The organism is Streptomyces sp. GL_148 (genome assembly GCF_057834205.1).
In genome coordinates this window covers 1,533,366-1,644,992 of record NZ_CM174396.1, presented here as the reverse complement: position 1 = coordinate 1,644,992, position 111,627 = coordinate 1,533,366, and the positions used below count along the sequence as shown (strand labels likewise).

General features: G+C 71.6%; 105 protein-coding genes, 7 tRNA genes and 2 pseudogenes (2 of these 114 running past the window's edge). 80 read left to right on the top strand and 34 right to left on the bottom strand.

The features are described from left to right. Nucleotides 1–121 carry the start of a carbohydrate-binding module family 14 protein gene (locus AC3IYI_RS07540; RefSeq protein WP_489409451.1) on the bottom strand. It extends 500 nt beyond the left edge of the window, so only the first 121 of its 621 coding nucleotides appear in the window; it begins with the start codon at nucleotides 119–121; the stop codon falls past the left edge of the window. Between the two features lie 158 nt (nucleotides 122–279). On the opposite strand from AC3IYI_RS07540, the gene AC3IYI_RS07535 reads away from it, so the two are divergent. Further along, the gene (locus tag AC3IYI_RS07535) at nucleotides 280–738 is read left to right on the top strand and encodes a hypothetical protein (RefSeq protein ID WP_489409450.1); all 459 of its coding nucleotides are present in this window, start codon (nucleotides 280–282) and stop codon (nucleotides 736–738) included. A 36-nt stretch (nucleotides 739–774) separates the two neighbouring features. Here the strand turns inward: AC3IYI_RS07535 and AC3IYI_RS07530 are convergent, their stop codons facing one another. After that, nucleotides 775–1,554, bottom strand: a complete 780-nt coding sequence (locus tag AC3IYI_RS07530) for a LysR family substrate-binding domain-containing protein (protein ID WP_489409449.1) — start codon at nucleotides 1,552–1,554, stop codon at nucleotides 775–777. Nucleotides 1,555–1,612: 58 nt separating this feature from the next. On the opposite strand from AC3IYI_RS07530, the gene AC3IYI_RS07525 reads away from it, so the two are divergent. Genes AC3IYI_RS07525 through AC3IYI_RS07515 form a run of 3 tightly spaced genes read left to right on the top strand, consistent with a single transcriptional unit; the run spans nucleotide 1,613 to nucleotide 2,937 of the window. Continuing rightward, complete coding sequence (locus tag AC3IYI_RS07525) at nucleotides 1,613–2,017, top strand: DUF5997 family protein (RefSeq protein ID WP_489409448.1); 405 nt, start codon at nucleotides 1,613–1,615, stop codon at nucleotides 2,015–2,017. Between the two features lie 43 nt (nucleotides 2,018–2,060). Beyond that, complete coding sequence (locus tag AC3IYI_RS07520; RefSeq protein WP_489409447.1) at nucleotides 2,061–2,492, top strand: helix-turn-helix domain-containing protein; 432 nt, start codon at nucleotides 2,061–2,063, stop codon at nucleotides 2,490–2,492. Nucleotides 2,493–2,502: 10 nt separating this feature from the next. After that, nucleotides 2,503–2,937 carry a VOC family protein gene (locus tag AC3IYI_RS07515; protein WP_489409446.1) on the top strand — a complete coding sequence of 145 codons (435 nt, stop codon included), beginning with the start codon at nucleotides 2,503–2,505 and terminating at the stop codon, nucleotides 2,935–2,937. A gap of 6 nt (nucleotides 2,938–2,943) precedes the next feature. On the opposite strand, the gene AC3IYI_RS07510 is transcribed toward AC3IYI_RS07515, so the two are convergent. Continuing rightward, nucleotides 2,944–3,681 carry a DUF6215 domain-containing protein gene (locus tag AC3IYI_RS07510; protein ID WP_489409445.1) on the bottom strand — a complete coding sequence of 246 codons (738 nt, stop codon included), beginning with the start codon at nucleotides 3,679–3,681 and terminating at the stop codon, nucleotides 2,944–2,946. Between the two features lie 171 nt (nucleotides 3,682–3,852). Between AC3IYI_RS07510 and argC the strand changes: the two genes are divergently transcribed. From argC to AC3IYI_RS07485, 5 genes are read left to right on the top strand one after another with little or no spacing between them, the layout of a single operon-like run. After that, complete coding sequence (argC, locus tag AC3IYI_RS07505) at nucleotides 3,853–4,881, top strand: N-acetyl-gamma-glutamyl-phosphate reductase (RefSeq protein WP_489409444.1); 1,029 nt, start codon at nucleotides 3,853–3,855, stop codon at nucleotides 4,879–4,881. Beyond that, entirely contained in the window at nucleotides 4,878–6,035 is a 1,158-nt protein-coding gene (gene argJ / locus AC3IYI_RS07500; RefSeq protein WP_489409443.1) for a bifunctional glutamate N-acetyltransferase/amino-acid acetyltransferase ArgJ, read from the top strand. Before argC ends, argJ begins: the two co-directional genes overlap by 4 nt. Continuing rightward, nucleotides 6,032–6,967, top strand: a complete 936-nt coding sequence (argB, locus tag AC3IYI_RS07495; RefSeq protein ID WP_489409442.1) for an acetylglutamate kinase — start codon at nucleotides 6,032–6,034, stop codon at nucleotides 6,965–6,967. Before argJ ends, argB begins: the two co-directional genes overlap by 4 nt. Further along, nucleotides 6,964–8,163 (top strand): acetylornithine transaminase, encoded by a 1,200-nt coding sequence (locus AC3IYI_RS07490; RefSeq protein ID WP_489409441.1) that lies wholly within the window; start codon nucleotides 6,964–6,966, stop codon nucleotides 8,161–8,163. Before argB ends, AC3IYI_RS07490 begins: the two co-directional genes overlap by 4 nt. Before the next feature lie 22 nt (nucleotides 8,164–8,185). Beyond that, nucleotides 8,186–8,722, top strand: a complete 537-nt coding sequence (locus AC3IYI_RS07485) for an arginine repressor (RefSeq protein ID WP_327307631.1) — start codon at nucleotides 8,186–8,188, stop codon at nucleotides 8,720–8,722. Nucleotides 8,723–8,750: 28 nt separating this feature from the next. Here AC3IYI_RS07485 and AC3IYI_RS07480 read toward each other — a convergent pair whose 3' ends face one another. Genes AC3IYI_RS07480 through AC3IYI_RS07470 form a run of 3 tightly spaced genes read right to left on the bottom strand, consistent with a single transcriptional unit; the run spans nucleotide 8,751 to nucleotide 11,678 of the window. After that, nucleotides 8,751–9,458, bottom strand: a complete 708-nt coding sequence (locus AC3IYI_RS07480; RefSeq protein WP_489409440.1) for a L,D-transpeptidase family protein — start codon at nucleotides 9,456–9,458, stop codon at nucleotides 8,751–8,753. Between the two features lie 3 nt (nucleotides 9,459–9,461). Then, entirely contained in the window at nucleotides 9,462–10,043 is a 582-nt protein-coding gene (locus AC3IYI_RS07475) for a pyridoxamine 5'-phosphate oxidase family protein (protein ID WP_489409439.1), read from the bottom strand. A 54-nt stretch (nucleotides 10,044–10,097) separates the two neighbouring features. Beyond that, on the bottom strand, nucleotides 10,098–11,678 hold the full coding sequence (locus tag AC3IYI_RS07470; RefSeq protein WP_489409438.1) for a HEAT repeat domain-containing protein: 1,581 nt from the start codon (nucleotides 11,676–11,678) through the stop codon (nucleotides 10,098–10,100). 174 nt (nucleotides 11,679–11,852) lie between these two features. Between AC3IYI_RS07470 and AC3IYI_RS07465 the strand changes: the two genes are divergently transcribed. Then, on the top strand, nucleotides 11,853–13,046 hold the full coding sequence (locus AC3IYI_RS07465) for an argininosuccinate synthase (RefSeq protein ID WP_489409437.1): 1,194 nt from the start codon (nucleotides 11,853–11,855) through the stop codon (nucleotides 13,044–13,046). Between the two features lie 108 nt (nucleotides 13,047–13,154). Then, complete coding sequence (argH, locus tag AC3IYI_RS07460; RefSeq protein WP_489409436.1) at nucleotides 13,155–14,585, top strand: argininosuccinate lyase; 1,431 nt, start codon at nucleotides 13,155–13,157, stop codon at nucleotides 14,583–14,585. Between the two features lie 123 nt (nucleotides 14,586–14,708). Here the strand turns inward: argH and AC3IYI_RS07455 are convergent, their stop codons facing one another. Beyond that, nucleotides 14,709–15,224, bottom strand: a complete 516-nt coding sequence (locus AC3IYI_RS07455; protein WP_489409435.1) for an HAD domain-containing protein — start codon at nucleotides 15,222–15,224, stop codon at nucleotides 14,709–14,711. 85 nt (nucleotides 15,225–15,309) lie between these two features. Here AC3IYI_RS07455 and AC3IYI_RS07450 point away from each other — a divergent pair, with 85 nt between their 5' ends. The 3 genes from AC3IYI_RS07450 (at nucleotide 15,310) to AC3IYI_RS07440 (ending at nucleotide 18,960) form a co-directional block, all read left to right on the top strand. Continuing rightward, nucleotides 15,310–15,861 (top strand): TetR/AcrR family transcriptional regulator, encoded by a 552-nt coding sequence (locus AC3IYI_RS07450; protein ID WP_489409434.1) that lies wholly within the window; start codon nucleotides 15,310–15,312, stop codon nucleotides 15,859–15,861. Beyond that, on the top strand, nucleotides 15,858–17,402 hold the full coding sequence (locus tag AC3IYI_RS07445; protein ID WP_489409433.1) for an MFS transporter: 1,545 nt from the start codon (nucleotides 15,858–15,860) through the stop codon (nucleotides 17,400–17,402). Before AC3IYI_RS07450 ends, AC3IYI_RS07445 begins: the two co-directional genes overlap by 4 nt. A gap of 79 nt (nucleotides 17,403–17,481) precedes the next feature. After that, complete coding sequence (locus AC3IYI_RS07440) at nucleotides 17,482–18,960, top strand: membrane-associated oxidoreductase (protein WP_489409432.1); 1,479 nt, start codon at nucleotides 17,482–17,484, stop codon at nucleotides 18,958–18,960. Nucleotides 18,961–18,975: 15 nt separating this feature from the next. Here the strand turns inward: AC3IYI_RS07440 and AC3IYI_RS07435 are convergent, their stop codons facing one another. Then, nucleotides 18,976–19,605, bottom strand: coding sequence for a lysophospholipid acyltransferase family protein (locus tag AC3IYI_RS07435; RefSeq protein WP_478686781.1), 630 nt, complete (start codon nucleotides 19,603–19,605; stop codon nucleotides 18,976–18,978). Between the two features lie 307 nt (nucleotides 19,606–19,912). On the opposite strand from AC3IYI_RS07435, the gene AC3IYI_RS07430 reads away from it, so the two are divergent. From AC3IYI_RS07430 to AC3IYI_RS07420, 3 genes are all read left to right on the top strand, one after another. Next, nucleotides 19,913–21,100 (top strand): glycerophosphodiester phosphodiesterase, encoded by a 1,188-nt coding sequence (locus tag AC3IYI_RS07430; protein WP_489409431.1) that lies wholly within the window; start codon nucleotides 19,913–19,915, stop codon nucleotides 21,098–21,100. Between the two features lie 73 nt (nucleotides 21,101–21,173). Continuing rightward, the gene (locus AC3IYI_RS07425; protein ID WP_489411459.1) at nucleotides 21,174–21,749 is read left to right on the top strand and encodes a sigma-70 family RNA polymerase sigma factor; all 576 of its coding nucleotides are present in this window, start codon (nucleotides 21,174–21,176) and stop codon (nucleotides 21,747–21,749) included. 37 nt (nucleotides 21,750–21,786) lie between these two features. After that, nucleotides 21,787–22,293, top strand: coding sequence for a GNAT family N-acetyltransferase (locus AC3IYI_RS07420; RefSeq protein WP_489409430.1), 507 nt, complete (start codon nucleotides 21,787–21,789; stop codon nucleotides 22,291–22,293). Nucleotides 22,294–22,330: 37 nt separating this feature from the next. Here AC3IYI_RS07420 and AC3IYI_RS07415 read toward each other — a convergent pair whose 3' ends face one another. Then, the gene (locus AC3IYI_RS07415; protein WP_489409429.1) at nucleotides 22,331–22,765 is read right to left on the bottom strand and encodes a hypothetical protein; all 435 of its coding nucleotides are present in this window, start codon (nucleotides 22,763–22,765) and stop codon (nucleotides 22,331–22,333) included. Further along, the gene (locus AC3IYI_RS07410; RefSeq protein ID WP_327251839.1) at nucleotides 22,758–23,126 is read right to left on the bottom strand and encodes a hypothetical protein; all 369 of its coding nucleotides are present in this window, start codon (nucleotides 23,124–23,126) and stop codon (nucleotides 22,758–22,760) included. The genes AC3IYI_RS07415 and AC3IYI_RS07410 overlap by 8 nt, the downstream gene beginning before the upstream one ends. Before the next feature lie 68 nt (nucleotides 23,127–23,194). On the opposite strand from AC3IYI_RS07410, the gene AC3IYI_RS07405 reads away from it, so the two are divergent. From AC3IYI_RS07405 to AC3IYI_RS07365, 9 genes and pseudogenes are all read left to right on the top strand, one after another. Beyond that, complete coding sequence (locus AC3IYI_RS07405; protein ID WP_489409428.1) at nucleotides 23,195–23,365, top strand: hypothetical protein; 171 nt, start codon at nucleotides 23,195–23,197, stop codon at nucleotides 23,363–23,365. A 373-nt stretch (nucleotides 23,366–23,738) separates the two neighbouring features. Further along, nucleotides 23,739–24,830, top strand: a complete 1,092-nt coding sequence (locus tag AC3IYI_RS07400; protein ID WP_489409427.1) for a methionine ABC transporter ATP-binding protein — start codon at nucleotides 23,739–23,741, stop codon at nucleotides 24,828–24,830. Beyond that, the gene (locus tag AC3IYI_RS07395) at nucleotides 24,827–25,495 is read left to right on the top strand and encodes a methionine ABC transporter permease (protein ID WP_489409426.1); all 669 of its coding nucleotides are present in this window, start codon (nucleotides 24,827–24,829) and stop codon (nucleotides 25,493–25,495) included. Before AC3IYI_RS07400 ends, AC3IYI_RS07395 begins: the two co-directional genes overlap by 4 nt. A 101-nt stretch (nucleotides 25,496–25,596) precedes the next feature. Further along, nucleotides 25,597–26,460 carry a MetQ/NlpA family ABC transporter substrate-binding protein gene (locus AC3IYI_RS07390; protein ID WP_489409425.1) on the top strand — a complete coding sequence of 288 codons (864 nt, stop codon included), beginning with the start codon at nucleotides 25,597–25,599 and terminating at the stop codon, nucleotides 26,458–26,460. 236 nt (nucleotides 26,461–26,696) lie between these two features. After that, nucleotides 26,697–27,308, top strand: a pseudogene (locus AC3IYI_RS07385) (GNAT family N-acetyltransferase); the annotation flags it as partial. A 268-nt stretch (nucleotides 27,309–27,576) separates the two neighbouring features. After that, a complete protein-coding gene (gene cbiE / locus AC3IYI_RS07380) occupies nucleotides 27,577–28,794 on the top strand; it encodes a precorrin-6y C5,15-methyltransferase (decarboxylating) subunit CbiE (RefSeq protein WP_489409424.1) in 1,218 nt (405 codons plus the stop codon). Between the two features lie 228 nt (nucleotides 28,795–29,022). Further along, complete coding sequence (gene cobT / locus AC3IYI_RS07375) at nucleotides 29,023–32,247, top strand: nicotinate-nucleotide--dimethylbenzimidazole phosphoribosyltransferase (RefSeq protein ID WP_489409423.1); 3,225 nt, start codon at nucleotides 29,023–29,025, stop codon at nucleotides 32,245–32,247. Nucleotides 32,248–32,796: 549 nt separating this feature from the next. Further along, on the top strand, nucleotides 32,797–34,017 hold the full coding sequence (gene cobA / locus AC3IYI_RS07370; protein WP_489409422.1) for a uroporphyrinogen-III C-methyltransferase: 1,221 nt from the start codon (nucleotides 32,797–32,799) through the stop codon (nucleotides 34,015–34,017). A 67-nt stretch (nucleotides 34,018–34,084) separates the two neighbouring features. Further along, nucleotides 34,085–34,897, top strand: coding sequence for a TrmH family RNA methyltransferase (locus AC3IYI_RS07365; RefSeq protein ID WP_453393055.1), 813 nt, complete (start codon nucleotides 34,085–34,087; stop codon nucleotides 34,895–34,897). Between the two features lie 24 nt (nucleotides 34,898–34,921). On the opposite strand, the gene AC3IYI_RS07360 is transcribed toward AC3IYI_RS07365, so the two are convergent. Beyond that, nucleotides 34,922–36,169 carry a serine/threonine-protein kinase gene (locus tag AC3IYI_RS07360; protein ID WP_489409421.1) on the bottom strand — a complete coding sequence of 416 codons (1,248 nt, stop codon included), beginning with the start codon at nucleotides 36,167–36,169 and terminating at the stop codon, nucleotides 34,922–34,924. Nucleotides 36,170–37,029: 860 nt separating this feature from the next. On the opposite strand from AC3IYI_RS07360, the gene AC3IYI_RS07355 reads away from it, so the two are divergent. From AC3IYI_RS07355 to AC3IYI_RS07345, 3 genes are all read left to right on the top strand, one after another. After that, nucleotides 37,030–37,215: a hypothetical protein gene (locus tag AC3IYI_RS07355; RefSeq protein WP_215034445.1), complete on the top strand. Its 186-nt coding sequence runs from the start codon at nucleotides 37,030–37,032 to the stop codon at nucleotides 37,213–37,215. Between the two features lie 462 nt (nucleotides 37,216–37,677). Then, nucleotides 37,678–38,913, top strand: a complete 1,236-nt coding sequence (locus AC3IYI_RS07350; RefSeq protein WP_489409420.1) for a phosphotransferase family protein — start codon at nucleotides 37,678–37,680, stop codon at nucleotides 38,911–38,913. 65 nt (nucleotides 38,914–38,978) lie between these two features. Then, nucleotides 38,979–39,293 carry a TFIIB-type zinc ribbon-containing protein gene (locus AC3IYI_RS07345; RefSeq protein ID WP_489409419.1) on the top strand — a complete coding sequence of 105 codons (315 nt, stop codon included), beginning with the start codon at nucleotides 38,979–38,981 and terminating at the stop codon, nucleotides 39,291–39,293. 160 nt (nucleotides 39,294–39,453) lie between these two features. Here the strand turns inward: AC3IYI_RS07345 and AC3IYI_RS07340 are convergent. The 5 genes from AC3IYI_RS07340 to AC3IYI_RS07320 form a co-directional block, all read right to left on the bottom strand. Further along, nucleotides 39,454–39,528, bottom strand: a tRNA-Val gene (locus tag AC3IYI_RS07340). A gap of 54 nt (nucleotides 39,529–39,582) precedes the next feature. Continuing rightward, nucleotides 39,583–39,654, bottom strand: a tRNA-Val gene (locus AC3IYI_RS07335). 19 nt (nucleotides 39,655–39,673) lie between these two features. Further along, nucleotides 39,674–39,745 (bottom strand) — tRNA-Val (locus AC3IYI_RS07330). A 1-nt stretch (nucleotide 39,746) separates the two neighbouring features. Further along, nucleotides 39,747–39,820, bottom strand: a tRNA-Cys gene (locus AC3IYI_RS07325). Between the two features lie 45 nt (nucleotides 39,821–39,865). Further along, nucleotides 39,866–39,938: transfer RNA gene (locus AC3IYI_RS07320), tRNA-Gly, on the bottom strand. A 180-nt stretch (nucleotides 39,939–40,118) separates the two neighbouring features. On the opposite strand from AC3IYI_RS07320, the gene AC3IYI_RS07315 reads away from it, so the two are divergent. The 3 genes from AC3IYI_RS07315 to AC3IYI_RS07305 are packed head-to-tail and all read left to right on the top strand — an operon-like array spanning nucleotide 40,119 to nucleotide 42,972. Further along, on the top strand, nucleotides 40,119–41,267 hold the full coding sequence (locus tag AC3IYI_RS07315; protein ID WP_489409418.1) for a chorismate-binding protein: 1,149 nt from the start codon (nucleotides 40,119–40,121) through the stop codon (nucleotides 41,265–41,267). Beyond that, nucleotides 41,264–42,091 (top strand): aminotransferase class IV, encoded by an 828-nt coding sequence (locus AC3IYI_RS07310; protein WP_489409417.1) that lies wholly within the window; start codon nucleotides 41,264–41,266, stop codon nucleotides 42,089–42,091. Before AC3IYI_RS07315 ends, AC3IYI_RS07310 begins: the two co-directional genes overlap by 4 nt. A 56-nt stretch (nucleotides 42,092–42,147) precedes the next feature. Continuing rightward, nucleotides 42,148–42,972 (top strand): GNAT family N-acetyltransferase, encoded by an 825-nt coding sequence (locus AC3IYI_RS07305; RefSeq protein WP_489409416.1) that lies wholly within the window; start codon nucleotides 42,148–42,150, stop codon nucleotides 42,970–42,972. A 271-nt stretch (nucleotides 42,973–43,243) separates the two neighbouring features. Here the strand turns inward: AC3IYI_RS07305 and AC3IYI_RS07300 are convergent, their stop codons facing one another. Continuing rightward, entirely contained in the window at nucleotides 43,244–43,744 is a 501-nt protein-coding gene (locus tag AC3IYI_RS07300) for a DsbA family protein (RefSeq protein ID WP_489409415.1), read from the bottom strand. Between the two features lie 200 nt (nucleotides 43,745–43,944). Here AC3IYI_RS07300 and AC3IYI_RS07295 point away from each other — a divergent pair, with 200 nt between their 5' ends. After that, a complete protein-coding gene (locus tag AC3IYI_RS07295; RefSeq protein WP_489409414.1) occupies nucleotides 43,945–44,406 on the top strand; it encodes a hypothetical protein in 462 nt (153 codons plus the stop codon). 326 nt (nucleotides 44,407–44,732) lie between these two features. Here AC3IYI_RS07295 and AC3IYI_RS07290 read toward each other — a convergent pair whose 3' ends face one another. Continuing rightward, the gene (locus tag AC3IYI_RS07290; RefSeq protein ID WP_489409413.1) at nucleotides 44,733–45,359 is read right to left on the bottom strand and encodes a CGNR zinc finger domain-containing protein; all 627 of its coding nucleotides are present in this window, start codon (nucleotides 45,357–45,359) and stop codon (nucleotides 44,733–44,735) included. A 231-nt stretch (nucleotides 45,360–45,590) separates the two neighbouring features. Continuing rightward, nucleotides 45,591–46,004 (bottom strand): SsgA family sporulation/cell division regulator, encoded by a 414-nt coding sequence (locus tag AC3IYI_RS07285; RefSeq protein ID WP_030011909.1) that lies wholly within the window; start codon nucleotides 46,002–46,004, stop codon nucleotides 45,591–45,593. A 177-nt stretch (nucleotides 46,005–46,181) separates the two neighbouring features. Between AC3IYI_RS07285 and AC3IYI_RS07280 the strand changes: the two genes are divergently transcribed. Then, nucleotides 46,182–46,667: a TIGR02611 family protein gene (locus AC3IYI_RS07280; RefSeq protein WP_489409412.1), complete on the top strand. Its 486-nt coding sequence runs from the start codon at nucleotides 46,182–46,184 to the stop codon at nucleotides 46,665–46,667. A gap of 58 nt (nucleotides 46,668–46,725) precedes the next feature. Then, nucleotides 46,726–46,797, top strand: a tRNA-Val gene (locus AC3IYI_RS07275). Nucleotides 46,798–46,909: 112 nt separating this feature from the next. Here the strand turns inward: AC3IYI_RS07275 and AC3IYI_RS07270 are convergent. Beyond that, on the bottom strand, nucleotides 46,910–49,357 hold the full coding sequence (locus tag AC3IYI_RS07270; protein WP_489409411.1) for an SCO7613 C-terminal domain-containing membrane protein: 2,448 nt from the start codon (nucleotides 49,355–49,357) through the stop codon (nucleotides 46,910–46,912). 114 nt (nucleotides 49,358–49,471) lie between these two features. Between AC3IYI_RS07270 and AC3IYI_RS07265 the strand changes: the two genes are divergently transcribed. Together AC3IYI_RS07265 and AC3IYI_RS07260 are read left to right on the top strand one after the other, a co-directional pair. After that, nucleotides 49,472–49,996 carry an SRPBCC family protein gene (locus tag AC3IYI_RS07265; protein ID WP_489409410.1) on the top strand — a complete coding sequence of 175 codons (525 nt, stop codon included), beginning with the start codon at nucleotides 49,472–49,474 and terminating at the stop codon, nucleotides 49,994–49,996. A gap of 38 nt (nucleotides 49,997–50,034) precedes the next feature. After that, nucleotides 50,035–50,106, top strand: a tRNA-Val gene (locus tag AC3IYI_RS07260). 73 nt (nucleotides 50,107–50,179) lie between these two features. Here AC3IYI_RS07260 and AC3IYI_RS07255 read toward each other — a convergent pair. Continuing rightward, nucleotides 50,180–50,905, bottom strand: a complete 726-nt coding sequence (locus AC3IYI_RS07255; RefSeq protein WP_489409409.1) for a 3'-5' exonuclease — start codon at nucleotides 50,903–50,905, stop codon at nucleotides 50,180–50,182. A 256-nt stretch (nucleotides 50,906–51,161) separates the two neighbouring features. Between AC3IYI_RS07255 and AC3IYI_RS07250 the strand changes: the two genes are divergently transcribed. The 3 genes from AC3IYI_RS07250 to thrS all read left to right on the top strand — a co-directional run bounded on the left by AC3IYI_RS07250 (nucleotide 51,162) and on the right by thrS (nucleotide 55,107). After that, a complete protein-coding gene (locus AC3IYI_RS07250) occupies nucleotides 51,162–51,752 on the top strand; it encodes a DUF4365 domain-containing protein (protein WP_243334223.1) in 591 nt (196 codons plus the stop codon). Continuing rightward, nucleotides 51,752–52,972: a hypothetical protein gene (locus AC3IYI_RS07245; protein WP_489409408.1), complete on the top strand. Its 1,221-nt coding sequence runs from the start codon at nucleotides 51,752–51,754 to the stop codon at nucleotides 52,970–52,972. Before AC3IYI_RS07250 ends, AC3IYI_RS07245 begins: the two co-directional genes overlap by 1 nt. 158 nt (nucleotides 52,973–53,130) lie before the next feature. Further along, a complete protein-coding gene (gene thrS, locus AC3IYI_RS07240; protein WP_489409407.1) occupies nucleotides 53,131–55,107 on the top strand; it encodes a threonine--tRNA ligase in 1,977 nt (658 codons plus the stop codon). Nucleotides 55,108–55,193: 86 nt separating this feature from the next. On the opposite strand, the pseudogene AC3IYI_RS07235 reads toward thrS, so the two are convergent. After that, nucleotides 55,194–55,295, bottom strand: a pseudogene (locus tag AC3IYI_RS07235) (potassium channel family protein); the annotation flags it as partial. Continuing rightward, nucleotides 55,265–55,492: a hypothetical protein gene (locus tag AC3IYI_RS07230; RefSeq protein ID WP_489411919.1), complete on the bottom strand. Its 228-nt coding sequence runs from the start codon at nucleotides 55,490–55,492 to the stop codon at nucleotides 55,265–55,267. The gene AC3IYI_RS07230 and the pseudogene AC3IYI_RS07235, both read right to left, overlap by 31 nt. 67 nt (nucleotides 55,493–55,559) lie before the next feature. Between AC3IYI_RS07230 and AC3IYI_RS07225 the strand changes: the two genes are divergently transcribed. Beyond that, nucleotides 55,560–56,120, top strand: coding sequence for an HIT family protein (locus AC3IYI_RS07225; protein ID WP_489409406.1), 561 nt, complete (start codon nucleotides 55,560–55,562; stop codon nucleotides 56,118–56,120). A gap of 84 nt (nucleotides 56,121–56,204) precedes the next feature. Here the strand turns inward: AC3IYI_RS07225 and AC3IYI_RS07220 are convergent, their stop codons facing one another. Beyond that, a complete protein-coding gene (locus AC3IYI_RS07220) occupies nucleotides 56,205–57,875 on the bottom strand; it encodes a hypothetical protein (RefSeq protein ID WP_489409405.1) in 1,671 nt (556 codons plus the stop codon). 296 nt (nucleotides 57,876–58,171) lie between these two features. Then, the gene (locus tag AC3IYI_RS07215; RefSeq protein WP_489409404.1) at nucleotides 58,172–60,385 is read right to left on the bottom strand and encodes an elongation factor G-like protein EF-G2; all 2,214 of its coding nucleotides are present in this window, start codon (nucleotides 60,383–60,385) and stop codon (nucleotides 58,172–58,174) included. Nucleotides 60,386–60,715: 330 nt separating this feature from the next. On the opposite strand from AC3IYI_RS07215, the gene pgsA reads away from it, so the two are divergent. From pgsA to AC3IYI_RS07125, 18 genes are all read left to right on the top strand, one after another. Further along, complete coding sequence (gene pgsA / locus AC3IYI_RS07210; RefSeq protein ID WP_489409403.1) at nucleotides 60,716–61,390, top strand: phosphatidylinositol phosphate synthase; 675 nt, start codon at nucleotides 60,716–60,718, stop codon at nucleotides 61,388–61,390. Beyond that, a complete protein-coding gene (locus AC3IYI_RS07205; RefSeq protein WP_489409402.1) occupies nucleotides 61,390–62,313 on the top strand; it encodes a phosphatidylinositol mannoside acyltransferase in 924 nt (307 codons plus the stop codon). The genes pgsA and AC3IYI_RS07205 overlap by 1 nt, the downstream gene beginning before the upstream one ends. Beyond that, nucleotides 62,310–63,470: a glycosyltransferase family 4 protein gene (locus AC3IYI_RS07200; RefSeq protein WP_489409401.1), complete on the top strand. Its 1,161-nt coding sequence runs from the start codon at nucleotides 62,310–62,312 to the stop codon at nucleotides 63,468–63,470. The genes AC3IYI_RS07205 and AC3IYI_RS07200 overlap by 4 nt, the downstream gene beginning before the upstream one ends. Before the next feature lie 164 nt (nucleotides 63,471–63,634). Beyond that, complete coding sequence (locus AC3IYI_RS07195) at nucleotides 63,635–66,136, top strand: hypothetical protein (RefSeq protein ID WP_489409400.1); 2,502 nt, start codon at nucleotides 63,635–63,637, stop codon at nucleotides 66,134–66,136. Further along, nucleotides 66,133–67,125, top strand: a complete 993-nt coding sequence (locus tag AC3IYI_RS07190; RefSeq protein WP_489409399.1) for a phosphotransferase family protein — start codon at nucleotides 66,133–66,135, stop codon at nucleotides 67,123–67,125. The genes AC3IYI_RS07195 and AC3IYI_RS07190 overlap by 4 nt, the downstream gene beginning before the upstream one ends. Before the next feature lie 2 nt (nucleotides 67,126–67,127). Further along, entirely contained in the window at nucleotides 67,128–68,156 is a 1,029-nt protein-coding gene (locus AC3IYI_RS07185) for an aminoglycoside phosphotransferase family protein (RefSeq protein WP_489409398.1), read from the top strand. An 18-nt stretch (nucleotides 68,157–68,174) separates the two neighbouring features. Next, on the top strand, nucleotides 68,175–68,714 hold the full coding sequence (locus tag AC3IYI_RS07180; protein WP_489409397.1) for a LemA family protein: 540 nt from the start codon (nucleotides 68,175–68,177) through the stop codon (nucleotides 68,712–68,714). A gap of 165 nt (nucleotides 68,715–68,879) precedes the next feature. Beyond that, nucleotides 68,880–69,797, top strand: a complete 918-nt coding sequence (pdxS, locus tag AC3IYI_RS07175) for a pyridoxal 5'-phosphate synthase lyase subunit PdxS (protein ID WP_030294529.1) — start codon at nucleotides 68,880–68,882, stop codon at nucleotides 69,795–69,797. Between the two features lie 8 nt (nucleotides 69,798–69,805). Continuing rightward, a complete protein-coding gene (pdxT, locus tag AC3IYI_RS07170; RefSeq protein ID WP_489366566.1) occupies nucleotides 69,806–70,396 on the top strand; it encodes a pyridoxal 5'-phosphate synthase glutaminase subunit PdxT in 591 nt (196 codons plus the stop codon). 57 nt (nucleotides 70,397–70,453) lie between these two features. Beyond that, complete coding sequence (locus AC3IYI_RS07165; protein ID WP_489409396.1) at nucleotides 70,454–71,206, top strand: YebC/PmpR family DNA-binding transcriptional regulator; 753 nt, start codon at nucleotides 70,454–70,456, stop codon at nucleotides 71,204–71,206. A gap of 128 nt (nucleotides 71,207–71,334) precedes the next feature. Further along, the gene (gene ruvC, locus AC3IYI_RS07160; protein WP_489409395.1) at nucleotides 71,335–71,871 is read left to right on the top strand and encodes a crossover junction endodeoxyribonuclease RuvC; all 537 of its coding nucleotides are present in this window, start codon (nucleotides 71,335–71,337) and stop codon (nucleotides 71,869–71,871) included. Continuing rightward, entirely contained in the window at nucleotides 71,868–72,500 is a 633-nt protein-coding gene (gene ruvA, locus AC3IYI_RS07155) for a Holliday junction branch migration protein RuvA (protein WP_243334248.1), read from the top strand. The genes ruvC and ruvA overlap by 4 nt, the downstream gene beginning before the upstream one ends. 335 nt (nucleotides 72,501–72,835) lie before the next feature. After that, nucleotides 72,836–73,897, top strand: a complete 1,062-nt coding sequence (gene ruvB / locus AC3IYI_RS07150) for a Holliday junction branch migration DNA helicase RuvB (RefSeq protein ID WP_489409394.1) — start codon at nucleotides 72,836–72,838, stop codon at nucleotides 73,895–73,897. A gap of 165 nt (nucleotides 73,898–74,062) precedes the next feature. Then, entirely contained in the window at nucleotides 74,063–74,530 is a 468-nt protein-coding gene (gene yajC, locus AC3IYI_RS07145) for a preprotein translocase subunit YajC (protein ID WP_489409393.1), read from the top strand. Nucleotides 74,531–74,683: 153 nt separating this feature from the next. Next, nucleotides 74,684–76,483, top strand: a complete 1,800-nt coding sequence (gene secD / locus AC3IYI_RS07140; protein WP_489409392.1) for a protein translocase subunit SecD — start codon at nucleotides 74,684–74,686, stop codon at nucleotides 76,481–76,483. A 3-nt stretch (nucleotides 76,484–76,486) separates the two neighbouring features. Further along, nucleotides 76,487–77,536 carry a protein translocase subunit SecF gene (secF, locus tag AC3IYI_RS07135; RefSeq protein ID WP_489409391.1) on the top strand — a complete coding sequence of 350 codons (1,050 nt, stop codon included), beginning with the start codon at nucleotides 76,487–76,489 and terminating at the stop codon, nucleotides 77,534–77,536. Beyond that, a complete protein-coding gene (locus tag AC3IYI_RS07130; protein WP_489409390.1) occupies nucleotides 77,533–78,087 on the top strand; it encodes an adenine phosphoribosyltransferase in 555 nt (184 codons plus the stop codon). The genes secF and AC3IYI_RS07130 overlap by 4 nt, the downstream gene beginning before the upstream one ends. 272 nt (nucleotides 78,088–78,359) lie before the next feature. After that, complete coding sequence (locus AC3IYI_RS07125) at nucleotides 78,360–80,798, top strand: RelA/SpoT family protein (RefSeq protein WP_489409389.1); 2,439 nt, start codon at nucleotides 78,360–78,362, stop codon at nucleotides 80,796–80,798. A 72-nt stretch (nucleotides 80,799–80,870) separates the two neighbouring features. Here the strand turns inward: AC3IYI_RS07125 and AC3IYI_RS07120 are convergent, their stop codons facing one another. Next, nucleotides 80,871–82,100 (bottom strand): DUF349 domain-containing protein, encoded by a 1,230-nt coding sequence (locus tag AC3IYI_RS07120; protein WP_489409388.1) that lies wholly within the window; start codon nucleotides 82,098–82,100, stop codon nucleotides 80,871–80,873. A 209-nt stretch (nucleotides 82,101–82,309) separates the two neighbouring features. Continuing rightward, nucleotides 82,310–83,092: a peptidylprolyl isomerase gene (locus AC3IYI_RS07115; RefSeq protein ID WP_489409387.1), complete on the bottom strand. Its 783-nt coding sequence runs from the start codon at nucleotides 83,090–83,092 to the stop codon at nucleotides 82,310–82,312. Nucleotides 83,093–83,245: 153 nt separating this feature from the next. Here AC3IYI_RS07115 and AC3IYI_RS07110 point away from each other — a divergent pair, with 153 nt between their 5' ends. Together AC3IYI_RS07110 and hisS are read left to right on the top strand one after the other, a co-directional pair. Beyond that, nucleotides 83,246–83,956 carry an MBL fold metallo-hydrolase gene (locus AC3IYI_RS07110; RefSeq protein WP_489409386.1) on the top strand — a complete coding sequence of 237 codons (711 nt, stop codon included), beginning with the start codon at nucleotides 83,246–83,248 and terminating at the stop codon, nucleotides 83,954–83,956. Between the two features lie 10 nt (nucleotides 83,957–83,966). Beyond that, nucleotides 83,967–85,226, top strand: a complete 1,260-nt coding sequence (gene hisS / locus AC3IYI_RS07105) for a histidine--tRNA ligase (protein WP_489409385.1) — start codon at nucleotides 83,967–83,969, stop codon at nucleotides 85,224–85,226. A gap of 239 nt (nucleotides 85,227–85,465) precedes the next feature. Here the strand turns inward: hisS and AC3IYI_RS07100 are convergent, their stop codons facing one another. Genes AC3IYI_RS07100 through AC3IYI_RS07085 form a run of 4 tightly spaced genes read right to left on the bottom strand, consistent with a single transcriptional unit; the run spans nucleotide 85,466 to nucleotide 89,094 of the window. Then, nucleotides 85,466–86,098 (bottom strand): response regulator, encoded by a 633-nt coding sequence (locus AC3IYI_RS07100; RefSeq protein WP_489409384.1) that lies wholly within the window; start codon nucleotides 86,096–86,098, stop codon nucleotides 85,466–85,468. Nucleotides 86,099–86,135: 37 nt separating this feature from the next. Beyond that, a complete protein-coding gene (locus AC3IYI_RS07095; RefSeq protein ID WP_489409383.1) occupies nucleotides 86,136–87,374 on the bottom strand; it encodes a sensor histidine kinase in 1,239 nt (412 codons plus the stop codon). Further along, complete coding sequence (locus tag AC3IYI_RS07090; protein WP_489411458.1) at nucleotides 87,332–88,171, bottom strand: ABC transporter permease; 840 nt, start codon at nucleotides 88,169–88,171, stop codon at nucleotides 87,332–87,334. Before AC3IYI_RS07090 ends, AC3IYI_RS07095 begins: the two co-directional genes overlap by 43 nt. Nucleotides 88,172–88,215: 44 nt before the next feature. Next, nucleotides 88,216–89,094: an ABC transporter ATP-binding protein gene (locus AC3IYI_RS07085; protein WP_489409382.1), complete on the bottom strand. Its 879-nt coding sequence runs from the start codon at nucleotides 89,092–89,094 to the stop codon at nucleotides 88,216–88,218. Nucleotides 89,095–89,246: 152 nt separating this feature from the next. Here AC3IYI_RS07085 and AC3IYI_RS07080 point away from each other — a divergent pair, with 152 nt between their 5' ends. The 3 genes from AC3IYI_RS07080 to AC3IYI_RS07070 all read left to right on the top strand — a co-directional run bounded on the left by AC3IYI_RS07080 (nucleotide 89,247) and on the right by AC3IYI_RS07070 (nucleotide 92,277). Continuing rightward, nucleotides 89,247–89,867, top strand: a complete 621-nt coding sequence (locus AC3IYI_RS07080) for a vitamin K epoxide reductase family protein (RefSeq protein ID WP_489409381.1) — start codon at nucleotides 89,247–89,249, stop codon at nucleotides 89,865–89,867. 53 nt (nucleotides 89,868–89,920) lie between these two features. Further along, nucleotides 89,921–91,276, top strand: a complete 1,356-nt coding sequence (locus tag AC3IYI_RS07075; protein WP_489409380.1) for a replication-associated recombination protein A — start codon at nucleotides 89,921–89,923, stop codon at nucleotides 91,274–91,276. Nucleotides 91,277–91,755: 479 nt separating this feature from the next. After that, a complete protein-coding gene (locus tag AC3IYI_RS07070; protein WP_489409379.1) occupies nucleotides 91,756–92,277 on the top strand; it encodes an HNH endonuclease family protein in 522 nt (173 codons plus the stop codon). An 11-nt stretch (nucleotides 92,278–92,288) separates the two neighbouring features. On the opposite strand, the gene AC3IYI_RS07065 is transcribed toward AC3IYI_RS07070, so the two are convergent. Continuing rightward, nucleotides 92,289–93,179: a DUF2470 domain-containing protein gene (locus tag AC3IYI_RS07065; protein WP_489409378.1), complete on the bottom strand. Its 891-nt coding sequence runs from the start codon at nucleotides 93,177–93,179 to the stop codon at nucleotides 92,289–92,291. A gap of 55 nt (nucleotides 93,180–93,234) precedes the next feature. Here AC3IYI_RS07065 and rpsD point away from each other — a divergent pair, with 55 nt between their 5' ends. After that, on the top strand, nucleotides 93,235–93,846 hold the full coding sequence (gene rpsD / locus AC3IYI_RS07060) for a 30S ribosomal protein S4 (protein ID WP_008740451.1): 612 nt from the start codon (nucleotides 93,235–93,237) through the stop codon (nucleotides 93,844–93,846). Between the two features lie 37 nt (nucleotides 93,847–93,883). Here the strand turns inward: rpsD and AC3IYI_RS07055 are convergent, their stop codons facing one another. Further along, nucleotides 93,884–96,151: an ATP-binding protein gene (locus AC3IYI_RS07055; protein WP_489409377.1), complete on the bottom strand. Its 2,268-nt coding sequence runs from the start codon at nucleotides 96,149–96,151 to the stop codon at nucleotides 93,884–93,886. Between the two features lie 169 nt (nucleotides 96,152–96,320). Here AC3IYI_RS07055 and AC3IYI_RS07050 point away from each other — a divergent pair, with 169 nt between their 5' ends. From AC3IYI_RS07050 to nusB, 13 genes are all read left to right on the top strand, one after another. Beyond that, nucleotides 96,321–96,761 carry a DUF948 domain-containing protein gene (locus tag AC3IYI_RS07050; protein WP_489409376.1) on the top strand — a complete coding sequence of 147 codons (441 nt, stop codon included), beginning with the start codon at nucleotides 96,321–96,323 and terminating at the stop codon, nucleotides 96,759–96,761. An 8-nt stretch (nucleotides 96,762–96,769) separates the two neighbouring features. Then, nucleotides 96,770–97,105, top strand: a complete 336-nt coding sequence (locus AC3IYI_RS07045; RefSeq protein WP_489409375.1) for a DUF6167 family protein — start codon at nucleotides 96,770–96,772, stop codon at nucleotides 97,103–97,105. Then, the gene (gene alaS, locus AC3IYI_RS07040; RefSeq protein WP_489409374.1) at nucleotides 97,105–99,774 is read left to right on the top strand and encodes an alanine--tRNA ligase; all 2,670 of its coding nucleotides are present in this window, start codon (nucleotides 97,105–97,107) and stop codon (nucleotides 99,772–99,774) included. The genes AC3IYI_RS07045 and alaS overlap by 1 nt, the downstream gene beginning before the upstream one ends. Before the next feature lie 2 nt (nucleotides 99,775–99,776). Then, nucleotides 99,777–100,247, top strand: a complete 471-nt coding sequence (gene ruvX, locus AC3IYI_RS07035) for a Holliday junction resolvase RuvX (protein WP_243334308.1) — start codon at nucleotides 99,777–99,779, stop codon at nucleotides 100,245–100,247. A gap of 127 nt (nucleotides 100,248–100,374) precedes the next feature. Continuing rightward, nucleotides 100,375–102,144, top strand: coding sequence for an endolytic transglycosylase MltG (gene mltG / locus AC3IYI_RS07030; protein WP_489409373.1), 1,770 nt, complete (start codon nucleotides 100,375–100,377; stop codon nucleotides 102,142–102,144). A 6-nt stretch (nucleotides 102,145–102,150) separates the two neighbouring features. Next, the gene (locus tag AC3IYI_RS07025) at nucleotides 102,151–102,978 is read left to right on the top strand and encodes a shikimate dehydrogenase (protein WP_489409372.1); all 828 of its coding nucleotides are present in this window, start codon (nucleotides 102,151–102,153) and stop codon (nucleotides 102,976–102,978) included. A gap of 178 nt (nucleotides 102,979–103,156) precedes the next feature. Continuing rightward, on the top strand, nucleotides 103,157–104,341 hold the full coding sequence (aroC, locus tag AC3IYI_RS07020) for a chorismate synthase (protein ID WP_489409371.1): 1,185 nt from the start codon (nucleotides 103,157–103,159) through the stop codon (nucleotides 104,339–104,341). A gap of 44 nt (nucleotides 104,342–104,385) precedes the next feature. Further along, nucleotides 104,386–104,868 (top strand): shikimate kinase, encoded by a 483-nt coding sequence (locus AC3IYI_RS07015; RefSeq protein WP_489411457.1) that lies wholly within the window; start codon nucleotides 104,386–104,388, stop codon nucleotides 104,866–104,868. Beyond that, nucleotides 104,865–105,956, top strand: coding sequence for a 3-dehydroquinate synthase (gene aroB / locus AC3IYI_RS07010; RefSeq protein WP_489409370.1), 1,092 nt, complete (start codon nucleotides 104,865–104,867; stop codon nucleotides 105,954–105,956). Before AC3IYI_RS07015 ends, aroB begins: the two co-directional genes overlap by 4 nt. Before the next feature lie 94 nt (nucleotides 105,957–106,050). Further along, a complete protein-coding gene (locus AC3IYI_RS07005; protein WP_489409369.1) occupies nucleotides 106,051–106,809 on the top strand; it encodes an AAA family ATPase in 759 nt (252 codons plus the stop codon). A 110-nt stretch (nucleotides 106,810–106,919) separates the two neighbouring features. After that, nucleotides 106,920–108,029, top strand: coding sequence for a M24 family metallopeptidase (locus AC3IYI_RS07000; RefSeq protein ID WP_489409368.1), 1,110 nt, complete (start codon nucleotides 106,920–106,922; stop codon nucleotides 108,027–108,029). Nucleotides 108,030–108,088: 59 nt separating this feature from the next. Continuing rightward, a complete protein-coding gene (efp, locus tag AC3IYI_RS06995; RefSeq protein ID WP_243334327.1) occupies nucleotides 108,089–108,655 on the top strand; it encodes an elongation factor P in 567 nt (188 codons plus the stop codon). A 2-nt stretch (nucleotides 108,656–108,657) separates the two neighbouring features. After that, on the top strand, nucleotides 108,658–109,095 hold the full coding sequence (nusB, locus tag AC3IYI_RS06990; protein ID WP_489409367.1) for a transcription antitermination factor NusB: 438 nt from the start codon (nucleotides 108,658–108,660) through the stop codon (nucleotides 109,093–109,095). Between the two features lie 168 nt (nucleotides 109,096–109,263). Here the strand turns inward: nusB and bldD are convergent, their stop codons facing one another. Continuing rightward, nucleotides 109,264–109,764, bottom strand: coding sequence for a transcriptional regulator BldD (gene bldD / locus AC3IYI_RS06985; protein ID WP_069929708.1), 501 nt, complete (start codon nucleotides 109,762–109,764; stop codon nucleotides 109,264–109,266). Between the two features lie 240 nt (nucleotides 109,765–110,004). Between bldD and pyrR the strand changes: the two genes are divergently transcribed. Both pyrR and AC3IYI_RS06975 read left to right on the top strand, forming a co-directional pair. Then, complete coding sequence (gene pyrR, locus AC3IYI_RS06980) at nucleotides 110,005–110,601, top strand: bifunctional pyr operon transcriptional regulator/uracil phosphoribosyltransferase PyrR (protein WP_489409366.1); 597 nt, start codon at nucleotides 110,005–110,007, stop codon at nucleotides 110,599–110,601. Nucleotides 110,602–110,746: 145 nt separating this feature from the next. Beyond that, nucleotides 110,747–111,627, top strand: partial view of an aspartate carbamoyltransferase catalytic subunit gene (locus AC3IYI_RS06975; RefSeq protein ID WP_489409365.1) — the 5' portion only. It continues 112 nt past the right edge of the window; 881 of the gene's 993 nt are visible here — the first part of the coding sequence; it begins with the start codon at nucleotides 110,747–110,749; its stop codon lies beyond the right edge, outside the window.

The following is a 111,627-nucleotide window of genomic DNA, read 5'->3' as shown; positions in this document are numbered from 1 at the left end:
CGGCCACGCCCAGGGCGAGGACCGCCCCGGCGGCCAGTGCGGCGAGCGAGGCCCGTCCCTTGCCGGCCAGCCCCTTGAAGGCCGGTCCCTCGAAGGCCAGTCCCTTGCCGATACGTAACACCCTTGCCCCAAGCTCACCCAGTGTGACGAAATGAATACGAAGTGACTATAGGGACGGCCGTGTGGCGGGCGCAACGCCCTCAGGGCATCGCCAGGGAGTGCGAATATCCGCTAGCTTGAACGCGTTCAAGTCGACCGGGCCGGGCAGAGGAGGCGGGCATGGCGGGGATCGTGTCGCCCGAGCGGGGCGCGGCGCGCGGCGGCGTCGCGATGCGCCGGGCGCGGGCCGCCCACCCGTGGCAGCGGGGGATCGCGCTGGCCGCGCTGATCATCCCGGTGCCACTCGTGCTGGAGATGCTCGGGGCGGGGCTGTCGCCCTTCGCGCTGATCGCCCCGCTCCTCCTGCTCGCGGCGCCGCCGGCCCTGCGCGCGAACCGGGCCCGGTTCATGACCTCGTGCGTGGCCCTCGCGGTGGTGCTGCTGGGGTGGTCGGTCTTCGGCGTGCTGGAGGGTGGGTGGGTATTCCTGCCCTCGTCGCTGCTCCTGCTCTGCGCGAACTTCGCCGACCCGCGTGCGTACCCGACCCCGGCCACGGTGTTCACGTTCGCCGCCGTGGTCATCGGGGTAGTGCCGGCCGTCGGCTCGCTGGCCGCCGCTGTCCACCTGCTCGGCGGCTGAGCCCGGGCAGGCGATCACGCGCCCGAAAGGGGCCGCCTAGCGGCCGCGGGGCTTGCCGCGCTTGCCGGTGGACTTGGCCGTGGCCTTGCCGCCCTTGGGGGCGCCGGACCGCGGGTTCCGGGCGGTCGGCTTGCCCCCTGCCTTGGGCGCCGGCTTCCGCGCAGGCTTCGCCTTCTTCTGCTCGGGCTCGGGCTGCGTACGGCCGCGCCCGCGCGAGCTGTTGACGGTCCGCCCGCGCACGATCCCGATGAACTCCTCGACCAGGTCGGGAGTGGCGTCGGCCTCGGGCCACGACAGCGCCACACGCGACTCGGGGGCGTCCAGCAGGGTCCGGTAGGTGAGGTCCTTGCGGTGGTGCAGCCGCGCGAGCGACTGGGGCACGACCAGGAGCCCGATGCCCGCCGCCACCAGCTCGATCGCGTCGGCCGTGGTCTCCGGGCGCTGGAGCGCGGCCTTGCCCGGCAGCTGCTCCCACTCGAGGGTGTCGTCCAGCGGGTGGAGCACGATGTCGTCGGCCAGCTCCGCGAGGGACAGCTCCTCGACGGCGGCCATGATGTGGTCCTTGGGGATCACGACGACCGTGGTCTCGGTGTAGAGCGGGATCGCGCTGAGGCCCGTACGGTCGATCGGCAGCCGGACGAACCCGGCGTCGGCGCCGCCGCCGCGCAGCAGGGCGGGGGCTTCGGCCGGAGCGACCGGGACGAGGGTCAGCGGAACGTCGGGCAGACGCTCCTTCCAGATCCGGACCCACTTCGTGGGAGTCACCCCGGGGACGTATGCGAGCTGGAACGACGGGGGTGTCCGGGAGTCTGTCACCCGGCCAGATTACCGGCCGTGGTCGGAGGTGGCGCACATGCTCGATACCCTTGACCCCATGACGTCGCACCAGACCACCCAGACCATGAAGCCCGCTACTGCGGCGAAGAAGCTGGGTGTGTACCTCGAGGCCACCCCCGCAGAGTTCCAGGAGGGTGTCGTCTCGCGCACCGAGCTGACCGCCCTCCAGGCCGAGCCGCCCCAGTGGCTGCAGGACCTCCGCAACAACGGCCCGCACCCCCGTCCCGTGGTCGCGGCGAAGCTCGGCGTCTCCATCGCCGGTCTGGCGCGCGGCGGTGTCACCGAGGCGCTCACCACGGAGCAGATCGAGGCCCTGAAGCAGGAGATGCCGGAGTGGCTCGCGAAGGAGCGCGCCACCCAGGCCGACGTCCGCAAGGAGACCGTCCGCATCAAGCAGATGCAGGCGGAGAAGGCCGCGAAGACCGAGAAGACCGAGAAGTAGCCGGCAGGCAGGCGGCCGGGTGGCAGCCGGGAGGCCGACGCGCATGACGATCGAGGACCTGGTGCGGCTGCGGCGCGCCCGGGACGTGATGGACCGGGACTACGCCGAGCCGCTGGACGTACCGGCACTGGCGGGCGTCGCCCTCATGTCGCCCGGACATTTCTCCCGCAGCTTCCGGGCGGCCTTCGGTGAGACCCCGTACAGCTATCTGATGACCCGCCGCGTCGAGCGGGCGAAGGCGCTGCTGCGCCGGGGTGACCTGAGCGTGACCGAGGTCTGCTTCGCGGTCGGATGCACCTCGCTGGGGTCGTTCAGCTCGCGCTTCACGGAGCTGGTCGGTGAGACCCCCAGCGCCTACCGGGCCCGGCGGCACGAGGCCGGCGCCGCCATCCCGGCCTGTGTCGCCAAGGTCTTCACCCGGCCCGTCCGCAACTCCGCGGGCTCCGGGAGAGCGGGATCCGCGACCGCGTCGTAGCGTTCGAGACATGGCCATCAAGCTCTCGCAGTGCTTCATCGCCGTCGACGACCACGACAAGGCCCTCGCCTTCTATCGCGACGCCCTCGGCATGGAAGTCCGCAACGACGTTGCGTTCGAGGGGATGCGCTGGGTGACCGTCGCCTCGCCCGAGCAGCCCGACGTGGAGATCGTCCTCGAACCGCCGCTCGCCGATCCCGGCGCCTCGCCGGCCGACCGGCAGGCGGTGGCGGAACTGCTGGCCAAGGGGATGCTCCGCGGGGTGATCTTCTCGACGGACGACGTGGACGCCACCTTCGAGCGGATCCGGGCCGCCGGCGCCGAGGTGCTCCAGGAGCCCGTCGACCAGCCGTACGGGGTCCGCGACTGCGCCTTCCGCGACCCGGCCGGCAACATGCTCCGCTTCAACCAGCCCCGTACCCCGCGCACCCCGCGAACCGGCTGACCGTGCTCAGCCGGCGGCGCCCCACCCGGGGATCGTCGGCAGCACCTGCTCGGCCACGCGCAGCACCACCGCGTCGTCGGGCACCGCGCCGTCGGAGCGCCACAGGTGCAGCTCGTAGGCGCCGCTGCCGCCGTCCTTCGTGTCCCGGGCCACCACGAGGGCGCGGGCCGGGACGCCGGAGCCGGTGCTGGCATCGCTGCCGTCCAGGCGGGAGCTGAAGCTGAGGGTGCGGTCCGAGTAGAAGGTGGCCGGGTGGCCCAGAACCGTCTGCGGCAGCGTGCCGTCCCCCAGGAGCTTGGCCACGGTGGCGACCGTCAGCGGCCCGTCGGAGACCCTCAGGTGCACGGTGTAGGTCTCGAACTCGATCGTGGCCGTGGGGGTGTGGATCTCCTTGTCGCTGCCGAAGGGCTTGGAGGTGCTGCCGCCCCCGTTCGCGTTCTTCACTGCCTCCCCCGGAGTGCCCAGCAGATCGGGGAGATCGGGACGGTGCAGCGCCGCGCACAACTGGGCCCCGGAGATGTTTTCGGACTCGGCCGCGGCGTCGGCCCCCGGCTGCGCGGGCGTCTTCCCCGGCGTCTTCGTGGGCTCCCCGTTCGAGCAGGTGACGGGCTTGCGCTCGCCGCTCGAATTCACCGACTGCCCGGCCACCCAGAGGCCGGCCCCCATGGCCCCGATCAAGGCCACGGCCAGGATGCCCTGGCCTATCGCCGCGCGCGCTGTGATCGTGCCGACCTCTTCGGTCATGTCCCCCACCTGCTGTGATCCCCCGATATGTGCCCCGGGACACTAACCCGGTGATCATCAGGCGGACAAGGGAGTGACACTGGGGAGTGAGGCCGGGTCATCAGGCCGGGTCACTGCTTTGCATAAACGTGCGGTCGTACGTATAGTCATGCCATCGAGGAGGAGGGTCCGATGGTGGTACGTGTAGCGGTGGCCGGTGCGAGCGGATACGCGGGCGGGGAAGTGCTGCGCCTGCTCCTGGCCCACCCCGAGGTCGAGATCGGCGCGCTGACCGCGAACTCCAACGCTGGGCAGCCGCTCGGGGCGCTCCAGCCCCACTTGGTGCCGCTGGCCGGACGCATCCTGGAGCCGACCACGCCCGAGGTGCTCTCCGGTCATGATGTCGTCTTCCTGGCCCTTCCGCACGGGCAGTCCGCCGCCGTGGCCGCCCAGCTGGGCGAGGAGGTCCTCGTCGTCGACATGGGCGCCGACCACCGGCTCCAGGACTCCGCCGACTGGGACAAGTTCTACGGCGCTCCGCACGCCGGGACCTGGCCCTACGGCCTCCCCGAGCTGCCCGGCGCCCGCGCCGCCCTGGCCGGCACCAAGCGCATCGCCGTCCCCGGCTGCTACCCGACCGCCGTCTCGCTCGCACTGTTCCCGGCCTACGCCGCTCAGCTCGCCGAGCCCGAGGCCGTGATCGTCGCCGCCTCCGGCACCTCCGGCGCCGGCAAGGCCCTCAAGCCGAACCTGCTCGGCTCCGAGGTCATGGGCTCCATGAGCCCGTACGGGGTCGGCGGCGGCCACCGCCACACGCCCGAGATGGTGCAAAACCTCAGCCCCCTCGCCGGTCAGCGGGTCTCCGTCTCCTTCACGCCCACGCTGGCGCCGATGCCCCGCGGCATCCTGGCCACCTGCAGCGCCAAGGCGCTGCCGGGCACCACGGCCGACGCGGTCCGCGCCGCGTACGAGAAGGCGTACGCGGACGAGCCCTTCGTGCACCTGCTGCCCGAGGGCCAGTGGCCCGCGACGGCGTCCGTCTACGGTTCCAACGCCGTTCAGATCCAGGTCGCGTACGACGAGGCCGCGCAGCGGATCATCGCGATCAGCGCCATCGACAACCTCACCAAGGGCACCGCCGGCGGCGCGGTCCAGAGCATGAACATCGCCCTGGGGCTCCACGAGAGCCTGGGTCTTTCCACGATCGGAGTCGCACCGTGAGCGTCACGGCAGCACAGGGGTTCACGGCGGCGGGCATCGCCGCCGGGATCAAGGCGAACGGCAATCCCGATCTGGCCCTCGTGGTCAACAACGGGCCGCGCCTGGCCGCAGCGGGCGTCTTCACCTCCAACCGGGTCAAGGCCGCGCCCGTCCACTGGTCCGAGCAGGTCCTGCGCGGCGCCACCGTCAGCGCGGTGGTCCTCAACTCGGGCGGCGCCAACGCGTGCACCGGCCCCAAGGGCTTCCAGGACACCCACGCCACGGCCGAGAAGGTCGCCGAGGCCCTGGGCGGCGAGGTCAACGCCGGCGAGGTCGCCGTCGCGTCCACCGGCCTGATCGGCGTCCTGCTCCCCATGGACAAGCTGCTCCCCGGCATCGAGACCGCGGCCGCCGCGCTCTCCGCCGACGGCGGCGAGGCCGCCGCGATCGCCATCAAGACCACCGACACCGTGCACAAGACGGCCACCGTCTCCCAGGACGGCTGGACGGTCGGCGGCATGGCCAAGGGCGCGGGCATGCTCGCCCCGGGCCTGGCCACCATGCTCGTCGTCCTCACCACCGACGCCGACGTGGACAGCGCCACCCTCGACAAGGCGCTGCGCGCCGCGACCCGCACGACCTTCGACCGGGTCGACTCCGACGGGTGCATGTCCACCAACGACACGGTGCTGCTGCTCGCCTCGGGCGCGTCCGGCCAGGTGCCGGCGTACGAGGCGTTCGCGGAGGCCGTGCGCACGGTCTGCGACGACCTGGCCCGCCAGCTCATCGGTGACGCCGAGGGCGCCAGCAAGGACATCCGCATCGAGGTGATCGGCGCGGCCACCGAGGAGGACGCGGTCGAGGTCGGCCGGTCCATCGCCCGGAACAACCTGCTCAAGTGCGCCATCCACGGCGAGGACCCGAACTGGGGCCGCGTCCTGTCCGCGATCGGCACCACGAAGGCCGCCTTCGACCCGGACCGGCTGAACGTCGCCATCAACGACGTCTGGGTCTGCAAGAACGGCTCCGTCGGCGAGGACCGCGAGCTGGTGAGCATGAAGGGCCGCGAGGTGCGCATCACCGCCGACCTGTCCACCGGTTCCGAGTCCGCGGTCATCTGGGCCAACGACCTGACCGCCGAGTACGTCCACGAGAACAGCGCGTACTCGTCATGAGCACTGCACGCAGGCACACCGCACTGCCCAAGGCCGAGATCCTCATCGAGGCCCTGCCCTGGCTGACGCGGCACAACGGCAAGGTCGTCGTGATCAAGTTCGGCGGCAACGCCATGATCGACGAGGACCTGAAGGCCGCCTTCGCCCAGGACGTCGTCTTCCTGCGCCAGGCCGGCCTGAAGCCGGTCGTCGTGCACGGCGGCGGCCCGCAGATCAACGCCCAGCTCGACAAGCAGGGCCTGGTCAGCGAGTTCAAGGCGGGCCTGCGCGTCACCACGCCCGAGGCGATGGACGTCGTACGGATGGTCCTGGCCGGGCAGGTCCAGCGCGAGCTGGTCGGGCTGCTCAACCAGCACGGGCCGCTGGCCGTCGGCATGACCGGCGAGGACGCCCACACCATCACCGCCACCAAGCACACCCCCGAGATCGACGGCGAGAGCGTCGACATCGGGCGGGTCGGCGAGATCACCGCCATCGACACCGGCGCGATCGAAGCGCTGCTGGCGGACGGCCGGATCCCGGTCATCTCCTCCATCGCGCGCAGCGCCGACGACCACCACGTGTACAACGTGAACGCCGACACGGCCGCCGCGGCGCTCGCCGCCGCACTCGGCGCCGAGACGCTGATGGTCCTCACCGACGTCGAGGGGCTCTACGCGGACTGGCCCAACAGCGACGAGGTCATCAGCAGGCTCACCGTCAGCCAGCTGGAGAAGCTGCTGCCCGAGCTGTCCAGCGGCATGGTCCCGAAGATGGAGGGCTGCCTGCACGCCGTCCGCAACGGGGTGACCACCGCCCGCGTGATCGACGGGCGGGTCCAGCACTCGATCCTGCTGGAGATCTTCACGGACGAGGGAATCGGCACGATGGTCGTGCCCGACGCACAGGCAGTCACCCAGGCAGTCGACACCCAGGGAGGGGACCCCGCATGACCGGCAACCAGGAGTTCGCCGCCCGCTGGCAGGGCGCGCTGACCAATAATTACGGCACCCCCGCGCTGGCCCTCGTACGCGGCGCCGGCGCCCAGGTCTGGGACGCGGACGGCAAGCAGTACACCGACTTCGTCGGCGGCATCGCGGTCAACGCCCTCGGCCACGCCCACCCGGCCATCGTCTCCGCGGTGACCGAGCAGATCTCCACCCTGGGCCACGTCTCCAACCTCTACGCCTCCGAGCCGGTCCTCGCGCTCGGCGAGCGGCTGCTCCAGCTCTTCGGCCGCCCCGGCAAGGTTTTCTTCTGCAACTCCGGTGCCGAGGCCGTCGAGGCCGCCTTCAAGATCGGCCGGCTGACCGGGCGGACCCACATGGTCGCCACCGACGGCGGGTTCCACGGCCGCACCATGGGCGCCCTGGCGCTCACGGGCCAGCCCAAGAAGCAGGGCCCGTTCCTGCCGCTGCCCGGAGATGTCACGCACGTTCCCTACGGGGATGTGGAGGCCCTGCGGGCCGCCGTCACCGAAGAGACCGCGTTCGTGATCATCGAGCCGATCCAGGGCGAGAACGGCGTGATCGTTCCCCCGGCCGGGTACCTGACGGCCGCCCGCGAGATCACCCGGGCCACCGGCACCCTGCTCGTCCTCGACGAGGTGCAGACCGGCATCGGGCGCTGCGGCCAGTGGTTCGAGCACCAGGCCCACGAGGGCGTGGAGCCCGATGTCGTCACACTCGCGAAGGGTCTCGGCGGCGGTCTGCCGATCGGCGCCGTCGCCGCCTTCGGCCCCGTGGCCGACTTGCTCCAGCCCGGCCAGCACGGCACCACCTTCGGCGGCAACCCGGTCGCGTGCGCCGCCGGCCTCGCGGTGATCGACACCATCGCCGCCGACGGACTCCTCGACCAGGTCAAGGAGCGCGGCGAGCGCTTGCGGGGCGGAATCGAAGGATTCGCACACCCGCTCGTCTCGCACGTCCGCGGCGCGGGCCTTCTGCTGGGTATCGTGCTGACCGAGCCGCTCGCACCGCAGGTGCAGCGCGCGGCTCAGGACGCCGGCTTCCTGGTCAACGCGCCCGCCCCCGACGTCGTACGGCTCATGCCTCCGTACGTGCTTTCCGAGGCCGAGGTGGACGCGTTCCTGCAGGCCCTGCCCGGCGTGCTGGACGCGGCGAAGTCCGCCGCGGACGTGGACGGATGATCAATCGGGGAATGGGACGACGATGAGTCAGGCGCAGGAACACGAGTCGAACGGGCAGTCCGTCCCGCAGACCCGCACCGCCCGCCACCGCCGGATCGTGGACATCCTCAACCGGCAGCCGGTCCGCTCCCAGAGCCAGCTGGCCAAGCTGCTCGCCGACGACGGGCTGAGCGTCACCCAGGCGACGCTCAGCCGCGACCTCGACGAGCTCGGCGCGGTGAAGATCCGCAACACGGGCGGCGAGCTGATCTACGCGGTCCCCAGCGAGGGCGGCTTCCGCACTCCGCAGGCGCCGCTCGGCGAGTCGGCGAAGGAGGAGCGCATGCGGCGCCTCTCCGGCGAACTGCTGATCTCGGCGGAGGCCTCCGCGAACCTCGTGGTCCTGCGCACCCCGCCGGGTGCGGCCCAGTTCCTCGCCTCCGCGATCGACCAGGCCGAACTCCAGGCCATCCTCGGCACGATCGCGGGCGACGACACGCTGATGCTGATCAGCCGCGACCCGGCGGGCGGCCAGGCCCTCGCCGACCACCTGCTGAGGCTGGCCCAGAAGGAAGGCTGACCGGCAGGTCGGTACCGGGTGACGGCCGTCAGTACCGGGTGACGGCCAGGTCGCCGGACTCCGTGCCGATCGCGATGTGCGGCTGCCTGTGCGGGTTCGCCCAGCGCAGCACCGCGCGCATCGCGTCCTCGGGGACCGAGACGCAGCCGGCCGTCGCGCCCTTGCCGTTCACGTGCAGGAAGATGCCCGCGCCCCGGCCCCGTACCGGATGCTCGTAGTTGAAGGCGATGACCAGCGCGTGCGCGTACTGCTTCGTGTACGAGACCAGGTGCTCCGCCTCGCCCGGCGCGCAGTCCGCGGGCAGTGGCTCCACCCAGCGGTTGTAGCTCTCCGAGGCATTGTCCTGGCACCACCAGGAGCCGGGGGTCACCCGGCGGTAGCGGTACGCCGTACCGGCCGGGGCGTGCGCGATGCCGAAGGCGTAGGGGAGTGCGTACAGGCCGGCCGGGGTGGTGTCCGTGCCCTGGATCCGGGTCGCGCCGTCGGCCAGCCCGTTCGCGCCGAACCGGGCCGGAGCGCTCCCCGCCGCGTACCAGCGCCCCGCCCACCGGTCCCACCAGGTCAGGCGCCCGGTCGTCGAGCCGGGAGCCGGAGCGACGGCGGTGATCAGTTGACTGCCGCCGCCGGTGTCGGCGAGCAGCGCGGGCAGCGCGTGTAGCGGCGGGTCACCGTGGGGGCCCTGTCCCAGCAGGCTGGTGACGATCAGTGAGGCGGCGAGGAGCGTGGTACGCAGCACATGTCAGACGGTACGGGGCGGAAGGGGCAGAGGCAGCGCAGGCAGGCCGTCGACGCTCACCCCGATGAACTCCTTCTTCTCGCAGTACTCGTTGAACTCCTCGTCCGTCTTGCGGCCGAAGTACTCCGCGTGGAGCGTGCGCTCGCCCTGGTACTCCATGAAGGGGATGGCGTACCCGCACACGTCCGCGATCCGGCGGGCCTTGACGAGGATGACCGCGCGCGCCGCGGGCCCATCGGCCTCCCCGAACAGTTCGACGAGCCCGTCCCAGCGCGGGTCGTCACGGAAGACGGCCTCGCCGTCGCCGTGGATGCGCACGATGTTCGGCGGCCCGCTGAACGCGCACCACATCAGCGTGATGCGGCCGTTCTCGCGGACGTGCGCGATGGTCTCGGCGCCGCTGCCGCCGAAGTCCAGGTAGGCGAGGGTCGTTTCGTCGATGACGACGAGCGTCCCGGCGCGGCCCTTGGGGGAGAGGTTGATGTGGCCGTCGCCGGACAGTGGGGCGGTGGCGGTGAAGAAGATCGGCTGCTCTTCGATGAAAGTGCGGAGCCTGCCGTCAATGCGATCGTAGAGCTTTCCCATGAGCGGATTATCGCCCCACGGGTGCACGGCCCGGGCAGTGGGTTCCGGCGGATGTCACCGGGTGAGACCGAGACGCCTGCGGCGCTGCCACAGGCCGTACTCGGGGAACAGGTGCGCCGACCGGGTGAGCAGCCCGTCCAGTTCGGGCAGGTCCGCGTCTCCCGCGCGCAAGGTGGACTGCCAGTCCCAGCCGGTCACGATCGCCCCGGCAGTCGAGCGCAGCCTGGGGTCGGGATCCTGCGACAGGGCCACCGCGGCCCGTAGTTCGTGGATCCCGCCCCGTGCGCGCAGCAGCCGGAAGGCGGCCCGGCGCACGTGCGGGGGGTGTACGAGCCCGAGGCGCTCGGCGAGGTGGCGGTGGTCCAGCCGTCCCGCCACCGGGAGCAGGCTCAACGAGGCCTCGCGGGCCACCGGAGCCGACGGGTCGTCCAGCAGGGGGAGCAGGAACGCGTCGTCAGTGGCGTCGTCCAGCCGGCGCAGCCCGGCCACGGCGGCGGCCCGTACCGCACTGGTGGGGTGGTCCAGCAAGGGCCACAGCAGCGGCGCGTCCGCCCGCTTCGCGCATTCGGAGAAGCCGGTCACCGCGTACGGGGAGATCACGTACTCGGGGACGCTGAGCAGGGCGCTGTAGCGGACGGCCGGGTCGGCGCCGTCCTGCGCGAAGAGCCAGCGCGCGCAGGCCCGTACGAGGGCCGAGCGGTCGGCGAGGAACAGGGCGGCGTCGTACGCCCGCCCGGCGGCGCGCAGCGCGGTGACCCCGGCCGCCCGGACCATGGGGCCGTGCCCGGCGAGCAGGGTGTCGATCGCGGTGTCGTCCGGCCCGTCGTCGGCCATGGCGCGCAGCGCGGCATCGGTCCACAGCCGCGCCGTGGCCGGGTCCGGCTCCGCGGCGGCCCGCAGCGCGAGTTCCCGTATGCCGGTCCCGCCGATCTCCAGGGACAGGCGGGCGGCGAACCGGCGGGTCGGCGGGTCGGCGTGCCGGCGCAGGCGGCCCAGGATGTCTTCGCGCTGCGCGGGGGTCAGCGAGTTCCAGCTCCATGTGGTCGAGGGCCGGCCGGGACGCCACCAGGCGGCGAGCAGCGAGTACCGGCCGGTCAGGGCGGCCTCCAGCTGCTCCGCCGCCCAGGCGCCGTGCTCGCGCCGGCCCAGCCGCAGGACGAGCGGGGCGATCCGGACCAGCGCGTAGACAGGGTCCCGGGCCACGATCCGGGCGAGTACCCGCCGGGCGCGCCCGCGTACGGGCGGCGCCCAGTCGGCGCACCGGATCAGCACGAGCTCGAGCGGCGGGTACTGGGCCGCGGCCCGGTCGAACGCGCGCCGGTAGCGCCCCCGCAGCGGCGGGAACCAGGAGACGAAGTTGAGCAGGACGAATTCGAGCGGCGGGGTCGGCGACGCGCGGAGGGCGGACGCGCGGATCCGCCCGTCCGGGTCGCAGAGCCGGGCCTCGATCCGTCGCCCGCGCAGCGGCTCGTAGGAGCGGCGGCCGATGCGGCGCACTTCCTCGTCGAAGGCGGTCCAGGCATCGGGCCCGCTCCCGGCGAGCATGCCGGTGACCGGGGTGGTCAGGCGTCCCCACAGCACATCCAGAGCTGCCCCCTGGCCCGTCCATACGTCCTGCCGTGCACCGGCTCCCATATGCCCTCCCCGAGTCGTCCGCCGATGGTAAGCGGTCGCTTGCGGCCGGTGCCTTCGATATTCGTGCTGGTCAGAGAGATCGGATCTCGGCTCGATTGACGAAACATACGGACCAGTGCATAGTTATGCCTAGCTGTTGGAAGCAACGGCGGATGCACATGTAAGGAGAACCCCGTGGCCGAGCGCGTCGTACTCGCCTATTCAGGCGGTCTGGACACCTCCGTCGCCATCGGCTGGATCGCCGAGGAGACGGGCGCCGAGGTCATCGCCGTCGCGGTGGACGTCGGTCAGGGCGGCGAGGACCTGGACGTCATCCGCAAGCGGGCGCTCGCCTGCGGTGCGGTCGAGGCCGAGGTCGCCGACGCCAGGGGCGAGTTCGCCGACGAGTACTGCCTCCCGGCGATCAAGGCGAACGCCCTCTACATGGACCGCTACCCGCTGGTCTCCGCCCTCTCGCGGCCGGCCATCGTGAAGCACCTCGTCGCCGCCGCCCGCAAGCACGGCGCGACGACCGTCGCCCACGGCTGCACCGGCAAGGGCAACGACCAGGTCCGCTTCGAGGCCGGCATCGCCGCCCTCGGCCCCGACCTCACGTGCATCGCCCCGGTCCGCGACTACGCGATGACCCGCGACAAGGCCATCGCCTTCGCCGAGAAGGCCAACCTGCCGATCGCGACCACCAAGAAGTCCCCGTACTCCATCGACCAGAACGTCTTCGGGCGCGCCGTCGAGACGGGGTTCCTGGAGGACATCTGGAACGCTCCGATCGAGGACATCTACGAGTACACCGCGGACCCGGCCCTCCCGCGCGAGGCCGACGAGGTCGTCATCTCCTTCAAGGAGGGCGTCCCGGTCGCCATCGACGGCAAGCCCGTCACGGTCCTCCAGGCCATCCAGCAGCTCAACGAGCGCGCCGGAGCCCAGGGCATCGGCCGGATCGACATCGTCGAGGACCGTCTCGTGGGCATCAAGTCCCGCGAGGTGTACGAGGCCCCGGGCGCGATCGCGCTGATTTCCGCCCACCAGGAGCTGGAGAACGTCACCGTCGAGCGCGAGCTGGCCCGCTACAAGCGGCAGGTCGAGCAGCGCTGGGGCGAGATGGTCTACGACGGCCTGTGGTTCTCCCCGCTGAAGCGGGCGCTGGACGGCTTCATCAACGCGGCCAACCAGCACGTCAGCGGCGACATCCGGATGACCCTGCACGGCGGCCGCGCGGTCGTCACCGGCCGGAAGTCGGACGAGTCGCTGTACGACTTCAACCTCGCGACCTACGACTCGGGCGACACCTTCGACCAGTCGAAGGCCCAGGGCTTCATCGAGATCTTCGGCCTGTCCTCGAAGATCGCGGCCCGTCGCGACCTCGCCTGACCCGCCGTCCCGATCCCAACCCGCCGTACAGGCCGTCTCCCCGTTACCTCCGCGACGGGGAGGCGGTTGCACATCCGAAGCCATGCACGTTCTTGAGGAGCAGTAGCTGTGAGCAGCAACAACGGTGGTGACGTCCGGCTCTGGGGCGCCCGGTTCGCCGACGGTCCCGCCGAGGCCCTCGCGAAGCTGTCCGCGTCGGTCCACTTCGACTGGCGCCTGGCCCCGTACGACATCGCGGGCTCCAAGGCCCATGCCCGCGCGCTCGCCACGGCGGGTCTGCTCACAGCCGACGAGCTCGGCCGCATGACCGCAGGCCTGGACCAGCTCGCGGTCGACGTGGAGAACGGCTCCTTCACCGGCACCATCGCCGACGAGGACGTCCACACCGCGCTGGAGCGGGGCCTGCTGGAGCGGCTCGGCGCCGACCTCGGCGGCAAGCTGCGCGCCGGCCGCTCGCGCAACGACCAGATCGCCACCCTCTTCCGCATGTACCTGCGCGACCACGCCCGGATCATCGGCGGCCTGATCGCCGACCTCCAGGACGCGTTGGTCGGCCTCGCCGAGGCGCACGCCGACGTGGCCATGCCGGGGCGGACCCACCTGCAGCACGCGCAGCCGGTGCTCTTCGCCCACCACGTACTGGCCCACGTGCAGTCCCTGTCCCGGGACGCGGAGCGGCTGCGCCAGTGGGACACCCGGACCGCGGTGTCCCCGTACGGCTCGGGCGCCCTGGCGGGCTCCTCGCTCGGCCTGGACCCGGAGGCGGTCGCCGCCGACCTGGGCTTCGAGCGGGGTTCGGTCGGCAACTCCATCGACGGCACGGCCTCGCGCGACTTCGTCGCAGAGTTCGCCTTCGTCACCGCGATGATCGGCATCAACCTGTCGCGGATCGCGGAGGAGATCATCATCTGGAACACGAAGGAGTTCTCCTTCGTGACCCTGCACGACGCCTTCTCCACGGGCTCGTCGATCATGCCGCAGAAGAAGAACCCGGACATCGCCGAGCTGGCGCGCGGCAAGTCGGGCCGCCTCATCGGCAACCTGACGGGCCTGCTCGCCACCCTGAAGGCCCTTCCCCTGGCCTACAACCGGGACCTCCAGGAGGACAAGGAGCCGGTCTTCGACTCCTGCGACACCCTCGAAGTCCTGCTGCCGGCCTTCACCGGGATGATGGCCACCCTCACGATCAATCGGGAGCGGATGGAGGAGCTGGCCCCGGCCGGCTTCTCGCTCGCCACCGACATCGCGGAGTGGCTGGTCAAGCAGGGCGTCCCGTTCCGGGTGGCGCACGAGGTGGCCGGCGGCTGCGTCAAGGAGTGCGAGGGGCTCGGCATCGAGCTCGACGAGCTGACGGACGAACAGTTCGCGAAGATCTCGGAGCACCTGACGCCGGAGGTCCGTACGGTCCTCAACGTCAAGGGCGCGCTGGCCTCCCGCGACGGCCGCGGCGGCACCGCCCCGTCGGCGGTCGCGATCCAGCTCACGGAGCTGAAGGCCGACCTGGTCATCCAGCACGCCTGGGCCGTCCACAAGCTGTAGCCATGCACGAGCTGTAACCGCCCACAAGCAGCAGCCACCCACAAGCAGTAGCCATCCACAAGCAGTAACCGCCGTACCCGCAGGGGCGGCCGGAGCCTTCGGGCCCCGGCTGCCCCTGCGGCGTTACGCCGCCCACCCCGCCAGCGCGTCGAAGTCGGCCCGGACCAGCCCGATCCGCTCGTCGATCCGCAGCAGCAGCGCGTGCGTGGGGTGGTGCTGCTCCACGTATGCGCGGTCCATGTCCGTGATGTCGTCGTCGATCCAGGCGAAGGGCCGCTCGCCCGCGTACTTCAGGATGTACTGGGTCTTCCAGAACGTCCCGCGCGGCGCGCGCCCGTGCATCTGCGGCCAGTCGATCCAGGGGAGCTCCGGCAGGCCCAGGTGCGGGCCTATCCACTCGTTCGCCTCCCCCTTCCAGGTGGTCGCCCAGACCAGCTCGTACGTGTCCGCGAGCGCGAGCAGCCCCGCCCCGTGGTCCGGATTCAGCCAGACCCGCAGCGGCTTCGCACTCTCCGCCCCGGTCCAGCCCGTGGGGCGCATCCGGTGGGTGCGGTAGCCCTCGGGGCGTCGCTGGGGCTTGGCCGCGTAGGGGTTCAGCGGGCCGTCCACGTCGATCAGCAGCAGGGGTTTCGGGTTCATCTCGGCATGCTTCCTTCCGGTGTCCGAGGGGGCACCTCATTTATTCGATGAGACGTCAACGTCTCATTTGGGTTATGGTTGTCTCATGGCCATGGATCGTGATCAGGTGCTCCGCGCCGCCGCCGCCCTGCTCTCCCGCAAATCGACCGCCACGATGGATGAGGTCGCGAGGGCCGCCGGCATCGGCCGCGCGACCCTCCACCGGCACTTCGCCGGGCGCGACGCCCTCGTGCGGGCGCTCGAAGAGCTCGGGATCCGGGAGTTCGAGGTGGCCTTCGACAACGCCCGCCTCGACGAGGGCACGGCGATCGACGCGCTCCGCAGGCTCGTCGCCGAAGCGGAGCCCAACGCCGAGCTGCTGGCCTTCCTCGTCACCGAGAACCAGCTCTTCGAGGGAGACCAGGTCAACGAGGGCTGGGCCCGCCTCGACGCCCGCGTCGGCGACCTCTTCCGGCGCGGTCAGCACGAGGGCGACATCCGGATCGACCTGAGCCCCGCCTGGCTCACCGAGGCCCTCTACGGGCTCATCGGCACCTGCGCCTGGGCCGTCATGGACGGCCGGGTCGCGGCCAAGGACTTTCAGTACATGATCATCGAGCTGTTGCTCGGTGGCGCCCGACGGAGTGTGGAGAAATGAGCCGTACCGAACAGCTGACCCGGACGAAGGGGGCCGAGGGCCGGAGCCCCGGGCGCTGGCTCGCGCTCTCCGTGCTCGTCCTGGCCGTCCTGCTGGTCGCCGTAGACGCCACCGTACTCGGTCTCGCCACGCCCGCCCTCAGTGAGGACCTGAAGCCGTCGGGCACCCAGCTCCTGTGGATCGGCGACATCTACTCCTTCGTCATCGCCGGCCTGCTCGTCTCCATGGGCTCCCTCGGCGACCGGATCGGCCGCAAGAAGCTCCTCCTCGTCGGCGCGACCGCCTTCGGCGCCGTCTCGGTCCTCAACGCCTACGCCACCAGCCCCGAGATGATGATCGTCGCCAGGGCCCTGCTCGGCGTGGCCGGCGCGACCCTGATGCCCTCCACCCTCGCCCTGATCCGCAACATCTTCCACGACCCCAAGGAGCGCAGCCTCGCCATCGGCATCTGGGGCGCCACCGCCTCGGCCGGCGCGGCCGTCGGCCCCGTGGTCGGCGGAGCCCTGCTCCAGCACTTCTGGTGGGGCTCCGTCTTCCTCATCAACCTCCCCGTGATGATCGTCCTGGTCATCGTCGGCATCAAGCTGCTGCCCGAGTCCAAGAACCCGGTCGCCGGCCCCTGGGACCTGTTCAGCGTGGGCCTCTCCCTCGTCGGCATCATCGGCGTGGTCTACGCCGTCAAGCAGGTCGCCACCCACGGCATGGGCTGGGAGGTCTGGGCGGCCGCCGTCATCGGAGCGGGCGCGCTCCACACCTTCGTACGCCGCCAGTTCACGCTGCCGGCCCCGCTCCTCGACATGCGGCTGTTCAAGCACCGCGGGTTCTCCGGTGCGGTTCTCGCGGACCTGCTCACCGTCTTCGGCCTGTCCGGACTGGTCTTCTTCCTCTCCCAGTTCCTCCAGCTCGTCCAGGGCCGCGAGCCGCTCGAAGCGGGCCTCGCCGAACTGCCCGCCGCCGTCGGCGCGGTGGTCACCGGCCTGGTCGCGGGCACGTACGCCCGCAAGTACGGGGTACGGGCCATCGTGACCGGAGGCCTCGCCGCCATCGGCATCGCGCTGGCCGCGCTGACCGTGATCCACAAGGAGACCGGCTACCCGCTGCTCGGCGCCGCCCTGCTCATCGTCGGCCTCGGCGCCGGCTTCTCCTTCACCGTCACCGCCGACGTGATCCTCTCCAGCGTGCCCAAGGAGCAGGCCGGTTCCGCCTCGGCCGTCTCCGAGACCGCCTACGAGCTGGGCGCGGCCCTCGGCATCGCCCTGCTCGGCTCGGTCGTCACCGGCGTCTACCAGGGCTTCACCGCCCCGGCCTCCGTCGCCGGACCCGTCGCCGACGCCGCCCACGAATCGCTCGGCGGCGCCGTCGAAGCCGCCAGGTCACTGGACCCGCAGACCGCCCAGCAGATGGTCGGCGCAGCCCAGGAGGCCTTCGTGGACGGCCTGCGGCTGGCCTCCGGAGTGGGCGCGGCCGTCCTGCTGGCCACCGCCGTGGCCGCCTGGTTCCTGCTCAAGGGACAAGAGCTCCAGGACGGCATCGAGCACTGACCCCGCGTGGCGGCTCGTCAGGGGGCGGTGTCCTGCACGGAGTTGACAGTCCGTGGAACCGCGGGACACCATCCCGGCGATGGAGATCAACGACTTGACCCCGGCGGAGCGCCGCGTATGGGACGCCTTTCCCCGTGGGGAAGGCGTCGACTTCCGGGAGGACCGCAGCGAGGAGGCCACCGACGGCGCCTCGTGGGGGCCCGACCGGACCGTACGCGCCGAAGTCCTCGCCCACCTGCTGCTGCGCGGCGCGGTCCCGCTCGACGGACAGGTCCCCGGCCTGAACGTCCGGGGCGCCCGGATCACCGGCAAGCTCAACCTCAAGTACGCCGACATCGAGCACGCGATCCGGCTGCGGGCCTGCTGGTTCGAGCGCAAACCCCTCCTCTACGGGGCCCGGCTGAGGATCGTGTCGCTGAGCGACTCGGCCCTGCCCGGCCTGACCGCCTCCACCGTCAGCGTCGACATCGCGCTCAAGCTGTCCTGCTGCCGCATCACCGGGCCGGTACGCCTCGCGGGTGCCCGTATAGCGGGCGGACTCTTCCTCCGGAAGGCGGTCATCGGCATCGCGGGCCCGGCCGAGGAGGGCCAGGAGGCGGCCCTCCAGTTCAACCACGCCGACATCGGAACCGACGTCATCGCCATGGAACTCACCGTCCACGGCCAGACCCGCATCAACGGCGCCACCGTCGGCGGCCAGATCAACTTCGACGACGCCCGGCTCCTCGCCCCCGGCGGGACCGCCCTGCACGCCGAGATCCTCAACGTCGGCACCGACCTGCGCGCCATGCGGCTGGAGGCCCGGGGCCGGGTCAACCTCACCGGCTCCCGGATACCGGGACAGCTGAACCTCGCCTACGCCCGCCTCATCAACCCCGGCGGGGTCGCCCTGCGCGCCTCCAGCTGTGTCGCCGGCGAGGTGTGGCTGCGCAACTGCCCGACCGTCCAGGGCGGCGTGAACCTGCGCCGCTCCCAGTTCGACCTGCTCCACATCGCGCCCGAGACCTGGCCGGGTCAGATCCGCATCGCGGGACTCGCCTACCGCGCCCTCAGCCCGCACGTTCCCGCCGAGCAGCGACTGCCCGTTCTGGAGCGCGAGGAGTCGGGCTACCTTCCGCACGCCTACGAACAGCTCGCCACGGCTTACCGGACGGCGGGCGACGAGGCGGGCGCGCGGACCGTCCTGCTCGCCAAACTGCGGCGGCACCGCCGCACCCTGCCCCGGGCCGCCAGGGTCTGGGGCCTCCTCCAGGACGCCACCGTGGGCTACGGGTTCCGGCCGCTGCGCGCCGCGGGCTGGCTGCTGGCGCTGCTGATCACGGGGACCGTCGCGTACGGGCTCCACCCGCCCCGGGAGCTGAAGCAGGGGGAGGCGCCGGACTTCAACCCGGTCTTCTACACGATCGACCTGATGCTGCCGATCATCGGCTTCGGGCAGGAGGCGCCCTTCGCGCCGGACGGCGCGTACCAGTGGCTGTCGTACCTGCTGATCGTGACCGGCTGGGTCCTCGCCACGACGACCGCGGCGGGTGTCAGCCGGTCACTGCAACGGCAGTAGCCGACGGCAGGACGGCTACGCGGCCTTGGCCTTGGTCGCGTACATGTCCACGTACTCCTGGCCGGAGAGCCGCATGACCTCGGCCATCACCGAGTCGGTGACGGCGCGCAGCACGTAGCGGTCGCGGTCCATGCCCTCGTACCGGGAGAACTCCATCGCCTCGCCGAACCGGACCGTGACCCGGCCCGGTCGCGGCATGCCGGCGCCGCCGGGCTGGAGCTTGTCGGTGCCGATCATCGCGAAGGGGACGACGGGCGCGCCGGTCATCAGGGTCAGGCGGGCGATGCCGGTGCGGCCCCGGTAGAGGCGGCCGTCGGGGGAGCGGGTGCCCTCGGGGTAGATGCCGAAGATCTTGCCCTCTTCGAGGATCCTGCGACCGGTCATCAGGGCGGCGACCCCGCCGTTGGCCCCGTCGCGGTCCACGGGGATCATGCCGGCGCCGGTGAAGAACCAGGCCATGGCCCGGCCCTTGACGCCCTTGCCGGTCACGTACTCGTCCTTGCCGATGAAGTGGACCGTGCGGTCGCACACCAGCGGCAGGATCATCGAGTCGATGAAGGTGAGGTGGTTGCCCGCGAGGATCACCGGCCCGGTGCCCGGAATGTTCTCGATGCCCTCGACGCGGGTGCGGAACATCAGGCGCATGACGGGTCCGACAGTGGCTTTGATCAGGCGCGTACGGAACAACGTGGGCCCTCCGGCATCGAAAAGCAAGGTTCTCGCACCCACCACACGCGGCGGTAGTGCAGGTGAGGACGATACTCGCGGGTCCACTCTGATCGCACATCGGGTTCACGAGGTGGATACGCAGTGTTGACGCACGTTTCCGCCACGTTCCGCCCGCGCACCCCCGCCGGCCATCGACGCTTGCCTACCATCGGCACGCGGATTCGGGCCGTAGGCCCCGGAGATCCCGGGACGCCCGGCCCTTGTCCGATGGGGAGTGGCACTGATGACACAGGGTGGGGCAGCGCGGCGCACGGTACTGGGTGCGGCCGTCGTCGCGGCGGGCGGAGCCTTCGGCGGACTCGCGGCGGGCGGCGGTTCGGCCGCGGCGGCGGAGAGCGGCCACGGGGGAGGCACGGGAAGCGGTCAGGGCGGCGGCTACCGGGACCTGCCGGTGCCCACGGTCATCGGGCACCGGGGGGCCAGCGGCTACCGGCCCGAGCACACGCTCGGGTCCTATCAGCTCGCGCTCGACCTCGGCGCCGACGTCGTCGAGCAGGACCTCGTGCCCACCAAGGACGGCCACCTGGTGTGCCGCCACGAGAACGAGATCGGCGGCACGACGGACGTCGCCGACCACCCCGGCTTCGCGTCCCGCAAGACGACCAAGACGATCGACGGGGTCGCGGTCACGGGCTGGTTCACCGAGGACTTCACCCTCGCCGAGCTGAAGACCCTGCGCGCGAAGGAGCGCATCCCCGCCCTCCGGCAGCGCAACACGCTCTACGACGGCCGCTGGGACGTCCCCACCTTCGAAGAGGTGCTCCGCTGGGCCGACCGCGAGGGCCGGCGGCGCGGAAAGCGCGTGTGGCTGCACGTGGAGACCAAGCACCCCAGCTACTTCCGCGGCCTGGGCCTCGGCCTCGAGGAGCCCCTCGCCAAGCTGCTGCGCCGCTACGGGCGTGACGGCCGGGGCGCCCCGGTCTTCCTGCAGTCCTTCGAGCCCTCCAGCATCCAGCGGCTCTCCCGGCTGGTCTCCAGCCCGCGCGTGGTGCTCTTCTCGGCGGCGGGCACCCGCCCGTGGGACTTCGAGCTGGCCAAGGACCCCCGGACGGTCGCCGATCTGGTCAAGCCCGAGGGGCTGCGGTGGATCGCCGGCTTCGCCCAGGGCATCGGGCCGACCATGGACCTGATCCTGCCGCGCGATGCCACCGGCAAGCTCGGCGCCCCGACCACCCTGGTCGCCGACGCCCACGCGCAGGGGCTGATCCTGCACCCCTACACCGCGCGGAACGAGAACAACTTCCTGCCGGCCGACTACCGCAAGGGCACCGACCCGACGGCCTACGGGGACGCCTTCGGCGCCTTCAAGACCTACTTCGAACAGGGCATCGACGGCATCTTCACCGACCATCCCGACACCGGGCTGCTCGCGGCGGAGGCCTTCCGCCCGGGCCGCGGCGTCAACGCCTGACCGGAGCTTCTCGTACGAGTGGGCCGTGCCCGGCGGGGAAACCGCCCGGCACGGCCTTCGCGTCCCGCCCGGCATGGACCTGCTGAAGGCTGATCTCCCCGACCTGTACGAAACGCTCCGCCCGCTGCTCTCGGCCGAAGCGGCCGCCGAGACCGCGGGCACCGGGGTGGACGCCGCCGATCTGGAACAAGCCGTCTGGGTCAGGCTGCTGGAGCACCGCCGCATCCCCGCCGAACCCGCCGACTGGCTGCGCCGGGCGGTGCGCGGGGAGGCCCGCCGGGCGCGGCGCCGGGCCCGGCGCGAAGTCCCGTACGACTCCCGTCATCACTCCGCGGACGGCCGGCCCCCGGTGCACGGCGGGCCCGGCGCGGGGAGCCGTAGCAGTACGGGAGCGGAACCGGAAGACGCCCTCCTGCACGGAGAGGAGAACCGGGCACTGCGATCGGCGGTCGCCCGATTGCCCGGAAGGTGTCCGGAGCTCATGAGGGCACTTCTTTCGCCCAGGGACCTCACCTACCGTGAAATCGCAGGAGAGTTGGGTATCTCACAAGGAAGTTTGGGGCCCGTCCGTTCCCGATGCCTGGGATGTCTGCGCAGAATGCTGGCCGTAGAGGTTGCGGCTCCCGCCCTGCGGGGAATGGAGCGGTAGACCAACAGGCCACCAGGTGAGCGGGAGGCATGCGCACATGGGCATGAGCGTGACCATTTCGGCGGCAACTGCCGAGGATGCCGAGCAGATCATCAAGCTGCAGTATCTGGCGTTCCAGACCGAGGCCGAGCTGTACGGCAACTACCGCATCCAGCCGCTCACCCAGTCCCTGGACTCCCTCAAGGCCGAGCTGGCCTCGGACACCGTTCTGGTCGCCCGGCTCGGTGAGGAGATCGTCGGAGCCGTTCGCGGCACCGTCGACGAAGCGGGCACCGGCAAGATCACCAAGCTCTGCGTGCACCCCCGGCTCCAGGGCCACGGCCTCGGCGCCCGGCTGCTCAGCGCGGTCGAGGCGGCGCTGTCCGGCCACGACGGAACCACCCGCTTCCGGCTGTTCACCGGACACAAGAGCGAGTCGAACCTGCGGCTCTACCGCAAGGCCGGCTACACCCAGGTCGGCGGGCGCACCGCGTCCGACGGCGTGCGCCTGGTGATCCTGGAGAAGGAGGCCAAGGAGGCCACCGACTTCGCGGTCAGCGCCTGAGGCTTAGCCGTAACGGCTAACGGCTAACGCCCAACGCCTAGCGCTTCGCGCGGAGCCAGAGCATCCCGGTGATCGGCAGGATCACCGGGATGAACAGGTAGCCCATCCCGAAGTCCGACCACACGGTCGCGTCGGGGAAGGCCTCGGGCCGCGCCAGGGTCCAGGTGCCCACGACGAGGACGCCGGCCAGCTCGGCGGCGCAGCAGATCCGCGCCGCCTTGCGGGCCGTCTCCCCGCCGCGCACCAGCGAGTACGTGATGAAGGCATAGACCAGCGCGGCCGCGGCCGACAGCGAGTACGCGAGCGGCGCCCGGTCGAACTCGGTGGAGATCTGGTAGGCCGAGCGCGAGACCGCGCCGACGGTGATCACCCCGTAGAACCAGACCAGCAGCACCCCCGGCCCGGTGACCAGACGCTTGTGCCCGCCCGGCGGGGTCGCGGTGGCCGTGGCGTCCGTGTCGGTATCAGGCACCGGTGTTTCCCCAGATGTCGTAGAGCCGTACTTCGAGCACGGCGAGGACGACCGCTCCCGCGGCCACCGTCACCGAACCCCATTTGGTCCGCTCGCTCAGCGAGAGCAGCCCCGCCGCCGGGATGGTCGCGAAGGCCCCCACCAGATAGGCCAGGAAGAGCACCGTGCCCTGGCCGGGCTTCTCGCCGCGGGCGAGCTGGACCAGGCCGATCACCAGCTGGGCCAGGACCAGTACGGTCACCACGGCCATGCCGATGAAGTGCCAGTCCTTGGTCGGCTGGTCCCGCCAGGCGGCGAAACCGCACCAGGCGGCGAGGGCGAGTGCGGCCACGCCGATGGCGACCGTCAGGGCGTCGAGCATGCAGCGAGGGTATTACGGGCCGAAAGACCCGATGCGCTCACCCCTGCCCCGGGGCTTTCCTTGAAGACATGAAGCTGCTGCTGCACGGGAAGCTCGGTCCGCAATGCGCCACCGTGGCCTTGACCACAACGCACCCGGCCGCCGAACTCGACGCGGACGTGGTCGTACGGGACCTCGCGGCCGTGTCCGTGCTGGTCGGAGCCGATGGCGTGACGATCGAGACGGACGATCGGCCCTGACCGGTGTTGTCCGGTATGTGGTCGAAATCCGTCCGCTATTCGGACGCCTTTGATCGGTCACGGGGAACGTCTGGTTTACTGGGCCCATGACCACGACGAGCAGCCGCACCCTTGCGACCGAGGCGACGATGACGCCCGGTGCTCGTTGTATGTGTCGAATGCGCGCCTTCTGAGGGCCCCTTCCCCAGGTCTCACGCCCCGAAGCGAGACCGGCCGAGCCGCTCCCGGCACCTCCGTGTGAACCCGGACCGCTCCTGCCCCGCGCATGCGCCGAAGCCGTCGTTTTCCGATGGTTCGCCCCGTATCGCGTCCCAGATGTTTGCCCCGTGCCCGGCACCCGCTGCGCCGCGCACTCGACAGCGACGGAAATCCTGTGATCACCACATCGGGCCTCACGAAGGTCTACCAGTCCCGTGGCCGCGAGGTCACCGCCCTGGACGGCGTCGACCTGCACGTCCGCCAGGGCGAGGTCTACGGAGTCATCGGCCAGAGCGGCGCCGGAAAGTCCTCCCTGATCCGCTGCGTGAACCTGCTGGAGCGCCCCACCACCGGCACCGTGTCCGTGGACGGGGTCGACCTCACCGCCCTCGCCGGCCGGGGCCGCCGCGCCGGCAAGGAACTCCGCGAGGCCCGCAGCCGCATCGGCATGGTCTTCCAGCACTTCAACCTGCTGTCCTCGCGCACCGTCCAGGGCAACATCGAACTGCCCCTGGAGATCCTCGGGGTCTCCGGCCGCGAGCGCTCCCGCAAGGCCGCCGAACTGCTCGACCTCGTCGGACTCGCCGACAAGGCCAAGTCCTACCCCGGCCAGCTCTCAGGCGGCCAGAAGCAGCGCGTCGGCATCGCCCGCGCCCTGGCCGGCGACCCCAAGGTGCTGCTCTCCGACGAGGCAACCAGCGCCCTGGACCCCGAGACCACCCGCCAGATCCTCCAGCTGCTGCGCGACCTCAACCGCCAGCTGGGCCTGACCGTCCTGCTCATCACGCACGAGATGGACGTGGTCAAGTCCGTCTGCGACTCGGCCGCCCTCATGCGGCAGGGCCGGATCGTCGAGGCCGGCAAGGTCACCGAGCTGCTGGCCACCCCCGGCTCCGAGCTCGCCCACGAACTGTTCCCGCTGACCGGGTCCGCGACCACCGCGGAGCACACGGTCATCGACGTCACCTTCCACGGCGATACCGCGACCCAGCCGGTCATCTCCCAGCTGGCCCGGACCTACAACATCGACATATCGATCCTCGGCGCCGCGATGGACACCGTCGCAGGCCGGCAGATCGGCCGCATGCGCATCGAACTGCCCGGCCGCTACGAGGACAACGTCGTACCCGTCGGCTTCCTGCGCGAGCAGGGCCTGCAGGTGGACGTCGTGGAAGCGGATGCGGATGCGGAAGCGGATGTGGAAGCCGACATAGCAGCGGATGTCGACGGCGAACTGGCCGAGCTGGTCAAGGACGGTGCGAAGTGACCTGGTCCGAAATGCAGCCGCTGCTCACGCAGGGCACCTTCGACACCCTCTACATGGTGTTGTGGTCCGCCCTGGTGACGATCCTGGGCGGACTGCCCATCGGCATCCTGCTCGTCCTCACCGACAAGGGCGGCATGCTCCAGAACCGCGCGGTCAACAAGATCCTCGGCGTGATCGTGAACATGGGCCGCTCGCTCCCGTTCATCATCCTGCTGATCTTCCTTATCCCGGTCACCACGGCGATCGTCGGCACCTTCATCGGCCCCACCGCCATGATCGTGCCGCTCGCCATCGGCGCCGTCCCCTTCTTCGCCCGGCTCGTCGAGACCGCCGTCCGCGAGGTGGACCACGGCCTGATCGAAGCCGTCGAGTCCATGGGCGGCGGCATCCCGACCCTGGTCGGCAAGGTGCTCCTCCCGCAGGCGCTGCCCTCCCTGATCGCGGCCGTCACCACCACCGTGATCACCCTGATCGGCTACTCGGCCATGGCCGGCGCGGTCGGCGGCGAAGGCCTCGGCTCCAAGGCCATCACCTACGGCTTCCAGCGCTTCGAGACGGGCTTCATGGTCGCCACCGTCGTGGTGCTGATCGTGCTCGTCACGGTGATCCAGCTCATCGGCGACGGCGTGGTACGCCTCCTCGCCCGGCGCGGTCGGACAGCCTGAATCCCGCCGAGCGGGACATTCATCTACTTTTCCCAAGAAAGCCCGCACTTGTCGTGCTTGGGCCGTCATTCACACAGCAAGACGCAAGAAAGGCACTCTTCGTGCGCAAGAACATCAAGCTCACCGCCCTCGCCGCCACCGTCTCGGCGCTCGCCCTCGGCCTCAGCGCCTGCGGCAGCTCCTCGGACCCGTCCTCCACCAAGGCCGACGGCGGCAAGACCGACGAGAGCAAGCCCCTGGTCGTCGCGGCGTCCCCGTCCCCGCACGCCGACATCCTGAATTTCGTGAAGGACAACCTCGCGGCCAAGGACGGCCTCAAGCTGGAGGTGAAGGAGTTCACGGACTACGTCCTGCCGAACACCGCCACCCAGCAGGGCCAGGTCGACGCCAACTACTTCCAGCACAAGCCGTACCTCGACGACTTCAACAAGAAGAACGGCACCGACCTCGTGCCCGTCGTGAACGTGCACCTGGAGCCCCTGGGCCTGTACTCCAAGAAGGTCAAGGCCCTCACCGACATCAAGGCCGGCCAGACCATCGCCGTCCCCAACGACCCCACCAACGAGGGCCGCGCGCTCCAGCTGCTCGCAGCGAACAACCTCATCACCCTCAAGGAGGGTGTCGGCACCGCCGCCAAGCTGTCCGACATCACCGACAAGAAGGGCCTGGAGTTCAAGGAGCTGGAGGCCGCCACGGTCCCGCGCGCCCTGAGCGACGTGGACGCCGCCGTCATCAACGGCAACTACGCCATCGAGGCCAAGCTCGTCCCGGCCAAGGACGCGCTCGTCCTGGAGAAGGCCGAGAGCAACCCGTACGCCAACATCCTCGTGGTCAAGAACGGCAACCAGGACGACCCGCGGGTCCAGAAGCTCGCCAAGCTCCTGAACTCCGACGAGGTCAAGAAGTTCATCGACGACAAGTACGAGGGCTCGGTCATCCCGGCCTTCGGCAAGCCCGCCGCCTAGATCCGGCCGGTGACACCCGGCCGGCCCGATCCGGCCCGCCCGCCCGGCCCCGTACACCCCACCGGTGTACGGGGCCGGGCGCTGCCCGCTTCCGGGCACCAGCCCGGCCCTGCACATCACCAGGCCGATGCTGCATGCTGTGGCCTACGACCCGCGGCTGCGGCCCGTAGACACGGACCCGCGCCACGGTCGCCTCGCACCACGGTCGCACCACGGTCTCAGGCTTGGAGCTGCGCATGACTACCACCTTCCCGGACGTCACCATCAGCACGGACCGGCTGGTGCTGCGCCCCTTCGAGGAAGAAGACGTCACCGCGCTCGCCGAGATGATGAACGACGAACACGTCACCGCCTGGACCTCCGTCCCGCACCCCTACACCTACGCCGACGCGGTCACCTGGGCCACGCGGACCGCCCACACGGAGCGCACCGAGGGCCGCGGCATCGTCTTCGCCGTCACCGAGTTCCTCACCCAGCGGCTCGTCGGCATCGTCCACCTGCAGGACACCGACTGGCGGACCCGCACCACCGAGGTCGGCTACGTCACCGCCCCCTGGGCCCGGGGCGAGGGCTACGCCAGCGAGTCCGTCCGCGCCGTGGCCCGCTGGCTCTTCACCGACCAGCGCTTCGAACGCCTCGAACTGCGCACCGCCGCCGACAACACCGCCTCCCAGCAAGTGGCCCAGAAGACCGGTTGCATCAGTGAAGGCGTCCTGCGCAACGCGTGCATAGTGCGCACCCAGAACCCCGACGGCTCCTGGGCCGACACCCGCAGCGACCTCATCGTCTGGGGCCTGGTCCCCGAGGACCTCGACGAGGACGCCGACGGATATTCCGGCTACTCCGACGACTACAGCGACGGCTACGGGGACGGATACTCCGACGGCTACTCCGTGGGCTACGCGGACCCCCGCGACGAAGCGCAGGGCAGCTACCGACTCCTGCCCTCCAACGCCAACGCCCACGCGAACGACGCGAACGGCTACCCCGTCTTCTCGGACCGGAACTGACCTGACGACCGGGTAGTCTCACCAGGCCCGCCCCCTCGACGAAGCTTCGCCCTGCCCCCGGCCACCGCCGGGAAGGGCCCCCTCCCACACCAGGAGACTGACGACGATGGCCGACCGGGTCACGGTGATCGGCTGGGACGGCTCCCCCCTGACCGCGGCAGCCCGGTCCGCGCTCTCCGCCGCCACTCTGGTGGCCGGCGCCGCCCACCACCTCGCACTCCCCGAAGTCCCGCCCACCGCCGAACGCGTGCGCCTGGGCAGCCTGCCCCTCGCCGCCCGCCGGATCGCCGGCCACCGCGGCACCGCCGTCGTCCTCGCCGACGGGGACCCCGGCTTCTTCGGCGTCGTACGGGCCCTGCGCGCCCCGGAGCACGGCCTGGAGGTGGAGGTCGTACCGGCCGTCTCCGCCGTCGCCGCCGCCTTCGCCCGCGCCGGGATGCCCTGGGACGACGCCCAGGTCGTCGTCGCCCACCGCCGCACCCTGCGCCGGGCCGTCAACGTCTGCCGCGCCCACTCCAAGGTCGCCGTCATCACCTCGCCCGGCGCCGGACCCGCCGAACTCGCCCTGCTGCTCGAAGGCGTCCACCGCACCTTCGTCATCTGCGAGGAACTCGGCACCGACAAGGAACAGGTCACCGTCCTCACCTCCGACAAGGCCGCCGACCACAGCTGGCGCGACCCCAATGTGGTCATCGTCATCGGCGGCACCGGACCCGTAGCGGCCGCCGCCGAACCGGCCTGGCTGCTCGGCCGCAGCACGGCCCCGGCCGCCGGACGGGGCTGGGCCCGCCCTCAGATCGACGTGGGAGAAGGGGAGTCCACGCAGCTGCGCGCGGCGCAGCTCGCCCGGCTCGGCCCGCGCACCGGGGACCTCGTCTGGGACATCGGCTCCGGCTCCGGAGCCCTCGCCGTTGACGCCGCCGCGCTCGGCGCCGCCGTCATCGCCGTCGACGCCGACCGGCACGCTTGCGAACGCACAACAGCCGCCGCCCGCGCCCGGGGTGTGCAGCTCCAGGTCGTGACCGGCCGCGCCCCGCACGTCCTGGAAACCCTGCCCGAACCCGACGTCGTCCGCGTCGGCGGCGGCGGGGCCGCGGTGGTCGCCGCCGTCGCCGACCGGCGCCCCGAACGGATCGTCAGCCACGCCTCCACGCGCGACGAGGCGGAGGCCATCGGCCGGGTCCTGACCGAGGGCGGGTACGCCGTCGAGTGCGCGCTGCTCCAGTCCGTCGGCCTGGACACCCGTACCTGGACCGAACAACAGCGCTCCGTGGTGTTCCTGCTGGCCGCCGAACGCCCCGTTAACCGCCCGGACCGTACCTAGCCACGAGCCCGGGGTAGGCTGGCCGATCGTCGCACCGCCCGGACGATTCGGGCACGCGGCTCCGGCTGGACGCGCGACGTGGCGCAGTCCACAGAGGACCGTGCCGGTTATGGCCGACACGGTGGCGAACGGGCAGGACAATACTTACTGGTTGTCGTGCGGGCGTACGTGAGGCCTCGTGGGCGACCGGGCAGTCGAAGAGGCAACACCGATGGGCGAGGGGTACGCATGACTGACACCGGCCAGGTTCCGGGCGAGGGTCTCCCGGACAGCACGGGCATGGTGGATCAGCAGGGCGTCCCCGCCCCGGTTCCCCTGTCCTCCCCGGCGACCGGGAGCTACGCCTTCCAGGACCTCGTGGACAACCCGGCCGAGCCGGAGGACGAGGAACTGCTGCTGATGCCGAGCAGCCAGGGCGCGTGGAGCGACCCCCAGGTCGTCCCGCCGGTGCCCGCCTTCCCCGACTTCCCCGAGCCCTCCGCGTACGCGGACGCCCCGTACGCCGATTTCGGCGGGGCCCCCCAGTACCAGCAGCCCCACCCGGTCCAGCTTCCGGTCCCCGGGGCGCCGCTCGGCTACGAGCCCGCCGGTTACCCGCAGCAGTCCTTCGACGGGCAGCCGTTCGACGGGCAGCCCTTCGCGGAGCAGCCGTCCTTCGCCGACGCTTCCTACGCCGACGCCTCTTACGGCGCCGGTGTGCACGAGGCCGGCGGCCGGGATTCCGGCGCGCTGGACCTCGGCGGCCTGGTGGCCCCGCAGTCCATGTCCCAGCCCCAGCCCCCGATGGCCCCCGTCGCGGCGGTCCCGGTGCGGCGGCCGCTGCACATGGGCCCGGCCGTGCCCGAGGCCACCGGCGGAGTCGTACGCTCCCTCGCGGACCGCGGCCCGGCCGCGGCGCCGGCGCCCGCCGCCACCCCCGTGCAGGCCCAAGCCCCGCTGACGCCGGCCGCGCCCGTTCCCGTACCGGTCGTCTCCGTACCGGTCGCCTCCGCGCCTTCCGCCTCCGAGCCCGTGGCCCCGGATCTGAGCACCCCGGCGGTGCCCGTCCCGGTGCGCCAGTCCGGGCCGCCGACCACGGGGCCCGAGTACCTGGACTTCACGGAGGCCGAGGCCGAGCACGTGCCGGGCCCGGTGCAGCAGCCGGTCGAGATCCCGGTCCAGGCGGGAACGCCGTGGACTGTGGAGCCGGCTTCGGAAGCCTCGGCGGAACCCGTCGTGGAGGCCGTGGCCGAGCCTGTCGCGGAGCCGGTCGCCGAGCCCGTCGCGGACCCCGTCGTCTTCGCCCAGCCCGAGCCGGTCCTCGTGGCCGAGCCGGAGTCCGTGCCCGCGGCGGAGCCGGTGCCGGTCGCCGTCGCCGTCGCCGAGCCGGTCTTCGTGGAGCCCGTCGCCGAGCCCGTCGTCTTCGTGGAGCCCGAGGCCGCCGTCGTACCGGCGCCCGAGCCCGTCGCGGTTCCCGAGGCCGAGGCTGTCGTTGTCGCCGCCGTCGAGGCGGAGGCCGAGCCGGTCGTGGAGCCCGAGCCGCAGCCCGCGGAAACGCTGGTTCAGGCCGAGGAGCCGCAGCCCCTGCCCGAGCCCGCCGCCGTCGTGGTCCCCGAGCCCGAGCCGGTCGCCGTCGCGCACGCCGACGTACCGCTGGAGGCCGGACCGGCCCCCGAGGCCGGAACCGAGCCGCAGCCCGAGCCGGAAGCAGTGCCGGAAGCCGAGCCCGAGCTCCCCGTCACCGAGGCGGCCCCCGGATACGCCGACGCCGAGCGCGAGGCCGTCCTGCGCGTCATGCGCGAGCGCCGTGACATCCGCAAGGGCTTCCGCCGCGACCCCATCCCGCACGAGGTGCTGCTGCGCGTCCTGGAGGCGGCCCACACCGCGCCCAGCGTCGGCCACTCCCAGCCGTGGGACTTCGTCGTCATCAAGTCCGCCGAGACCCGCCGGACGATGCACGAGCTCGCCGAGCGCCAGCGCGAGGCCTATGCGAAGTCGCTGCCCAAGGGCCGGGCCAAGCAGTTCAAGGAACTCAAGATCGAGGCCATCCTCGACACCCCGGTGAACATCGTGGTCACCGCCGACCCGACCCGGGGCGGACGCCACACCCTGGGCCGGCACACCCAGCCGCAGATGGCCCCGTACTCCTCGGCCCTCGCCGTGGAGAACCTCTGGCTCGCGGCGCGTGCCGAAGGCCTCGGGGTCGGCTGGGTCAGCTTCTTCGACGAGCGCGAGATGGTCCGTGCGCTCGGTCTTCCGGAGCACCTGGAGGTCGTCGCGTACCTGTGCGTCGGGTACGTGGACGAGTTCCCCGCCGAGCCCGAGCTCGCGCAGGCCGGCTGGTCGCAGCGCCGCCCGCTGGCATGGGTCGTGCACGAGGAGACGTACGGGCGGCGCGCGCTGCCCGGCGAGGAGCCGCACGACCTGCTCTCCGAGACGGTCGCCAGCATCCGCCCGCTCGACGCGAAGGCACTCGGCGAGGCCTGGGAGCGGCAGAAGCGCATGACCAAGCCCGCCGGGGCCCTGGGCATGCTCGAAATCATCTCGGCCCAGCTGTCCGGCCTCTCGCGGGTCTGCCCGCCGCCGATCCCGGAGCCCGCCGCGGTGGCGATCTTCGCGGGTGACCACGGCGTGCACGCCCAGGGGGTCACCCCGTGGCCCCAGGAGGTCACCATGCAGATGGTGGCCAACTTCCTGGGCGGCGGCGCGGTGTGCAACGCGTTCGCCAACCAGGTGGGCGCCGAGGTCTGCGTGATCGACGTGGGTGTCGCCGGCGACCTCCCGGCCACGCCCGGCCTGCTGCCGCGCAAGGTCCGCCCGGGTACGGCCGACCTGTCGGTCGGCCCGGCGATGACCCGCGAGGAGGCTGTCGCGGCCATCGAGGTGGGCATCGAGACGGCCCGCGACCTGGTCGCGGCGGGGAACAAGGCTCTCCTCACGGGAGAGATGGGCATCGCGAACACCACGGTGTCGGCGGCGCTGATCTCGGTCTTCACCGGGGTGGACCCGGGCGAGGTCACCGGGCGGGGTACGGGCATCAACGACGAGACGCACGCCCGCAAGGTCGAGGTCGTGCGCCGCGCGCTGGAGCTCCACCAGCCCGACCCGGCGGACCCGATCGGCGTCCTGGCGGCCATCGGCGGCCTGGAGCACGCGGCGATCGTGGGGCTCCTCCTCGGCGGAGCCTCCCTGCGCACCCCGGTGATCCTGGACGGCGTCAGCGCCGGCGCGGCCGCGCTGGTGGCCCGTGCGATCGCCCCGGAGTCGCTGTCGGCGTGCATTGCCGGACACCGCAGCGCGGAGCCGGGCCACGTGGCCGCCCTGAACAAGCTCGGGCTGCGCCCGCTGGTCGACCTGGACCTGCGCCTCGGCGAGGGCACCGGCGCGCTGCTGGCGCTGCCGCTGGTGCAGAGTGCTGCGCGGGCGATGCACGAGGTGGCTACGTTCGACTCGGCGGGTGTCACGGAGAAGTAGCCCGCTCGCTGCGGGGGCCGGTGCCGGGGACGGGGTGGGGTGTCGTCCGGGACTCATGATTTATGGCGCCCTGTGCACGCTGCGTCCCTGATGGGCTTCTCTCGCGCCAACAAATCACGTTTTACGTCCCGGACGACACCCCACCCCGTCCCCGTCCCCGGCGGGCCAAATCCAGCCCCTCCGGCGTTTGAGGAGCGGGGGTCCGGGGGCGGAGCCCCCGAACGGGTCCGGGGCGGAGCCCCGGTTTCGGGAAGGGGCGGGGTGGGGAAAGCCCCGCAGGGCCCGGATTGGGCCGCGTCGGCCCGCAGCCTCGCAGTCACCCCCGGGCGGAGCCCGCCGGGTGATCATGGGGCGGGAGCCCCGTGGCCTGGGGCGGAGCCAGGGGTGGGTCGGGTAACCGCCCGGCCAGGGCAATGGCCCCCGAGGCGACCACCGCGCAGGTGGGTCGTATCGTGGACCCCGGACGGGCCACCGCACGTCACCGCCCGATCAGCCGCTCCAGCGACGCAGCGGCCCGCCGTCACCGCCGCATCAGGAGCCGCAACCGCCATGGGACACCCGGCACACCCCGCCTACCCCGTCGGACTCCGCCTCACGGGCCGCCGCGTCGTCGTGATCGGCGGTGGCCAGGTCGCCCAGCGCCGGCTGCCCTCGCTCATCGCGGCCGGCGCAGACATCGTCCTGATCTCGCCCTCCGCGACCCCCTCCGTGGACGCCATGGCGGAGGCCGGCGAGATCCGCTGGGAGCGCCGCCGCTACGAGGACGGCGACCTGGCCGGCGCCTGGTACGCACTGGTCGCCACCCGGGACCGCGCCGCCAATGACACCGCCTCCGCCGAAGCCGAGCGCGAGCGGATCTGGTGCGTCCGCGCCGACGACGCCGAGGCCGCGAGCGCCTGGACCCCGGCCACCGGCCGGGTGGAGGGCGTCACCGTCGCCGTACTGAGCGGCAACGACCCCCGCCGCTCCGCGGCCGTCCGCGACGCGGTCGTCGAGGGGCTGCGGGACGGCTCCCTGACCGCCGCCCGCCCGCACACTCCCGGCGTGTCCCTCGTCGGCGGCGGTCCCGGCGACCCGGACCTGATCACGGTCCGCGGCCGCCGCCTGCTCGCCGAGGCCGACGTGGTCATCGCCGACCGGCTGGGCCCCCGCGACCTCCTCGACGAGCTCCCGCCGCACGTCGAGGTCATCGACGCCGCGAAGATCCCGTACGGCCGTTTCATGGCCCAGGAGGCCATCAACGACGCCCTCATCACGCACGCCAAGGCCGGCAAGGCCGTGGTCCGGCTCAAGGGCGGGGACCCGTACGTCTTCGGCCGCGGCATGGAGGAGCTCCAGGCCCTCGCCGAGGCGGGCATCCCCTGCACGGTCGTGCCCGGCATCTCCAGCTCCATCTCGGTGCCCGGCGCGGCCGGCATCCCGGTCACCCACCGGGGCGTGGCCCACGAGTTCACCGTGGTCAGCGGCCACGTCGGCCCCGACGACCCGCGTTCGCTGGTGGACTGGGCCTCGCTGGCCAAGCTCACCGGCACCCTGGTCATCCTGATGGGCGTCGACAAGATCGGTCTGATCGCCGAGGCGCTGGTCCGTCACGGCCGCCCCGCCGACACCGCCGTCGCCGTCATCCAGGAGGGCACGACCGCCTCCCAGCGCCGGGTGGACGCCACCCTGGCCACGGTCGGGGAGACCGTCAAGGCCCAGGAGGTCAGGCCGCCCGCCGTCATCGTGATCGGCGACGTGGTGAAGGTCCACCGGCCCGTGGCCGAGTGACACCCCCGCAATCCCGCAACCCGGCAGAGCCGTTGGCACCGCACCCAGGACAAGGCAGTATCACCCTGTGGCTGATCTCATCACCGTCGAGGACCCCGACGACCCGCGCCTGCGCGACTACACGGGCCTGACCGACGTAGAACTCCGGCGCAGGCGCGAGCCCGCGGAAGGTCTCTTCATCGCCGAAGGCGAGAAGGTGATCAGACGCGCCAAGGACGCCGGGTACGAGATGCGCTCGATGCTGCTCTCCGCCAAGTGGGTCGACGTCATGCGCGACGTCATCGACGAGCTCCCGGCCCCGGTCTACGCCGTCAGCCCGGAGCTCGCCGAGCGCGTCACCGGCTACCACGTGCACCGCGGCGCCCTCGCCTCCATGCAGCGCAAGCCGCTGCCCACGGCCGAGGAACTGCTCGCCACCACCCGGCGCGTGGTCATCATGGAAGCGGTGAACGACCACACCAACATCGGCGCCATCTTCCGCAGCGCTGCCGCCCTCGGCATGGACGCGGTACTGCTCTCGCCCGACTGCGCGGACCCGCTGTACCGGCGCTCCGTCAAGGTCTCCATGGGCGCTGTGTTCTCCGTCCCGTACGCCCGGCTGGAGGCCTGGCCCAAGAGCCTGGACTCGGTGCGCGAGGCGGGCTTCAAGCTGCTCGCCCTCACCCCGCACCAGAAGGCCTCGCCGATCGACGTGGCCGCCCCGCAGACGCTGGAGCGGGTCGCGCTGATGCTGGGCGCGGAGGGGGACGGGCTGTCGACGCAGGCACTGGTCGCGGCCGACGAGTGGGTACGGATCCCGATGGCGCACGGCGTGGACTCGCTGAACGTGGGCGCGGCCGCGGCCGTCGCCTTCTACGCGGTGGCCAGCGGCCGCCCGTAGCCCGTAGGCCCGTGGGCCCAGAGGCTAGAGCTTCTGGGCCAGCGCGATGCCCAGCGCCACGAGCAACGTCACCACGACGAAGACGATCAGGCGCTGGCGCATCAGCTTGGGGTCCGGCCGTGACGGCCGCCGCCCCGTGCCCGTCGTACGGGGAGCCGGACGGCCGCCCGTACGCCCGGCGGTGGAGCCGGGGCCCCGCGAGCCGGTGCCCCGGGCCGAGGAGGGCCGCGAGTCCGGCCCGCCGCGCGGTCCCTGACCCTTGACCGGTGCCTTCCCCTGACCCGCTCCGGTTCCCGTACCCGGACGTCCCGGAAGGGGAGTGCCGGCGCTACGGCGCTCCGTGCGCTGCTCGGCGTACCCCGCTGTGTCCTCGGCGTAGCCCTCGGGTAGCCGGCCCGTCGGCCGCTCGGTCCGCGCGCGTTGCGCCGGCGGGCGGCTGTCGCCCATCCCGTGCGCCTCGCGGGCCGCGATCTCCTTGAGCCGCATCGACAGCTGGAGCGTGCTGGGGCGCTCCTCGGGATCCTTCGCCAGGCAGGCCCGTACGAGGGGCGCGAGCGCGTCCGGAACACCCTGGAGGTGGGGCTCCTCGTGCACCACGCGGTAGAGCATGACCTCGGAACTGCCGTGCCCGAAGGGCGAGTCGGCCGTGGCCGCGTAGGCGAGGGTGGCGCCCAGCGAGAAGACGTCGGTGGCGGGGGTGACGGCGGCTCCGCGCACCTGCTCGGGTGCCAGGAAGCCGGGGGAGCCGACGGCCGTTCCCACGTGGGTGAGGGTGCTGGCGCCGGTGGCCCAGGCGATGCCGAAGTCGATGATGCGCGGGCCCTTGGGCGACAGCAGGATGTTCGAGGGCTTGAGGTCGCGGTGGACCACCCCGGCCTCGTGTACGGCGACCAGTCCCTCGGAGAGCGCGGCGCCGATGGCGGCGATGGCCGCGGCCGTCAGGGGGCCTTCCTCGGCCACCTTGTCGTGGAGGGAGGGGCCGGGCACGTACTGCGTGGCGAACCAGGGGCGCTCCGCCTCCAGGTCCGCGGCGACCAGGCGCGCGGTGCACCCGCCGCGGATCCGCCGGGCGGCGGAGACCTCGCGGGCGAAGCGCGAGCGGAACTCCTGGTCCTCGGCCAGGTCCGGCCGGATCACCTTGAGCGCGACGCGCTGTCCGCGCCGGTCGGAGCCCAGATAGACGACGCCCATGCCGCCGGCGCCGAGGCGCCGGTGCAGCCTGAACGAGCCGACGACACGCGGGTCCTCGCGCCGGAGCCGCATCATCGCCATGTCCACCCCGCTGACCGGTCGTCCTGTTGACGTGGCACAGCTTACGGACCATCCGGCATGCGCGCTCAGAGGCCGCGCCCTCGCCGGGGGATTCGATTGTCAGTGCGGGGCAGTCCACTTGGGGAATCACCGGACCACCGCTAGGACGCATGTACGGGGATGGGCGGTTCGGTCAAGCCGGGCCAGGGCCAAGGGAATTGGGGTCAAGGGCGGGAAATCGGGGTAGAGACGCCCCCCGTGGGGGCCGGGTCGGTTCGGTTGATCTTGGGATGACCTGGTCGGCGGCAGGGCGTGTGTGGGCAGTGACAGGAGTGAGCGAAGTCACCGGGAACCACCGGGGCCGGTCGCCCCTCAGCCCGGGAGGAGGCTGACTCCTGCGAAGCAGGAGGTCTACCAGCGCCTTTGTCCCGAGGTCCAAACACTGCTGGGTAAGGTCCGTGTCGTGCGTTGCGAGAACCAAGCGCGTGCAAGGTGCCGAGCGAGAACCAAGCCGGCATGGCAGGGTCTGACAACTTCATACATCCGGGCTGGTTTCAACCCGGCTGGTGTTGATCGTGGAAGCCTTGGTCGCTTGCTGAGCGTCCGAGCGGCGTGAGCCAGGAATCCCCTTGCTTCGGCTTGGGGAGGATTCAATACGCTCCGGTGGTCCCCTCCGGGAAGACCCTCAGAACGGAGGGGCAGGTCTCCACCCAGGGGAGTACACGGGAGGTGGACTCGTCATCCTCCTGGAGGCCAGGCAATGGGTACGAAGGCATGAGGCCAGGAGCCCTTCCCGCGCCTAGTGTTGAAGACAAGCGGCGGGTGGATCACTCGTCCCCCGAGGTCACAACCCGCCGCTGCCAAACGACAGGGAGAGGACCATGGCGGACATCGCACGGCAGGGACGCAAGGCATTCGCGTTCAACAGCCATGAGTCCGGCCGTCGCCACCCACTGGTGGCCGCGGCCATGGTGCTCCCCCTGGCCGCCCTCCTGCTCTTCCTCTTCGGAGGCTTCGACCAGGTGGCGGCGCAGGCGTCGTCCGTAAGCGTGATGCTGGGGCGCTGAGCGGCGCCCCGGGCCCAGGAGAGCGGCCTGGGCCGGGACTGTCACCGGCCGAACCCCGTGGGGACGGGGGAGCGGTCGACGGACGGCAGGTGAAGGGTGCTGCGCGTACGGCTGGGGAGCCGGACGCGCAGCACCCTTTTTCACGCCCGCACGCACCCCTTTTTCACGCACCCCTCGCACCGCTCAGCGCCGGCGCGCTTCCCGGGCTTCGGGCTGCTGCGCCGGACTCCGCCCGGCGGTGGCCGGGCGGCGGTGGTGCCCCTGTCGTCCGGCCTGCGGGACCGGTGGGTGGGTGCGGCTGGTCCGGCTTGCGGGGGAAACCTTCCGTCGCGGGACGGCGCGGGCCCGGCCCGACCCGAGGCGCACCCCAAGTGGTCCCTGTGCTGCGTACCCTCGTCCCGAGGAGCACCCGCCCGGGGTGCGGAGCACGGGGAGAGCCGAGGCGTGGTTCCGCTGGAGCGAGTGAGCGCGGCCGAGCTCGCCGCCTATGCGGGCGCGGCGGAGTACGTACTCCTCGCGGACCGCGACGACGGCACCGTGGTCCGCTGCGGGGACGTCGTGGCCAAGGCGCACGCGGGCGACAGCGATCCCGACGCCCTGGCGGTACGGATCCGCGTGGCCGGGGACCCGGCCCTGGCCGGGGTACTGCTGCCCCCGCTGCGCACCGGGCTCGGCCTGGTCGGATCCCGGCCCGTCTCCCTGTGGCCCTACGGTGCTCCGGTCGCTCCGGACCGCCCCGAGGAGGCCCCCTGGGAGCCGGCCGCCGAGCTCCTGGCCGCCCTCCACCGGACCCCGCTCCACCACCTCCCGTACCCGCTCCCGCCGATGCGCGGCCCGGCGAAACTCGCCCGCGCCCTCCACCGCCTCGACGCGGCGCACCCGCCCGCGGCCCCGGTCGCCGCGGGGCGCGCCGTGCCGGGACGCCCCGCGCCTGCGGGCACGGAAGCCGACGACCCGAGCGGCGCGCTGCTCGGGTGCCTGGCCGGGGAACACTCCGCCGGCCAGGGCCATGGCCAGGGCCATGGCCAGGGCCATGGCCAGGGCCATGGCCACGACTGCGGCTCCGGGGGCAGGCCGACCCGGGCCGGGGCGGTCGCCACCCTCCCCGCCGAGCCGCCCTCCGGCCGAGCGGGCCGCGCCCGCCGCGCCGTTCTGTCCATCCCCGCCGGGCAGGCGGCCCCGGCCGGACCGGCGGGCTCGGACGCCGACGCCGCGGAGTTGGCACGGCTCGTACGGGCCGCCGCGGCCACGCTCCCCGGGTGGGTCCGGGGGGAGGGGCCGGCGCCGTCCGGCGGGGCGCTCTGCCACGGCGACCTGCACCTCGGGCAGCTGGTCCGGAGCCCGGCCGGGGGCTGGCGGCTGATCGACGTGGACGACCTGGGGCTCGGCGCGCCCGCGTGGGACCTCGCCCGGCCCGCGGCCTGGTACGCCGCCGGGCTGCTGGACACGGAGACCTGGCTGCGCTTCCTCGACGCCTACCGCGCCGCGGGCGGCCCCGCGGCCGGTCCGCCCGGCAGCGATCCCTGGCCGGAACTCGACCTCGCCGCCCGGGCGCTCACCGTGCAGACGGCCGCGCTGGCCCTCGCCAAGGCGGCCCGCGAGCGGCGCCGACTCGACGACGTGGAGCGGCTGATGGTGGAAGCCTGTGCCCGAATTGCCTCCCTCCCGCCCGACTTGGAGCCGAAGGCTCCGTCGTAGGGTGAGCCTCACGCCGCCGGGTACGCATCCGGTGTCGAAGCGAACGGCGAGGAGTTGATCCGGTCATGCAGTGTCCGAAGTGTCACGCGATCATGCACACCTACAACCGCAACGGTGTCCAGATAGAGCAGTGCAGCGGCTGCCGCGGCATCTTCCTCGACTACGGCGAGCTGGAGGCGCTGACCCGCCTGGAGGGTCAGTACACCGCGCAGTACGGCCAGGTCCCGCCCCCGGCCGCGCCGCCGGCCCCGGCCCCTGCCGCGTACCCGCAGCAGCACGCCGCCCCCGCGCCCGCCTGGGGCGCCCCGCAGCACGGCGGCTACGGCCACGGCCACGGCCACCGCAAGGGCGGCTTCGGCCGGATGCTCTTCTCCTCCTGAGCCGGAGGGAGGTGGGGTGGGGGACCGGCGCCGACCGGCACCCACCCTCCCTCCCGCCCGGGGTCCAAGGCCCCACGGAGGACCGCACGCGCGAAACACGTGGAACACGGGAAACACGCGAAAGCCCCGGCCGTATGAACGGCCGGGGCTTTCGGATAACTGGTGCGCGATACTGGGATTGAACCAGTGACCTCTTCCGTGTCAGGGAAGCGCTCTCCCGCTGAGCTAATCGCGCGGGACCACGTTCACGGTGCGAACACCGCAGGTGGCGAGTGTGAAGCATACTGCGTGCGCGATACTGGGATTGAACCAGTGACCTCTTCCGTGTCAGGGAAGCGCTCTCCCGCTGAGCTAATCGCGCGGGGATCCTTGCGGACCAGTGGACGATACTGGGATTGAACCAGTGACCTCTTCCGTGTCAGGGAAGCGCTCTCCCGCTGAGCTAATCGTCCTTGGAGGTGGAGACGGGATTTGAACCCGTGTAGACGGCTTTGCAGGCCGTTGCCTCGCCTCTCGGCCACTCCACCATGGAGCAAGCAGGGGGTCCTCGGGAAGATGATCCCCCACCTTTGAGCGGACGACGAGACTCGAACTCGCGACATCCACCTTGGCAAGGTGGTGCTCTACCAACTGAGCTACGTCCGCAGGTCGCCGTGTTCGCTCCGGGGTTTTTCCCCTTCGCTCCCTGGCGACGTGTTGAACTCTAGCGGATTCCCGGGCCAGCTCAAAAACGCGTTTCCGCAGCGTGCTGCCGCCCGATCACCGCCGGTCACCCGGCGGACGCCTCACCGGCGCCCGGGCGTCACCGGTCATAGACTCGCAGCCGTGCACGACCTGCCTCCCCTCGCCCGCTTCGGCGGCCTCCTCGCAACCGACCTCCGAGATGTCACCAGTGATCCCGCCGCCCTGGACTCCACCGGCTTCTGGGCGGTGACGGCCGATTTCGAAGGCCGTCTCGTCTGCGCGCGCTTCGGGGACATACGCCCCGACCCGGTGCCGGCACCCGTCCCCGGAGCATGGCGCGGCCCCGACGCCGACGCGTGGACCTCCTCCCTCGACCGCGCCGCGTACACCGCGGGCGTACGCCGCATCCGCGAGCACATCGAGGCGGGCGAGGTCTATCAGGCCAACCTCTGCCGCGTGATGTCCGCGCTGCTTCCCGATCCGGCGGGCGCCGATGTGGACGCCCTGACCGCGCGGCTCGCGCGCGGCAACCCGGCCCCGTATGCAGGAACGATTCGGCTGCCGGCCCACGGCGTCGAGATCGCCACCGCGTCCCCCGAGCTCTACCTGCGCCGCAGCGGCCGCCACGTCGAGTCCGGCCCGATCAAGGGCACCGGCCGCACCGCCGCCGATCTGCTGCCCAAGGACCACGCCGAGAACGTGATGATCGTGGACCTCGTACGCAACGACCTCGGCCGGGTCTGCGCCACGGGCTCCGTGACCGTCCCCGAACTGTGCGCGCTCGAAGAGCACCCGGGCCTCGTCCACCTCGTGTCCACCGTCGCCGGGGACCTCGCCGACGGCGCCGGCTGGCCCGAGCTGTTCGCCGCCACCTTCCCGCCCGGCTCCGTCACCGGAGCCCCCAAGTCCTCGGCCCTGCGGATCATCGAGGCCCTGGAGACCGCCCCGCGCGGCCCCTACTGCGGGGGCATCGGCTGGGTCGACGCCGACCGGGGCACGGCCGAGCTCGCCGTCGGCATCCGGACCTTCTGGATCGACCGCACGGCCCCCGGCGGCCCCCGGCTGCTCTTCGGAACCGGCGCCGGGATCACCTGGGGCTCCGACCCCGACCGCGAGTGGGCGGAGACCGAGCTGAAGGCCGCCCGACTGCTGCGGGTAGCGTCGGGGGCGATCGAAGCGAACGCGACCGGCGCGAGCGGGGCGATCAGCCCAGTCGGCCCGGTCAGCCCGGTCAGCCCGACCGGCGCGGTCGATACACAGACGGACGAAAGCGGGAGGACCGTACGGTGAGGATCTGGCTCGACGGAGCACTGCGGGACGCGGACGAAGCGAAGGTGTCCGTGTTCGACCACGGCCTCACCGTCGGCGACGGGGTCTTCGAGACGCTCAAGGCGGAGCGCGGGACGACCTTCGCACTCACCCGGCACCTGGAGCGGCTGACCCGCTCGGCCCGCGGCCTCGGCCTGCCGGACCCCGACCTGGACGAGGTGCGCCGCGCCTGCGCCGCCGTACTGGAGGCCAACCCGCTGCCGCTCGGCCGGCTGCGCGTCACCTACACCGGGGGCGTGTCCCCGCTCGGCTCCGACCGCGGCGAGGCCGGCCCGACGCTGATCGTCGCCCTCGCCGGGGCCACCCGCCGCCCCGACACCACCGCCGTGGTCACCGTGCCGTGGGTGCGCAACGAGCGGTCCGCCGTGGCGGGGCTGAAGACCACCTCGTACGCCGAGAACGTGGTCGCGCTCGCCGCCGCCCACCGGGCGGACGCCTCCGAGGCCCTCTTCGCCAACACCGTCGGGCGGCTCTGCGAGGGCACCGGCTCCAATGTGTTCGTCGTCCTCGACGGGCAGCTGCACACCCCGCCCGTGGCCTCCGGCTGCCTCGCGGGCATCACCCGCGCCCTCGTCGCCGAGTGGTGCGGGGCCAAGGAGACCGACCTGCCCTTCGAAGCGCTGGAACAGGCGGAAGAGGTCTTCCTGACCTCCTCCCTGCGCGACGTCCAGGCCGTCGTACGGATCGACGGGCGCGACCTGGGCTCCGCCCCCGGCCCCGTCACGGCCGAGGCCATGCGGATCTTCGACGCCCGCTCCGCCGAGGACACCGACCCGCGCTCCTGACCGGGACCGGACAAATCTGCTGTGCTTCGGGCCGCAGGGCGGGTAGAACTCGACTGATGACCACCACCCTGCGGCCGAGCGGGCCGCTTCAGCAGAGCACCGGCGGGGCGCGCTCGCGCCCGTACGAGATCCGCGTCAACAGCAGGCGCGTCGGCGCCCTGCTGCTCGCCGCCGACACCCCCTTCGGGCCGACGGTCGCCGAGATCCGCGAACTCGCCGTCGAGGAGCCCGACCGGCGGCGCGGCCGCGCCACGGTCGCCGCGCTCGCCGCCGAGGAAGTGCTGCGCGGCTGGGGCTGCCGGCGGGTCCGCGTCTCGGTCCCGGCCGGATCGGCGGGCGGCCTGCGCCTGGCCGCCGCCCTCGGGTACGCCGAGTACAGCCGCAACATGGCCAAGGACATCCCCGCCGAGCCGCCCGCCCTGTCCGAGGGGGTGGCCGGCCGCCCGATGACCGGGACCGAGTTCGAGACCTGGCTCGCCGCGGCGCTGGAGGGCTACGCGCAGAGCTGGATCAGCCGCGGCATGCCGGAGGCGGCCGCACGCGCGAAATCGGTGGCCGACCACGAATCCCAGCTGCCCGGGGGGCTGGCCACCCCGGGCGTCAGCTTCGGCGTCCTGGAGGCGGCCGGCGTCTCCGTCGGCACGGTGTGGGTCGCCCCGAGCGGCGAGGACGCGTACGTCTACGACGTCGCGGTCGCCGAGGAGCACCGCGGCCGCGGCTACGGCCGGGACCTGATGCTCCTCGCGGAACGCACCGCCCTCGCGGCCGGCCACCAGGTGCTCGCGCTGCACGTCTTCACCGACAACGTCCCGGCCCTGCGGCTCTACGAGTCCCTCGGCTACCGGACGACCGACTTCAACTACGCCAAGGATTTGATCTAAGACTTGATCCGTTGTTCCCGCAGGGATGACGGATTGCAGCCGGGGCGGTTCCTGGGCTGTCCGGCGTGGTCGCCCGGGGGCGGCTCATCCGGGGTCGCTCAGGGCGCTGGTCCGGCATTCGGGGAGCAGAGGCACAGCGCAGACGTTGTGCTGCCGCGTGATCCGGACCGGAAAACCGGGGACAGACACGATGCGGTTGACTCCCACAGGGCGTCTTCTCGCCCTATCCCTTACGGGACTTGGGCATCGTAGCGGAATTACGGTACGCCTCTCAGGCTTCCGCGGCGAGCAGCCGGTCGGCGATCTCCTCGATGCGCTCGCGCAGGCCCTCCTGGCTCTTTCCGCCGTCGAGGCGCTGTCCGTCGATCACGTACGTCGGGGTGCCGGTCACGCCGATCGCCTTGCCCTCGGCCTGGTCGGCGTCCACGATCAGGATGTGCCGGCCGTCGATCAGGGCGGTGTCGAACTCCTCGGCGTCCAGGCCCAGTTCACGCGCGACCTCGATGAGTACCGGTTCGCCGGCCTTGCCGAGTTCCGCGGTGCGGGCCAGGACGGCCTCCACGTAGGGCCAGCCCTGCCCCTGCTCGGCGGCCTCCTCGGCGGCCTGCGCGGCGGCGAAGGAGTGCTTGTGCTTCTCCAGCGGGAAGTGGCGCAGCCGGATGTCCAGCCGGTCGCCGTAGCGGGCCCGCAGGGCGCGCACGTCGTCCAGAGCGCTGTGGCAGTCCGGGCACTGAAGTTCGCACCAGACGTCGAGGATCACGGAATCGGTCATACGGACAGTCTCCCAGCCCGCGGGGAGGAGCACGGACCGGGACCTCGGGAGGAGACCGGACCCGGAGATGTCCCGGAGATCCGCCCGCGGGGGGCTCGGGCCGTGGCCAGGGCGAGGGTCGCCGGTGCAGGATGGATGGGGACAGAACGCCCGGCCCGCCGGCCGGGTCCGACCGACCGATCCGCCCCTGGAGGCCCCGCATGCTCGCCGAGACCATTTGCTCCGCGGTGTCCGCGGCGGGCCTGGGCATCGCCGCGCTGACCGCCTACCGCAAGCGATTCCTCGCGGCCACGCGGATCGCGGCGTACTCGCTGGTGCCCGTCGGCCTGGTGATGACGGGCGTCGTGGCCTGGGCGACCGGAATCGTCTTCAAGCCGACCGTCTGGGCCGGGTTCGCCGTGCTGGGACTGGCCTGGCTGCTCTTCACGACCACCCGCGCGATAGAGCGGCGCGCAGGGGGTGCGGGAGAGGGGGAAGGGACGGGGAAGCAGAAGAAGGCGAAGGCCGCCAAGGGCCGCCCGGCCCGGGAGGCCGTCGCCCCGGCCGCCTCCGCGCCCTCGCTGGGTGACGGTGCCCGCCCGCGGCCGACTCCGGCCGCCGCCCCGGCCCCCGCCGAGGACTTCTCCGACATCGAGGCGATCCTCAAGAAGCACGGCATCTGACCGCGCGGTCGCCGGGACGCCGCCGCCGGGACTCCGGCCGCCGGGACAGCGGCCTGTGGCACCGGTCGTAGCGGGACCGGCCGCCGTGGCGTCGGCCGCCCCGGCGATCCGGGACGGGAACCACCTGATCTGACGGGATCCGGTGAACTCGCGCGTTCCGTCTGGCGTGTTGAGCGGCGCGCGCGGGTCCGCTGGGCCATCATCGGCCCGACATGCTCGACACATCACCGGGTGAGCCGGCCGTTCCCGCGCCGGCCACCGTCCCCGTCGCCGAGGAGCCGAGAGGCTGCCTCTTCGCGCTCTCCCAGCCGCCCCTGATGATCTTCCTAGGTGTGATCGGGGGCTTGCTGCTGCTCGCCGCCCTGCACGATCTCTTCCTGCTCTGAGCCCGGCTCCGTGCCCAGCTCCGATTTGCGCCGGGCCCGGTACGCCGCCACGTGCAGCCGGTTCCCGCAGGTACGGCTGTCGCAGTAGCGCCGGGAGCGGTTGCGGGACAGGTCGACGAAGGCCCGCCGGCAGTCCGGGGCCTCGCACCGGCGCAGCCGTTCCTGCTCGCCCGAGACCACGATGAAGGCCAGCGCCATGCCGCCGTCGGCCGCCAGGTGGTCGCCCACCGAGGCGCCCGGGGCGAAGTAGTGCACGTGCCAGTCATAGCCGTCGTGGTTGGTCAGCTGCGGGGTGGTGCCGGCCGTCGCGACCAGGTCGTTGATCAGCACGGAGGCGATGCGGGAGTTCGGCGCCGCGAAGACCTGGGCGAATTTGCCGCGCACCGTGCGCACGCCGGCGAGGTCGCGGGCGCTGAGCTCGCCGACGTCGCTGATCGCGTACTCGTGGACGAAGGCGCGCAGTGCGTTCACGTCCGCCAGTGCGTCGGGCTGCTGCGTCTCGGCCGAGGTGTTCACCAGCGCGACGACGACGTCGAGCGCGCGACGGGTGTCGTGGGGGATCTGCACGGGGTCTCCCTGGAGGGCCGGGCCTGCGGTGACGGTCTGCTGCCGCCGCCGCTGGCCGACTCTAGCGGGTCGCCCCCCAAGCGCACCGGCGCCGTCCGCGCGGGTGGCTTCCGCGTGAACAGCGCCGGCACTTCCGTATGTGGTTGTCCGCCGTGCACCGTCGCCCCGAGTCGGACGGTGTCGTACGGCCCCCGGACTCAGCCGGGGGAGGGTTCCCTCTGTAGGCCTGGCTCAGGATTCGGCCAGGATGTGGGAGAGCTCCTTGTCGAGGTCGAAGTGCCGGTGTTCGGTTCCTGGTGGAACCGCGGCGTCCGTCCGCTTGAGGAACGACTCCAGTGCTCGGGCGGGTGCTTCGAGCAGCGCTTCTCCCTCCGGTGAGCTCAGGGCGATGCAGACGACTCCCTGACCGTGACTGCGGGACGGCCAGACACGGACGTCGCCGGTACCGGTGGGCCGGTGAAGACCCTCGGCGAGGAGGTCGCGGGCGAATACCCATTCGACCGTCTCCTCGGCGCCGGTGTGGAAGGTGGCGTGCACGGCGTAGGGATCGGCCGTGTCATACCGCAGGCCCGCGGGAACAGGCAGTGAGGACTCGCTCGACACAACGAGGCGCAGGTGCAGCTCGCAGCTGACCGTGGTGTTCATAAGCGCCAGGGCCTTTCGCTCAGTGTGCGCTCGGGGATTCGCACGTCGGCGAAATCGACATGCCACCTACGGTGCCGTTGTAAACCCCTCTGACCGTTTTGCGGACCTCTGGGTCCCTCGGACGGCGGATCCAAACGACCATTCACGTGTGCTGGGACCTCCGGTAGATTCGACCTCATGAACACGGGGAGTGACCGCGAGACCAACGAGTCCGCATCCGAGTCCGCAGCCGAATCCACCACCGGGGCGGCGTCCGAATCCGCGACGGGGCCCAACGCCGCCGAGGAGGCGCCGCACGTCTCCAAGGCACCGGCCTTCATCAAGGCCCGCCGGAGCCTGCACCTGAGCTGGCAGGTCGGCGTCTTCGTCGTCGGCCTCGCCGTCATCGGCGCAGGCGTCGCCATGCTGGTCCTGCCCGGGCCGGGCTGGGTGGCGATCTTCGCGGGCCTCGCGATCTGGGCCACGGAATTCGCCTGGGCCCACTTCGCCCTGCGCTGGACCAAGCGCAAGGTCAGCGAAGCCGCCCAGAAGGCCCTGGACCCGAAGGTCCGCCGCCGCAACATCACCCTGACCAGCGTCGGGCTCGTGATCGCGGGCGTCCTGATCGGCTTCTACCTGTGGAAGTACGGGCTCGTGCTGCCCTGGAACCGCGAGGTGGAGTGAGCCCGCCCGACCATGGCGGAGAGCACCGCTGACATGCGGTAATGTTTGCGGTGCGTCCGGGCGATTAGCTCAGTGGGAGAGCACTTCGTTCACACCGAAGGGGTCACTGGTTCGAACCCAGTATCGCCCACCCGGACCAGAGGCCCGGAGACTTTCAGTCTCCGGGCCTCTGGCGTTTCCCGGCTTTTTTCACCTGTCCGGCCCCCGGCCCCCGGCTCCGGCTCCGGCTCCGGCCCGCCGGGCTACCTCAGCCGGCCGATGGCCTCCCGCAGCCGGCGGGCGTCGCGCAGCCGCTTCTCGTAGGTGGCCCCCACCACCAGCAGCAGCACCCCCGCCAGGGCCGGCGGCAGCCAGCGCGGCAGCGCGTCCACCACCTGGACGACGTACGGTGTGAGCTCGTGCAGGGCCACCGCCGCCAGCGTCGCCCCGCCCAGCAGCAGCGGCGCGCTGAGCCGGCCGCGGGCACCGGCCAGGGTCACCCCGAGCGCGGCCGTCCCCAGCAGCAGCGGCCGCAGCCAGTGCGGATCGCCCCACACTGCGAGGGTGCTCGGCAGCAGGGTCGCCGCCAGACCCGGCCCGTACGCCGTCCAGGACCCGGCCAGCGGATCGCGGCGCCGCCGCAGGAATCCCACGGCCAGCGCCGCCGCCGTCACCGGCAGGGTGTACGCCTCGGGCACCGTCACCTCCGAAGCCGCGAGCCGTACCCAGGTCGCCGCGAGGAACAGCGCCCCGGCGGGCCAGCCCGCCGCCGACCGGCGCTCGGGCCGCAGCGCCGCCGCCGCGCACACCACCCCGGCCAGCGCCAGGACCAGGGAGAGCACCGGCGCGTCCCCGGTGGCCAGGGCCACCGCGAGGAGGCCCGCCGCGGCCGCCGCCGTCTCCGCCGGGATCCTTACGAGGCCGAGGCGCGGCCCGAGCGCCGCCACCGCCGCCGGGACCACCAGCACCGCCGGCGCCCACCAGGCCACCGGCCGCTCCAGCAGTGCGCCCAGCGCCACCGCGAGCAGCGCCGCGTACCCGACGGCGAGCGCCGCCGCCCCCGCGCGGGCCCACGCCGGAGCGGGCCGGTACGCCGCCCCCGCCGCGCCGGCGGCCCCCAGCAGGCCGAGCACCCCGAAGGTGGCCAGTCGGCCGTCCAGGGCCGCCACGGACACGCTCAGGGCCCCTGCCAGCGCGCAGGCGCCCGCGGCGATCCCCACGAGGCCGCGACCGGCGTCCGCGGGGGTGCCGTCGCCGCCGGGTGTCGTGCCCGTCGGGCTGCCGCCGCCCACGGAGGCACCGGCCGCCGCCGCCCCTGACCGCAGCGCGAGCGCACCCGCCGCCAGCGTCACCGCGAGCTGGGCCGCGAAGACCGCGCCCGGGGCAAGGTCCAGCACCGCGGGCGCCGTGAACAGCGCCGCCCATCCCAGGACCACCGCCGCCACCCCCGGCTCCCGGCGCCCCGGGAGCACCCGGACCAGCCACCACGCGGCCCCGGCCGTCAGCAGCAGCGCCACCAGCGGAGCGAGCCCCGGGCCGTTCCCGGCCGCCGCAGCGGGAGTCGCAGCGGGGGTCGTCGCCGACCAGATCTCCTCCAGCACCCGCAGCCGGCCGACCAGCACCGTCGCCACCCATGTCACCGCGGTCACCGCCTCCAGGACGGCCACCCCCGCACCGGCCAGGGCGAGGCCGCGCCGGACCGGCTCCGGGAGCGCGGAGACCCGTAGCGCCCCCAGCAGGAGCAGGGCCACCACCAGGTACCCGACCGCGGCCCAGGGCGGGCGCAGCTCCGGAGCGGCCAGGCCACCCAGCGCCGCCACCGCCGCGAGGGCACCCGCCACGGCGAACGCCACCGGCATCCGGGCGCTGCGCCAGGCCACCGCCAGCGCCACCACGGCGACCGCCGCCAGCAGCGCCGACGGGCTCAGTGCCGCCCCCGCCGATTCCGCCGCCACCGACTCCGCCAGACCCGTCAGCAGCGCAGCCCCGCCCGCCACCGAGCCCGCAGCCGCCGCCCAGGAGGACCAGCGCCCCGGCCGGAGCAGCGCGAGCCCCGCGTCCAGGGCGGCCGTCACCAGCAGCGCCCAGCCCAGCTCCGGCCCCGTCGCCCCGCCGGCCAGCGCCGCCAGCGGCAACGGGAGCTGCGCCGTCAGCAGCGCCGCGGGCAAGGGGGCCCGCAGCGCCCGCGCGGCCGGCGTCCAGCCGTACGCGGCCCACCCCGCGGCCAGTACCGCCGCCGCACCCGCCGCGTACGCCGTGCCGTCCACCTCCGGCATGCGAGAGGCGTACAGCGCGTACGCGTCCAGCACCGTCAGCAACAGGCCGACGGCGGCCACCGCCTCGGCGGTCGAGCGCAGCCCCCGGCGCAGCAGCGCCACCGGAGCGCCCAGCGCCGCCGCCGTCACCACGGCGAGCACCGCGCTGCGCCCGGCGATCCCGAGGGAGCCCCAGCTGACCAGCGTGAACGCCAGCGCCGCGACCGCCAGCAGCACCGCGCCCAGGGCCAGCAGTACGTTCTGCGCACTCGGGGCCGAGGCCTCCGTGGCCTGCGCGGACGCCTTCGGCCGGGCCGTCGAACCCCACGCGTGGGGGGCCTGAGCGGCCAGCAGCCATGCGCGGCGCGTCAGCAGGAAGTGGCGCCGGGCGTCGAGTTGGATCAGTTCGCGGTCGATGAGCACGAGCTCCTCGGCCGGCGGCAGGGGGTTGTTCATGGTTCGGAGTGTGGTGCCCGTCACCCCGTCAGGACATGGGTGCGCGTACTCATCTCCGGGTGAGCTCCGGCTGAGTACCCGGTGTGCGCCCCCGCCGCGCGCAAGACTGGAGACATGGACCGAAGCAGCCGCAGCGCCGCGCCGGGCAGCAGCCGTGCCGCCCGCGCCAACCCCGGTGACCGGTGGACCCGTTACCGCTTCCGCAGCGTGTGGGACCTCGACGCGGAGCCCGACCGCGTCTACGCCGCCCTGGAACGCCCCGAGTCCTACCCCCTGTGGTGGCCCCAGATCCGCGCCGTCGCCCCCGCCGCCGACGGGAGCAGCGGCACCGCCGTCATCCGCTCCGCCCTCCCGTACACCCTGCGCGTGAGCGCGGCCGAACTCCTGCGGGACCCCGCGCGCGGCATCCTGGAGGTCGCCCTGCTCGGCGACCTGGAGGGCTGGGCGCGCTGGACCGTACGACCGCGGTCCGGCGGCACGCGGGCCCTGTACGAGCAGGAGGTCGAGGTGCACCGCCCGCTCATGCGGCTGCTCGCGTTCCCCGGGCGGCCGGTGTTCCGGCTCAACCACACCCTGATGATGCGGGCCGGACGGCGCGGGCTCGCCGCACATCTGGCGGTCCGGCCGGAAGCGGTTTGAACCAGCCCCGGGCCTTCTGTATTGTTCACACCGTTCCCGGGCGATTAGCTCAGCGGGAGAGCACTTCGTTCACACCGAAGGGGTCACTGGTTCGATCCCAGTATCGCCCACCGGGACAGGCCGGTCCGTCTTATGACGGACCGGCCTTCCGCATGTACGGACCCCGTCCGCACCGGGACCGGCTCACGCCGCCGCGGGCAGCTCCGGCCGCAGCGGCCAGTGCGGATCCACCGGCTCCGGCGTGCCCTGCCGGGCGAACCACGCCTGCAGTCCCCGCGCCTGGGCCGCGTGCCACACCTGCTGGAGCGTGTGCAGCTCCGCCGGCGACAGCCGCTCCAGCCGGGCCGCGAACCGGCGCCCCACGGCCCGTACGAGCTCCAGGGACGCCAGCGCGTCCGCACCCGCGTCATGGGCGCCCTCCAGCTCTATCCCGTAGTGCGCGCACAGATCCGTCAGCGTCCGGCGCCCCTTGCGGTAGCGGTCCAGATGCTTGTCCAGCACCCGCGGATCCAGCACCGTCAGCGGCCGGTTGTCCAGGTACCGGGCCAGTGAGGACGCCCGGTGCCGGCGCAACTCCCGGTCCAGCAGCGTCAGATCGAACGGCGCGTTCATCACCACCACCGGCCGGCCCGCCAGCTGCTGCTCACCGAGCGCGCGGGCTATCTCCTCCACCACCGGCGCGGGCCACCGCCCGTTGCGCTGGAGGTGATCGTCGGTCAGACCGTGCACTTCCGTGGCCCCCGGGGGTACCGGGATGCCGGGATTGACCAGCCAGCGCGTCGAACGGATCCGGCCGCCCGCGCACTCCTGCACGATGAGCGCGGCGGACACGATGCGGTCCCGTTCCACGTCCACCCCGGTCGTCTCCGTGTCGAATGCGGCCAGCGGGCCCTCGTACCAGCGTGTCATGGCGAACTCCTCGTCACCCGTCGGCAGATGGCCCCACCCGGGCACCGCGCCCCAGGCCCCGCCACCCTTGCCCGAAACGGTGATACCCGGGCTCTTTGCCCCGTACGCCGTTTGCGGGCCGCCGACTGCGGAGACAACTCAACTGGGGGACCGCACACATGACCGGTCGTCAACCCCGACACCCTGACACGCACCTGACGCGGCCTGACACGGCCGCGTGAAACGGGGACAGCCCGGAAGGCATGGGGAGCCGGCCATGGCGCTCGCGCAGCCCGAACCGGGCGGGGTGCTCGCGGGGCAGATCGATCCGCGGACCGACCCGCGGAGCGGACCGCTGCGCGGCACGCTCGCCACCACCGCCTGCATGGAGACCCTCCAGGTGGGATACCTGCACGCCGTCGTCGCCGCGGCGGGCTGCTCGCTGTCCCAGCCCTTTCCCGACAACGGCATCGACTGGCACGTCAGCCACGGCGCCCCCGAGCACGTCGTCGACGACGAGGTGACCATCAAGGTCCAGCTCAAGGCGACCTACCAGATACCGCCCAGACCGGCCGGGCCCACCTTCGGCTTCACCCTCGACAACGAGCACCTGGTGAAGCTGGCCCGCACCCCGGTCGCCGTGCACAAGATCCTCGTCGTGATGCTCGTACCGCGGGAACGCGACCAATGGCTGAGCGCCGGGCACGACCGGCTCGACCTGCGGCACTGCTGCTACTGGACCAATCTCGCCGGGCACCCCGTGACCGGCCGGCGCCGGACCACCGTACGGATCCCGACCACGCGGATCTTCGACGACCGGGCGCTCTGCGAGATCATGACCCGGGTCGGGTCGGGAGGGACACCTTGATGAACTGGCAGTCACCGCACCTGGAGCCGCTCTCCCCACCGGAGTTCGCCGCGGGCACCCCCGATCCCGCGCAGGTCGATCCGCTTGTGCTCGGCGCCCTGCTGCACCGGCACGGCTGGCTGCGCCGCGGCGGCGCCGCCGGACGGTACGGGCGCTGGACGCCGCCCGCCCCGTACGCCACCGGCAGCGGCGGCACCAGCCTCCTCGTCCCCGAGAGCCGGGCCTTCCCCGACTGCGCCGACCTGCTCGAAGAGGCGCTCACCGCGCTCTCGCGCAGCGCGCTGCCGTCGGCCCGCGAGGTGCTGTACGGGCTCAGCGTGCCGAGCGACGAGATCCGCTGGGACCGCGAGATCCCGCGCGGGGCCTACGGACTCCACGGCGAGGCCGACTGGACGGTCCAGGAACAGCTCCGCTCGGCCGCCCGCCAGCTGCTCCTCGCCGGGGCCCTGGCCGACCGGGCACGGGCCGGCTACTACGGAGCCCGGCACCGCGGCCAGGCGGAGCGGGCGCTGGACGGGGTCCTGGTCGGCCCGGCTCCGGGCGGCCGGCGGCTGACCGCGTACGTCCCCGTCGACGGGGGCCGGGGCACCGTGACCCGGCTCCACCACGCGCTGCACGCCGCCCGCGAGGCCGTGGACTACCAGCGGGCCACCGGCGGCATGGAAGCCTTCGACGCGGCGGTCGAGGCCGGGGTCAGCCGGGAGCTGGCCGAGGCGCTCATCTCGCTGGTCCACGGCTCGGAGGGAGCCCGGGTGGCCCTCGCGTGGGCCCCGGCGGCGGGGGTCCCGGCGGGGTGCGCGGCCCGGCCGGAGCCGGTGGAGTTCTCGCCCGGCGACCTCCCGGTGCTCCGGGAGGCGGCCGCGCGCTACACGCGGGACGAGCCGGCGGTCCCGGTCCGGGTGGCGGGCTCGGTGGTCCGGATGCGCCGCTCGGCCCCGGGCGGCGGGGGCACGGTCCGGCTGCGGGTCCTCGCCGGGGCGGAGATCCCGTACGTCCGCGTGGTGCTCGACGAGGAGTCGTACCGGGTGGCGGGCCACGCACACCTGGTCGGACTCCCGATCCGGGTCAGCGGCAGCCTCCAGCGCCGCGGGGGTTTCCGTCGCCTGACGGACGCCGCGGATGTCCGGCCGGTGCCGCTGGACGAGGTCGAGCGGGACCGGTTGATGAAGTCACTGGACGAGTCCCTCGACGCCGGGGACGTACTGCCGTCGGACGACTGACGGGCCGCCGCGTGGACGGCTCCGCAGGGTCGGGTCGGGCCCGCGCCCGCGCGGCCCGGCGGGGGCCGGCCTTAACCGTTTAGCAGCGCAGCCCATCCGCTCGGTACGATTCAGGCGCGCAGTGTTCGCTCGCGCACCCCCTGAGTCAGGAGAGACCGGTGTCAGACGTCCGTGTGTTCATCCAACGCGATTCCGAGCGGGACGAGCGCGTGGTGGCCACGGGCACTACGGCGGCAGAGCTCTTCGCCGGCGAGCGCACCATCGTCGCCGCGCGCATCGCAGGTGAGCTGAAGGACCTCGCGTACGAGGTGCAGGACGGCGAGACCGTCGAGCCCGTGGAGATCTCCTCCCCGGACGGCCTGGACATCCTGCGCCACTCGACCGCCCACGTCATGGCGCAGGCCGTGCAGGAGCTGTTCCCCGAGGCCAAGCTGGGCATCGGCCCGCCGGTCCGCGACGGCTTCTACTACGACTTCGACGTCGCGAGGCCCTTCACCCCCGATGACCTCAAGGCCATCGAGAAGAAGATGCAGGAGATCCAGAAGCGCGGCCAGCGCTTCGCCCGCCGCGTCGTCACCGACGAGGCCGCCCGCGAGGAGCTCGCGGACGAGCCCTACAAGCTGGAACTCATCGGCATCAAGGGTTCGGCGTCGACCGACGACGGCGCGAACGTCGAGGTGGGCGGCGGCGAGCTGACCATCTACGACAACTTCGACGCCAAGACCGGCGACCTGTGCTGGAAGGACCTCTGCCGCGGTCCCCACCTGCCCACCACCCGCAACATCCCCGCGTTCAAGCTCATGCGCAACGCCGCCGCCTACTGGCGCGGCAGCGAGAAGAACCCGATGCTCCAGCGCATCTACGGCACCGCGTGGCCGTCGAAGGAGGAGCTGAAGGCCCACCTCGACTTCCTCGTGGAGGCCGAGAAGCGCGACCACCGCAAGCTCGGCACCGAGCTCGACCTGTTCTCCGTACAGGACGAGATCGGCTCCGGCCTGGCCGTTTTCCACCCGCGCGGCGGCGTCATCCGCCGCACGATGGAGGACTACAGCCGCAAGCGGCACGAGGAAGAGGGCTACGAGTTCGTCTACACCCCGCACGCCACCAAGGGCACCCTCTTCGAGAAGAGCGGCCACCTGGACTGGTACGCGGAGGGCATGTACCCCCCCATGCAGCTCGACGGTGGTACCGACTACTACCTCAAGCCCATGAACTGCCCGATGCACAACCTGATCTTCGATGCGCGAGGCCGCTCCTACCGCGAACTGCCGCTGCGCCTCTTCGAGTTCGGAACCGTGTACCGGTACGAGAAGTCCGGCGTGGTGCACGGCCTGACCCGCTCGCGCGGTTTCACCCAGGACGACGCGCACATCTACTGCACCAAGGAGCAGATGGCGGAGGAGCTCGACCGCACGCTGACCTTCGTGCTGAACCTGCTCCGTGACTACGGCCTGACCGACTTCTACCTGGAGCTGTCGACCAAGGACCCGGAGAAGTTCGTCGGCTCGGACGAGATCTGGGAGGAGGCCACCGCCACCCTCCAGCAGGTCGCCGAGAAGCAGGGTCTGCCCCTGGTCCCGGACCCGGGCGGCGCCGCGTTCTACGGCCCGAAGATCTCGGTCCAGTGCCGTGACGCGATCGGCCGCACCTGGCAGATGTCGACCGTGCAGCTCGACTTCAACCTGCCGGAGCGCTTCAACCTGGAGTACACCGGCCCGGACGGCACCAAGCAGCGGCCGGTCATGATCCACCGTGCGCTGTTCGGTTCCATCGAGCGGTTCTTCGCCGTCCTGCTGGAGCACTACGCGGGCGTCATGCCGCCGTGGCTCGCCCCGGTCCAGGCGGTCGGCATCCCGATCGGCGACTCGCACATCGAGTACCTGCAGGAGTTCGCCGCCGAGGCGAAGAAGAAGGGCCTGCGCGTCGAGGTGGACGCCTCCTCCGACCGGATGCAGAAGAAGATCCGCAACCAGCAGAAGCTGAAGGTCCCCTTCATGATCATCGTCGGTGACGAGGACATGGCCGCGGGAACCGTCTCCTTCCGCTACCGCGACGGCTCGCAGGAGAACGGCGTCCCGCGCGACCAGGCGCTGGCGAAGCTCGTGGACGTCGTGGAGCGCCGCGTCCAGGTGTGACCGCGACGGCGGCCGTGACCGTCGTGACCACCGTGACCGTCTGACTGCGGTGACCGCCGCGTGACGGCCCGGAGTCCCCGGGGACCTCAGGTCCCCGGGGGTTCCTCCTCGTCCTGGCGCCGGAACACCTGGAGCATCCAGGAGGAGAACGAGCCCGTCACCGCGCCCAGCAGCGCCAGACCGCCCGCCTGGCCACGTAGTCCACGATGAAGCAGACCCAGGTCAGCGCGATCAGGCCGAGGCCGATGTCCCGCCACAGCGGGTGGGCCCGGTAGGCCGGCACGGAGGTCGCGTAGCCGACGAGGAAGAGCAGGGAGGCGTAGAACAGCGGCAGCTCGGTCCGGCGCTCCCAGGCCTGATCACCGGTCTCGGGTGCATCGTTCATGGGCTCAGCATCGCGTCCCGCCCACCGGTGTTCGCCCCGGCGACACGCCGCTCGGGGACAAGGTCATATGCTGCATCCCATGACGATTGAGCCGGAGCAGCAGATCGGTGTGGGCACGCAGGACGCGTTCCAGCGTCTGTGGACGCCCCACCGGATGGCCTACATCCAGGGGGAGAACAAGCCGACCGGGCCGGAGGCCGGGGACGGCTGTCCCTTCTGCGGGATTCCGGAGATGTCGGACCAGGACGGGCTGGTCGTGGCCCGGGGCAAGCACGTGTACGCCGTGCTGAACCTCTACCCGTACAACGGCGGCCACCTGATGGTCGTGCCGTACCGGCACGTCGCCGATTACACGGACCTGGACGGCGCCGAGACCCTTGAACTCGCCGACCTCACGAAGCGGGCGATGGTCGCGCTGCGCAAGGCCTCCGGTGCGCACGGGTTCAACATCGGCATGAACCAGGGCCAGGCCGCCGGCGCGGGCATCGCCGCGCACCTGCACCAGCACATCGTGCCCCGCTGGGGCGGGGACACGAACTTCATGCCGGTCGTCGGTCACACCAAGGTGCTGCCCCAACTGCTCGCGGACACCCGCCAGATGCTCGCCGATTCCTGGCCCACCGGCTGAGACCACCGGCTGAGACCACCGGCTGATTTCCACCGGCCGGAGCCTGCTGGGCCCCGGCCGGTGGGCCGGGGCCCAGGCCGTCGCCTAGGCGTCGTAGACGTCCGCCTTGCGCGGTGCGGCGTCCTGGACCAGACCGCTGACGATCATCGAGCGGTTGGTGAAGCGTTCGGTGTCGACCCCGTTCTCCTCCAGGACCCGCATCGCGGCGGTGTGCACCGCCCGCAGGACCGGGGTCGCGGCGCGCATCGCGTCGTCCGCCATGAAGCGGTGGCGCCACGGCTGGCCGGCCCAGACGTGGCGGACGCCGAAGGGCTCCGGGAGGACGAGCTTGCCGCCCAGGAAGTCCAGGAGCGGCGGGTACCAGGTGAAGGGCGCGCGCACGGTGAGGCGTACGACCTCGCTCGTGTCGACCACGGGCCGCTTGAGCTCCACGGTTTCCCAGAAGCGTACGGATTTGGCGACCTCGTCCACCGGCGCCGCCGATTTGGTGGTGAACAGGCCGTGCACCGGGCCGAGCGCGTGCCCGGTGACCTCCACGCGCAGGGTCTTGTAGAGCACGGTGACCGTGACCAGCATGGTGATCACGAGCTGGCCGTCCCAGAGCGGGTACTGGATGCCGAGGTAGTGCCGGTTGCCGGCGCTGAACTGCTGCTCGTTGCAGATCCGGGTGATCTCGTGCGTCTTGACCAGGAAGGTGTCCACGTCCGCTCCGCTGGGGCGGGTCACTTCCTTGGCGCCCTCGCCGACCGGGGAGACGACCCAGTGCTGGATCGAGGCGGGCGGGAGGCCGCCGGTGTGCAGGGGACCGCGCTCCAGCTTGCGCAGCTGGGTGTCGATGGCGCGTATGACGTCCCAGCTGCGGAACGGGTGGATCTCTGAGCCCTCGTTCTTGGGGGCGAGCTCCTCGGCCATCTGCCAGCTGCCCCAGCGCGTGCCCATGCCGAGTATGCCCTTGGGGCCCGCGTAGAAGACGGCATTGCTGCGGTCCTCGGCGGTGAGCTTGGCCAGGGAGTGGCGCAGGTCCTCGCGGGCCTTCTCGTCGGGGTTGCCGGGGACGGCCTCCGGGATCTTGGCGGCCACCCCGCCGCCGCCCGCGAGGAGCCCGTCCCAGCGGGAGCGCAGGTCTTCGGCGGTGGCCTCACAGAGCCGGCGGGCGAGGAACCAGCCGGCGACCGGGGCGATGACCATGGCGCGGACGTAGATGCCGAGGACGCCGGTCACCGGGAGCCGGAACATGAGGACGGCGACCACCACGCCCACGCCGACCAGGAGCGCCGTGCCCATCCAGGAAGCCCGCTTGGCCTCCGAGGCCGCCAGGGCCTTGCGGGCCCAGAACAGGCCGAGCCACAGCAGCAGGCCGGGGAGGAACACGACCCCGCAGACGAGCATGATCAGACGGAGCTTGCGGTCGCGCTCCTTGCGGATGCGGGAGGCGGCCAGGCAGTGCTCGACGACGGTCTGCGGGTCGGCGCCGAAGGACTGGATGAGGGGCTTGCGGGTGGGCGGGATGGTGCGGGCCTCGACGGCGCGGCAGAAGGCCTCGCCGAGGTTGGGGGCGAGCAGGGACACCTTGGCCGGTTTGACGACGGACTCGTGATACTCGTTGTTGGCCTTGAGTATCTCTTCCAGCTTGGTGTCGCGGCCGCCGTCCCGGTAGGCGGCGGAGGCGAGGGCGTTGGTCGCGGCGGTCTGGCCGCCGCCGCCCTGGAGTGGGATCTGTGCCCCGGGCCTGAAGTCGAATCCGTCGTCCGCCACCGCTGCCCCCATCGCTGTGCGTCGTACTCGTGTGCCTCGTGTGCGGGCCTGCCCGCGATGCCGCCCGCTCCGGGTGGTGTTCCCGGTGCGGCGGTCCCGCCCCGCGCGCTTGGCCTGCCCGCTCGGTCTGTCCGTTCGGTCTGTCCGTTCGGTCCGTTCGGCTTACCTGCTTGGTCTACCCGTTCGGTCTGCCCGCCTCACGCGCGGACGAGCCTATCGGCCGATTCCTCCCCGTGGTCATGGGACAGGTAAATGCCGCCCACCGCAAGCGGGTTGGATGGGCGGCCGGAGTGACGCTATGTCAGTTGACTTCCCTTCTCGATCTGTTCGCGTAGCTTGTCCGCTATCTGTGGCGGCATCGGCTCGTGGCGCGCGTACGTACGGCTGAACAGCCCCGTGCCGTGCGACACGGAGCGCAGCTCGACGGCGTACCGGCCGATCTCGATCTCGGGGATCTCGGCGAGGACCCGGGTGCGGCCGGTGCCCGCCGCGTCGGTGCCGACGACGCGGCCCCGGCGGCCGGCGAGGTCGCTCATGACGGGGCCGACGTACTCGTCGGGAACCAGTACGGCGAGCTCGGCGACCGGCTCGAGGAGCCGGACCGAGGCCCCGGCGGCGGCTTCGCGCAGTGCGAGGGCGCCCGCGGTCTGGAAGGCGGCGTCGGAGGAGTCCACCGAGTGGGCCTTGCCGTCGAGCAGGGTGATGCGTACGTCGACCAGCGGGTAGCCGGCGGCGAGCCCCCGGGCGGCCTGCGCGCGGACCCCCTTCTCCACGGACGGGATGAACTGGCGCGGCACGGCTCCGCCGACGACCTTGTCGACGAACTCGATGCCGCTGCCGGGGGGCAGCGGCTCGACCTCGATCTCGCAGATGGCGAACTGGCCGTGCCCGCCGGACTGTTTGACGTGCCGCCCGCGGCCGCCGGCCTTGGCGCCGAAGGTCTCGCGGAGGCTGACCTTGTGCGGAACCGGGTCGACCTGGACCCCGTACCGGGTGCGCAGCCGTTCGAGGGCGAGGTCCTGATGGGCCTCGCCGAGGCACCACAGGACGAGCTGGCGGGTGTGCGGGTTCTGTTCGAGCCGCATGGTCGGGTCCTCGGCGACCAGCCGCGCCAGGCCCTGGGAGAGCTTGTCCTCGTCGGGCTTGCTGTGGGCCTCGATGGCGAGGGGGAGCAGCGGGTCGGGCATGGACCAGGCCTCCATCAGGAGGGGGCCGTCCTTGGCGGAGAGGGTGTCGCCGGTCTCGGCGCGGGTGAGTTTGGCCACGCAGGCCAGGTCGCCGGCGATGCAGTGGGAGAGGGTGCGCTGCTGTTTGCCGAAGGGGGAGGTCAGGGCGCCGATGCGCTCGTCGACGTCATGGTCCTCATGTCCCCGGTCGGTCAGCCCGTGCCCGCTCACGTGGACGGTCTCGTCGGGGCGCAGGGTGCCGGAGAAGACGCGGACGAGCGAGACGCGGCCGACGTAGGGGTCGGAGGAGGTCTTCACCACCTCGGCGACGAGCGGCCCGTCGGGATCGCAGGTGACCGCGGGGCGGGCCTCGCCGTCGGGGGTGGTGACGCCGACGGGCGCGCGCTCCAGGGGGGTGGGGAAGCCCCCGGTGATCAGTTCGAGGAGCTCTACGGTGCCCAGGCCCTTGCGGGCGCCGTCGGCGGCGGGAGCCGCCATCAGGACGGGGTGGAAGGTGCCGCGGGCCACGGCGCGCTCCAGGTCGTCGACCAGGGTCTTGAGGTCGATGTCCTCGCCGCCGAGATAGCGGTCCATGAGGGTCTCGTCCTCGCTCTCGGCGATGATCCCCTCGATCAGCCGGGCGCGGGCGTCGGTGATCAGGGCGAGCTCGCCGGGGTCCGGGTCGCGTTCGACGCGGTCGCCGGAGGTGTAGTCGTAGACGCGCTGGGAGAGCAGCCCGAGCAGTCCGGCCACCGGGGCGTGGCCGGCGGGGCCGGCGGGGCCGTGCAGGGGCAGGTAGAGCGGGCGCACGGCGTCGGGGTCGTCCGCTCCGAAGGCGTCGCCGCACACCGTGGTCATCTGCGTGTAGTCGGCGCGGGCGGCTTCCAGGTGGGTCACGACGATGGCGCGCGGCATGCCGACGGCGGCGCATTCGTCCCAGACCATCCTGGTGGCTCCGGAGAGCCCGTCGCCGTCCTCGGCCGCCGAGACCACGAAGAGGGCCGCGTCGGCGGCGCGCAGTCCGGCCCGGAGCTCTCCGACGAAGTCGGCGTAACCGGGGGTGTCCAAGATGTTGATCTTGATTCCGGCCCACTCCACGGGGACCAGGGAGAGCTGGATGGAGCGCTGGCGGCGGTGCTCGATCTCGTCGTAGTCGGAGACGGTGGCGCCGTCCTCGACGCGCCCGGCCCGGTTCACGGCGCCGGCGGTCAGGGCCAGTGCTTCGACCAGAGTGGTCTTGCCTGATCCGCTGTGGCCGACCAGCACGACGTTCCGTACGGAGGCCGGGCGGTCGGCCGTCGGTGCTCTGCCGGCGGCTCCGGATTGGTGTGATGCGGCTCCCACGATGCTCGTGCCTCCCGATTGGAGGGGAAATGGGCTCCTTCGAGCTTTGCACTGCCGTCACACCGCGTCCATACGTCGTACCGGAGGCGCCGGGGGAGGCGGCCGGAAGCGGGCCGGGGGACGGCGCCCGGGAAGCTGTCCGGAAACGTGCCCGGAAACATGCCCGGAAACGGGCCCGGGGGAGGCCTCCGGAACGTGGCGAACGGCCCGAGAACGGCCCGCGTCGTGTGAACCGGTGGGTGCGCGGCGCCGATGGCCCGGGGCCCTGGCTACGATGGGCCAGCCGGTGGCCGTGGTGGCCGTGCGGCCCAGCGACCCTCCGGGAAGGCCATGCTGAACAAGTACGCGCGTGCATTCTTCACGCGTGTTCTCACGCCATTCGCCGCTTTTCTGCTCCGGATGGGAGTGAGTCCCGACGCGGTCACCCTCATCGGCACGGCCGGAGTGGTGGCCGGAGCCCTGGTCTTCTTCCCCATGGGCGAGCTCTTCTGGGGCACGATCACCATCACGCTCTTCGTCTTCTCCGACCTGGTGGACGGGAACATGGCCCGCCAGGCCGGCGTCTCCAGCCGGTGGGGCGCGTTCCTCGACTCCACCCTCGACCGGGTGGCGGACGCGGCGATCTTCGGCGGACTCGCGCTCTGGTACGCGGGTTCCGGGAACAACAACGCGCTCTGCGCGGTCGCCATCTTCTGCCTGGCCAGCGGCCAGGTGGTCTCGTACACCAAGGCCCGCGGCGAGTCGATCGGACTGCCGGTGGCCGTCAACGGGCTCATCGAGCGCGCCGAACGCCTGGTGATCACGCTGGTCGCGGCCGGTCTGTCCGGCCTGGAGACCTTCGGCGTCCCCTCGTGGATCGGCCTGCTGCTGCCGATCGCGCTGTGGGTGGTCGCGGCGGGCTCGCTCGTGACCCTGATCCAGCGCGTGGTGACCGTACGGCGCGAATCGGCCGAGGCCGACGCCGCCGCTGCCGCGGGTGCTCCCTCCGAAGGCGGTACGCCCTGATGGGCAAGGCACAGGACAAGCTGGTCGACGGGCTCTACGGGCTCGGCTGGGCCGGGGTCAAGAAGCTGCCCGAGCCGGCCGCGGCGGCCCTCGGGCGGCGGATCGCGGACTTCGCCTGGAAGCGGCGCGGCAAGAGCGTGCTGCGCCTGGAGTCGAACCTGGCCCGGGTGGTGCCGGACGCGACGCCCGAGCGGCTGCGCGAGCTGTCGCACGAGGGCATGCGCTCCTACATGCGGTACTGGATGGAGTCCTTCCGCCTGCCGACCATGGCCAAGGAACGCTTCAGCGCCGACGTGCAGATGAAGGACGACCACATCCTGCGCGAGGCCCTGGCCTCCGGCCGCGGAGTGGTGGTGGCCCTCCCGCACCTGGCCAACTGGGACCTCGCCGGTGCCTGGGCCGTCACCCACATCGGAGTCCCCTTCACCACGGTCGCCGAGCGGCTCAAGCCGGAGACCCTCTACGACCGCTTCGTCGCCTACCGCGAGAGCCTGGGCATGGAGGTCCTCCCGCACAACGGCGGCGCCGCCTTCGGCACGCTCGCGCGGCGGCTGCGCTCCGGCGGGCTGGTCTGCCTGGTCGCGGACCGGGACCTGTCGGAATCCGGGGTGGAAGTGGACTTCTTCGGCTCGGCCGCACGGATGCCCGCCGGGCCCGCCCTGCTGGCCCAGCAGACGGGCGCGGTCCTGCTCCCGGCCACCCTGTACTACGGGGACGCGCCGAAGATGTACGGCCGGATCCACGGCCCGGTGGAAGTGCCCGGGACGGGCACCCGGCAGGAGAAGACCGCCGTCATGACGCAGGCGCTCGCCGACGCCTTCGCCGAGGGCATCGCCGCACACCCGCAGGACTGGCACATGCTCCAGCGGCTGTGGATCGACGATCTGGAGACCGCCGGCCGGCCCGAGGAGCACCCCGCGTGAAGATCGGCATCGTCTGCCCGTACTCCTGGGACGTCCCCGGCGGGGTCCAGTTCCACATCCGGGACCTCGCGGAACACCTGATCGGCCTCGGCCACGAGGTGTCCGTCCTGGCCCCGTCGGACGACGACACCGGCCTGCCCCCCTACGTGGTGTCGGCGGGGCGGGCGGTGCCGGTGCCGTACAACGGCTCGGTGGCCCGGCTCAACTTCGGCTTCCTGTCGGCGGCCCGCGTACGGCGCTGGCTGCACGACGGGGTCTTCGACGTGGTCCACATCCACGAGCCGACCGCCCCCTCGCTGGGCCTGCTGACCTGCTGGGCGGCGCAGGGCCCGATCGTGGCCACCTTCCACACCTCCAACCCGCGCTCCCGGGCGATGCTCGCGGCGTACCCGATCCTGCAGCCGGCGCTGGAGAAGATCAGCGCCCGGATCGCGGTGAGCGAGTACGCGCGGCGCACGCTGGTCGAGCACCTAGGCGGGGACGCGGTGGTCATCCCGAACGGCGTGGACGTGGACTTCTTCGCCAAGGCCGACCCGAACCCGGCCTGGTCGGGCCAGACGCTCGGCTTCATCGGGCGGATCGACGAACCGCGCAAGGGCCTGCCGGTCCTGATGGCGGCCTTCCCCCGCATCGTGGCGGAATGCCCGGACGTACGCCTCCTCGTGGCGGGCCGCGGCGACGAGGAGGAGGCGGTCGCCTCCCTGCCGCCCGAACTCCGCTCGCGGGTCGAGTTCCTCGGCATGGTCTCGGACGAGGACAAGGCGCGGCTGCTGCGCAGCGTCGACGTGTACGTGGCCCCGAACACGGGCGGCGAGAGCTTCGGCATCATCCTGGTCGAGGCACTCTCGGCCGGGGCGGCCGTCCTGGCCGCCGACCTCGACGCCTTCGCGCAGGTCCTGGACCAGGGGGCGGCGGGGGAGCTGTTCTCGAACGAGGACCCCGACTCCCTGGCGGCATCGGCGATCGCCCTCCTGCGCGACCCCGCACGGCGCGCGGAACTGAGCACCCGCGGCTCGGCCCACGTACGCCGCTTCGACTGGTCGACGGTGGCGGCGGACATCCTGGCCGTCTACGAAACGGTCACGGACGGCGCGACGGCGGTAGCCGAGGACGAGCGGATCGGCCTCCGGGCGCGCCTGGGCCTGACTCGCGGCTAGCCGGGACCGGGCGGCGCCCCGCCGGTCCCGGCGCCAGTCTTCCGCCGTGCCGAACGAACTCAGGTGCGAGACAAGGCTGTTCGGTGTGCAAAGCCGCCCGGTATGTGCTCGCGGAGTGTGGGTAATCTCGCCTCGGTACCGCAGGGGTATCAGGGGGAGTCGCCATGTCCATCAGGCCACGTTACCGACGGGTTTCGGCATTACAGCGGCAGTTCTTCAATCGTGAGGGACTTCTCGCCACGTACGACGAGGAGCTGCGGGGGATTTCCTCGCGGCCCCGGATCCTCAACCTCGTAGGCGTCGGGGGGATCGGGAAATCGCGGCTGCTCCAGGAGCTGCGCCAGCGCACGCCGGATTCCTTCCGGACGGCCAGGCTGGATCTGCAGCTGCCCACGCTCCGGCAGCAGGAGGACGCCCTGGCCGTCCTGCGCACGGAGTTCGGGGCGCAGGGCGTGAAGTTCGACCGCTTCGACATCGCCTACGCGGTCCTCTGGCAGCGCGTGCACCCTCAACTGCAGATGGACCGGGGGAACACGCCCTTCGCCGAGGAGAGCGAGATCCTGTCGCAGGTCCTGGACGAGGCGATGGGCCTGCCGGTCATCGGTACGGCTGCGGGGCTCGTTCGGCTCACAGGACGGGCGATGGCCAACCGGCAGCGCCGGCACCGGATCGAGGCGGACCAGACCCTCCGGGAGCTCGACGGCCTTTCGAACGCCGAACTGGGCCACGCGGTGACGTACCTGTTCGCGGAGGAGATGGGCGAGTCGGCCGTGGACCGGCGGTACGTCCTGTACGTGGACGCCTACGAGGCCATGGTGCCCACACCGCTGCCGGGAGGACGCAGTTTCGCCACCGATGCCTGGGTGCGCGATCTGCTCGGGCAGCTGCACGGCGGGCTGACCGTGCTGGCGAGCAGGGAGGCTCTGCCCTGGGCGGCCTATGACAGGGAGTGGGAGACCGTGATCCGCAAGGCCCGGGTCGGGGGCCTGCCGATGGCGGCCCGGCTCGACCTGCTGGCCCAGGCGGGGATCACCGAACTCCCGCGGCAGCGGTCCATAGCCGAGGCCAGCGCGGGGGTTCCCTTCTACCTCCATCTCGCCGTGGACACCCACGTGCAGAACTCCGGCCGGATGGAGGACGCGGGGACGTCGGAGGAGATCGTCCAGCGGTTCCTCCAGCACGTGGCACCCGACGAGGTCCGGATCCTGGAGCTGCTCAGCATCGCGCGGACCTTCGACCTGGAAGTGTTCCGGACCATCGGCCGCGACTTCGATCTGCCGACGAACCTACTGACCTGGGAATCGCTGACCGCCTACTCCTTCGCGTATCCACTGTCACAGGGCTGGTTCCGGCTGCATCAGCTGATGATCGCGGCGCTTCAGGGGCATCTTTCCCCGGCGGTCAAGCGTCATGTCCACGCCGTACTGCGGCACCATTGGGAGGGCCTTGCCGATCGGATGGAGGCTGGCGTGGAGAGCGTGGGTGTCGCCCGCTCCTCCCCCCTGCGCGAGGCGGCCTACCACGGCCTGCACGCCGGGAACCTGTCCCCCGAGCAGATCCTCAAGCATGCCGACCGCGCCATCGGCATGAGCAGTCGGCAGGCGGTCGACGGCATGGTCAAGGATCTGAGGGACTACCTGGGGGCAGCCGACGGCGTGTACACGGCCCCGGAGACCCTCGCCGGCATCAGGGACGCCGCCGACTGCCTCGACGCCGAGTCCAGGCTGGAGCTCGGAGACACGAGCGCGGCGATAGCTCTCACGCCGGTGCGTGAGGTCCCCCTGCGGTCGGTGGTCTCGGCGCGGCTGGCGCTGGCCGGGGCCAACGCACGGCGCATTGCAGGCGAGAGCCGCCTGGCCGCGAGCATCTTCGAGAAGGTCTGGGAGGAACACGACGGTGAGGCACGGACCTCCGCGGGCCTGTGCGTGGCGGACATCCGGATGTGGCAAGGCGACTTCGAGGGGGCCTTCGCCCTGGCCGAGGAGGTCCACGGGAGGTCCTCCCCCGACGAGCGGGTGCTCCGGGGCGACCTGAAGCGCCTGATGCACCTCGGACACCGGTTCCTGATGGACTTCGGCCGCGCGGAGGAGCTCATGGCCCAGGCGGAGGCGGAGTACCGGGCCGGCGGTGCCGTCATGGGCCTGGCCAACATCCGCACGAACCGGGCGGAGCTGCTCGCCTTCACGGATCCCGAGGCGGCCGTCAGGGAGGCGGGCGCGGCCCTCGAGGTGCAACGCGACCTCGGCGCCCAACACGAGATCGGGAAGGTCTACACGGCCATGGGCATCGCTCAGATCCGACTGGGTCAGCTGGACAGGGCGCACCACTCCTTCATGAACGCCAACGCCGCCCTCGACCGGGCCGGCTACCGGTCCGGCCGGGCCAGGGCCGACATGTTCCGGGCGTTCCTGCTTCTGCAGCAGGGGGAGCGCGAGGCGACACGGGAGCTCCTGCTCCACGCGGCCCGCGAGTTCGAGGCCTGTCAGGTCTATCCTTCGCTGATCCTGGCCATCCATCGCGTATCCGAACGGATCGGCCTGGCGAACCAGGAGATCGCGGCGCTGGCCGAGCGGGCCCGCCCCACACTCCAGCTGCCGGGTACGGCGGCGGAACTCGAACAGCGGACGGAGGACGTCCTGTCGATGTTCATTGAGGTGGCCTCGTGACGTGGCTGGAGCTCTACGACCGCGCGCTCGCGGCGACGGAGTCCGCTGCCGGGTACTACAACCGGAACGTGGGTGTGCGGACGCCCGACGGCAAGGTCAACGTGCGCATTCCGCTGGCGGCCGCCGACGTCATGGACCTGCGTCTGTGGCGGGAGGAGGAGGTCCTCAACTCCATCCGCCCCTACGTGGGCAGGGTGCCGGAGCTGAGGCACGTGTCCGAGGACCCCCGCTTCCAGGTGCACCACTTCATCGAGGGTCCCGTTCTGGACAGCTTCTCGCCCCGGGGGAGTTCCGTCCCCGTCAACGTCCTGGACGACGTGGTCACGCTGATGGACCAGCTGGCGCGCATCCCTCAGGAGAAGGCGCCCAAGGTACCCGCCCACTGGCCCGTGTCGGGCGACAGCCCCGGATTCGGACGCCTGCTGGCCGGTCTCACACAGGAGGTCCACTCGACGTACGTGAGCGAGTACGGGGACGTATTCGCGGAACTCGGCATTCCAGATGATCCGCTGGCGGTGGTCGAACCGCTGTGGGGCACTCTCACACCGCGCCCGTTCGCCGTGCTCCACGCCGATCTCCACCGTAAGAACATGATCGTGGCCGACGGGGCAACCTGGTTCCTCGACTGGGAACTCGCCCTGTGGGGAGACCCGATGTACGAGATCGGGATCCACTTCCACAAGATGGACTACCCCGAGGACCAGCGGGCCGCGGTGCTCGCCCGATGGCGGGACAGACTGCAGCCGCGGTTCACTGATGGACCGCTCGACGACCTCGATCTCTACGTGGCGCACGAGAGGATCAAGTCGGCGATCGTCGACACGGTCCGCTACTCGAAGCAGCTCAGGGCGGCAGCCCAACCCGAGCGGGACTTCCTCATCGGCCGCCTGGCCAAGAAGGTGAACGCGGCCCGCCGGGTATGGGGATCGCCTCCGGATCTGACCCCCGAGCGGGTTGCGCTCAGCCTGGCCGCCTGGTGGGAGGGATAGTGATGGACGCCGTCGCCCTGTACGAAGAGGCCCGTACGTGGGGTACCGCCCTGTCCGGGTACTACAACCGGAACGTGCGGGTGGAGACCGATACCGGTCCCGTCATCGTCCGGATCAAGGCGGGCGACTCCGATGCCATGGACCTGACGCTCTGGCCGGAGGCTGAGGTGCTGGAGGCGATCGGCCCTCGTGTGCCGTCCGCCCCGCGCCTGCTCTACGCGGGAACCGACCCCGATTTCCAGATCCACGGCTTCGTCGCGGGCTGCAGGGCGGACGAAATCGCCCCGGACGGCGAGCCGCTTCCCGAGGTCGTCCTGAAGCGCGTCGAAGGGTTCTTCGCGGAGCTGCTGCGCGTACCGCAGTCCTCGCTGCCCGCCCTACCCCCGGACTGGCCGTCGGACCGGGATTCGAGGGGTTTCGCCGAGCGTCTGCTCGCCCTGGTGCGTGAGATCCGGAGCAGGGGGGGCGAGGGACTCCAGGGCTTGTACGAGGAGCTCGGGGTCCCCCGGGACCCCTGCGGCCCACTCGGCGACCGGGCAAGGGAGATGGCCGGGCGCAGCTTCCGGCTGCTGCACGCGGACATCCACCGGAAGAACATGATCCTTACCGACGAAGGGCGGGTGGTCTTTCTGGACTGGGAGCTCGCCCTGTGGGGCGATCCCGTGTACGACCTCGCCGACCACCTGCACAAGATGTCCTACACACCCGCCGAGCGGCGCACGGTGACGGAGGGATGGGAGCGGTCGGCGCCGGCCGAGTGCCGTACCAGGTGGCGGGCCGATCTCGACTACTACGCCGCCTACGAGGCGGTGAAGTCCGCAGTGGTCGACACGGCGCGCTGGGGTCAGCGCATCGCCACGACGCAGGACGATGACGAGCGGCGCACGCTCAGCCGGGAGCTGGCCGACAAACTGGCGGCCGGGTGCGCATCCTGGAGCACCGGGACACCCCGGGTGCCCGAGCCGTGGGAGATCGAGAAGGCGGTCGACCGCTGGCTCGTGCGAGGGAGGAGGCCGGGGGCGATTGGTTGAGAGGTAAAGTCGCCGCCCGTGATCGAAACCCTTGTCTGGATTGCCCTCGGCCTCGGCCTCGTCGGGGTGTACCTCAGTTGGACCGCCGGCCGTCTCGACCGGTTGCACTCCCGGATGGACGCCGCCCGCGCCGGCCTCGACGCGCAGCTCGTCCGCAGGGCCTCCGTGGTGGTGGAGGTCGCGACCTCCGGGGTGCTGGACCCCGCCTCGGCCCTCGTCCTGTACGAGGCCGCGCACGCGGCGCGCCAGGCGGAGGAGGAGCACCGCGAGGTCGCCGAGAGCGAGCTCAGCCAGGCGCTGCGCGCCGTCTTCGCCGACGTGGAACAGGTCGACGTGCTCAAGGCCGCCCCGGGTGGCGCGGAGGCCGCCGAGGAGCTCGCTGCGGCGGTCCGCCGGGTACCGATGGCACGGCGGTTCCTCAACGACGCCGTACGCGCGGCCCGGGCCCTGCGCCGGCACCGCAAGGTCCGCTGGTTCCGGCTTGCGGGCCACGCGCCGTTCCCGCTGGCCTTCGAGATGGACGACGAGCCTCCGGTGGATCTGGCCGAGCGGCCGTAACTTGTACCCAATGGCCAAATCGCAAGGAGCCACCGGCTGCACATTGGCCCTTGCCGTGGACTGGTCCAGAAGGTTTCCTCGGTCCAGTACCACCAGGTCGTAAATCCAGGTCGCCCTGGCGGTCGCCAGTAGCGCCTGAATCTTCCTTTCGAGTGAGGTCAATCCGTGAGCACGCTTCCCTCCACCCCGCAGTCCGCTGAGTCGGCGATCGGCACCTCCCGCGTCAAGCGCGGCATGGCCGAGCAGCTCAAGGGCGGCGTGATCATGGATGTGGTCAACGCCGAGCAGGCGAAGATCGCCGAGGACGCCGGCGCCGTGGCCGTCATGGCCCTGGAGCGGGTTCCCGCCGACATCCGCAAGGACGGCGGCGTCGCCCGGATGTCCGACCCGAACATGATCGAAGAGATCATCGAGGCCGTCTCCATCCCGGTCATGGCGAAGTCCCGCATCGGCCACTTCGTCGAGGCCCAGGTGCTCCAGTCCCTCGGCGTCGACTACATCGACGAGTCCGAGGTCCTGACCCCGGCCGACGAGGTCAACCACTCCGACAAGTGGGCGTTCACCACCCCCTTCGTCTGTGGCGCCACCAACCTGGGCGAGGCCCTGCGCCGCATCGCCGAGGGCGCGGCCATGATCCGCTCGAAGGGCGAGGCCGGCACGGGCAACGTGGTCGAGGCCGTCCGCCACCTGCGTCAGATCAAGAACGAGATCGCCCGCCTGCGCGGCTACGACAACAACGAGCTGTTCGCCGCCGCCAAGGAGCTGCGCGCCCCGTACGAGCTCGTCAAGGAAGTCGCCGAGCTCGGCAAGCTCCCGGTCGTGCTGTTCTCCGCCGGTGGCGTCGCCACCCCGGCCGACGCCGCGCTGATGCGCCAGCTCGGTGCCGAGGGCGTCTTCGTCGGCTCCGGCATCTTCAAGTCGGGCGACCCGGCCAAGCGCGCCGCCGCCATCGTGAAGGCCACCACCTTCTACGACGACCCGAAGATCATCGCGGACGCTTCCCGCAACCTGGGCGAGGCCATGGTCGGCATCAACTGCGACACCCTCCCCGAGTCCGAGCGCTACGCCAACCGCGGCTGGTAGTCATCACCATGACCACCCCCGTGATTGGTGTCCTGGCACTGCAGGGCGACGTACGGGAGCACCTGATCGCCCTGGCCTCGGCTGACGCCGTGGCCAGGCCGGTCCGGCGTCCCGAGGAGCTCGCCGAGGTCGACGCCCTGGTGATCCCCGGCGGCGAGTCCACGACCATGTCGAAGCTCGCCGTGCTGTTCGGCATGCTGGAGCCGCTGCGCGAGCGCGTGCGGGCCGGGATGCCGGTCTACGGCACCTGCGCCGGCATGATCATGCTCGCCGACAAGCTGCTGGACGGCCGTGAGGACCAGGAGACCCTGGGCGGCATCGACATGATCGTGCGCCGCAACGCCTTCGGCCGGCAGAACGAGTCCTTCGAGGCGCAGGTCGACTTCGCGGGCATCGAGGGCGGCCCCGTCGAGGGCGTCTTCATCCGCGCTCCCTGGGTCGAGTCCGTCGGCGGCGCCGTCGAGGTGCTCGCCACGTACGACGGCCACACCGTCGCCGTACGCCAGGGCAATGTCCTCGCCACCTCCTTCCACCCGGAGCTCACGGGCGACGACCGGGTCCACGCGTACTTCGTCGACATGGTGCGCGCGGGGCTGTAACGGCGTCCCGGTAGGATCTGAGGCGAACATTGTTGGTGACGCGAAGGAGACAGGCAGATGTCCGGCCACTCTAAATGGGCTACGACGAAGCACAAGAAGGCCGTGGTTGACGCCAAGCGCGGCAAGCTCTTCGCGAAGCTGATCAAGAACATCGAGGTCGCGGCCCGTATGGGCGGCGCCGACATCGATGGCAACCCGACCCTTTTCGACGCCATCCAGAAGGCGAAGAAGAGCTCGGTCCCGAACAAGAACATCGACTCCGCGGTCAAGCGCGGCGGCGGCCTCGAGGCCGGCGGCGCCGACTACGAGACGATCATGTACGAAGGCTACGGTCCGAACGGCGTCGCGGTGCTCATCGAGTGCCTCACCGACAACCGCAACCGTGCCGCGTCCGACGTGCGTGTCGCCATGACCCGCAACGGCGGTTCGATGGCCGACCCGGGCTCGGTCTCGTACCTGTTCAACCGCAAGGGCGTCGTCCTGCTGCCCAAGGGCGAGCTGTCCGAGGACGACGTGCTCGAGACGGTGCTGGAGGCGGGCGCCGAGGAGGTCAACGACCTCGGCGAGCAGTTCGAGATCATCAGCGAGGCCACCGACATGGTCGCGGTCCGTACCGCGCTCCAGCAGGCGGGCATCGACTACGACTCGGCCGACTCCAACTTCCTGCCGACCATGCAGGTCGAGCTGGACGAAGAGGGCGCGCGCAAGATCTTCAAGCTGATCGACGCGCTGGAGGACAGCGACGACGTGCAGAACGTCTTCGCCAACTTCGAGGTCTCGGACGAGGTCATGGAGAAGGTCGACGCCTGAAGGGCGTAGACCACGCACGGCTTTGAGCAGCGGGCCGACGGGAACACACCCCGTCGGCCCGCTGCTTTGTCAGTGCCACCCGATAGCCTGCGAAACTGCACGTACAGGAGATCGAGCAAGGGGGCGCGGTGCGGGTTCTCGGTGTTGACCCGGGGCTGACGCGGTGCGGCGTCGGTGTGGTCGAGGGGGTGGCGGGCCGCCCCCTGACGATGCTGGGCGTGGGGGTCGTACGGACGCCCGCGGACGCCGAGTTGGGCGACCGGCTCGTCGCGATCGAGCAGGGCATCGAGGAATGGCTCGACGAGCACCGGCCCGAAGTCGTCGCCGTGGAGCGGGTCTTCAGTCAGCACAACGTCAGCACGGTGATGGGCACGGCCCAGGCCAGTGCCGTCGCCATGCTGTGCGCCGCGCGCCGCGGCATACCGGTCGCGCTGCACACCCCGAGCGAGGTCAAGGCCGCCGTCACCGGCAGCGGTCGCGCCGACAAGGCGCAGGTCGGAGCCATGGTCACCCGGCTGCTCCGGCTGTCCGCCCCGCCCAAGCCCGCCGACGCCGCGGACGCCCTCGCCCTCGCCATCTGCCACATCTGGCGCGCCCCCGCGCAGAACCGCCTCCAGCAGGCCGTCAACCGGCATGCCAGCGCCCTGAAAGGCCGCACCACATGATCGCCTTCGTCAGCGGCCCGGTCGCCGCCCTCGCCCCCACCCTGGCCGTCATCGAGGTCGGGGGAGTGGGCATGGCCGTGCACTGCGCGCCCAACACCATCGCGGGCCTGCGGACCGGCGAGCCAGCCCGGCTGGCGACGTCCCTGGTCGTACGGGAGGACTCGCTGACGCTGTACGGCTTCGCCGACGACGACGAGCGCCAGGTCTTCGAGCTCCTGCAGACCGCGAGCGGGGTCGGGCCGAAGCTCGCGCAGGCGATGCTGGCGGTGCACAGCCCGGACGCGTTGCGCATCGCCGTCTCCGTGGGGGACGAGAAGGCGCTGATGGCCGTCTCCGGCATCGGGAAGAAGGGCGCGCAGAAGCTGCTGCTGGACCTGAAGGACAAGTTGGGCGCTCCGCTGGGGTCGAGCGGGATGGTCGGCGCGCAGCGGGCCGCCGCCTCCGGGCCCGCCCCGTGGTCGGAGCAGCTCTCCGCCGCCCTGATCGGCCTCGGCTACGCGCCCCGCGACGCGGAGGACGCGGTCTCGGCCGTGACCCCGCAGGCGGAGGCCGCGATCGCCGCCGGCGGCTCGGCCCCCGTCCCGCAGCTCCTGCGGGCGGCCCTCCAGTCCCTGAACCGGGCCAGGTGAGTCCGGCGCGGCGCCGTTGCCGGGGCTCCGCCCCGGGCCCCGCGCAGCAAACGCCGACGGGGCCGAAAGGTCGCCTCAAGCGCCGACGGGGCTGAGTCTGGCCGACGTCCGGCCGCACGTGCGCGCAGCGCCGGGCGTGCCCGGCGGGCTGGGATCGCCCCGCAGGGCACGCTCCAGCCCCGCCCGGGGGCCCCTCCCAGCGGTGGCTGGGGGAGTTCGAGACGAGGGTCGGGGCGGAGCCCGGGAAACGGAGAAGGGGCGGGGCGGGGAGAATGCCCCGCAGGGCTGCCCGCACACGACAGACCACCGCACCACCGAGAAGGCAGACTGACACCGTGAACTGGGATGACGAGAGCGACGACCGGATCGTCGCAGCCGCGGCGGACGGCGAGGACACCGCCGTCGAGGCGGCCCTGAGGCCCAAGGACCTCGGTGAGTTCGTCGGGCAGGAGAAGGTCCGCCAGCAGTTGGACCTCGTCCTGAAGGCGGCCCGCCAGCGCGGCGCCACCGCCGATCACGTGCTGCTGTCGGGCGCCCCGGGCCTGGGGAAGACCACCCTGTCCATGATCATCGCGGCCGAGATGGGCGCCCCCATCCGGATCACCTCCGGCCCCGCCATCCAGCACGCGGGCGACCTCGCCGCCATCCTCTCCTCCCTCCAGGAGGGCGAGGTCCTCTTCCTCGACGAGATCCACCGCATGTCCCGGCCCGCCGAGGAAATGCTCTACATGGCCATGGAGGACTTCCGCGTCGACGTGATCGTGGGCAAGGGCCCGGGAGCCACCGCCATCCCGCTGGAACTGCCCCCGTTCACCCTCGTCGGGGCCACGACCCGGGCCGGCCTGCTCCCGCCTCCGCTGCGCGACCGCTTCGGCTTCACCGGGCACATGGAGTTCTACGCCCCCGAGGAGCTGGAGCGCGTCATCCACCGCTCCGCACGGCTCCTCGACGTGGAGATCGACACCGCGGGCGCCGCCGAGATCGCCGGCCGCTCGCGCGGAACTCCCCGTATCGCCAACCGGCTGCTGCGCCGCGTCCGCGACTACGCCCAGGTCAGGGCCGACGGCGTGATCAACCGCGAGGTCGCCGGCACCGCCCTGAAGGTCTACGAGGTCGACGAGCGCGGGCTCGACCGGCTGGACCGGGCCGTCCTGGAGGCGCTCCTGAAGCTCTTCGGCGGGGGACCCGTCGGCCTGTCGACGCTCGCCGTCGCCGTCGGCGAGGAGCGGGAGACCGTGGAGGAAGTGGCCGAGCCGTTCCTCGTCAGGGAGGGGCTCCTGGCCAGGACCCCGCGGGGACGGGTCGCGACCCCGGCCGCATGGGCTCACCTGGGACTTGTTCCGCCACAGCAGGGCGGGAACGGACCAAGCGGACAACAGGGCCTCTTCGGGACCTGACGGCGCGGAGGTTCGCCCCCTCAGGAACTGCGGTGACATGCTGGGCGTTGTTCCATCGGTGCGGACTCGCCTAGACTCCGCCGATGCCGACCCTTACGGTCGGCGTACCCACCCCCCGTACAAAGGCCGCGCGCTCGTGCGGTCGATGCGAAGGACCTGCGTCCCATGAGTATCATGTCCCTCCTTCCGTTCGTGCTGATCATCGGGGCGATGTTCCTGCTGACCCGCAGCCAGAAGAAGAAGCAGCAGCAGGCCGTGCAGATGCGAGACCAGCTGACCGCCGGCACCGGCGTCCGCACCATCGGCGGCATGTACGCCACGGTGAAGGAAATCGGCGAAGACACCGTCACGCTCGAGGTGGCCCCCGGCGTCCACGCGATCTACGCGAAGAACGCCATCGGCGCCGTGCTGGAGGACGAGGAGTACAACCGCATCGTCCACGGCATCACCGATGATCTGACGATCGACACGCCGGTCGTCCCGGACGACGCGTCCTCCCTGACCGAGGACGAGGCCCCCAAGCTCGACCTGGGCAAGAAGGACGAGCCCAAGGCCGACGAGCCCGCGGCGGAGGAGCCCAAGGGCGACGAGCCCAAGGACGGCAAGACCGACGGCGAGGCCGGCGCGAAGTAGCGCTGGGCCGGGGACCGTGTGGGGCGCCTGACCGGCAGCCCCGGCGGCCCCCGCCAGTGACCCTTCTGCGGGGGGCAGGGGTCCCCACACACATTTCGTGGCCGTCCACGCGCTGACCCGGCGCGGGACGGTTGGACAGGGAGATACGACAAGGTGGCAGCACCGAAGAAGGGCCGGCGGCCCACGGGGGCTCAGGGGAGGCCGGGGCGTGCCCTGGCCATCATCCTGATCGCGATGGTGGCGCTCACCGCGGGGATGTTCCTCACGAAGCAGACGACGCCGCGACTCGGCATCGACCTCGCCGGCGGTACGAGCATCACGCTCAAGGCCAAGAGCGAGCCCGGCAAGCCGGACGCGATCAACGAGACCAACATGAACACGGCGGTCGGCATCATCGAGCGCCGCGTCAACGGTCTCGGCGTGTCGGAGGCCGAGGTCCAGACCCAGGGCCGCGACCACATCATCGTGAACATCCCCAAGGGGACGAACGAGCAGCAGGCGCGCGACCAGGTCGGTACCACCGCCCAGCTGTACTTCCGCCCCGTGCTCGCCACGGCGGAGGGTGCCCCGGCAGCCCCCGAGGCCAAGCCGAGCGGCTCCCCGAGCGGCTCTCCGAGCGCCGCCCCGAGCGGCTCCGGCAAGCCGTCTGCCAGTGCGCCCACCCCGTCGTCCAGCGCCACTTCCCAGGGCCGTGCGGTCAGTGAGGCCCTCAAGGCCCCGAACGCACCCTCCCCCTCGCCCTCGGCGAGCGGGTCGAAGAAGGCAGACGACAAGGCCGCCCCGTCCACGTCGCCGTCCGCGCCGACCGCCGACCAGGCCGCAGCCGCGGACCTGCAGGCGAAGTTCGCCGCGCTGGACTGCAGCAACGAGGCGCAGCGCACCGCCGTCAGCAAGAACGTCAAGCCCGAGGACCCGACGCTCGCCTGCGGCAAGCGCGACGGCGTCTGGTTCAAGTGGGTGCTCGGCCCGGCGCAGGTCAACGGCCAGGACGTGAAGGATGCCAAGGGCATCATCGACACGCAGCGTGGCATGTGGATCGTCACGATGCAGTTCACCGACAGGGGCGCCGACAAGTTCGCCAAGATCACCGGTGAGCTGGCGGCCAAGCAGAGCCCGCAGAACCAGTTCGCCATCGTGCTCGACGGCGAGGTCATCTCCGACCCGTCCGTCAGCCAGGCGCTGACCGGTGGCAACGCGGAGATCTCCGGCGGCTTCACCCAGCAGTCCGCGCAGGACCTGGGCAACATGCTCTCGTACGGCGCCCTGCCGCTGTCCTTCCAGGAGGACAGCGTCACCACCGTCACCGCCGCGCTCGGCAGCGAGCAGCTGAAGGCCGGCCTCATCGCCGGTGCCATCGGCCTCGCCCTCGTGGTGATCTACCTGCTGGCGTACTACCGGGGCCTGGCGTTCGTCGCCATCATCAGCCTCATCGTCTCGGGCATCCTCACCTACACGATCATGGTGCTGCTCGGTAAGGGCATCGGCTTCGCGCTGAACCTGCCGGCCGTCTGTGGTGCGATCGTCGCGATCGGCATCACCGCGGACTCGTTCATCGTGTACTTCGAACGCATCCGGGACGAGATCCGCGAGGGCCGCACCCTGCGTCCGGCCGTCGAGCGCGCCTGGCCGCGTGCCCGTCGCACCATCCTGGTCTCCGACTTCGTGTCGTTCCTGGCCGCCGCGGTGCTGTTCATCGTCACCGTCGGCAAGGTGCAGGGCTTCGCCTTCACCCTCGGTCTGACCACCCTGCTCGACGTGGTCGTGGTGTTCCTCTTCACCAAGCCCGTCATGACGCTGCTGGCCCGGACGGACTTCTTCGCCAGCGGTCACCCGTGGTCCGGGCTGGACCCGAAGCGACTGGGCGCGAAGCCGCCGCTGCGACGCTCGCGTCGTACCGGCTCCGACGCGGCCGCCGCGACCGTCTCCGTTCCCGTCGACGCAAAGGAGGCGTGAGAGATGTCGAAGCTCGGAGATCTCGGCGCCAAGCTGTACCGGGGTGAGGTCGGCTACGACTTCGTCGGCAAGCGCTTCGTCTGGTACGGCGTTTCCATCCTGATCACCATCACGGCGATCGTGGCCGTGGCCGTCTCGGGCCTGAACATGGGCATCGAGTTCAAGGGCGGTGCCGTCTTCACCACCCCGAAGACCTCCGTCACGGAGACCCAGGCCCGCGAGGACGCGGAGAAGGCCTCCGGTCACGACGCGATCGTCCAGAAGCTCGGCACCGGCGGTCTGCGCATCCAGATCTCGGAACTGGACACCGCCGCCGCGGCCGACGTGAAGGCCAAGCTCGCCACCGACCTCAAGGTCGACGCGGCCGACATCAACGCGGACCTGGTCGGCCCCAGCTGGGGCGAGCAGATCGCCAACAAGGCCTGGACGGGCCTCGGCGTCTTCATGGTCCTCGTGGTGATCTACCTGGCCATCGCCTTCGAGTGGCGGATGGCGGTCGCGGCGCTGATCGCGCTGATCCACGACCTCACGATCACCGTCGGCGTGTACGCGCTCGTCGGCTTCGAGGTCACCCCGGGTACGGTCATCGGTCTGCTGACCATCCTCGGTTACTCCCTCTACGACACCGTCGTCGTCTTCGACGGTCTCAAGGAGGGCTCGAAGGACATCACCAAGCAGACCCGCTGGACGTACAGCGAGGTCGCCAACCGCAGCATCAACGGCACCCTGGTCCGCTCGATCAACACCACCGTCGTGGCACTGCTCCCGGTCGGGGCGCTGCTCTTCATCGGTGGCGGCATCCTCGACGCCGGCATGCTCAACGACATCTCGCTGTCGCTGTTCGTCGGCCTCGCGGCCGGTGCCTACTCGTCGATCTTCATCGCGACTCCGCTGGTCGTGGACCTGAAGGAGCGCGAGCCGGCGATGAAGGCCCTGAAGAAGCGGGTGCTCGCGAAGCGGGCGTCGGCCGAGGCCAGGGGCGAATCGCCCGAGGACGGGACCGAAGGCGCGCCCGAGGTAGTGGCGCAGGGCCGCTCGGGACGGCGCCGGTGACCGCGGAGCTGACCTCCGGCGTACGGGACCTGCTGCTCAGCCGGATCACGGACGTGGCGGACTACCCGAAGCCGGGCGTGATGTTCAAGGACATCACCCCGCTGCTGGCCGACCCGAAGGCGTTCGGCGCCCTCACGGACGCGCTGGTGGCCCTGGCCGGGCAGTACGGAGCGACGAAGATCGTCGGGCTGGAGGCGCGGGGATTCATCCTGGCGGCTCCGGTGGCCGTGCAGGCGGGCATCGGCTTCGTGCCGGTCCGCAAGGCCGGGAAGCTGCCCGGGGCGACGCTCCTGCAGTCCTACGACCTGGAGTACGGGTCGGCGGAGATCGAGATCCACGCGGAGGCGCTGTGCGCCGACGACCGGGTCATGGTCATCGACGACGTGCTGGCCACCGGTGGCACCGCGGCCGCCTCGCTGGAGCTGATCCGGCGGGCCGGGGCGGAGGTCGCCGGGGTCGCGGTCCTGATGGAACTCTCGTTCCTGCCGGGCCGTGAGCGGCTGGCCGGTGCCCTTGCGGGGGCTCCGCTGGACGCGCTGATCGTCGTCTGACGACGCTGACTGTGAAGCGGGCGTGCACCGGGAAGTCCCGGAGCACGCCCGCTTCGGCGTGTGCGGGCCGCTGAGCGGGAGTCTGTCCCCTACCCGCCCTTCGCCCGTTCCCCGGGGCTCCGCCCCGGACCCCGGTCCTCAAACGCCGGACGGGCTGGATAGGGCCGGGTGCGGTACGGATCGGGGTGGACTCGGGGAACGGGGTGGCGGAACCCTCGCTACGATGGGTTATCCGGACCGGACACGGGCACCGGATCCGCTGAGGAGCGCTCTTGCCAGACGAGGTCCAGCCAATCTCCGCCGCGCAGCCCGACCCGGAGGCCCAGCAGCCGGCCGCGGCGGCCGCCGCCACGCCCCAGCCGCCGGCTCCGCCGGCCCCGCCGGTCAAGCCCGCGCCCGCGAAGTCGGCCGGGTCCTCCAATCGGGTGCGCGCCCGGCTGGCCCGCCTCGGCGGTCAGCGTTCCAACCCGTACAACCCGGTCCTGGAACCGTTGCTCCGCATAGTCCGCAGCAACGACCCGAAGATCGAGACGACCACGCTGCGCCAGATCGAGCAGGCGTACCAGGTCGCCGAGCGCTGGCACCGGGGCCAGAAGCGCAAGAGCGGCGACCCGTACATCACCCACCCGCTCGCGGTGACCACGATCCTCGCCGAGCTGGGCATGGACCCGGCGACGCTGATGGCGGGGCTCCTCCACGACACCGTGGAGGACACCGAGTACGGGCTGGAGGACCTGCGGCGCGACTTCGGCGACGCGGTGACCCTGCTCGTCGACGGAGTCACCAAGCTCGACCGCGTCAAGTTCGGCGAGGCCGCCCAGGCCGAGACCGTCCGCAAGATGGTCGTGGCCATGGCCAAGGACCCCCGGGTCCTGGTCATCAAGCTCGCCGACCGGCTGCACAACATGCGCACCATGCGCTATCTCAAGCGGGAGAAGCAGGAGAAGAAGGCCCGCGAGACCCTTGAGATCTACGCCCCGCTGGCGCACCGGCTCGGCATGAACACCATCAAGTGGGAGCTGGAGGACCTCGCCTTCGCGATCCTCTACCCCAAGATGTACGACGAGATCGTGCGGCTGGTGGCCGAAAGGGCACCCAAGCGCGACGAGTACCTCACCGTCGTCACCGACGAGGTGCAGGCAGACCTCCGGGCCGCCCGCATCAAGGCCACCGTCACCGGGCGCCCCAAGCACTACTACAGCGTCTACCAGAAGATGATCGTGCGCGGCCGCGACTTCGCCGAGATCTACGACCTGGTCGGCATCCGGGTCCTCGTCGACACCGTCCGGGACTGCTACGCCGCCCTCGGCACCGTGCACGCGCGATGGAACCCGGTCCCCGGCCGGTTCAAGGACTACATCGCGATGCCGAAGTTCAACATGTACCAGTCGCTCCACACGACGGTCATCGGCCCCAGCGGCAAGCCCGTGGAGCTCCAGATCCGTACCTTCGACATGCACCGCCGTGCCGAGTACGGCATCGCCGCGCACTGGAAGTACAAGCAGCAGACCGTCGCCGGCACCTCGAAGGTACGCACCGACGTGCCGCAGGCGGCCAAGGGCAGCGCGGGCCACGACACCGTCAACGACATGGCGTGGCTGCGCCAGCTGCTGGACTGGCAGAAGGAGACCGAGGACCCGAGCGAGTTCCTCGACTCGCTGCGCTTCGACCTCTCGCGCAACGAGGTCTTCGTCTTCACGCCCAAGGGCGACGTCATCGCCCTGCCGGCCGGCGCCACCCCCGTCGACTTCGCGTACGCCGTCCACACCGAGGTCGGCCACCGGACCATAGGAGCGCGGGTCAACGGGCGGCTCGTACCGCTCGAATCGACCCTCGACAACGGCGACCTGGTCGAGGTCTTCACCTCCAAGGCCGAGGGCGCCGGCCCGTCCCGCGACTGGCTGGGCTTCGTCAAGTCCCCCCGGGCCCGCAACAAGATCCGCGCCTGGTTCTCCAAGGAGCGCCGCGACGAGGCGATCGAACACGGCAAGGACGCCATCGCGCGGGCCATGCGCAAGCAGAACCTGCCGATCCAGCGCATCCTGACCGGGGACTCCCTCGTCACCCTCGCGCACGAGATGCGCTACCCCGACATCTCCTCGCTCTACGCGGCGATCGGCGAGGGCCACGTCACCGCGCAGAACGTGGTCCAGAAGCTGGTCCAGGCCCTCGGCGGCGAGGACGCGGCCAACGAGGACATCGAGGACACCATCCCGCCGGCCCGCGGCCGCAGCTCGCGCCGCGGCAAGGCCGACCCCGGTGTGGTGGTCAAGGGCGTCGAGGACGTGTGGGTCAAGCTGGCCCGCTGCTGCACCCCGGTGCCGGGCGACCCCATCATCGGGTTCGTCACCCGCGGCAGTGGCGTATCGGTCCACCGTGCCGACTGCGTCAACGTGGACTCCCTCTCGCAGCAGCCCGAGCGGATGCTGGAGGTCGAGTGGGCGCCCACCCAGTCCTCCGTCTTCCTGGTCGCCATCCAGGTCGAGGCACTGGACCGGTCCCGGCTGCTCTCGGACGTCACCAGGGTCCTGTCGGACCAGCACGTGAACATCCTGTCGGCGGCCGTGCAGACCTCCCGCGACCGGGTGGCCACCTCCCGGTTCACCTTCGAGATGGGCGACCCGAAGCACCTGGGCCACGTCCTGAAGGCCGTACGGGGCGTCGAGGGCGTCTACGACGTCTACCGCGTGACCTCGGCCCGCCGGCCGTAGTACTGCACACGTGAAAGGGCCCCGGTACGCAGTGCGTACCGGGGCCCTTTCACGTGCCGGGCGTCCGGGGCATCAGCCGCCGAACTCCTCCAGGCCCTTCAGCGCCTGGTCCAGCAGAGCCTGACGGCCCTCCAGCTCCCGGGACAGCTTGTCGGCCTTGGAGTTGTTGCCCTGCGCGCGCGCCGCGTCGATCTGGCCGCGCAGCTTGTCGACCGCAGCCTGCAGCTGACCCGTCAGACCGGCCGCACGGGCCCGCGCCTCCGGGTTCGTACGGCGCCACTCGCCTTCCTCGGCCTCCTGGATGGCCCGCTCGATGGTGTGCATCCGGCCCTCGACCTTGGGACGCGCGTCCCGCGGTACGTGGCCGATGGCCTCCCAGCGCTCGTTCAGGGAGCGGAACGCGGCACGGGCCGCCTTCAGGTCCGCGATCGGGACGAGCTTCTCGGCCTCGTCGGCCAGCTCCTCCTTCAGCTTCAGGTTCTCCACCTGCTCGGCGTCGCGCTCCGCGAAGACCTCGCTGCGCGCCGCGAAGAACACGTCCTGGGCGCCGCGGAAACGGTTCCACAGGTCGTCCTCGGACTCGCGCTGCGCGCGGCCCGCGGCCTTCCAGTTCTCCATCAGCTCGCGGTAGCGCGCGGCCGTCGGACCCCAGTCGGTCGACTTCGACAGCGACTCGGCCTCCGCGACCAGCTTCTCCTTGACCTTGCGGGCGTCCTCGCGCTGCGCGTCCAGCGAGGCGAAGTGGGCCTTGCGGCGCTTGGAGAAGGCGGAGCGGGCGTGCGAGAAGCGGTGCCACAGCTCGTCGTCCGACTTGCGGTCGAGGCGGGGCAGACCCTTCCAGATGTCCACCAGGGCCCGCAGCCGCTCGCCGGCGCTGCGCCACTGGTCGCTCTGCGCCAGCTCCTCGGCCTCGGCCACCAGCGCGTCCTTGGCCGTACGGGCCTCGTCCGTCTGCTTGGCCTTCTGGACCTTGCGCTCCTCGCGGCGCGAGTCGACGGTCGACACCAGCTTGTCCAGCCGGATGCGCAGGGCGTCGAGGTCGCCGACGGCGTGGTGCTCGTCCACCTGCGTGCGCAGGTGCTCGATGGCCGTCTGAGCGTCCTTGGCGGCCAGATCGGTGGTCCGCACCCGTCGTTCGAGGAGGCCGATCTCGACCACCAGGCCCTCGTACTTGCGCTCGAAGTAGGCCAGGGCCTCCTCCGGGGTGCCGGCCTGCCACGAGCCGACGACCTTCTCGCCATCGGCAGTACGCACGTACACGGTGCCGGTCTCGTCGACTCGGCCCCACGGGTCGCTGCTCACAGCGCCTCCTCCACCTGATGCCTTGCGAGGGGTTCACCCCCTGGGCATCGTCCACAGTTTCCTGGGGCGGGCCGCGCCCGCCCTCCACCACGCCAACATAGGCGACCGCCGGGCCGGCTGTCCGCATCCAGCACGACGGAATATCGCCGTACCGGAGTGCCGTCGAGGAAATCGAGGAGACAGCCGGGGCCCGGGGCGCCCGGTCCCGGTCAGTTCTGGGTGACGGTGCCCTTCTCGATGGTCACGGGGGTCTTGGGGGCCCCGTCCTGGCCGCCGTCGGCCGTACCGGCCTTGGCCACCTCTTCGAGCACCTTCAGACCGGCCGCGTCGATCTTGCCGAAGGGCGTGTACGAGGGGGCGAGCGGGCTGTCCTTGTAGACCAGGAAGAACTGGCTGCCGCCCGAGCCGGGCTGGCCGGTGTTGGCCATCGCCACCGTGCCGGCCGGGTAGACGACCTGGCCCGTCGCGTTGGGCTTGCCCAGCGAGTCGAGGTTCTCGTCGGCGATGGTGTAGCCGGGGCCGCCCATGCCGGTGCCCTGCGGGTCACCGCACTGGAGCACGAAGATCCCGCCCGTCGTCAGGCGGTGGCACTTGGTGTTGTCGAAGAAGTTCTTGTCGGCGAGCGACTTGAACGAGTTGACCGTCTGCGGGGTCTTCGCCGCGTCCATCTCGAACTTGACGTCGCCCGCGCTGGTCTTCAGGTCGAAGGTGTACTTCGCCTTGGCGTCGATCGCCATCGCCGGGGAGGGGGACTGCTTCGGGGTGGGCGAGGCCGAGGGGGTGGCGGCCGGGTCGGCCGCCTCGTCCTTCTTGTCCTTGTCGAACACGCCGCCGGCCACCAGGCCGACCAGCGCGGCGACGACCACGGCCACCGCCGCGCCGATCACGGCGAGCCGCTTGCGCGACTTCTGCCGCGCCTCGGCACGCCGCTGCTGCTGGCGTTCGTACTTTTCCCTGGCGAGCTGGCGCCGCCGCTGATCGCTCGTGACCACCGGGTCGTCTCCTTGTGCGTATCTGGTACCACTGTCCGGGCTGGGTTAGGCCGTACCGTATATGGGTTCGCTGTGTAATGAGCGGCGCCGGTACCCTCTGAGCAGCAGCATTCCGATCTGCAGCCTCCCGCCGGACGACGATTGAGGACGAACGTGCTGATTGCCGGATTCCCCGCCGGGGCCTGGGGGACCAACTGTTACGTGGTCGCCCCCGCCGCCGGTGAGGAGTGCGTCATCATCGACCCGGGCCACCAGGCCACCCAGGGTGTCGAAGAGACGTTGAAGAAGCATCGGCTCAAGCCCGTCGCGGTCGTCCTCACCCATGGCCACATCGATCATGTGGCCTCGGTGGTCCCGGTGTGCGGAGCACACGACGTACCGGCCTGGATCCACCCCGAAGACCGCTTCATGATGAGCGACCCGGAGAAGGCCCTCGGCCGTTCCCTCGGAGCCCAGCTCATGGGCGAGCTCACGGTGGGGGAGCCCTCCGACGTCAGGGAGCTGACCGACGGCGCGCGGCTCGCCCTCGCCGGGATGGAGCTCACCGTGTCGCACGCCCCCGGCCATACCGGGGGGTCGGTGACCTTCGGGATGCCCGCGGCGGCGGACATCCCGCCGCTGCTGTTCTCGGGCGACCTGCTCTTCGCCGGCTCCATCGGGCGTACCGACCTCCCCGGCGGCAGCCACGCCGACATCCTCGAATCGCTGGCCCGCGTGTGCCTGCCGCTCGACGATTCGACCGTGGTGCTGCCCGGACACAACGAGCACACGACCATTGGCCGTGAGCGAGCCACCAACCCGTACCTGCGGCAGGTGGCCGCCGGCCTGGGAGACGGCCTCACGTCTCCACGACGAGGAATGTGACGAGAGTTTCGTGAGTACTTTTCAGGCCCCCAAGGGCACGTACGACCTGCTGCCGCCCCGCTCCGCCACCTTTCTGGCGGTGCGCGAGGCGATCTCCGCGCCCCTGAAGAACTCCGGCTACGGGTATGTCGAGACCCCCGGCTTCGAGAACGTCGAGCTGTTCTCGCGCGGCGTCGGCGAGTCCACCGACATCGTCAGCAAGGAGATGTACACCCTCACCACGAAGGGCGGGGACCAGCTCGCCCTGCGCCCCGAGGGCACCGCCTCCGTGCTCCGAGCCGCCCTGCAGGGCAACCTGCACAAGCTCGGCGGCCTGCCCGTCAAGCTCTGGTACTCCGGCTCCTACTACCGCTACGAGCGGGCGCAGGCGGGCCGCTACCGCCACTTCTCCCAGGTCGGCGCCGAGGCGATCGGAGCCGAGGACCCGGCGCTGGACGCCGAGCTGATCATCCTGGCCGACCAGGCGTACCGCTCGCTGGGCCTGCGCAACTTCCGCATCCTGCTGAACTCGCTCGGCGACAAGGAGTGCCGCCCGGTGTACCGGGAGGCCCTCCAGGACTTCCTGCGCGGGCTCGACCTCGACGCGGAGACCGTGCGCCGGGCCGAGATCAACCCGCTGCGCGTGCTCGACGACAAGCGGGCTGACGTGCAGAAGCAGCTCGTCGGCGCCCCGATGCTGCGCGACTACCTCTGCGACGCCTGCAAGGCGTACCACGAGGAGGTGCGGGCGCTGGTGACGGCGGCCGGCGTCGCCTTCGAGGACGACGAGAAGCTCGTGCGCGGCCTGGACTACTACACCCGCACCACCTTCGAGTTCGTCCACGACGGTCTGGGATCGCAGTCCGCAGTCGGCGGCGGCGGCCGCTACGACGGCCTCTCCGAGATGATCGGCGGGCCGGCGCTGCCTTCGGTGGGCTGGGCGCTGGGCGTGGACCGTACGGTGCTGGCGCTCGAAGCGGAGGGCGTCGAACTGGACATTCCGTCCGCGACCTCCGTCTTCGCGGTGGCGCTCGGCGCGGCGAAGCCGGTGCTGTTCGGTCTGGTGACCGAGCTGCGGCGGGCCGGTGTGGCCGCGGACATCTCCTACGGGGGCAAGGGCCTCAAGGGTGCGATGAAGGACGCGAACCGGAGCGGGGCCCGCTTCGCGGTGGTGGCGGGGGACCGTGACCTGGAGGAGGGCGTGGTCCAGCTGAAGGACATGCAGTCCGGGGAGCAGACCCCGGTGGCCCTGGCCGACGTGGTCGCCACCGTCCAGGCCCGCCTGGCCTGACCGGTCCCGCCGATGGGCGGGGTGGGGTGGGTGCCGCTGCGCGGAGCTCTCCCCGCCCCGCCCTTTCGCCGTTTCCTGGGGGCTCCGCCCCCAGACCCCCGCGCCTCAAACGCCGGCGAGGCTGGATTTTCAGCCCGTCCGGCGTTTGAGGACACGTGCGCGGAGCGCACGTACGGGTCCGGGCGGAGCCCGGTTTCGGGAAGGGGCGGGGTGGGGGAAGGCGCGCGCAGCGCCCGCGGTCACAGCAAGCCGTGCCGCATGGCCGTCGTCACCGCCGCCGTGCGGTCCGCGACCTCCAGCTTCCCGAAGATCCGCAGCATGTGCGTCTTGACCGTGGACTCCGCCACGAACAGCCGACGGCCGATCTCGGCATTGGTCGCGCCCTCGGCGACCAGGCGCAGGACCGCGACCTCGCGCTCCGAGAGCCGCGGCAGCGAGGGGCGGCTGCGGAGCCGGTCCACCAGTCGGCCAGCCACCGTCGGGGCGAGGACCGTCTCGCCGCGCACGGCCGCCCGGATCGCGGCGGCCAGCTCCGCCCGCGCCATGTCCTTCAGCAGGTAGCCCGCAGCTCCGGCCTCCACCGCGCGCAGGATGTCCCGGTCCTCCTCGTACGTGGTGAGCACCACCACCCGTACCGGCAGCTGGGCCGCGGTGATGCGGGCGATCGATTCGACCCCGTCGCCGCCCGGCATCCGTAGGTCCATCAGGATCAGGTCCAGGCCGCCTCCGGGGGCCAGCCGCGCGGCCAGCGCCTCCGCCTCCGGGCCGTTCGAGGCCTCCGCGACGACCTCCAGGTCCGGTTCGGCGCCGAGCATGCCGCGCAGCCCCTCCCGTACCACCGGGTGGTCGTCGGCCAGCAGGATGCGGATCATGTCGTACGGCTCCTCAGCGGATCAGTGGATCAGCGGATCAGCGGATCGGAAGGGTGACGGTGATGGTGGTACCGGCCGAGGCGGCGCTGTCGACCGCCGCCGTGCCGCCCACCTCGGCCGCGCGGGCGAACAGCCCCCGCAGTCCGTAGCCCGGTGCGGGGGCCGCCGGGTCGAAGCCCCGCCCGGTGTCCCGGACGGTGAGGGTCAGCTCGCAGGCGCCGTAGGTGAGGGACACCGCGCAACGCGCCTGCGGCCCGGCGTGCTTGGCCGCGTTCGACAGGGACTCCTGGCAGGACCGCAGGGCCACCACCTCCAGGACCGCGGTCAGCGGTCGGACCTCCCCGGTCACCGAGACGGCCGCCGGCGGATCGTGCCGGGCCGCGAGCCGTCGTACCGCGTCGGGCAGCGAACCGCCGTCGAGGTCGGCGGGCGCGCCGCCCGCGACCAGGGCGCGGGCCTCGGCCAGGTTCTGTCGGGCGGTGACGGCCATCAGCTCCAGATGGTGCCTGGCCCGCTCCGGGTCGGTGTCCAGCTCCGACTGCACGGCCTGTACGAGCATGAGCAGACTGGTGAAGCCCTGGGCGAGGGTGTCGTGGATCTCGCGGGACATGCGTTCCCTTTCGGCGTGGGCTCCGCGTTCGGCGGAGAGCCGGGCCACCTCCTCCCGGCTGGCGTCGAGTTCCGCGATGAGGGAGGCCCGGTGGCCGCTCTGCTCGATGATCCGGACGATCCAGGCACCGAAGAAGGCGGAGAAGAGGAAGGTGACGAGCGCGCCGAGCCCGCTCGCGATGACGGAGTGCGCCTCCGGCCGCCACACCAGCGCCCAGCCCGCCACCGGCAGCAGGCACAGCAGGCCCACCGCGCCGACCGCGCGCCGCAGGGGCAGCAGCATGAAGCACTGCGGGGCGAGGGCGAAGGTGATCAGCCGGGCCTCGCCGGCCAGGGAGGCGGCGGGCAGGAAGAGGGCCAGCGCCACGCCCACGTAGCGGGCGGAGCGCCGGGGTGCGGCGCCCGGCGCCAGCAGGAGCAGCCGGCGTCCGGCGCCGAGGTAGCAGGGGACCAGGAGGACGAGCAGGGCGACGGCGGTGATCCGGTACGCCGGCCCGGGGGAGTCCGCGCCGAGGACGAAGGCCGCCGTCGCGATCCACACCACGCCGAAGTAGAGGTCCCACGGGCCGAACGCGCGGTCCCAGACGTGGGACTCGCGCGCACCGGCCGCCTCGGCGAAGGCGCTCAGCCGTCGCGCCGGTTCTTCCACTTGAAGGTCAGCAGACACAGCACCAGCCCCCCGAGCACCCACGCGCCCAGGACCAGGGCGACCCGCCCATACTCCCAGGCACCGGCCTGTTCGAAAACGGCCGCCGACTCGGGAAGGAACACCCCGCGCAGTCCCTGGCACATCCACTTGAGCGGGAACAGCGCCCCGATGTTCAGCAGCCAGTCGGGGATCTGGTGGACCGGGATGAACACCCCGGAGATGAACTGCAGGATCAGGAACGGCAGGACCACGACCGAGCTGGCGCTCTTGCCGGACTTGGGCAGGCTGCTGATCGCGATGCCGAGCAGGGCGCAGCCGGCCAGGCCCAGGACGAAGATCCAGGCGAACGTCAGCCACTTCGAGGCGGACGTCGGCAGATCGAGGTCGAACAGGGTGGAGCCGACCAGCAGCAGGATCGCGGTCTCGGCGAGGCCGGTGGCCAGCACCATCCACACCTTGCCGAGGAAGTACGCCGCCGGAGGCATCGGGGTTCCGCGCAGCCGGCGCAGCACCTTCTCGTCGCGTTCGACGGCGATGGAGATGCCGAGGGACTGGAAGCTGGTGGACATGATGCCGGCGGCGACCATGCCGGCCGCGTACATCTGGGAGGCGGTGACCCCGCTGCCCTCCATGCCTTCGCTGAAGATCGAGGCGAAGAGCGCGAGGAAGACGATGGGGAAGGCGAAGGTGAAGATCACCGCGTCGCGCTGGCGGACGAACTGCCTGATCTCCAGCGCCCCGCGGCTCACACCGAGGGACCAGGCGCCGGGCAGCGCCCCGGCCCCGCCCGCGCCCGTCCCCGTACGCGTGCCCATGGCCTTGCCCGTACCGGTACCCGTACCCGTACCCGTCTCCGTGCTCATCGGGACTCCTCCAGTCGCGTCGTGTTCCGGTCGAGCTGGCCCGTGAGGCGCAGGTACACGTCCTCCAGGGTGGGGCGGGTGATCCTCAGGTCCGGGACCTCCCCGTCGAAGCGGGCCGCCAGTTCGGCGACCGTACGGGTGGGCGTGTCGGTGGAGGTGCTGCGCGGGCTGCCGTCCCGGTCGGTCCACTCGACGGTGGCGCCGGTCCCGAGGCGGGCGCGCAGTGCGGCCGGTTCGCCCTCGGCCACGACCTTGCCGCGGGCGATGACCGCGAGCCGGTCGGCGAGCGCCTCGGCCTCCTCCAGGTAGTGGGTGGTGAGCACGATGGTGGTGCCCGACTCGGACAGCAGCCGGATCAGGTCCCAGAACTGCCGCCGGGCCGCCGGGTCGAAGCCGGTCGTCGGCTCGTCCAGGAGCAGCAGCTCGGGGTCGCCGATGACCCCGAGCGCCACGTCGAGGCGGCGCCGCTGCCCGCCGGAGAGGGTCTTGAGCCGGTGCCCGCGCTTGTCCTCCAGGCCGACCAGCGCGATCACCTCGGCCGGGTCGCGCGGGGCCGGGTAGTAGCGGGCGAAGTGCTCGACCGTCTCCCGTACCGTCAGTTCGGCGGGCGCCGACTCGTCCTGCCAGACGATGCCGACGCGCGAGCGCCAGGCCCGGCCGGCGGTCGCGGGGTCCGCGCCGAGGACGAGCACCTCGCCGCCGTCCCGCTCCCGGTGCCCCTGGAGTATTTCCACCGTCGTGCTCTTGCCGGCGCCGTTGGGCCCCAGGAGGCCGAAGACCTCGCCCTGCCGGATCGTCAGGTCCAGTCCGTCCACCGCGGTGACTTCGCCGTACTGCTTGCGGAGCCCCCGTACTTCCACCGCGTTCTGTGTCATGTTTCCCATGGTGTGGCGGAAGCCCGCCCACCGGTCCCCCCGTGCGTACCTCCTCCTGTCCGTCGAACGATGGACAGTGGAGAGTGGACGGTCCGGCCGGGTACGGCACAATGGCCGGTGCTTGTTGACCTTGCAGATGTGGAGCGGGCCGGATGACGACACGAGGGACCGATACGGACACCGCCGAGCCGCGGACGGCCGTCGGCGGCAGCCGGGCGCTCGCCCTGCTGCTGGTGATCACGGGAGCCGCGGGACTGCTCGCCGCCTGGGTCATCACGATCGACAAGTTCAAGCTGCTCGAGGACCCGGACTTCGTTCCGGGCTGCAGCCTCAACCCGATCGTCTCCTGCGGCAACATCATGAAGAGCGACCAGGCGTCGGTCTTCGGCTTCCCGAACCCGATGCTGGGGCTGGTCGCCTACGGCATGGTCGTCTGCGTCGGCATGAGCCTGCTCGCCCGGGCGCGCTTCCCGCGCTGGTACTGGCTCACCCTGAACGCCGGGATGCTCTTCGGCGTCGGCTTCTGCACCTGGCTGATGTACCAGTCGCTCTACACGATCAACTCCCTGTGCCTGTGGTGCTGCCTGGCCTGGGTCGCCACCATCGTCATGTTCTGGTACGTCACCTCGCACAACGTCCGGGGCCGCCTGCTGCCGGCCCCCGGCTGGCTGCGCGCCCTCTTCGACGAGTTCACCTGGGTGCTGCCCGTCCTGCACATCGGGATCATCGGGATGCTGATCCTGACCCGCTGGTGGGACTTCTGGACCTCCTGAGCCCGGCCGAGGTGACGGCCGGGCCTGTCGGTGGCCTCGCATAGGCTTCCGGTGTGGAACCAGATCTCTTCACCGCCGCCGCCGAAGACCGCCAGGCGAAGGACCCCTCCAGTTCTCCGCTCGCCGTCCGGATGCGCCCGCGCACCCTGGACGAGGTCGTCGGCCAGCAGCACCTGCTGAAGCCCGGCTCCCCGCTGCGGCGGCTCGTCGGGGACGGGGCGGGCGGTCCCGCCGGTGCCTCCTCGGTGATCCTCTGGGGCCCGCCGGGCATCGGGAAGACCACGCTCGCGTACGTGGTGAGCCAGGCGACGAAGAAGCGGTTCGTCGAGCTGTCCGCGATCACCGCCGGTGTGAAGGAAGTACGGGCCGTCATCGAGGGCGCCAAGCGGGCGGCCGGCGGGTACGGCAAGGACACCGTCCTCTTCCTCGACGAGATCCACCGCTTCAGCAAGGCGCAGCAGGACTCGCTGCTGCCGGCCGTGGAGAACCGCTGGGTCACGCTGATCGCCGCGACCACGGAGAACCCGTACTTCTCGATCATCTCCCCGCTGCTGTCCCGCTCGCTGCTCCTGACGCTGGAACCGCTGACGGACGAGGACCTGAGCGCCCTGATGCACCGGGCGCTGACGGAGGAGCGGGGCCTCGGCGGCGCGGTCACCCTGCCCGCGGACGCGGAGGCGCACCTGCTGCGGATCGCCGGCGGAGACGCGCGGCGCGCGCTGACGGCTCTGGAAGCGGGCGCCGGCTCGGCGATCGCCAAGGGCGAGCCGGAGATCACCCTCCAGACGGTGGAGGAGGCCGTCGACCGGGCCGCGGTGAAGTACGACCGGGACGGCGACCAGCACTACGACGTGGCGAGCGCGCTGATCAAGTCGATCCGGGGCTCGGACGTGGACGCGGCGCTGCACTATCTGGCGCGCATGATCGAAGCGGGGGAGGACCCCCGGTTCATCGCGCGCCGGCTGATGATCTCGGCGAGCGAGGACATCGGGCTGGCCGACCCGACGGCGCTGCCGCTCGCGGTGGCCGCCGCCCAGGCGGTGGCGATGATCGGCTTCCCGGAGGCCTCGCTCACGCTGTCGCACGTGACGATCGCGCTGGCGCTGGCCCCGAAGTCGAACACCGCGACGACGGCGATCGGGGCCGCGCTGGCCGACGTCCGGGCGGGGCTGGCGGGGTCCGTGCCGGCGCACTTGCGTGACGGGCACTACAAGGGGGCGGCGAAGCTGGGGCACGCGGTGGGGTACGTGTACCCGCACGACGTGCCCGGAGCGATTGCTGCGCAGCAGTACGCGCCGGATGCCGTGCACGGCAAGCGGTACTACGAACCGACCCGGTACGGGGCGGAGGCCCGCTACGCGGACGTGGTGGAGAAGGTCCGCGAGCGGCTCCGCGGCGCCGGGTCCTGACCTGCGGCGCCGTTCCCGGGGGCGCCGCCCCCGGCCCCCCGCGCCTCAAACGCCGGCGGGGCTGAAGGTGGCCTCAAACGCCGGCCGGGCTGGATTTGGCCGGCGTCCGCCCGTACGTGCGCGCAGCGTCCGGCGAGCTGGATTGCCCGCAGGGCAATTCCAGCCCCGCCGGCGTTTGAGGCGCGGGTCTGGGCGGAGCCCAGGGAAGGGTGGAAGGGCGGGTAGGGGACGGCCCCGCGCAGCGGCGTCGTGTCTTCCCCGCGGGGCGGGGAAGCCGGGCCTAGGCTCCGGAGCATGGGACGTCCCGCTCCGCTCATCGCTGTCGCAGCCGTGCTGCTGCTCAGTGGGTGTCACCACGGAGACGGCGAAAGGGCGCAGGCCAGCGCCCCCGCACTCGTCGCCCAGATCCCCCTCGCGAGCGCCGGGTTCCCGCCCGCCGCGGCAGCCGCCAAGACCGAGCTGGGCAGGCTCAGGGTCGAGTGGGGCAAGAACTGGGAGACGTACAAGCGCGAGAACTTCGGCAAGTACTGGTCCGACGAGCCGACGCCATCGGCGGCCGCAACGGCTGCGACACCCGCGACGACGTCCTGCGCAGGGACCTGCGGGAGCTGCGCGAGGGCGACAGGAACCCCTGCGTCGTGCTGTCCGGGGTGCTGAAGGACCCGTACACGGGGAAGGAGCTCCCCTATACGTACCGCCGCGCCTCGCAGATCCAGACCGACCACGTCGTTGCCCTCGGCGCCGCCTGGCGCGGGGGCGCGTACGCCTGGACCCCGCAGCGGCGCCTGGAGTACGCCAACGACCTGGACGTGCTGCTCGCCGTGGACAAGCAGACGAACTACGAGAAGAGCAGCAAGACCGCGGACAAGTGGAAGCCGCCCCAGAAGGGCTACTGGTGCGAGTACGCGCGGCGGTACACCGGGATCAAGGCGAAGTACGGGCTCTCCGTGACCCCGCCCGAGAAGCAGGCCCTGCAGGAGATGCTCGGCACCTGCCCGTAGCCCCTGGCCCCCTAGCCGGCGAACAGCGTGCTCATCGCCCGGCGCAGGCCGCAGACGTCCGTCACCGGCTCCGGGAAGTCGAAGCGGGCGTCGAAGGCGGTGGCGCCGCGGGTGAAGCGCACCCGCAGGCCCAGCCGGTCCAGCGCGAGGGGGACCGCCGTCAGGTCCGCGGTCTCCCGGGTGCCCAGCAGGGCGCACAGGTCACCCATCCGGTCTCCGTGCGAGGAGGCCAGGTGCTGGAGGAGCTCCGTCTCGTGGGCCACCATCGGGTCGGGCTCGGCCCCGGCCAGCAGCTCCGGATCCACGTGCTCGGCGCCCCACAGGTCGTCCACCGAGATCTCGCCGACCTCCAGGCGCAGCAGCATCCACGCGGGCCGGCCGGCGGGCGGGGCGTCGAGCGACTCGGTCAGGCCGAGGAGCTCTCCGACCGGATGCCGCTCGGCCAGCAGGGCCGCGCAGGCCGCCCGGTCGGCGGCCCCGCGCACCGGGGTGAGCCACCCGGCGAGCCAGGCGCGGCCTCGGATACGATGGGGCACGGACACCGGCGCCACATCCGTGATCTCGATCACGGCGGTGAGGTCGTCGTCCTGGGCGTGAGCGGCTGCCCTGGCAGCCGCGGATTCCCCTGATACCAGGAGAATCACGTCCCCGTCCGGGGTGACGGTCCTAGCGGCCGGCATCCCTGTCCCGAGCTCCTCCCGGTCATAAGCACCCGGGAGCGTGAGGGATACTGAGGCGTTGGACTCTACGAGGGTTCGTACGCGTTCGGCTCCGGTGAGCTGCCGAACGCCTTCCCTGGGACGCGGCTGACCTTGCTTATCGTCGCCGAAAGCAGATCCTGTTTCGTTTGGATCTGAACTTCGGTGCGCACTGGGCAGGGGGATCCCATGTGGTCGAGACATTACGTCCTCCTCGCTAAGGTAAGCCTCACCTAACTTACATGGAGGTAGGTTCCACGTGAACCAGAAGCGACCCAAGGTCAAGAAGTCGCGTGCCCTCGGCATTGCGCTGACCCCGAAGGCCGTCAAGTACTTCGAGGCCCGCCCCTACCCGCCGGGCGAGCACGGCCGTGGCCGCAAGCAGAACTCGGACTACAAGGTTCGTCTGCTGGAGAAGCAGCGTCTGCGCGCTCAGTACGACATCTCTGAGCGTCAGATGGCCCGCGCGTACGACCGCGCCAAGAAGGCCGAAGGCAAGACGGGCGAGGCGCTGGTCGTCGAGCTCGAGCGTCGCCTCGACGCCCTGGTCCTGCGTTCGGGCATCGCCCGCACCATCTACCAGGCTCGCCAGATGGTCGTTCACGGCCACATCGAGGTCAACGGCGACAAGGTCGACAAGCCGTCGTTCCGCGTCCGTCCGGACGACGTCATCACGGTGCGCGAGCGCAGCCGCGAGAAGGTTCCGTTCCAGGTTGCCCGTGAGGGTGGCTACGCAGGCGAGGGCGAGACCCCCCGTTACCTGCAGGTCAACCTGAAGGCCCTGGCCTTCCGCCTGGACCGCGACCCGAACCGCAAGGAAATCCCGGTCATCTGCGACGAGCAGCTCGTCGTCGAGTACTACGCCCGCTGATCAAGCTCCACCAGCGGACGTAGCCCTCACAGGCTGGTCAGCCCGCCGGTTCCCCCTCGGGGGAGCCGGCGGGTTTCCTGCTTTTCGCCCCCGGGTGCGCCATCGGCCGCTCCGCCCGCCCGTCCCCGCCGCGCGGCCTCGGCAGCGGCCCCGCGGGCACGGGCGCCGGCTCCGGGCCCCGCAGGGCCCGCTCCACCAGAACGTCCAGGGGCAGGGTCCGGCCGTGCCGGGCGCAGGAGTCGTACCGCTCGGCGCCCAGCAGCTCGCCCGCCCGCTCCTGGCACATCAGCCGCGGGGCGTTGAAGTACCCCGAGCCGAACAGCCGCATCCCCACCCCGTCCCACAGGGGCTCCGCCGCGCCCTGCAGGACGGCCGCCTCCGCCGGATGCCCCTCGGCCACCGTGACCAGCGCCAGCAGCTCCACCGCCAGCACCAGCCCCACCAGATCGCGGAACGTGTGGTTGATGGCCACGCACTCGGCCAGCAGCCGCCGCGCCTCGGCCGTGCCCCCGGCGTCCAGCGCCGCGTACGCCAGGACGTACAGGGCGTACGCCTTGGTCCAGCGTTCCCCGCGCTCCTCGCAGATGTCCCGGACCTCCCGGCACAAGGTGAGCGCGCCCGCCAGCTCCCCCTGGAAGGCCAGCGTCATCGCCAGCTCCACCTGGCACATCAGGACGTTGCTGTTGAGCTCCCCGGCCTCCCGGTAGCGCTCCAGCGCCGAGCCCAGCAGCTCGCCGGCGCGGGCCATGTCGTCCGAGATCAGTGCCAGGCAGCCCATCCGGTGCACGGCGTACGCCCCCGCCACCGGGTTCTCGCTCCGTGCGGCCCCGTCCCGGCACTCGTACAGCGCGCTCATCGAGGCCACCGAGTCGCCCTGCAGCGCCGCGACGTACCCGAGCACCCACAGCGCCTTCAGCCGGGAGCTCTCGTACTCCGCTCCCACGAGCCCCAGGTCGCCCTCCAGGGTCCGGTCCAGCCAGTGCCGGCCCTCGGTGAGCCGGCCGCAGCCCGCCCAGTAGAACCAGAGGGTGCCCGCCAGGTACTGGCCCAGGTGGATCTCCTCGGGCTCGTCCAGGCAGCACTCCAGCGCGAGCCGCAAGTTCGCCAGCTCCGCCTCCACCAGCGCGGCCACCTCTTCCTGGCGCGGGCTGAACCAGTCCAGCTCGCACCAGGTCGCCAGGCCCATGTACCAGTCCCGGTGCCGGCGCCGCAGCCGCCGGGCGTCGCCCAGCGACTCCAGCCAGCCCGCCCCGTAGATCCGTACGCTCTCCAGCATCCGGTAGCGGACCCCGGCCGCCGTCTCCTCCCGGACCAGCAGGGACTGCCCCAGCAGCTCCCCGACCAGGTCCAGCACCGAATCCACCGGCAGGTCCGGCCCCGCGCACACGTACTCGGCGGCGTCCAGGTCGAACTGCCCGGCGAACACCGAGAGCCGCGCCCACAGCAGCCGCTCCCCGGACGTGCACAGCTCGTGGCTCCAGCCGATCGCCGTGCGCAGCGCCCGGTGCCGGGGCAGCGCGCCGCGCGAGCCGCCCGTCAGCAGGGCGAAGCGGTCCTCCAGCCGGGACAGCACCTGCTCCGGCGACAGCGTGCGCAGCCGGCCCGCCGCCAGCTCCAGCGCCAGCGGCAGGCCGTCGAGGCGGGCGCACAGCTCGGCCAGCGCCGCCCGGTTGGCCTCCGTCAGGGCGAAGGCCGGAACGGCCGCCGAGGTCCGCTCGATCAGCAGGGCCAGGGCCTCCTCCGGACCCAGCGGGGCCAGCGGCCAGGACAGCTCGCCGTCGAGGGTCAGCGGGCGCCGGCCCGCGGCGAGCACGCGCAGGCCGGGGGAGCGGCGCAGGAGGTCCCGTACCAGGTCGGCGGTCTCGTCGACCAGTTGCTCGAAGCCGTCCAGGACCAGCAGCAGCCGCCGCTCGGCCAGGTGTTCGGCCAGTACCGTCCGGGGCGGACGGGTGGTGTGGTCGGTAAGCCCGAGCGCCTCGGCGAGCGTCAGCTCCAGCAGCGCCGGATCCCGTACGGAGGCCAGCTCGGCCAGCCACACACCGTCGCAGTAGCGTTCCTGCGCCGGATCGGCGGGGCAGCCCACCTCGGCGGCACGGGCGGGACCGGCCGCCGCGTCGGCGGCCGCCCTGGCCGCCGCTAGTACGAGGCGGGTCTTGCCCACGCCCCCCGCGCCGGTCACCGTGACCAGCCGCGAGGCGCCCAGGAGCCGCCGCAGCTCGGAAAGTTCCCCGCCCCGCCCGACAAAGCCGCTCAGGTCCGAGGGAAGATTGCCCGGCGTCCTTCGTGGAATGGGTCTTTGTCGCATGGGACACGGAGCGTACTGGTCCGCATGCGCTGCGTACAAGGCGGGTCGGTTCCGGGCGCCCGGCAGGCGCGGCGCCCCGGAATTCCGGTACTGCGGCGGATCTCCGGCGCGATAGGGTCGGAGGACGACTTTTTCGCTTGGTGATCAATCTGTAGAGAGCGGTGTGAACGTGTCCGGTGGAGAGGTGGCCGGGATCCTCGTGGCCGTCTTCTGGGCCATCCTGGTCTCCTTCCTCGCCGTGGTGCTGGTGAGGCTGGCCCAGGTGCTCAGGGCGACCACCAAGCTGGTGGCCGACGTGACCGAGCAGGCCGTCCCGCTGCTCGCGGACGCCTCCACCACCGTCCGCTCCGCCCGCACCCAGCTCGACCGGGTCGACGCCATCGCGAGCGACGTACAGGAAGTCACCTCCAACGCCTCCGCGCTGTCCTCCACCGTCGCGTCCACCTTCGGCGGCCCGCTCGTCAAGGTCGCGGCCTTCGGCTACGGCGTCCGCAAGGCGCTGGGCAAGGGCGGCGCGAACGCGCAGGACGCGCCGGGCAAGACCTCCCGACGGACCGTGATCGTCGGCCGTACGGTGCCGGCGGCCCGGCGCCGGAAGCAGAAGGGCTGAGATCTCCGATGTTCCGCCGAGCCTTCTGGTTCACCGCCGGCGCGGCCGCCGGCGTGTGGGCCACCACCAAGGTCAACCGGCAGCTCAAGAAGCTGACGCCGGAGAGCCTCGCCGCCCAGGCCGCCGACAAGGCGATCGAGGCGGGCCACCGCCTCAAGGACTTCGCCCTCGACGTCAAGTCGGGCATGTCGCAGCGCGAGGACGAACTGAACGACGCACTGGGACTCCACCAGGATCCCGACCTGCCCGGCAACGTCACCGCCCTTCCCGGGCCGCGGCGGCGCAGGGCCATCGAGCACGACCAGACCACACAGTTTTCGTACAACCGGAATGAGGACCACTGATGGAGTCGGCTGAAATCCGCCGCCGCTGGCTGAGCTTCTTCGAGGAGCGCGGTCACACCGTTGTCCCTTCGGCGTCGCTCATCGCGGACGACCCGACTCTGCTGCTGGTCAACGCGGGCATGGTGCCGTTCAAGCCGTACTTCCTCGGCGAGGTCAAGCCCCCGGCCCCCCGCGCCACCAGCGTGCAGAAGTGCGTCCGTACCCCGGACATCGAAGAGGTCGGCAAGACCACCCGCCACGGCACGTTCTTCCAGATGTGCGGCAACTTCTCCTTCGGGGACTACTTCAAGGAAGGCGCCATCAAGTACGCCTGGGAGCTGCTGACCAGCTCCGTGGCGGACGGCGGCTACGGCCTGGAGGCCGAGAAGCTCTGGATCACGGTCTACCTCGACGACGACGAGGCCGAGACGATCTGGCGTGACGTCATCGGCGTCCCCGCCGAGCGCATCCAGCGGCTGGGCAAGAAGGACAACTTCTGGTCCATGGGCGTCCCGGGTCCCTGCGGCCCGTGCTCGGAGATCAACTACGACCGCGGCCCCGAGTTCGGCGTCGAGGGCGGCCCCGCCGTCAACGACGAGCGCTACGTGGAGATCTGGAACCTGGTCTTCATGCAGTACGAGCGCGGCGCCGGCGACGGGAAGGAAGACTTCCCGATCCTCGGCGACCTGCCGTCGAAGAACATCGACACCGGTCTCGGTCTTGAGCGTCTCGCCATGATCCTGCAGGGCGTGCAGAACATGTACGAGACCGACACCCTGCAGGTGGTGATGGACAAGGCCACCGAGCTGACCGGCGTGCGGTACGGCGCCGCGAAGGACACCGACGTCTCGATGCGCGTGGTCGCCGACCACATCCGCACGTCCGTCATGCTCATCGGTGACGGTGTCACCCCCGGCAACGAGGGCCGCGGCTACGTGCTGCGCCGCATCATGCGCCGTGCCATCCGCAACATGCGCCTCATGGGCGCCACGGGTCCGGTCGTGCAGGAGCTCGTCGATGTCGTGATCAACACGATGGGGCAGCAGTACCCGGAGCTGGTCACCGACCGCAAGCGCATCGAGACGGTCGCGCTCGCCGAAGAGGCCGCCTTCGTGAAGGCCCTGCGCGGCGGCACGAACATCCTCGACACCGCCATCACCGAGACCAAGGCCACCGGTGGCACGGTCCTGGCCGGCGACAAGGCGTTCCTGCTCCACGACACCTGGGGCTTCCCGATCGACCTGACCCTGGAGATGGCCGCCGAACAGGGCCTCTCCGTGGACCAGGACGGCTTCCGCCGCCTGATGCAGGAGCAGCGCGACACGGCCAAGGCCGACGCCAAGGCGAAGAAGACCGGCCACGCGGACATGTCCGCCTACCGGGAGATCGCCGACGGCTCCGGCGCCACCGAGTTCACCGGCTACGCCACCAACCAGGGCGAGTCCACCATCGTCGGCCTCCTGGTCAACGGCGTCTCCGCGCCCGCCGCCTCCGAGGGCGACGAGGTCGAGGTCGTCCTGGACCGCACCCCCTTCTACGCCGAGGGCGGCGGCCAGCTCGCCGACCAGGGCCGCATCAAGCTCGACTCGGGCGCCGTCATCGTCGTCCGCGACGTGCAGCAGCCGGTCCCGGGCGTCTCCGTGCACAAGGGCTCCGTCCAGGTCGGCGAGGTGACGGTGGGCGCCTCCGCGTACGCCGCCATCGACATCCAGCGCCGCCGGGCCATCGCCCGCGCCCACTCGGCCACGCACCTGACGCACCAGGCCCTGCGCGACGCGCTCGGCCCGACGGCCGCCCAGGCCGGTTCCGAGAACTCGCCCGGCCGCTTCCGCTTCGACTTCGGCTCGCCGAACGCCGTGCCCGGCTCGGTGCTCACCGACGTCGAGCACAAGATCAACGACGTGCTCTCCCGCGAGCTCGACGTCACCGCCGAGATCATGAGCATCGACGAGGCGAAGAAGCAGGGCGCCATCGCCGAGTTCGGCGAGAAGTACGGCGAGCGCGTGCGCGTCGTGACCATCGGCGACTTCTCCAAGGAGCTGTGCGGCGGCACGCACGTCGGCAACACCAGCCAGCTCGGTCTGGTGAAGCTGCTCGGCGAGTCCTCCATCGGCTCCGGCGTGCGCCGCGTCGAGGCTCTGGTCGGCGTGGACGCGTACAACTTCCTCGCCAGGGAGCACACGGTCGTCGCCCAGCTCCAGGAGCTGGTCAAGGGCCGTCCGGAGGAGCTGCCGGAGAAGATCGCCTCCATGCTCGGCAAGCTGAAGGACGCCGAGAAGGAGATCGAGAAGTTCCGCGCGGAGAAGGTCCTGCAGGCCGCCGCCGGTCTCGCCCAGAACGCCCAGGACATCCACGGCGTCGCCCTCGTCGTGGGCACCGTCCCGGACGGCACCGGCGCCGACGACCTGCGCAAGCTGGTCCTCGACGTCCGCGGCCGCATCCAGGGGGACCGCCCGGCCGTCGTGGCCCTGTTCACCACGGCGAACGACCGTCCGCTGACCGTCATCGCCACCAACGAGGCCGCCCGCGAGCGCGGTCTCAAGGCCGGCGACCTGGTCCGTACGGCCGCCAAGACCCTCGGCGGTGGCGGTGGCGGCAAGCCGGACGTGGCCCAGGGCGGTGGCCAGAACCCGGCCGCCATCCCCGAGGCCATCGCCGCGGTCGAGCGCCTCGTCGTAGAGACGGCCTGAAGATGACACTGCGCCGCGGCCGCCGTCTGGCCATCGATGTCGGTGACGCCCGGATCGGGGTCGCCTCGTGCGACCCCGACGGGGTGCTGGCCACACCGGTGGAAACCGTTCCGGGCCGGGACATCCCCTTCGCCCACCGGCGGCTGCGGCAGCTCGTCGCGGAGTACGAGCCCATCGAGGTGGTGGTCGGTCTGCCCCGCTCGCTCAGCGGGCGGGAAGGGCCGGCCGCGGCCAAGTGCCGTGCCTTCGCCACGGAACTGGCGAAGGGCATCAAGCCCGTGACGGTGCGTCTGGTGGACGAGCGGATGACGACGGTCACCGCCGCCCAGGGCCTGCGGGCCTCCGGGAAGAACGCGAAGAAGAGCCGGTCGGTCATCGATCAGGCGGCCGCCGTGGTCATCCTGCAGAACGCTCTTGAGACCGAACGGGTATCAGGTAATCCTCCCGGTGAGTGCGTCGAAGTGGTTGTCTGATCGCGATACGGTAACGTTCCGCGCGATGTGACGGCATTCGAACAGCCGTCGCCCATCAGAAGAGGCGGCACCGTGTGCCGCGGCGGACGGAGCCGCGGCCAACGCCCTGCGGCGCGCTAGGGGATCGATGACTGAGTATGGCCGGGGCCCTGGTCCCGAACCGTGGCATCCCGAGGACCCGCAGTACGGGGACCAGGGGTGGAACGGGCACGAGGCCCAGCAGGGTCAGATGCCCTACGTCGGAGGCCCGCAGCAGTACCAGCAGGAGCCTCAGCCTCAGCAGGCCTACTACGCGCAGCAGCAGGGCCAGTACCCCCAGGCCCAGCAGATGCCGTACCAGCAGCAGCAGGTGCAGTATCCGCAGCATCCGCAGCAGCAGCATCCGCAGCAGCAGCAACATCCGCAGCACCAGTACCAGCAGCAGCACCAGCACCAGCAGGCGTACGGGGGCCAGGGCCAGGTCTGGGACACCGGTCAGGGCCAGGTCTGGGACACGGGCCAGGGTCAGTACGCCCCGGCCCCGCAGGCCGCCGACCCGTACGCGGGGGCGGATCCGTACGCGCAGCAGCAGGCGAGCGGCTACCCCGGCGAGACCCCCGACCTCTACGGCACGCCGGAGGCCTTTCCGCCGCCGCGGCCGCCGAGCATGAGGCACCTGCAGACCGAGGAGCTGCCCTGGCAGGAGGAAGAGGACGCCGCGGCCGACTCCTTCCTCGCGGGCGGCGGCAGCAGCGGTGACGACGGCGACGACGGTGACGGCGACGACGGCGGGCGCGGCGGCCGCCGGTCGGGCCGCTCCGGCGGCAAACCGAAGAAGCGCAGCGGCATGGCCTGCCTCATCGCGGCCGTGGTCATCGTCGGCGTGGTCGGCGGTGGCGGCTACTACGGCTACAACTACCTCAAGGACAAGTTCTCCGCAGCCGAGGACTTCGCGGGCGACGGCAGCGACGAGACCGTCGACGTGGAGATCCCCAAGGGCGCGAGCCTGGGCCAGATGGGCCGCATCCTGAAGGCGGCGGGCGTGGTCGCGAGCGCCCAGGCCTTCGTGGAAGCCGCGAGCAGCGCCAACGGCAGGTCGATCCAGCCCGGCATCTACCCGCTCAAGAAGAAGATGTCCGCCGCGGCCGCCGTCGAGGTCATGACCGACCCCTCCAAGCTGCACGTCCTCACCATCGCCGAGGGCATGCGGAACAGCACGGTCTACGACGCGATCGACAGGAAGCTCCAGAAGCCGGCCGGCACCACCAAGGACATCGCCTTCAAGCAGGCCAAGACCCTTGGCCTGCCGGCCTGGGCGAACAACGACAAGAACATCATGGATCCCCTCGAGGGCTTCCTGTACCCGATGCGCTACGACCTGACCAAGGACAGCACTCCCGAGTCCCTGCTCAAGCAGATGGTCAAGAACGCGACCGACAAGTACGCGGAGCTCGGGGTCGAGGGCAAGGCCAAGGAGCTGGGCCTGGACAACCCGCTCCAGGTGATCACGGTCGCCAGCCTCGTCAACGCCGAGGGCAAGAACCACGACGACTTCCGGAAGATGTCCGAAGTGGTTTACAACCGCCTGAAGAAGACCAACGACGTCACGAACCGGAAGATCGAGTTCGACTCGACGTACAACTACGTCAAGGGCACGAGCGAGATCAACTTCAACGCCGCGGAAGCCAAGGCCTTCGTCCACCCCTACAACACGCACAACGTGGCGGGACTACCCCCCGGCCCGATCGGGAACCCGGGTCTGGACGCGGTGACCGCTACGCTCAGCCCGGACCACGGTGGCTGGATGTTCTTCGTGTCGGTCGACGGCGACAAGACGACCTTCACCAAGACGTTCGACGAGCACCTCAAGCTCGTGGCCGAGTTCCAGGAACGGCAGAAGCAGAAGAACGGCGGGTAGCAGGACATGTCACGGATACGGGCCGCGGTGCTGGGTTCGCCCATCGAGCACTCCCTCTCGCCGGTGCTGCACCGCGCCGCGTACCAGGAGCTCGGCCTCGGAGACCGGTCGTACGACCGGTTCGAGATCGACGAGGCCGCGCTCCCCGGTTTCATCGCGCAGCTCGGCCCCGAGTGGGCCGGGCTGTCGCTGACCATGCCGCTCAAGCGGGCGGTCATCCCGCTGCTCGACGAGATCAGCGACACGGCCGCCTCCGTGGAGACGGTCAACACCGTCGTCTTCACCGAGGACGGCCGCAAGGTCGGCGACAACACCGACATCCCCGGCCTGCTCGCGGCGCTGAGCGAGCAGGGCGTCGGGAAGGTGGAGTCCGCAGCCGTCCTCGGCGCGGGCGCCACCGCCTCCTCGGCGCTCGCCGCGCTGGCCCGGATCTGCACCGGCGAGGTGACCGCGTACGTACGCTCCGAGGCCCGGGCCGCGGAGATGCGCGCGTGGGGCGAGCGGCTCGGCGTGGACGTCCGTACGGCCGACTGGTCGCGGGCGGCCGAGGCGCTGGCCGCGCCGCTGGTCATCGCCACCACCCCGGCCGGTGCCACGGACGAGCTGGCCGCCTCCGTGCCCGCCGCTCCGGGCACCCTCTTCGACGTCCTGTACGACCCTTGGCCCACGCCCCTGGCGGCGGCCTGGACGCACGGCGGCGGAAAGCTCCTCGGCGGCCTCGACCTCCTGGTCCACCAGGCGGTCCTCCAGGTCGAGCTGATGACCGGCTGCCCCACCGCTCCGCTCGGGGCCATGCGCGCTGCGGGCGAGGCGGCGCTGCGGGCCCGCCACTGAGCCGGAGCCGAGCCGTTTCTAGATCCACATGTCGCCCCGGGCAGAGGTGCGCCGCCGTCCGATAGCTGGACCGGAGGCGGTGTACCGGCCCGGACATGGGAGGATCGGGTGAAGGCGGGTCAGGGCCGCGCACCCGATCGCGCCATCGATGGATCAGGCGCGAGCACGAGGAGCATCGTTGAGCAGGTTGCGTTGGCTGACGGCCGGGGAATCGCACGGACCGGCGCTGGTAGCGACGCTGGAGGGGCTTCCCGCCGGCGTTCCGGTCACCACCGCACTGGTGGCCGACCACCTCGCCCGGCGCCGGCTCGGCTACGGCCGCGGTGCCCGGATGAAGTTCGAGCAGGACGAGGTGACACTTCTCGGCGGTGTTCGCCACGGACTTTCCCTCGGCTCCCCGGTCGCCGTGATGGTGGGCAACAGCGAGTGGCCCAAGTGGGAGACCGTCATGTCGGCCGACCCGGTCGACCCCTCGCTGCTCAAGGACACCGGCCGCAACGCGCCGCTGACCCGGCCCCGCCCCGGCCACGCCGACCTGGCCGGCATGCAGAAGTACGGCTTCGACGAGGCCCGGCCGATCCTGGAGCGCGCCAGCGCCCGTGAGACCGCCGCCCGCGTGGCCCTCGGTGCCATCGCCCGGTCCTTCATCAAGGAGGTCGCCGGCATCGAGATCGTCTCCCACGTCGTGGAGCTGGCGGCCGCCAAGGCCCCGTACGGCGTCTACCCGACCCCCGCCGACGTCGAGAAGCTCGACGCCGACCCGGTGCGCTGCCTCGACGCCGACGCGTCGAAGGCGATGGTCGCGGAGATCGACCAGGCCCACAAGGACGGCGACACCCTCGGCGGCGTCGTCGAGGTCCTCGCCTACGGCGTGCCCGTCGGCCTCGGCTCGCACGTGCACTGGGACCGTCGCCTCGACGCGCGCCTCGCGGCCGCGCTCATGGGCATCCAGGCCATCAAGGGCGTCGAGGTCGGCGACGGCTTCGACCTCGCCCGCGTGCCCGGCTCGCAGGCCCACGACGAGATCGTCTCCACCCCCGAGGGCATCCGGCGCACCTCCGGCCGCTCCGGCGGCACCGAGGGCGGTCTGACCACCGGCGAACTGCTGCGCGTGCGCGCCGCGATGAAGCCCATCGCGACCGTGCCGAAGGCCCTCGCCACCGTGGACGTCGCCACCGGCGAAGCCACCGTCGCGCACCACCAGCGCTCCGACGTCTGTGCGGTGCCCGCCGCGGGCATCGTCGCCGAGGCCATGGTCGCGCTGGTGCTGGCCGACGCCGTCGTGGAGAAGTTCGGCGGCGACTCCGTCCCCGAGACCCGCCGCAACGTCCGGTCGTACCTCGACAACCTGCAGATCCGGTGACCGGCGGCAGCGCGACCGGACCCCTGGTGGTCCTCGTCGGCCCCATGGGGTCCGGCAAGTCCACCGTCGGCGAGCTGATCGCCCAACGGCTCGGCGTCTCCTACCGGGACACCGACGCCGACATCGTCGCGGCCCAGGGCCGGGAGATCTCAGACATCTTCGTGGACGAGGGCGAACCGTACTTCCGCGAGCTGGAGCGGGCCGCGGTCGCCGCGGCCCTCGCCGGCCACGAGGGCGTCCTCGCCCTCGGCGGCGGCGCCGTCCTCGACGAGAAGACGCGCGAGCTGCTGACCGGGCTGCCCGTCGCCTACCTCTCGATGGACGTCGAGGAAGCGGTCAAGCGCGTGGGCCTCGGCGCCGCGCGCCCGCTGCTCGCCGTCAACCCGCGCCGCCAGTGGCGCGAGCTGATGGACGCCCGGCGCCCCCTGTACACCGAAGTCGCGCGCGTCGTGGTGGCCACCGACGAGCGCACGCCCGAAGAGGTCGCCCAGGCGGTCCTCGACGCTCTGGAGTTGAAGAACGCATGACGGACAAGGTGACGCGGATCAAGGTCGGCGCGAGCGCCGGGCACGACGCGTACGAGGTGCTGGTCGGCCGGCAGCTGCTCGGCGAGCTCGGCTCCCTGATCGGTACGAAGGCCCAGCGGGTCGCCGTCATCCACCCCGAGGCCCTCGCCTCGACCGGTGAGGCCCTGCGGGACGACCTTGCCGCGCAGGGGTACGAGGCCGTCGCCATCCAGGTGCCGAACGCCGAAGAGGCCAAGACGGCCGAGGTGGCGGCGTACTGCTGGAAGGCGCTGGGCCAGTCCGGCTTCACCCGCAGCGACGCCATCGTCGGCGTCGGCGGGGGATCCACCACCGACCTCGCGGGCTTCGTCGCGGCCTCCTGGCTGCGCGGGGTGCGCTGGATCGCCGTCCCGACCACCATCCTGGCGATGGTGGACGCGGCAGTCGGCGGCAAGACCGGCATCAACACCGCCGAGGGCAAGAACCTCGTCGGCGCCTTCCACCCGCCGGCCGGCGTGCTCTGCGACCTGGCGGCGCTGGAATCGCTGCCGGTCAACGACTACGTCAGCGGTCTCGCCGAGATCATCAAGGCCGGATTCATCTCCGACCCGGTGATCCTCGACCTGATCGAGGCGGACCCCGAGGCGGCGCGCACGCCCGCCGGCCCGCACACGGCCGAGCTGATCTGCCGCTCCATCCAGGTCAAGGCCGACGTGGTCTCCAGCGACCTCAAGGAGTCGGGCCTGCGGGAGATCCTCAACTACGGGCACACCCTCGCGCATGCCATCGAGAAGAACGAGCGCTACAAGTGGCGCCACGGCGCGGCCGTCTCGGTCGGCATGGTCTTCGCCGCAGAGCTCGGCCGGCTCGCGGGCCGGCTCGACGACGCGACGGCCGACCGGCACAAGGCCGTCCTCGCCTCCGTGGGGCTGCCGCTGACCTACCGCGGCGACCAGTGGCCCAAGCTGCTGGAGACCATGAAGCTCGACAAGAAGTCCCGGGGCGACCTGCTGCGCTTCATCGTCCTGGACGGGCTGGCGAAGCCGACCGTCCTGGAGGGTCCCGACCCGGCCGTCCTCGTGGCAGCCTTCGGCGAGGTCACGGCCTGAGCAGTGCATCTCGCGACCGCGTGACCCGGTGAGCCTCCGGGGTCATATAACGTTCTCGTATCAGTCGTGGTGGAACGAGACGGAGTGGCAGCGGATGCAGCAGGGAGTGGGAGGCGGGGGCTGGGAGCCGCCGGGGAGTCAGCACCCGGCGGCGCCCCCGCAGCCGCCGGTAGCGCCGGTGGCGGGCTGGCCCATGCCTCCCGTGCCCTCCGGGCACGCCCCGCCCCTGGCCATGCCGGGGCCCCCGGACGGGTTCACCGGGCACGTCCCGCTGCCGCCCGCCGCTCCCGGCACCGGCGGCGCCACCCTCGCGGTCCTGCTGATCGGCCCCGCGGGCGCCGGCAAGACCACGGTGGCCCGCCACTGGGCCGGCACCCGGCCCGTCCCCACCGCGCACATCAGCCTGGACGACGTACGCGAATGGGTCTGCTCGGGCTTCGCGGACCCGCAGGCCGGCTGGAACGACCACTCCGAGGCGCAGTACCGCCTCGCCCGCCGCACCTGCGGGTTCGCCGCCCGGAACTTCCTGGCCAACGGAATCTCCTGCATCCTCGACGACGCCGTGTTCCCGGACCGGCCGGTGGTGGGCCTCGGCGGCTGGAAGCGCCATGTCGGGCCCGCGCTGCTGCCGGTCGTCCTGCTGCCCGGCCTGGAGATCGTCCTGGAGCGCAACGCCGCCCGCTCCGGGAACAGGCGGCTCTCCGACGAGGAGGTCGCGCGGATCCACGGCCGGATGGCCGGCTGGTACGGATCCGGGCTGCCGATCATCGACAACTCCCACCTGGACGTCGAGGGCACCGCCCGCGCCCTGGACGAGACCCTGGCCCGCGTCATCTCCCAGCCGGTCTACTGAACAGCCGGCCTGCTTCAACCCCCGCCCGCGGCGCCCGCCGGGCCGGGCCCGGCCCCCGTACGGCTGCGCTCACCAGGCCGGATGCGCGCCGCGCTCGTAGGCTCGGAAACATGTCAGACGTGTACGCGGCCCGCCGGGGCCTGCTTCGCGACCGCTGTGCGGCCGCCGGAAACGCCGCCGCACTCATCACGCGTCCGGCGAACGTCCGCTACCTCTCCGGGGCGTCGCCGCTGGGCGCGGTCCTGCTGCTCGGCCCGGGCGGTGCGGACATGCTGTTCTGCGCCGACCAGCCCACGGGGGAGGCCGACGAGGGACGGCTCGACGAGAACCTACGGCTCTCCGTGCTGGCCGGCCCCGGAGCGGATCCCGCCGTCGCGGCGGCCGACGCGGCCTCCGCGGCCCGCGCCGAATCCCTCGCCGTCGAGGAACACCACCTCACCGTCGGCAGGCACCGTGCCCTCGGCTCGGTGGCGCCCGGGCTGCGCCTGGCCGATCTGGGGACCGCGGTGGAACAGCAGCGCCTCGTCAAGGACGAGGAGGAGATCGCCTGCCTGCGGATCGCCGCCGAGATCGCCGACCAGGCCCTCGGAGAGCTGCTGGAATCGATCCTGGTGGGCCGCACCGAACGGCACCTCGCGCTGGAGCTGGAACGCCGGCTCGTGGACCACGGGGCCGACGGCCCGGCCTTCCCGACCTCCGTCGGCACCGGCCCGCACTCCGGCCGCTCCCGGCACCGGCCCTCCGACCGGCGGGTCGAGGAGGGTGATTTCCTGTCCGTCTGCCTCGGAGCGAACTACCGGGGCTACCGCTGCGAGATCGGTCGTACCTTCGTGATCGGCACGACCCCCGCCGACTGGCAGATCGAGCTGTACGAGCTCGTCTTCGCCGCCCAGCGGGCGGGCCGGGAGGCCCTGCGGCCCGGGGCCGCGTACCGCGATGTGGATCACGCGGCCCGCTCCGTACTCGACTCCGCAGGTCATGGCGAGGCCCTCGCGGCGTGGACCGGACACGGTGTCGGTCTCGAAATCGACGAGGACCCGCAGCTTGCACCTACCGCCATGGGTAAACTGGACGCTTGCGTGCCGGTCACCGTCGAACCGGGGGTTCACCTCCCTGGCCGGGGTGGTGTCCGGATCGATGACACGCTCGTCGTACGCCCCGAGGCGGACGGCGGTCCCGAGCTACTCACCATTACGACCAAGGAGCTGCTCGCGCTCTAGCCCGCGTCGCCGGGCTGGGCGCGCACCCGTGGTCTTCCAGTGCAGGAGATTCCCACACCGTGGCTTCCACGAACGACCTCAAGAACGGCATGGTGCTGAAGCTCGACGGGGGCCAGCTCTGGTCCGTCGTCGAGTTCCAGCACGTCAAGCCCGGCAAGGGCCCGGCCTTCGTGCGCACCAAGCTGAAGAGCGTCATGTCCGGCAAGGTCGTCGACAAGACGTTCAACGCCGGCACCAAGGTCGAGACGGCCACCATCGACCGCCGCGACATGCAGTTCTCCTACATGGACGGCGAGTACTTCGTCTTCATGGACATGGAGGACTTCGACCAGCTGATGGTCGACAAGAAGGCCGTCGGCGATGCCGCCAACTTCCTGATCGAGGGCTTCACCGCCTCTGTGGCCCGCCACGAGGGCGAGGTGCTCTACGTCGAGCTCCCGGCCGCCGTCGAGCTGACGATCGAGCACACCGACCCGGGCGTCCAGGGCGACCGCTCCACCGGTGGCACCAAGCCGGCGACGCTGGAGACGGGCCACGAGATCCAGGTCCCGCTCTTCATCAACACCGGCGAGAAGATCAAGGTCGACACCCGCACCAGCGACTACCTCGGCCGGGTGAACAGCTAACCGTGGCTGCCCGGAGCAACGCGCGCAAGCGCGCTTTCCAGATCCTGTTCGAGGCCGACCAGCGCGGGGTCTCCGTGCGCGAGGTCCTCGCGGACTGGGTCCGCCACTCGCGGTCGGACACCGACCGCCAGCCCGCGGTGAACGAGTTCACCATGGAACTCGTCGAGGGGTACGCCGACAAGGTGGACCGCATCGACGATCTGATCGCCACCTACGCCGTGGACTGGGACCTCGACCGCATGCCGGTCGTCGACCGGAACATCGTGCGTCTCGGTGCCTACGAGCTGATCTGGTTCGACGGAACCCCGGACGCCGTGGCCATCGACGAGGCCGTCCAGCTGGCCAAGGAGTTCTCCACGGACGAGTCGCCCTCGTTCGTGAACGGACTGCTCGGCCGCTTCAAGGACCTCAAGCCGAAGCTGCGCCGCAGCGAGAGCTGACCGGCGCCGCCGGTACGGCGTGAACGGAGGGCCCGCAGCGCACACGCGCTGCGGGCCCTCCGTCGTATGCCCGGCGGCCCCGGCGCGGGCATGAGAAAACCGGTGGGTGCCGGGAGCCTGTCGGCTCCCGGCACCCACCGGTAAACGTTTCTGCTGAGGCTTGGGGGACTAGATGTCCTCGTGTGCCACCGCGCGACGCGCGTCCGCGTCCAGAACGCCCCAGCTGATGAGCTGCTCGGTCAGGACCGAGGGCGACTGGTCGTAGATGACGGCGAGGGTGCGCAGGTCGTCCTGGCGGATCGACAGCACCTTGCCGTTGTAGTCGCCGCGCTGGCTCTGGATGGTCGCCGCGTAACGCTGCAGCGGACCGGCCTTCTCGGCCGGCACGTGGGCCAGGCGCTCCAGGTCCAGGCGCAGCTTCGGCGGCGGCTCGGCCGCTCCGCCGGGGGTCGTACCCGGCAGCAGTTCCTGCACCGGAACCCCGTAGAAGTCCGCCAGCTCGGCGAGACGCTGAACGGTCACGGCACGGTCTCCGCGCTCGTAAGAACCGACCACCACGGCCTTCCATCGGCCCTGGGACTTCTCCTCGACACCATGGAGGGAAAGGCCCTGCTGGGTGCGGATGGCGCGGAGCTTGGCCCCGAGCTGTTTGGCGTATTCGCTGGACATAACGCTCCCGGACGCTGTGACGACATGACCACGTGCGGCTCCGCCGCGCGGCTGGTAACTCACTGTGAGGTTACGCAGCGTTACTTGGATGCGTCAAGCCGAATGGTCTCCAACGCCCACGTAAGAGGGGTCCTGGTCTGCCCCGATGCCAGGTCGCGGCCATCCCCCTGGTACCGTGGAACGCGTACATCCGACGTCCTTTAAGGTCCGTCCCGTGAGGCGGAGAAGGAGGTCCTTTTCATGGACACCCAGCAGGACCAGCAGGACCGGCAAACAGCTGCCGACGTCATGCGCCCCGTTCTCGAAGCGCAGGACATCGCCCGTGTTCTGACCCGCATCGCCCACGAAATCGTCGAACGCGCCAAAGGCGCCGACGATGTGGTGCTCCTCGGCATTCCCACCCGCGGCGTCTTCCTCGCCCGCCGGCTGGCCGCCAAGCTCGAAGAGATCACCGGTGCGAAGATCCCGGTCGGCTCCCTCGACATCACCATGTACCGCGACGATCTGCGGATGAAGCCGGCCCGGGCGATCGGCCGCACCGAGATTCCCGGCGACGACATCGACGGCCGCCTGGTCGTCCTCGTCGACGACGTTCTCTTCTCCGGCCGCACCATCCGCGCCGCCCTCGACGCACTCGGCGACCTCGGCCGCCCCCGCGCGGTGCAGCTCGCGGTCCTCGTCGACCGCGGCCACCGCGAACTGCCGATCCGCGCCGACTACGTCGGCAAGAACCTCCCCACGTCGCTGCGGGAGAACGTCCAGGTCCAGGTCCAGGAGGAGGACGGCCGCGACGCCGTGCTGCTCGGCCAGCGGACCGACCGGGCAGCCGGGCAGTAGCCCCTGACGACGGCCGGGCCCCTCGGGGTCCGCGCCGGAGCCTGCCCTGCCCGCACCCCAGCCCGTCTGCCCTCCCCACGGCTTTGACCTCACCACGGCTTTGACCTCACCACGGCTTTGACTCACCGACTTACGGAGCACCCGGATGAAGCGCCACCTCATCTCGGCCGCCGATCTCACGCGCGACGATGCCGTCCTGATCCTCGACACCGCCGAGGAGATGGCCCGCGTCGCGGACCGGCCGATCAAGAAGCTGCCCACCCTGCGCGGCCGCACGATCTGCAACCTCTTCTTCGAGGACTCGACCCGGACCCGGATCTCCTTCGAGGCCGCCGAGAAGCGCCTTTCCGCCGATGTCATCAACTTCGCGGCGAAGGGCTCCAGCGTCTCCAAGGGCGAGTCCCTCAAGGACACCGCCCAGACCCTGGAGGCCATGGGCGTCGACGCGGTCGTCATCCGCCACCACGCGTCCGGCGCCCCCTACCGCCTCGCCACCTCCGGCTGGATCGACGCCCCGGTGATCAACGCCGGCGACGGCACCCACGAGCACCCCACCCAGGCCCTGCTCGACGCCTTCACCATGCGCCGCCGCCTCGTCGGCAAGGACGCCGGGCTCGGCAAGGACCTGAACGGCCGCCGGATCACCATCGTCGGCGACATCCTGCACAGCCGGGTGGCCCGCTCCAACGTCCACCTGCTGCACACCCTCGGCGCCCAGGTCACCCTGGTGGCCCCGCCCACCCTGGTGCCCGTCGGCGTCGAGGCCTGGCCGTGCGAGATCTCGTACAGCCTGGACGAGGTGCTGCCGAAGTCCGACGCCGTGATGATGCTGCGCGTGCAGCGCGAGCGGATGAACGCGGCCTTCTTCCCGACCGAGCGCGAGTACTCCCGCCGCTACGGCCTGGACGGCGCCAGGATGGCCCGTATGCCCGAGCACGCCATCGTGATGCACCCCGGCCCGATGGTCCGCGGCATGGAGATCACCGCCGAGGTCGCCGACTCCGACCGCTGCACGGTCATCGAGCA

Bases quoted from the DNA above. Each gene is read 5' to 3' on its own strand.
- AC3IYI_RS07535 (WP_489409450.1), top strand. From the start codon at position 280: ATGGCGGGGATCGTGTCGCCCGAGCGGGGCGCGGCGCGCGGCGGCGTC.
- AC3IYI_RS07525 (WP_489409448.1), top strand. From the start codon at position 1,613: ATGACGTCGCACCAGACCACCCAGACCATGAAGCCCGCTACTGCGGCG.
- AC3IYI_RS07520 (WP_489409447.1), top strand. From the start codon at position 2,061: ATGACGATCGAGGACCTGGTGCGGCTGCGGCGCGCCCGGGACGTGATG.
- AC3IYI_RS07515 (WP_489409446.1), top strand. From the start codon at position 2,503: ATGGCCATCAAGCTCTCGCAGTGCTTCATCGCCGTCGACGACCACGAC.
- AC3IYI_RS07510 (WP_489409445.1), bottom strand. From the start codon at position 3,681: ATGACCGAAGAGGTCGGCACGATCACAGCGCGCGCGGCGATAGGCCAG.
- argC (WP_489409444.1), top strand. From the start codon at position 3,853: ATGGTGGTACGTGTAGCGGTGGCCGGTGCGAGCGGATACGCGGGCGGG.
- argB (WP_489409442.1), top strand. From the start codon at position 6,032: ATGAGCACTGCACGCAGGCACACCGCACTGCCCAAGGCCGAGATCCTC.
- AC3IYI_RS07490 (WP_489409441.1), top strand. From the start codon at position 6,964: ATGACCGGCAACCAGGAGTTCGCCGCCCGCTGGCAGGGCGCGCTGACC.
- AC3IYI_RS07485 (WP_327307631.1), top strand. From the start codon at position 8,186: ATGAGTCAGGCGCAGGAACACGAGTCGAACGGGCAGTCCGTCCCGCAG.
- AC3IYI_RS07475 (WP_489409439.1), bottom strand. From the start codon at position 10,043: ATGGGAAAGCTCTACGATCGCATTGACGGCAGGCTCCGCACTTTCATC.
- AC3IYI_RS07470 (WP_489409438.1), bottom strand. From the start codon at position 11,678: ATGGGAGCCGGTGCACGGCAGGACGTATGGACGGGCCAGGGGGCAGCT.
- AC3IYI_RS07455 (WP_489409435.1), bottom strand. From the start codon at position 15,224: ATGAACCCGAAACCCCTGCTGCTGATCGACGTGGACGGCCCGCTGAAC.
- AC3IYI_RS07450 (WP_489409434.1), top strand. From the start codon at position 15,310: ATGGCCATGGATCGTGATCAGGTGCTCCGCGCCGCCGCCGCCCTGCTC.
- AC3IYI_RS07445 (WP_489409433.1), top strand. From the start codon at position 15,858: ATGAGCCGTACCGAACAGCTGACCCGGACGAAGGGGGCCGAGGGCCGG.
- AC3IYI_RS07440 (WP_489409432.1), top strand. From the start codon at position 17,482: ATGGAGATCAACGACTTGACCCCGGCGGAGCGCCGCGTATGGGACGCC.
- AC3IYI_RS07435 (WP_478686781.1), bottom strand. From the start codon at position 19,605: ATGCGCCTGATGTTCCGCACCCGCGTCGAGGGCATCGAGAACATTCCG.
- AC3IYI_RS07430 (WP_489409431.1), top strand. From the start codon at position 19,913: ATGACACAGGGTGGGGCAGCGCGGCGCACGGTACTGGGTGCGGCCGTC.
- AC3IYI_RS07425 (WP_489411459.1), top strand. From the start codon at position 21,174: ATGGACCTGCTGAAGGCTGATCTCCCCGACCTGTACGAAACGCTCCGC.
- AC3IYI_RS07420 (WP_489409430.1), top strand. From the start codon at position 21,787: ATGGGCATGAGCGTGACCATTTCGGCGGCAACTGCCGAGGATGCCGAG.
- AC3IYI_RS07410 (WP_327251839.1), bottom strand. From the start codon at position 23,126: ATGCTCGACGCCCTGACGGTCGCCATCGGCGTGGCCGCACTCGCCCTC.
- AC3IYI_RS07405 (WP_489409428.1), top strand. From the start codon at position 23,195: ATGAAGCTGCTGCTGCACGGGAAGCTCGGTCCGCAATGCGCCACCGTG.
- cbiE (WP_489409424.1), top strand. From the start codon at position 27,577: ATGGCCGACCGGGTCACGGTGATCGGCTGGGACGGCTCCCCCCTGACC.
- cobT (WP_489409423.1), top strand. From the start codon at position 29,023: ATGACTGACACCGGCCAGGTTCCGGGCGAGGGTCTCCCGGACAGCACG.
- cobA (WP_489409422.1), top strand. From the start codon at position 32,797: ATGGGACACCCGGCACACCCCGCCTACCCCGTCGGACTCCGCCTCACG.
- AC3IYI_RS07360 (WP_489409421.1), bottom strand. From the start codon at position 36,169: ATGGCGATGATGCGGCTCCGGCGCGAGGACCCGCGTGTCGTCGGCTCG.
- AC3IYI_RS07355 (WP_215034445.1), top strand. From the start codon at position 37,030: ATGGCGGACATCGCACGGCAGGGACGCAAGGCATTCGCGTTCAACAGC.
- AC3IYI_RS07345 (WP_489409419.1), top strand. From the start codon at position 38,979: ATGCAGTGTCCGAAGTGTCACGCGATCATGCACACCTACAACCGCAAC.
- AC3IYI_RS07305 (WP_489409416.1), top strand. From the start codon at position 42,148: ATGACCACCACCCTGCGGCCGAGCGGGCCGCTTCAGCAGAGCACCGGC.
- AC3IYI_RS07300 (WP_489409415.1), bottom strand. From the start codon at position 43,744: ATGACCGATTCCGTGATCCTCGACGTCTGGTGCGAACTTCAGTGCCCG.
- AC3IYI_RS07295 (WP_489409414.1), top strand. From the start codon at position 43,945: ATGCTCGCCGAGACCATTTGCTCCGCGGTGTCCGCGGCGGGCCTGGGC.
- AC3IYI_RS07285 (WP_030011909.1), bottom strand. From the start codon at position 46,004: ATGAACACCACGGTCAGCTGCGAGCTGCACCTGCGCCTCGTTGTGTCG.
- AC3IYI_RS07280 (WP_489409412.1), top strand. From the start codon at position 46,182: ATGAACACGGGGAGTGACCGCGAGACCAACGAGTCCGCATCCGAGTCC.
- AC3IYI_RS07270 (WP_489409411.1), bottom strand. From the start codon at position 49,357: ATGAACAACCCCCTGCCGCCGGCCGAGGAGCTCGTGCTCATCGACCGC.
- AC3IYI_RS07265 (WP_489409410.1), top strand. From the start codon at position 49,472: ATGGACCGAAGCAGCCGCAGCGCCGCGCCGGGCAGCAGCCGTGCCGCC.
- AC3IYI_RS07255 (WP_489409409.1), bottom strand. From the start codon at position 50,905: ATGACACGCTGGTACGAGGGCCCGCTGGCCGCATTCGACACGGAGACG.
- AC3IYI_RS07250 (WP_243334223.1), top strand. From the start codon at position 51,162: ATGGCGCTCGCGCAGCCCGAACCGGGCGGGGTGCTCGCGGGGCAGATC.
- AC3IYI_RS07245 (WP_489409408.1), top strand. From the start codon at position 51,752: ATGAACTGGCAGTCACCGCACCTGGAGCCGCTCTCCCCACCGGAGTTC.
- AC3IYI_RS07230 (WP_489411919.1), bottom strand. From the start codon at position 55,492: ATGAACGATGCACCCGAGACCGGTGATCAGGCCTGGGAGCGCCGGACC.
- AC3IYI_RS07225 (WP_489409406.1), top strand. From the start codon at position 55,560: ATGCTGCATCCCATGACGATTGAGCCGGAGCAGCAGATCGGTGTGGGC.
- pgsA (WP_489409403.1), top strand. From the start codon at position 60,716: ATGCTGAACAAGTACGCGCGTGCATTCTTCACGCGTGTTCTCACGCCA.
- AC3IYI_RS07205 (WP_489409402.1), top strand. From the start codon at position 61,390: ATGGGCAAGGCACAGGACAAGCTGGTCGACGGGCTCTACGGGCTCGGC.
- AC3IYI_RS07195 (WP_489409400.1), top strand. From the start codon at position 63,635: ATGTCCATCAGGCCACGTTACCGACGGGTTTCGGCATTACAGCGGCAG.
- AC3IYI_RS07185 (WP_489409398.1), top strand. From the start codon at position 67,128: ATGGACGCCGTCGCCCTGTACGAAGAGGCCCGTACGTGGGGTACCGCC.
- pdxT (WP_489366566.1), top strand. From the start codon at position 69,806: ATGACCACCCCCGTGATTGGTGTCCTGGCACTGCAGGGCGACGTACGG.
- AC3IYI_RS07165 (WP_489409396.1), top strand. From the start codon at position 70,454: ATGTCCGGCCACTCTAAATGGGCTACGACGAAGCACAAGAAGGCCGTG.
- ruvA (WP_243334248.1), top strand. From the start codon at position 71,868: ATGATCGCCTTCGTCAGCGGCCCGGTCGCCGCCCTCGCCCCCACCCTG.
- yajC (WP_489409393.1), top strand. From the start codon at position 74,063: ATGAGTATCATGTCCCTCCTTCCGTTCGTGCTGATCATCGGGGCGATG.
- secF (WP_489409391.1), top strand. From the start codon at position 76,487: ATGTCGAAGCTCGGAGATCTCGGCGCCAAGCTGTACCGGGGTGAGGTC.
- AC3IYI_RS07100 (WP_489409384.1), bottom strand. From the start codon at position 86,098: ATGATCCGCATCCTGCTGGCCGACGACCACCCGGTGGTACGGGAGGGG.
- AC3IYI_RS07090 (WP_489411458.1), bottom strand. From the start codon at position 88,171: ATGGGCACGCGTACGGGGACGGGCGCGGGCGGGGCCGGGGCGCTGCCC.
- AC3IYI_RS07085 (WP_489409382.1), bottom strand. From the start codon at position 89,094: ATGACACAGAACGCGGTGGAAGTACGGGGGCTCCGCAAGCAGTACGGC.
- AC3IYI_RS07080 (WP_489409381.1), top strand. From the start codon at position 89,247: ATGACGACACGAGGGACCGATACGGACACCGCCGAGCCGCGGACGGCC.
- AC3IYI_RS07065 (WP_489409378.1), bottom strand. From the start codon at position 93,179: ATGTCTCGACCACATGGGATCCCCCTGCCCAGTGCGCACCGAAGTTCA.
- AC3IYI_RS07055 (WP_489409377.1), bottom strand. From the start codon at position 96,151: ATGCGACAAAGACCCATTCCACGAAGGACGCCGGGCAATCTTCCCTCG.
- AC3IYI_RS07045 (WP_489409375.1), top strand. From the start codon at position 96,770: ATGTTCCGCCGAGCCTTCTGGTTCACCGCCGGCGCGGCCGCCGGCGTG.
- alaS (WP_489409374.1), top strand. From the start codon at position 97,105: ATGGAGTCGGCTGAAATCCGCCGCCGCTGGCTGAGCTTCTTCGAGGAG.
- ruvX (WP_243334308.1), top strand. From the start codon at position 99,777: ATGACACTGCGCCGCGGCCGCCGTCTGGCCATCGATGTCGGTGACGCC.
- mltG (WP_489409373.1), top strand. From the start codon at position 100,375: ATGACTGAGTATGGCCGGGGCCCTGGTCCCGAACCGTGGCATCCCGAG.
- AC3IYI_RS07025 (WP_489409372.1), top strand. From the start codon at position 102,151: ATGTCACGGATACGGGCCGCGGTGCTGGGTTCGCCCATCGAGCACTCC.
- AC3IYI_RS07015 (WP_489411457.1), top strand. From the start codon at position 104,386: ATGGGGTCCGGCAAGTCCACCGTCGGCGAGCTGATCGCCCAACGGCTC.
- aroB (WP_489409370.1), top strand. From the start codon at position 104,865: ATGACGGACAAGGTGACGCGGATCAAGGTCGGCGCGAGCGCCGGGCAC.
- AC3IYI_RS07005 (WP_489409369.1), top strand. From the start codon at position 106,051: ATGCAGCAGGGAGTGGGAGGCGGGGGCTGGGAGCCGCCGGGGAGTCAG.
- AC3IYI_RS07000 (WP_489409368.1), top strand. From the start codon at position 106,920: ATGTCAGACGTGTACGCGGCCCGCCGGGGCCTGCTTCGCGACCGCTGT.
- bldD (WP_069929708.1), bottom strand. From the start codon at position 109,764: ATGTCCAGCGAATACGCCAAACAGCTCGGGGCCAAGCTCCGCGCCATC.
- pyrR (WP_489409366.1), top strand. From the start codon at position 110,005: ATGGACACCCAGCAGGACCAGCAGGACCGGCAAACAGCTGCCGACGTC.